We start from the raw sequence: 115,343 nt of genomic DNA, 5'->3' as shown, positions 1-115,343 counted from the left end.
GTTGATCTCGTCCATGACGGCCTCGATCCGCTGCGCCAGCGGGAAATAAGGCGGGTTGCCGTTGACCTCGTCATCCTTGATGAAGTCGATGCGGGCGAGCACCAGATCCCGGACGATCGTCCGCAGCCCGTCGGCACTCAGACCGATATTGGGCTTGACGATCGTGCCGATCACCGGCCGGTCATGGACTCCGAGCAGGTCGCGGGTGCCGCGGATGCCGAATCGCGGTCCCTGATAACGCTCATGGAACGCAGCGGGCAGCTTCAACCGTGTGAGCCGGATCGCGGAGAGCTCTTGCAGCTCATAGAGGTTGCCGGCGATGACGGCCATCAGGTTGGGCAGAGAGGGACCGATATTATCATAAGGAAATGAGATCTCGATCTCGCCCTGCCGGTACAAGCCATCGAAGCCCGCGGGTGCCTGGGAGCCAGGGAGGGCGGGGGTCGTCGCGGTGCCCTGCTCGCGGATGCTGACGATCCTTGCCCGGTGCCTGCGTTTGATCTCCTCGGTCTCGCCGGGAATCGCGAGAAAGGTGCCTGTCGATTGCTCCCCGGCAAGCACTTCAGCGGCGTGAGCAAGCTCGTAAGGGCTTTCAATTTGATAAGTAACGGTCACGAATTCTTCTTGCATCTCGTCCATTGTCGCTCCTTTCTGAAATCGGTTTAAGCGCGTGAGTTCAGACCAAGAATAACATAAATACTTGTGGTATACAATTAGTATATTCATCTTAAACCGGATTTGAACCCACAAGGTTGACAGCGTTACATTCGATTGCTACATTTAGATGAAATACAGCAGCGGCAGCCATTGTCATGTTAGTCAAAAAGGGGTTGGCTTCGTGTCCGAGAAAACATTAAAGGAAAAAGCTTATGCGGTGCTGCGGTCGCTGATCATGCAAGGGGAGCTCCGGAGCGGCGAATTTTTGTCTGAACGGATGTTGGTGGAGCGCATGGAGATGAGCCGCACGCCGATCCGCGCGGCACTGGAGCGGCTGGAGGCGGAGGGGCATGTGACCTACACGCCCAACCGGGGGATTTTTGTATCCGAGGTGACCATCGACAAAGCGATTGATGTGTATGACTTCCGGATGATTATCGAGTCGAGCATCGCCAGAAAGCTGGCCTCTCGCAAGCTGACCGACGATGTGCGGCAATGGTTCAAGGAAAGCCTGGCGCGGCAATGGGCCTGTGTGGAGGCTGACGATACGATGCAGTTCGCCAAAGAGGACTCGGAATTCCACCGTCAGTTGGTCTACGCGTACGACAACAAAGAGATCATCGTCACGATGGACCGGCTGCAGGACAAGCTGTACCGGATCGCGCTCAACGTACTGCGCAAGGATGCCAACCGCATCAAGATCTCTTATGAGGACCATGCCTCGCTGATCAAGCTGATCGAGCAGGGGCAGGGGGATGAGGCTGCGGCAGCCCTTATCCAGCATCTGGAGTTCGGCAAGCGGATTCTGCTGGATTAGCTTAGCCCTCGCGCAAGATTAGCATGACCAATAAGGCTGTCCCCTGACGTCACTCGTGACGCGGGAGACAGCCTTGTTGCGTGATAGGCGTACAGACGAACCGAGCGGTTACGGCATGGCGTAGCCCAGGGCGGCATCGTCAAGAATCAATACCCAGTCATCATTCCGGCCGCTGGATGGCGGGGTGAACCGGGCAGTGCCGGTGTTGGGCAGACGACAGGCTGGCGTGGTCTCCCCGGTGCGGGGATCGTACCAGGCGGCCTGCACGGTATCTCCAGTGAGGCGCCCCATGTGCACCTCGAAGGGCAGGCCGCTCGGCGAATAGATGAAGGCATAGCCCTGGCCGCGGGCAGCCTGCAGATGACTGGCTCCGGTATAAGCTTCGACCAGCAGCGACTGATCCGGCACCCGCTCCTCGAACGGCCGGGACTCCAGCAGCCGGCGCACATGCTTCATCTGACCGGCTCCCGGACGCGTCAGTGCCTGCCGCCAGGACATGGTAAACCAGCCTTCCGGCTCCTTGGTCATCGACCAGACCGCATGATGTCCGTACGTATGTCCAAACGCGCCTGCGAAGACGGCCCAGTACGCCGCTTTGCGAACGTCGGCCGCATCAAAGAAGCCTTTCTCCAGCTTGAAGCCTATTGGGATATCCTCATAGCAAGGCTCCCCGTCCAGGGTGGGCTTGGTTGGCGTACGCGCGTAATCCTTGGCGATCATGTCATAATTGGCGATATATTGCGACCCGTGGCTGGATTGCAGCATGTTGAAATCCAGCCATGGCTCATGATGAACGTGCAGGGAGGAAGACACGCCGCCATGCGGATGGAAGGTCATCAGTTGACGTCCTGCCGAGCCTTCGCGCACGCCCTCGGCCATCGCCCGGACGATGGCGAAATGGCGAAGCTCATGGAGCGGCCGATCGCCGCCCATGATCCAGACGATATTGCTGCGGTCCCGGTACCGTTCGCCGATCCATCGGCCGTAAGCCCGTGCATTATCCGGATCGAAAATATCCGGCCCTTTGCCCCAAGCGACATGGAATTTGTCTCCCCAGGTCGGCAGCAGACCGATGTACAGCCCGAGCTCCGCTGCCAGGTCGACGATATAATCGACATGCTCCCAATAGCCATATTCGCCGGCTGGCGCCAGGTCGGGCCGCTCCGGATCAAAGCTCCCATCCTCGTTTTTCAGCAGCGGCAGCTTGCCGTATGCATTGCCGGTAGTCAAGCCGTCCAGCTCCGCCAGCGCTACTGCCTGGATGACGTTGAAGCCATCAGCGGCTCGGCTGCGCAGGTAGAGCTCCGCTTCCTCTCGGTTCAGGCGATGGAATAGCTCCCAGGCTGTGTCGCCCAGCCAGAAGAAGGGGGAGCCGTCGGCCAAGGTCAGGTGACGCCGGTTGCCGCTGATGGCGAGCCCCGGCAGACTGCGAGTGGTCATGTGTTGATCATCCTCTCTTACGGTTAGGCTCATACTTACAGGCAAGCCCTGCAGGGCACCTTGTAGGAGGCATTTTAGCAGACAATAAACGAATATACAATATGAGTTTTTATGGTCTATTATTGGTATACCATATCGACGCTCCGCTAAGGTTTGAGTGGTTATCATCTCGTTGAATTGGAATAATTTTGATCTAAATGCTACACCTGGTTTCTGTTGTATGATACGATAAAAACCGATCAGGACATTCAAATAGGAGAATCCCTATGGATGCAGGCATACGAGTGGACGTGAGGGGCGTGGCGATCATCCCTGTCGGAAGGAAGCTGGCGCCGCGCCGGTACGTCTTTCGAATGGCGGAGTATGAGTCGATGGGTCTGCACCGGTTGGCGGTCTGGGCCGAACGCAACGGGATGCGGCTGGAGAAGCGGGCGTATTGGATCGCCTGGGCATAAGGATGTTCCAGGTGAGGGAGGGGGTGGCTGTGACTTGCAGTTAAAGACGAAGCGGTACACGACTAAAGGGCATATCGTGGCTCATGGGATCCTTGCAATTATTATGATCGTCAATGTCATGTTGTTTGGATCGCCCCTGGGGATGAAATTGATCTGGTGGGGCTTGATTGTGCTTTATATGGCCATTGTCGTCTATAAGCTGCGGATCATCCTCCAAATGCCGTCCGAAATTTCGGTACATGTACATGAACATTTCATCCAGTTAAATGAGGAACGGCTGGCTGCCGAAGACCTAAGTATGGTTGCCGCGCATGGGCACTTCCGGCCAGTGGTGGCGCTGATCCCGGCGGGGCGCAGGCTGGCGCCTCAGCGATACATGTTCCGGTTTGCAAGCGAGGATGAACTGCGCGGGATGAAGGCACTAAGGGAATGGGCGGAGCGGAACGGCGTCAAGTTTGTGAAGAACAAGACCTTTTTGACTTGGATATAAGAAGCTCAACTTTCGCACCATCGTGATAAGCTTACTTTTAAGTGCGGCCTAATATTTGTGACCGTTAGCATGCCAGCTTGGCGGTTACAGCCCGGACGGCTGGGGAGGTGCTCCCTCTCTCCCGACGGATGATAAGGGCAAAAGTACATCTAATTCGCGCCGATCAACCGATACCCGTATCAACTAGTGCAAAAGTACATTTAACACCGTCGATATTTCCATATTAATTCCAATTAAAGGCACATCAGTTGCACTTTTGCACTTGTGCTTGCCTACCAGGCTGATATTTCTGTTTTTTTGTGTATTTTTACACTTGTCGCGGTGGTGAATCAGAGCTTGCAGCCATCCTGCAATTGTTTTTATGGTTGTACCCAGGCGTAGGCGATGCGTCATGGTATGAAAGCGGGAGTATGGTGATTTCATAAGGCAGAGAGGATGCAAGAATATGCTTCAGCGAATCTGGAAGTACAAATTTCATTATGTAATCGTCATCCCGGCACTGCTGCTGGTGATTTTCTTTAAGGTGGTGCCGCTGGTCAGGGGATTGCAGCTGCCGTTCCAGCACTTCGATCTCTTCCAGGCTGCAGGGGAGAAGACATGGGTCGGCTTCGCCAACCTGAGCGCGCTCTTCGCCCGGCCCGAGTTCCTGCAGGTGCTGCGCAACAGCCTGACGTATACCCTGTTCCCGATGATCATCGTCTCTCTGCTGGCGCTGCTGCTGGCGCTCGCTCTGCATGCGATCCCGATCCGGCGCTGGCGGAATGTCTTGACGACGCTGCTGCTGGTGCCGTACTTTCTCCCCATCGCAGTGCTCGCTTATGTGGTCATGCTGCTGTTCTCGGCAAACTCGCCCTGGCTCACGACGGAGCGGTTGTGGCTGGGGGATTCGGAGCTGTTCCCGATGCTCGTCATCGGCGTGGAGGTCGTGCGGATGCTCGGCATTCCCATCTTGATCGCGATGGCAGCGATCGCTGCGAAGTCGGCCCTGCTGGATAGGGAGAGCGAGGAGGAGCAGCTCCGTCAGGGCTATGCCGGACGCTGCCTGCTGCCGGCGATGCAAGCGATCGGCGCGTTTGCGCTGATCCAGCTGTCGACCCTGTCGGCGCCGAATTTCGAGCTGCTCTACAGCTTGTATAATCCGCTCGTCTACGAGACGGCGGATACGCTGGGCACGTACCAGTTCCGCACCGGCCTGCAGATGGCCGACTTCGGCACCTCCGGCACCGTCTGGTTCGTGCAGTTTGTAATTCAGCTCGTATGCGCCATCCTGGCCTATCTGCTGCTGCGCAGCTTGTTGAAGCCGGCGTTATTCGCTGGGAAGCAGCCTGCTGCGCCCCCGGACAGGCCCGCGAGCCCGGGTGCGATGCTCGGCGTGCTGGTGGGGGCGGTCGCTGTCCTGCCGGCCGTTTTCCTGCTCTACCTATTGATCATCTACCCGCTCACCCAGTCATCCGGTACAGAGGTCACGGTCCTGCAGCTGCTGCCGATGCGGACGATGCTCACCTACGCCCTGATCTACCTGATCTCGACGGTTGTATTCATGTTGATGACGGTGACCTTGGCGTATCCACTGACCGTCCGGCGGCTCCCGGGGCGCTGGGCGTATAAGCTGTTTCTGCTAGTGATGATTGTGGCAGGCACGATGACGATTCCGGAATTTCTGATGTACCGCAACATGGGGATGTTAAATACGGTCTTTCCGATAGCGATCCAGGGCTTCTTCAGCCTGCTGTCGGTGTTCGTGCTTAAGAGCATCTTCAACAGCAAGCACGGTGACCGCAAAGCCCAGCTGGAAGCTGAGGGAAGCGGAGAGTCGCACGCCTTCTTCACCCTCTTCCTGCCCAAGGTGTGGAAGCCGCTGCTGGCGCTCGGGGCGCTTCATTGGATCGGACTGTGGAACGGCTATGCCTCACCGCTCATCTACCTATCCGATGCCTCGCGATTTCCACCAGTAATGCGATTCGTGACGCTCATGCGAGGGGCAGGCGGAGATAGGCTGGCCTTCGATGATCCGGTCGTCATGAGCGCGGCGGCCATGCTCACTCTGCCTGCGCTGATCCTGCTGGTCCTGCTGCGCCGCTGGCTGACCTCCGAGGTGCTGGTGAGCCAGGGCCGGGGATCGTAATCGTAAGTGGAGCAATCGGGAAGAATCGTTAGGCAGAACGCCATGTTACAATTAAGATAGGAAAAGGAGGTTTTGAACATGGCAAATATCGAGCACATGCATGTGATCAAGGCACCAGTTGCGGATGTATATGAAGCTTTGACGACAGGGGAAGGGCTGGCGGCCGTCTGGACCAAAGAACTGACCGTCAGTCAAGTGATCGGCGATACGCTGACCTTTCAGTTCGGCCCGGACGATCTGACCAAGATGCGACTGGCGGAGCTCGTCCCGAACGAGCGAATCGTATGGGAGTGTACCGACTCCGACCCGGAGTGGGTAGGGACGACGATCGTCTTCGAGCTGGAGGAGAAGAAGCCGGAGACCTGGGTTACGCTCCGCCAGCTGAACTGGCGAGAGGTTACGCCATTTTACCGCTTGTGCAATTACAACTGGGGCATCTTCCTGCATAGTCTGCAGCTGTATGTGGAAGAGAACGGCGGGATGAACTATCAGAGCCGCTACGCTTGAGGCGCAGCAGACCAAGCAAGGCCGCACCGTCCGGGAGCCATCCCGTGCAGGGGCGGCTTTTGGCATGCGGGTCAAAGGGACGGCGGAAGGAATAATGTGGTAAAGTAAAGTAATCTGGGAGGGGGCTTTGCCATGCTGCCGTATACACTGAAGAACAGTCATTATATTCGCATCATTGACATGCTGGTACCGGTCATTTTTTTATTATCTTCACTTAACCAATTGTTTCTGTCCCCCCTTCGGGAGACCGGATGGTCCGTGGTGAGCGCCGTGATTGCAGTGATTATGGCAGCTGTTCTGGCCTATTACATCTTCCATCGGGTGAAGGGAACGGCCACAGTGACGGTCCATCCTGATTACCTGATGGTGAACGGGAAGGAGCTGCGGCCGCAGGAGCTAAGCGCCTTGCTGGTGCGAGGCGGCAGTCATCCGCTCATCGGCATCGTGCCCTCGGGCCGTTCGCTGGCACCGCCGTCTTACAGCTTCCGGTTCCCCAAGGAGCATTTCGGCGATATGTCCGTTCTGACCGAATGGGCTCGCTCACACGGGGTTAAGGTCCGGCACAAGCGGATCATCACGTGGTAGCGAGGGAGCTTGGGTGCTAAGGGCGGAGTGGTGAAGTTTGTGCGTGGCTTGCAATCAAAACGCAAAGAGGCTGCGGGGGAAACCCGCAGCCATTGAAGTACCGGCAATTAACGCCAAGACTCATAGATGACGACCGCCGCTTGCGCCCGCGTAAGCGGCTGCCGCGGCGCCAGCTGGCCGTCGCCCATGCCGCGGACGATGCCCGCCGAGACAAGTCTGGCCGCACTGTCACGGGCATACGGCGCGACGTCGCCTTGGTCGGCGAAGCCCGCCACGCTTCCGCCAGAGGGCAGCGTGCGGCCGGCAGTGGTCAGCGCCCGGTGGATGAGCACCATCGCATCCTGGCGCGTGATAGCGCTGCCCGGCTGGAAGCGGCCGTCGCCGGTGCCCTGCGCGATGCCGAGCTCGCGGGCGATCGCGAGTTCTTCATAATAGTAGGCGGAGGCACTGACATCGCTGAACATCTCCCCGGCGCTGCCCGTGCCCTGCAGCTCCAGCGCTCGCACGAGCAAGGCGATAAAATCGGCGCGGGTCACCTGGGTCTGCGGCTGGTACTGTTCGTCCGAGATGCCCCGGATGACGCCGCGCACTGCCATCGCCTCGATCGCTGTCTGCGCCCATGGTACACGCTGCAGGTCGCCGAAGCGATGGGAAGGCGCCGCTACCGCAAAGGTGCTGAAATGCGTCGTCCGGAAGCGGATGACGTCCCCGGCTGCGTCATAGCGGCTGCTCACGATCGGCGCGATGATGCCGAGGTCGTCCAGATGCCAGACGACCAGGCGCTGCGGCTGTTGACGCTCCGCGCTACTAGCGGTATAAGGGATCGTCACGGTAACCGGCGCATCCGGATCGCTCCAGGCGAGGACTTGACCGCCTGCGAGCACATCCAGCTCCAGCACCGGACGACTGCCGATAGCCCCCGCGGCTTCCGCCGCGAGCCCTTCCGCCGATCCTGCTGCCAGCCGGATCGTAACGGTGCCGGCGTCCAGCTCGCCGATCCGGGTCAGCATATGGCTTGGCAGCTCTACGTTGCCCAGCGGCGTGGTTATGATCAATACGTACGCTCCATCTCCTTGGAGGCTGACGAGCGGCAGCTCCAGCTCATAGCTGCCTGCATCCCCGCCAGCTGAGAGGTCGATCGTGAGACGAGTTATGCCGTCGTCTCCGGCGCTCGTCTGACCGAGCGCCCCGGCAATGTCTGCGGCCGACACGGCAGCGATCGAGCGGCCCTGCTCCGTCTGCACAGCTGGACGGATCAAGCCCGGTTCGACAGGACTGCCCGGCTGCTGGGTCTCGCCTTCGGGCGGCAGCACGGGCCATGAACCGCCTGGCGCGCTTGGCGCGCTCTGCGTCGTAGCCGACACAGCAGGGGATGGCGCAGATTCATTAAGCGGATGCAAGGTCGTCACCCGGTAGTAATAGGTGGTTCCAGCGCGCAAGCCGGTGTCCTGCCAAGAAATCGCTGTGCCCGGCAATTCGGCAGCTTGCGTCCAAGGACCACCGGCACTGGCAGCGCGTTCGATGATGTAGCTGTCAGCTCCCGGCTCTTCCTTCCAGGTCAACGTAATGGCACTCTGCCCGTTAGCAGCCGCTCTGAGCTGATCAGGCGCCCCGGCCAGCAGTTGTATGACCCCCAACCTGGAGGCGTTCATATACGATTGACCTGTAGGATCCGACCAGATGGCTACGCTGTTGCGGGTGCCATCGCCGTTCTGGTCATTGTTGACCTGCAGATCAAAACCGATCAGATCGCCGGGTTTGGCTGCGATCCGGTCCAAGGCGATCGCGGCTTCTACGGCGTAGCCGACCACTGCTCCATCTTCGTCATGCAGGATGCGGACGGCCGAGGTGTAATTGTCATGACTGGCATGGCCGCCGACGGTACGGACATTTTTGTAATTAATCCGGTATTGGCCGTCGTCACTGTCGTAGACGGAAGTTTTGGCATTGTTCTGGTCGACGAAAATCTCGATAGAGTCCTGCTCCCACGGATTGGCGCTTGCATCGCTGAGCAGGGTGTCGCTTACTTCGGCATAGACATAGAGGTGCTCATGATCCCACAACGTCTGGAACTCCGCTGTGGCTCCGGCATTGCCCTCTACCCACACATTCGTCTGCAGGGCGGGAGCGGCATGATTCCAGCTATCATCACGGTTGCCGTCGATCGTCGGCGTGCCCTTGGCCGCTTGCGCCGTTTTCACGGCCTCGGCCAAGGTCAGGGTGCCCAGTCCAACCTGGTCGATATGCTGGGTGCTCCTCGGATCGCTCCAGGAGACGACATTGCCATTCTTGCCATGCTCCGAACCGTCATCCGTACCCGAATCGGTGATCCGGATATCAAAGCGCAGCTGCTGACCAATAGCGCCAGGTTCACTCAGCGGCAATGCGGTGACGATGCGGTAGCCGCCGGGGATCTCGTTGATATCCTCATCGTCCCGGTCGATCTCGAAGCGGTCGGTCTCGTCGCCGTCAGCGAGGAAGAGCTCCACCCGGTCTCCGGCAAGATGGGATGGATCTCGCACCTCTAATTGGACATAGAGGTTGTCATGATCCCATAGCAGCTTGAAGGCGGCGCTAAGGGAGCCGACCCGTTCGGTCTGCAGCGCCGGCGTCATCCCCCAGGCCAGCTCATCCTCGCCGGGCGTACCTTGGACGACGCGTGCAGTAAGCGGGGAGAGCGGCAGCCGCGACGGGTCGACCATGCCCCAGTAGGCGGGCTTGGCCTGGTAGTTCTTATCGAACGGGAACGGCGCATCCTGGCGGGTCACCGGACGGTTGTGCAGCCAGGTGTGGTCATCGGCGATGCCCCACAGGGTGACATTGCTGATCCAGCCGCCGGGCACGCCATCCTCTTTGCCCAGGTCATCCAGCCGCTTCAGTTCGTCGAACAGTTCCTTGTAGCGGTACCCTTGCTTGACGATCAGTTCTTCCGGTACGTCCTGATAAGCGTCGGTATTGTTCGTATAGACGGAGACGTCCAGTTCGGTGATCTGGTTGTCGAAGCCGGCTTCCCCGAACAGCCGGATCGAATCCGAGATCTGCTCGATGGACGGGCCGGTAATGTTGATGTGCGTCTGATGGCCGACGCCGTCGATCGGCACGCCTTCGGCCCGGAGCTGCGTCACCAGGTCATACAGGAAATCGCGCTTGCGCGGGTTGTGCGTGCTGTAGTCATTGATGTACAGCATGGCGTCGTCGCCGGCCACCTCACGGGTGACGCGGAAGGCGGTGCGGATAAAATCCAGTCCCGTCAAGCGGTACCAGCCGCTGTTGCGCATGCCGTCCGGACGGCCTTCGTCGATCACTTCATTGACGACGTCCCAGTCGCGGATATCGTCCTTGTACCGGCCGACAACCGCACGCAGATAGGTTTCCAGCCGGTCGAGCACCAGCTGTTTATTTTCCGGGGTAGGCGCCAGCTCATTGCCCGCGCTGTCCTGAAGGATCCAGTCATTGCCCTGGCTGTGCCACACGAGCGTGTGGAAGCGCAAGTTCATGTCATTGGCCTTGGCATAGTCCCGCAGCGTATCGCCGGCCGTCCAGTTGTAGACGCCTTCGCGCGGATTAATGGAGCCCGGCTTCATGACATTCTCGGCGACGACGGAGTTGTAATGATAATCGAGCAATTGATGATGGATGCCGGTAAGATGGATATTCTCTACAGCGGCGCCGATCTCGAAGTACTCTTCATAGACTTCCGCCAGTCGCGGAAGGTCTGTCTGGAGACTGCCTCGCGCCCGGATGGTCACGTCATCGACGTAGAGGACATCGCTGACATTGGAGGATTCGATATAGAGCGAGAGGACGTCCATCGCCCCTTCGTAGCTGAACGAGCCCCTGAGCTCGATCCAGTCGGTGCTGCGGGTGCTGGTTGAGGCTAGCTGCGTGTAGTTAGGCTCCTCCCCCGGCTTCTCGTTCTGCATCGACAGCCGGATCGTGCTGTCCGACGCCGGGGCTTCAGCCAGCTTCACGAAGGCCGAGATCTGATACGTAATCTCCGGTTCCAGGAGAGGCTTCACATTGAGGCTCGGCCCGTTCCAGTCTTGCATGCGATCCCAGGCCTTGATACTGCCGGTGCCGGAGCGGGCCGCTTCTTCGGTATAGCCGACCTTCTCTCCGCCGCGGGGTCCCCAGCTCATCGTCGTGCCGTCTTCGAAGTTATAGACGAACTGGACGCCAGGCGTTCCCGGTCCCGGCGGCGGCTCCTCGGAGCCTGGCGGCGGCGCTGTCACCAGCTTCACCTGGAAGTCGTCGATGTAATAGTCAACGGTCTTGCTGCTCGGGCTCTGGAGGTAGAGCTCCAGCTCCGTCGCTTGCGGATCGTACGTATAGCTGCCTTTGATCTCGACCCAATCGTCTGCTGTGGCCGGCGTTTCTGTACTGAGATTGACATATTGATTGGCGGCGCCGGTCTGCTTGATCGCCAGCTGCAGCGTCTCGTCCGGCGAGCCTTCACGCAGCTTGGCATGGAGCGACAGCTCATAGGTACCGCGCTTCTGAAGCTGTCCAGTGGCGGCCAGGTTCAAGCCGGGCCCGTGCCAGTTGTCGCTTCGGCCTTCGGTGAACAGGCTCTGCTGACCGCTGCGGGCCGCTGCCGACGACAGACTGACGGTCTCGGAGCCGCGCCCGAACCAAGGTGATGAACCGCTTTCAAAATCATGGTCGATCAGGATGTCGCCTGCCTCGGCCGCCGACGTATGGCCGACTCCCGCAGCCAGCGTGCCCGGAGGCAGCAGCAAAGCCACGGCGAGCACCATCGTCAGCCAGGTTGAAAACTTGTTGCGCATGTAGTAAATCCCCTCCAATCCAGAATTTATAAAGCGCTTGCAATAAGGAGTGATTGGCTCCCGTTATTTATGTTAGCTGGAACAATCTCTGGAAGAAACTAGATAAACTATAGAATCTAGTGAGGAAATTAAACCTATCCTTCGAGGGGTTGCGGACGCGGACCAGGGGCTTTGGTTATGGCCGATCCTCTGGAAATAGGCAGACAAAGCAGGGCAGTGCTCTCCAGCACGCAGTATTTTCCTTTTGGCCGGGCCTTGGTTAGAATGAAAGAAGATCAGGGAGCAGAGGGCAGGCGATTGAAATGAAATCGTATTGGATATGGCTGGGCCTGCTGATCGGTATCTGGGCGGCGGCCTTGCTGGAGATCGGACTGGGCCGTGTAGAGCCGTATCAGTGGTTCGGCTGCGCCGTGTTCCTCGGGCTGTACTTTGCGGCGCCTCTGGCGCGCCATCGGCCGGCTGGTCTGACACGTTGAGGGCTAGGGGCCTTCTAGCAGCCTTGTCTCTGAAGAGGTAGTGTAATAGGCAGCGCTGGTGGTGCGAATGCGGCGGGAGGGTGTGTTGTAGTGCTAGAAAATAGCATTGGAAGCGCGGAAGAGGTGGGAATGCGGGCTGCAGTGCTAATAAGTAGTATTACAATCGAGAAGGAAGAGGGAATACGTATTGTAATGCTAAAAAAAAGCATAGCAGCTCGTGTGAGGCAAACGTTTCATCAATTTTCGTGCTCAGCTGTGTGCCAGTTTGCACAGCGCCGCAGGTGCTCCACGCTTTAGCGGGAGCCTGCGGCGCTGTTCTCGTTGTCACGAACCTAACCACACGCGTGCCCCGCCACGCCTCACGGCATCCCGTCCGGCTGTTTGCGGTCCGTGATGTAAAGGCTGTAGATGTGCTGAGCGGCGATCTTGACGATCATATAGACCGGGATGGCCAGGATCAGCCCGATGAAGCCGGCCAGCTCGGCACCAGCCAGAATGAGGATAACCGTCATGAGCGGATGGATGTCCATGCTCTTGCCGTACACGTACGGTGCGAGCAGCACCTCTTCGATCTGCTGGGCGACGATGATGATCAGCACGGCCCAGAGCGCCATCCACGGCGACACGGTCAGACCGACGATGATGACGGGGATCGTGCCGACGATCGGTCCGATATAAGGGATGAAGTTGAGCAGCGTGGCAATCAACGCCAAGAGCAGCCCGTAGGGCAGCTGGATGGCCATGAAGCCGATGAAGATCAACAGTCCCATGAGCAGCGTGGCGATGACGCGGCCCTTGATAAAGCCGCTCAGCGCCGCATCGATCTCGCTCATCATGACAAGCGCATCGGCGCGGTAACGCTGCGGGACGACCTGGACTACCCGTTTGGGGAAACGATCCGTCTGCTTCAGCATGAAGAACAGCAGGATCGGGATGATGGAGATCGCGATGATGACATCCATGGCGACATCGATCACCCTGCCGGCATAATCCGAGACGGCGGCGAAGCTGCTACTGAGCGCATCGGAGATGCGTGCCAGCAAGGATGAATTCTCGGGCAGGAGCGAGCTAAGGAAGCCATTGCTGCGCAACAAGTCGTATTGCTTCTCCATCGTCTCCACGATCTCCGGCAGACTTTCTATGAACGTAGCGGTCTGCTTGACGAGCGTCGGCCAGATCAGGATCCAGAATCCGCAGGTGACGACGACGAGCAGGACGAGCACCAGCAGTACAGCCAGCGTGCGCGGCACCCTCCAGCCGGCGAACAGCTCCACGAGCGGCCGCAGGAGATAGTAGAGAAAGCCGCACAGCATCACCGGTACGATGAGCAGGTGGAAGGCCACGGCAATCGGCTTGAACAGAAAATCGACCAAGGACGCCATGAAAATAATCGATAACCAGATCAGTATCCCCAGACTGATCCGAAAAAAGCGGTTGTTCATCATACGTGTCTCCCTCCCGACGGTACCTTCGTCTGCAGTTGCTGAATTATTGCTGGTTGTTATTACCCACTTTTCCCGTTTAGCCACAAAAAATTCTTTTTATTTGCCATAGCTTGAATGCAGAGTTTCCGCTATAATGATAATGATATTCACTCTCACGGAGGCTAATACAACTAATGACTGCGTTAAATGAAACTACAAAGGACGAGGCATTCTCCCCGGGAGAAGGGGGGCGGGCAAAGCCTCCAAAGCTGTATACCCGCCCAGTCGTTGCGATGTCCATCCTGTTCGGCGGCTTGGTGGCGTTGCTGCTGGGGATGGGAGTGTCGATTTCGTTCGGCGCCAAAGACATCGATCTGCTGACCGTGTGGCAGGCTGTTTTTGGCTTCAACAGCGGGATTACCGAGCATCTCATCATCCGCGAGCTGCGGATGCCCCGCGTCATCGGCGGGGTTATGGTCGGTGCGAGCTTTGCTGTGGCCGGAGCGATCATGCAGGGGATGACCCGCAACCCGCTGGCGGACTCGGGTCTGCTGGGACTGAACGCCGGCGCTGCGTTTGTGATGGCGCTTTGCTTTGCTTTTTCGCCCGGACTCCCTTTCCTGTATCTGATCATGTATGCCTTCCTGGGCGCTGCTCTAGGTGCGGGCATCGTCTTCGGGATCGGCTCTCTGGCCAGAGGCGGCCTGACACCGGTACGACTGGTGCTGGCCGGGGCTGCGGTATCAGCCTTGCTGGCTGCCCTGACGGACGGGGTCTCGCTGTACTACCAGATCGGACAGGATCTGGCGTATTTCTATGCGGGCGGCTTGTCGGGCACCAAGTGGCTCCATCTCAAGATCATGATTCCTTGGGCTCTGGCAGCGATTCTGGCGGCGCTTGTCATGTCCCGTTCGCTGACGCTGCTCAGCCTGGGGGATGAGGTCGCTGCGGGCTTGGGACAACGGACCGGGCTCACTAAGGTCGTATGCACGATCATCGTCCTGGTGCTGGCAGGCTCATCCGTCGCTGTCGTGGGCGCAGTCGGCTTCGTCGGCCTGATCATCCCCCATCTGGCGCGTTATCTGGTCGGGGTGGACTATCGCTGGATCATCCCGTGCTCGGCTGTACTGGGCGGGCTGCTGGTCGTCTTGTCCGATCTGGCTGCGCGGGTCGTCAACCCGCCGTACGAGACGCCGATCGGGGCGGTCATCGCCTTGCTGGGCGTGCCGTTCTTCCTCTACCTTGCACGCAAGGAAAGGAGGGAGCTGTGATGAAACTGCAAGGCTCAATCGGCGAACAACAGCGCACTGCCCGGGGCATCCGGGTACTGATTATTCTAGGCTTGCTGATCGCCCTCGTCTTTATCATCTGCATGAATACCGGCTACAGCCGCCTGACGCCGTTCGATGTGATCAAAACGCTGGTCGGGATGGGAACCGACAAGCAGCAGTTGATCCTGTTTGACTTCCGGCTGCCGCGGATCGTGATCGCCATGCTCGTCGGAGCGGGACTGGCCGTCTCCGGCTGCATCCTGCAAGGGGTCTCCCGCAACGCGCTGGCCGATCCGGGCATCCTCGGCATCAATGCCGGCGCGGGTCTGGTGGTCATGCTGGTCATCTCGTTCTACTCCTCTACGGCTGCTGCCCCGGTGTTCATGCTGCCGGTGCTGGCGCTGATCGGAGCATCGCTGACGGCGCTGCTCATCTATAGTCTGGCCTACAGTAGACGGGACGGCCTGTCGCCGACCAGGCTGCTGCTGACGGGGATCGGGGTCGCTGCGGGCATCAGCGCGGCGATGATCGTCCTGACGCTGCGGCTCAGCCCGGAGCGTTACCAATTCGTCGCGACTTGGCTGGCCGGCAGCATCTGGGGCTCTAACTGGAAATTCGTGCTGGCGCTGCTGCCGTGGATTGTCATCCTGCTGCCGTATGCCTTCACGAAAGCCAGAGTGCTTAACGTGCTTAATCTCGGCGAGCAGACGGCCAGCGGCCTCGGGGCTCCGGTGGAGCGGGAGCGCCTGAAGCTGCTCGCGACGGCGGTCGGCCTGGCCGGATCATGCGTAGCCGTGAGCGGCGGGATCGGCTTCGTCGGCCTGATCGGCCCTCACCTGGCCCGGCGGCTGGTGGGCCCCAAGCATGAGCTGCTGCTGCCGGCAGCGGCCCTTACGGGATCGCTGCTCATGCTGATCGCCGAGGTGACGAGCCGGATGATCCTGCAGCCGCAGGAGATCCCGGTCGGGGTCGTCGTCGCCGTCATCGGCGCGCCTTATTTCCTCTACTTGCTGTCGAGGAGCAGATAGCGGTCCGGGCGATGGCCGAGGCTTGCTGGGAGGGAGCTGTGGGCGCAACTCGCAGGCGGTATGAAACGGAGGGTCGTTTCGTGCCGTTTTTTATTCAGGAAATTATGACTTTCGTTTCTTGTGGATAAGTTGTGCTCCCAGCTGGGTTGGATGCCGCGGTCCACAACCAGGGGTAAAATGTTACTTGAATCCGACCGAATGGCGGAAGTTCGCCCAACTAGGTGCAGCGTGACAGGGCTCGGACAGGCCGATAGCACAGCAGCGGAGCGATAGCTGCGGCGTCTGCCGCGGCGCTCCGCGTTGCGCTCGTGCCGCCTACCGGGACCGACGCGTTGGAGACGCCTATGCCGCGCGTTGGTGACGTCTAAGCCACGCTTGATGCGTGAACGGCCGTTTGGCGGATTCCCGCCCAAGCAGGGGGGGGGTTACTTGGATCCGGCCGTTTGGTGTTGCAGCGGCAGGTAAGGAAGGAACGAGCGGGGCCACAGGAGCTGCTCAGCTAACAGCCCAGCGCTGATATCAACAGGATTTTGTTTCAGGAGGCAGCGGCGGTATGCACTAGTGTAGATAATGTGACAATCGCAGCTTAGGCCTTGACAATTACAGCTGAGAACGATTATCATGTTCCATATAGTGATAATCATTATCATGCATGACATAGGAAGTTAGCTTGGACTGATCCTGGAGTGAGTCTTGCCTCGTCCCATAGGATGGCGCAGCCGCTTCACCTTAATTTCCGTAAACCTTAAGCAGCATTCATACATATAGGATGGACGCTGACGATTAGAGGAGTGTTGGACCGATGATTCGTTTGACGACGACGGCTTTGAATATTGCTTATGAGAAACGCATGATCGTGGAGAACCTCAATATTGCGATTCCGCAAGGCAAGGTCACGGCGCTTGTCGGAGCAAACGGCTCAGGCAAATCGACCATCCTGAAAACGTTGGCGCGCATCATGTCGCCGGCAAGCGGCAACGTCCTGCTCGACGGCAAGTCGATCCACAAGCAATCCACCAAAGAGGTGGCCAAACAGCTGGCGATCCTGCCCCAGAATCCGACGGCACCAGATGGTCTGACGGTCTCGGAGCTCGTGTCGTATGGCAGATTTCCGTACCAGAAGGGCTTCGGTTCGATGAGCGCGGAGGACCGCCGCGTCGTCCAGTGGGCGCTCGAAGCGACAGGGATGACTGAATTCGCCGACCGTCCGGTCGACCAGTTGTCCGGCGGCCAGCGTCAGCGCGCCTGGATCGCGATGACGCTTACCCAGGGTACGGACATCATCTTCCTTGATGAGCCGACGACGTTTCTGGATATGGCGCATCAGTTGGAAGTGCTGCAGCTGCTGCAGACGCTCAACGAAAAGGAAAAGCGTACGATCGTCATGGTTGTCCACGACTTGAACCATGCGTCGCGCTTCGCGGATCATATGATCGCGATCAAGAAAGGCCGGGTAGCAGGCGAGGGCTCTCCTGTCGAGGTCATGACCCCGCATATTCTGCGCGAAGTGTTCGGCATCGAAGCCGATGTCGTGCCGGATCCGCGCACAGGAGTACCGCTGTGCCTGCCTTTTGCGCTCGCCCATGAGGAAGCGCCGGCACAGGCGCCATCTGCACAGATGCAGCCCGGAGCCAAGAAGCTGGTAACCGTAGGGGCATAGGGCAAGTCTGCGCTGCCGGGATCTGACTCCCCCGCTCTGGCAAGGGGCGGGGGAGAGGTCTGTCCGGGGACAGTCTGGCTGGAAAGATTTTTTTATAAAATAATAGTTGCTTTTTCTCGAAATACCTGCTATATTATTTCTTGTCGCCTTTACAGTATGGGGCACAACAAGCACACTTGCGGAAGTGGCTCAGCGGTAGAGCATCGCCTTGCCAAGGCGAGGGTCGCGGGTTCGATTCCCGTCTTCCGCTCCATATGATGTCCCCTTAGCTCAGCTGGATAGAGCGTTTGACTACGAATCAAAAGGCCGGGAGTTCGAATCTCTCAGGGGACGCCATTTTCATTTCATTTCGGGACGTAGCTCAGCTTGGTAGAGCACCTGGTTTGGGACCAGGGGGTCGCATGTTCAAATCGTGTCGTCCCGACCATACTTTTCATCCATGGCATCACCTTTGCAAGCTGATATGCGGGTGTAGTTCAATGGTAGAACTTCAGCCTTCCAAGCTGATAGCGTGGGTTCGATTCCCATCACCCGCTCCATATTGCGACATGTTACAGACCCTTGCCTGCCAAGGGTCTTTTTATTTTGATCTGGCGCTGACGGCCGGCATTGTCTTTCTTTTGGTAATCGGCCCGTCAGGTCTTCAACAGCGGGGTTTTTTGTAGTATGATGTAACAAGTGAAAAAACCGATGCATGGGGAACTTACAGGAGGATTCGTATATGTCTGAGCAGACTGTATCACCTACGGCTGCCCGCCCGCAATCGAGCAATCTGTTGCGCCGGGACGTCCGTTTTCTGGGAAATATATTGGGCGAGGTTCTCGTCCATCAAGGCGGCGAGGAGCTGCTGGAGATCGTCGAGAAGATCCGTGAGATGAGCAAAACACTGCGTGCGGAGTTCTTGCCTGAGCTGTACGAGGAGTTCAAGCGAGTGACCGAATCGCTGAGTCCGGAGATCCGTCATCAGGTGATCCGAGCATTCGCTATTTATTTCCAACTCGTCAACATCGCTGAGCAGAACCACCGGATCCGTCGCAAACGCGACTATGAGCGCTCGGCTGGCGAATCGGTACAACCAGGCTCGATCGAGAGTGCCGTGCAGACGCTCAAGGAACGGGAGATCGACGTCACTGTCGTCAAGGAGATGCTCAGCGAGATCTCGCTCGAGCTCGTCATGACGGCGCATCCGACAGAAGCGACTAGACGCGCAGTGATGGATGTGCACCAGCGGATGGCCAGCGAGATGATGGAGCTGGACAATCCTACGCTCACTTACCGGGAGAGGGAGAAGCTGCGTGAGAGACTGCTCAGCGAAGTGCTGACGCTGTGGCAGACCGATGAACTGCGCGACCGCAAGCCGACCGTGATCGACGAAGTGCGCAACGGGATGTACTATTTCGACGAGACGCTCTTCGAAGTGCTGCCTGATGTCTACGAAGAGCTCGAACGCTGCCTGGCCAAGTATTATCCTGGCGAAGACTGGCATGTGCCGACTTACCTGCGATTTGGCTCATGGATCGGCGGCGATCGCGACGGCAACCCGTCCGTGACCGCCAAGGTGACCTGGGAGACGCTGACGCTGCACCGCCAGCTGACGCTGGAGAAGTATGAGGAGAAGCTGAAGGAGCTGATGGAGCTGCTGAGCTTCAGCACCAACATCGTCGACGTGACGGATGAGCTGCAGGAGTCGATTGCTGCCGACCGCAGCCAGATCGAGACCGTCAAATGCATCGAGATGTGGCGCAATGAGAAGGAGCCTTACCGGATCAAGCTGTCCTTCATGCTGGAGAAGCTGACCAACACGCGCAATCCGGCGCTCAAAGGCACGGCCAAGCGCTATAACAGCCCGGAAGAGCTCAAGGCCGACCTGCTCGTCATCGACGGAAGTCTTCGTCATCATTATGCGGATTATGTTGCTGATACGTATATTAAGAAATTGGTCCGTCAGGTCGAGCTGTTCGGGTTCCACCTGTCGGCGCTGGATGTCCGCCAGCACAGCAAAGAGCATGAGAATGCGATGGCTGAGATTCTGGCCAAGATGAATGTCGTGCCGGACTACGCTGCACTGTCGGAGGAAGAGAAAATCGAGCTGCTGCATCAGCTGCTCATTGATCCGCGTCCGCTGACGGCCGGTTACCTGGACTACTCGGATGGCACGCGCGAATGTCTGGACGTCTATGAGACAATCTACCGGGCACAGCAGGAGTTCGGCGAGGGCTGCATCTCCAGCTACCTGATCAGCATGACCCAAGGCGCCAGCGACCTGCTGGAAGTCATGGTATTCGCCAAGGAAGTCGGCCTGTTTCGTCAGGAGGCTGACGGCACGACCCGCTGCACGCTGCAGTCGGTGCCGCTCTTCGAGACGATCGACGACCTTCATGCGGCACCGGACATTATGGCCCGTCTGTTCCGTCTCCAGGTGTACCGCGACGCGGTATCGGCACGAGGCGATCTGCAGGAGATCATGCTGGGCTACTCCGACAGCAACAAGGACGGCGGCGCAGTCACAGCCAACTGGGAGCTGCGCGTAGCGCTTCAGGACATCACCCAGGTGGGCAAGCAGCATGACGTGAAGCTGAAGTTCTTCCACGGCCGCGGCGGCGCTCTCGGGCGCGGCGGCATGCCGCTCAACCGCAGCATCCTGGCCCAGCCGCCACACACCGTCGGCGGCGGCATCAAGATTACGGAGCAGGGCGAAGTGCTCTCCTCGCGGTATTCGATGCAAGGGATCGCCTACCGCAGTCTGGAGCAGGCGACATGGGCGCTCGTAACCGCAGCGCGGCTGGCACGGTTCCCGAACCAGGAGCCGGAGGCGGAGAAGCAGTGGGACGCGATCGCCCGGGAGATCTCGGAGACGGCGCTGACCACGTATCAGGATCTGATCTTCCGCGATCCGGACTTCATGACGTTCTTCAAAGAGTCGACGCCGCTCTCCGAGGTGGGCGAGCTCAACATCGGTTCGCGGCCGTCGAAGCGCAAGAACAGCGACCGCTTCGAGGATCTGCGGGCGATTCCGTGGGTATTTGCCTGGACGCAGAGCCGCTATCTGCTGCCGGCCTGGTACGCAGCCGGTACGGCGCTGCAGAAGTACATCGGCGGCAAAGAAGACCGCTTGGATACGCTGCGAACGATGTATACCGAGTTCCCGTTCTTCCGCACGCTGATCGACAATCTGCAGATGGCCCTGGCCAAGGCGGATCTGGTGATCGCCCGGGAGTATGCCTCGATGATCAAGGATGAGGCGGTCCGCGACCGGATCTTCGGACTGATCGAGTCGGAGCATAAGCTGACATGCGATCTGATCCTGAAGATCACCGGACAACAGGAGATTCTGGACAACGTACCGGTCATCCAGGAATCGATCCGCTTGCGCAATCCTTATGTGGATCCGCTCAGCTACATGCAGGTTCAGCTCATCGCCGAGCTGAGAGAGCTGCGCGAGCAGGGCAATGATGACGCGGAGCTGCTGCGCGAGGTGCTGCTGACGATCAACGGCATCGCGGCAGGACTGCGCAATACCGGGTAGTGCCGGATCGGATCGCTTCGTGATCCCAAAAAAAAGGACTTGAAGTACAGCATCAGAGTCGGGCGAAGGCAGTACAAGGGAGTCTGCGCGCCCGGCTCTTTTTATACAGAATTCAGAAGAACAGGTGATCGAGAGAAAGAATCAGGCGATCGGACGCAGCTGCAAGACCCGGGACGGGATGATCCGGCCGGTGGGCGTTAGGTTTGGAGGAATGGTTCGTGAAATCTTTGGAAGCGCGTTTGGCGCGCATGGCCATCAAAGGAGACCAACAAGCATTTGCAGAGCTTGTGGGACTCTACCAGGACAAACTATATCATATGGCATACCGCATGCTGAACAATCGTCAGGAAGCCGAGGATGTCGTGCAGGAGGCTTTTTTGCGCGTCTACAATAACCTTGAGCGTTATGACGAGAACATGAAATTCTCTACATGGATCTATCGCATCGCGACCAATCTGTGCATCGACCGGCTCCGCAAGCGCAAACCCAGTTATTCGCTGGATGCCGAATCGTCGGAGTTCGAAGGGTTGGACGGATACTCGATGATCCCCAGCGACCATCGTACCCCAGAGAGCGAGACGCTGCTGTCGGAGACGCAGCAGATCATCCATCAGGCGATGGCGACGCTGCCGCCCAAGTACAAGACGGTGATGGTGCTCCGCTATTTGCAGGAGCTCTCGCTTCAGGAGATTGGCGATGCTCTGGGCATGCCGGTTACTACGGTCAAGACCCGGGTGCACCGGGGCAGGGAATTTCTCAGGAAAAAACTGGAGAGAACATTGTAGTTAAAATTTTTATAAAAATTTGAAACATCTTGTGCGTTGGCACGTATCGTATAGCAGCAACAAGCTTGCTTTATAAGGTAGTTCAAAAAGCCTACTTTTTGAACACTGTTTTAAGCAATTCGCAGAAAGGATTGGCTGCCATGAAATGCAACGTCGCCATCGTATGGATGCATGATTATCTGGACGACGATTTGCCCCGGGAACAAGTCAAAGAACTCAAAGCGCATCTGATGGGCTGCCCGGACTGTCGGAACCGGTTCGAGCAGTTGAAGCGGACAGATGCGTTTCTGCATGCGACCATGGTCGAAGGGCTGCATAACTCTGCGGATGCCGGTACTGATGCCGCCGCTTCCCGTGCGCTCACGGAGAAGATCATGAGCCAGCTGCCGGTGCAGCGCCGCAAGCAAGGCTGGGCTGCGTTTATCCGCAGGCATCCCGCTTTGACGGTGGCCGTCGTGTTCACGCTGGTGATGTTCTCGAGCTTCCTGGCCATGTGGGGACAGAATACCGAGTTGATCGTCCGCGGTGATGATCTGAAGCAGCTGGTGTTCGAAGACGGGCGAGTGATCGTGCCCGAAGGGGTGCAGATCCGCGGCGATCTGACGGTCGAGAACGGCATCGCCGAAGTGCACGGCGAGGTGCTCGGCAATCTGACGGTCATCGATGGATCGACCAATCTCGCTTCCACGGCGAAGATCGTCGGCGAGAACCGCCAGATTAACCAAGCCATTGATTGGTTATGGTATAAGGTAACAACGACGGTCAGCGGCTTAAATTTCTAACCACAGCCTCCCTGTCTTACGGGGAGGTTTTTTTGTAGATCAAGGCAGTGCAAGCCTTTCTCAAAATAATGTAAAGGGATTTTAGACATTAGCGAGCGACTTTGATATTCTATAGAGAGATGGACTTGGAACGCTAGCTGGGGGTAAGCCCATGAACTACTTTTCGGATCTGACATGGAATCTGCTCATCAAGGATATTATCGATGTGGCCATCGTCAGCTACATTATCTATAGCTTGTTCCTGCTGGTGCGAGGGACGCGTGCCGTCCAGCTGCTGAAGGGGATCTTCGTGCTCGTCGCCACCTGGGCGATCAGCACGTGGTTTGATCTGTACACACTCAAGTGGCTGATGAACCAGATGTTCACCTTCGGCGTGGTGACGGTGCTCATCATCTTCCAGCCGGAGCTCCGGCGTGCGCTGGAGCAGCTGGGACGAGGCAAGATCTTCGGCCGGACCAATGTGCTGGACGAGGATCTGAACGAGAGGATCAATGAAGTGATCAAGGCGGTCAATTATTGCTCCAGCCGCAGTATCGGCGCTCTGATCGTCTTCGAACGCGAGACGGGACTGAGCGAATACATCGAGTCGGGCATCGCGATGGAATCCCGGGTCAGCTCGCAGCTGCTAAGCAATCTGTTCGTCCCGAATTCGCCGCTCCATGACGGGGCGGTCATCATCAAGGGCGGACAGATCATGGCTGCGGCGTGTTATCTGCCGTTGTCGGAGAACCCGTTTATCAGCAAAGAGCTGGGCACGCGCCATCGTGCGGGCATCGGCGTCAGCGAGGTGAGCGATGCGATCTCGGTCATCGTCTCGGAGGAGACGGGACAAGTCTCGCTCGCTCTGGGCGGCATGATCGTCCGCGATATCAAAGAAGAGTCGCTGATCTCCAAGCTGTTCGAAGAACTGCGGCCGGAGGCGTCGACGCGTGAGAATATGAAATCCAAGGTCTCCTTCTGGAAGAGAAAGGGGGATAACAATGGATAAATGGCTGAGCCACCCCACGTCGCTCAAAGTGATCTCCGTGCTGATCGGGATCCTGCTGTGGGCGGTCGTCCATTTTGACAGTGAATCGCCCAATAATGTCGCTTCCCTGCTGGAAACACGAGACATCCCCGTTACGGTGACGGCGGAAGGGCTGGACGAGTCTCTGCACGATCTGCGCGTGCTCGATCCTGACAATGTGCGGCTCACGGTGCGCGGCAACCGGGCGGTCCTGATGGCTGCCTCGCCGGATGACTATAAGGTATACGTCGATCTGACCGATGTACAGGACGGGGAACATATCCTGCAATTGAACTATGATCTGCCCGGACGCGTCCAATTCATAGAGCTCTCGCCCTCGCGGGTGACGGTAGAGCTCGTGCCGATGCAGACCAATGAATATGAAGTGCAGATCCGGACGACCGGTGAGCCGGCTCATGATTATAGGGCGGATACGCCGATCATCAAGCCGGGCAACCGGGCGTTCGTCACCTTGCCGGAGGATCAGCTCGATCTGGTCGGCTGGGTCGGGGCTGTCGTGGATGTGGATGGAGAAGAGAACACGGTCATAGAAAAACGCGTCGAGCTCAAAGTGTACGATACCGCCGGCGAAGAAATGACCGATGCGGCGATCAACCCGGCAAGCGTCGAGGTCGAGGTGCCGATCGTCAAGCCTTACAAGATACTGCCGCTGCAGATCGGCCAGGCCGGCAGTCTGCCGGAAGGCGTGAGCCTCCTCTCGGTCGTGCCGGAGGTGGACGAGGTGACGGTGTATGGACCGCAGTCGGAGCTCGATCAGCTGGAGTACTATGATGATGTGGTCGTCAATCTGAATGGCATCCGCCAGTCGGGCACGGTGACCGTCGAGCTCGATCCGCCACCGGGTACGGCGGGGATCACGCCGCAGCAGCTGGATATTACGGTTGAGGTGGCGCCTTCCGATACGATGACGGTACCGGAAGTGCCCATCCGGCTGAGCGGTCTGTCTGATGGACTGGAGGCGCAGATCGTCTCGCCGGCCAGCCAGCGTGTGGATATCCAGGTGACGGGCGCGCCCGGGGTGCTGGCGCAGCTGGGCGCGGGCGACATCCAATTGATCGCCGATCTGAACGGGCAAGTCCCGGGTACCCATGAGATCCCCCTGGACATCCAGCTGCCGCGGTTCGTGCGGGAAGCGAGCGGCAGCGCGCTGACTGTCACCGTGCAGATTACGGACTCCGAGGAAGCAATGACTCCCCCGGAGTCGGAGGAGCCTGGTGACGAGGGTACACCAGGATCCGAGAATGAAGAGACCCTCCCGCCTGATGATGATGGCCAGACCAATGATCCCGATGAGACGCCGGCCTCGCCAGATGGAGAAGACGGCACGGATCCAGGCAACGAAGAAGAACCCGCTGGCGGGACCGAACAGCCGCCAGATGGACAGGCCGGTACCGGCGGTGTAAGAAACGAGGGGGATCCGCCGCCCACTGGAACAGGACAGGACGAGGGGAATGCCGGCAATCTCGGCACCCTTACTCCGCCGGGTGAGACCGAGACTGGCGAGCATGGTGAAGGTGCCGGCAGTCCGGCTCAGCCCGTTCCGGCCGAGCCGGAACAGGCTGCAGGGCAGAGGAATGGCAGCAGCAGTCTGCTACCTGTGCCGGGGCTTGTCGGCACGGGCAGTCCGGCCGTCAGCAGCCCGGGGTACCAGCTGCCACACGATCAGGGCCCGCTTGCAGGACAAGCGCAGGAGCACCCGCCGCTGGGAGAGCGGAGAGGAATGGCCCTATTGCGATATGGCATACTCACAGCAGGACTCGCGGCTGCAGGGGCGGCCGCAGCGGTTCTGTGGGGCCGTGCCATGTCTTCACACGCCCTCGGAACCGGATACCGACGTTTGAAGGGCCGTTTGATCAGATTCCGCTAGCGTATTGAATACCGAGTATGGCACGCATAGCCAATTATAGGCGTATGCTGGGATATCGATATACAAATGAGGCATGACTGAGGTAACTCGCACTTAAAGGAGAATTGAACCCATGGGGAAATATTTTGGAACAGACGGTGTGCGCGGCGTCGCCAATCGCGAGCTGACACCGGAGCTGGCTTATAAAATCGGGCGCTGCGGCGGCTATGTTCTGGCGGGAGAGGCAGACAAGCCGAAGGTGGTCATCGGACTAGATACCAGAATCTCCGGGCCGATGCTGGAAGCTGCGCTCGTCGCCGGCCTGCTCTCAATCGGCGCCAGCGTCATCAAGCTGGGCGTCGTCTCGACACCGGCCGTGGCTTATCTGACTCGTGAGCTGGGCGCTGCAGCCGGTGTGATGATCTCGGCTTCGCACAATCCGGTTGAAGACAACGGGATCAAATTTTTTGGCGGCGACGGCTTCAAGCTCTCCGATGATACGGAGCTGGAGATCGAGCGGCTGATGGACGGCGTGACCGACGCGCTGCCGCGTCCAGAGGGCGGCGATATCGGCACCGTCACCGTGCTGGAGGATGCGCAGGAGCGCTATCTGAGCTTCCTGAAGACGACGATCAGCCACCGCTTCGACGGTCTGAAGATCGTCCTGGACTGCGCTCACGGCGCCGCTTATCAGTTGGCACCTGCCGTGTTCCAGGAGCTTGGCGCAGAGATTATCACGGTCGGCGCAGAACCGGACGGTCTCAATATCAACGACGGCGTCGGCTCGACACACCCCGAATATCTGCGCGAGCAGGTGCTTGCTCATGGCGCGGACCTGGGCCTGTCCTTCGACGGCGATGCCGACCGACTGATCGCGATCGATGACACGGGCGCCGAGATCGACGGCGACTATATCCTGTGCATCTGCGGCGACGCCATGAAGCGGGCCGGCAAGCTGCATGAGGATACCGTCGTGACGACGGTGATGAGCAACATCGGCTTCTTCAAGGCGGCCGAGGGTATCGGACTTCAGACGGCCAAGACGGCTGTTGGCGACCGCTATGTGATGGAAGAGATGCGCCGCGGCGGCTTCAACCTGGGCGGCGAACAGTCCGGCCATATGATCTTCCTCGATTACAACACGACCGGCGACGGCATCCTGACTGCGCTGCAGCTCGTCGACACGCTTGTGGAGAGCGGCAAGAAGCTGAGCGAAGCGAAGACGCTCATGAGCAAGTATCCGCAAGTGCTGGTCAATGTCCGGGTCGCCGATAAGAGCCTGTTCAAGGGCAATGTGGCGATCGATGAGGCGGTGGCGGCTGTGGAGAAGGAGCTGGGCAGCGACGGCCGGGTGCTCGTGCGTGCTTCCGGTACGGAATCGCTGATCCGTGTCATGGCCGAAGGTCCGGACAAGGATCAGATCGAAAAGTATGTGCAGCAGATCGTTGACGTCGTCAAAGCTCAACTAGGTTAAGAGTCGCTTTTGATCACGAAGTATCGCATAGAAGCGGGTTCGACATCGAATCTTGAGTTCAGACTAGTGGGCCAGCTGCCGCAGTAAGCTGCGGTGGCTGGCTGTTTAGGGGACAACTTACTGGATTCCTCATTAATTGAAGGAATGAACACGAAATTTCATACTTATTTCTAGGAAATAGCTGATTTTGATCAAATGAACATGATTTTTCGTGTTTATTTCGTGCTTTTGGCTAAAAACGCTCAAATAAACACGATATTTCGTGCTCGTCTGGTGAGCATGTGGAGTTGGGCTGGGTTGGGCGAGTTTTTTCGTATTTTTGCCTATGGGGCAACCTTGCTTGTTCTTGGGACGAGGACGCGGTGGAAGCGCTGTTTTCAAGGAATGGATGCCTTTTGGTTGCAAGTCGGCATGAAAATGAATATGATAGGAAGTATCATTCCAGAGGAGAGCGAGGGTCGAGGTTACTTTGCAACACAAGCGCCAGAGCTTGCGCACGGGATTGGCACGGAGAAACACAGCATCCCAGGCAAGCTGACGAGGTGGAGGTGTTCGGATTGTTCGGCGGGGACCTCCCGGTAGCAACATTCTACCGTAAGCTGCAGCTTCAAATCGACGGGGCGACCGGTCGCACAAAGGCGCAGCGGGATGTATATCATTCCTGAATGTCCACGATGCCGATGACACATCGGTTAGGTCGGAAGGCTTTTTTTGCTCACGGATCCGTTCGGGAAAAAAACTGCATACAACCTTGAACCGCATGTGGGATAGGCATCCGTTGGCCAGAGGGAAAATATCCCTATACGGAGGTCTGTTATATTATGTGTGGAATCGTAGGCTATATCGGAACACGCGAAACGCAGGGAATCCTGCTCGAAGGACTCAAGAAGCTGGAGTACCGGGGGTACGACTCGGCAGGGATCGCTGTATTCACGCCAGCCGGTCTGTCGGTACGCAAGTCGAAGGGGCGGCTCGCCATCCTGGAGGAGAAGCTGCAGGGGGATCCGCTGCAGGGCTCTGCAGGGATCGGCCACACACGCTGGGCGACGCATGGCAAACCGTCCGACATGAACTCCCATCCGCATACCGACATGTCGACCAAGTTCTCCGTCGTGCATAACGGCATCATCGAGAACTATCTGGAGCTGAAGGAAGAACTCAGCATCTCCGGGGTGAACTTCGTGTCGGAGACGGATACAGAGGTCATCTCGCATCTGATCGCATCCGTCTATGAAGGCGACATCGTCCAGGCGGTACAAAAGGCGGTCAAGCGGATGCGCGGCGCCTATGCGCTGGGTGTGCTGACGGAGCATGAGCCGGATCGTCTGGTCGCTGTACGCTATGCGAGCCCGCTGGTCATCGGTCTTGGCGACGGCGAGAACTTCATCGGCTCGGATATCCCGGCGATCCTCGAGCATACACGCAACGTCTACATCCTGGATGACGGCGAAATGGCCGTTTTGACACGGGATGGTGTCGAACTGCTGACGACCGACGGCGAAATTATTTCCAAGGAAATATTCCATGTCGATTGGGACCTGATGACCGCAGAAAAGGCCGGATACGACCACTTTATGCTGAAAGAAATCTATGAACAGCCAAAGGCCTACCGCGACACGATGCGCGGCCGGATCTCGGACGATGGCCAGCAGATCGTGCTCAAAGAGATCGGGATGACAGAGGAGCAGGTCAAAACGATCAACAAGATCCATATCGTAGCTTGCGGTACGGCATACCATGCCGGTCTGGTCGGCAAGTCGGTGATCGAATCGCTGGCTCGCATCCCGGTAGAGACGGATGTCGCATCGGAGTACCGCTACCGCAGTCCGATTATCACGCCAGAGACGCTCGTCATCGTCGTCAGCCAGTCCGGTGAGACGGCGGATACGCTGGCCGCGCTGCGCGAAGCCAAACGGTGCGGAGCCCGTGTCCTGGCGATCACCAACGTCGTCGGCAGCTCCGTCTCCCGCGAGGCGGATGATGTCATCACGACTTGGGCCGGACCAGAGATCGCGGTCGCTTCGACCAAAGCGTATACGTCCCAGCTCATCGCGTTCTACCTGGTCGGCTTATATCTGGCCCAGACGGTAGGCACCCGCAACGCCGACTGGATCGGCAGTGTCACGACAGCGCTGCAGCAGCTGCCGGAGCAGGTCGAGACGATCCTGGCTCAGGCGCCTGTATTGAAACAGATCGCAGAGTCGCTGACGCGTCACAACAGCTTGTTCTTCATCGGCCGCGGCCTCGACTTTGCTGTCGCGCAAGAAGGCTCGCTGAAACTGAAAGAGATCTCATACATTCATTCGGAAGCTTATGCTGCCGGTGAGCTCAAGCACGGCACGCTGGCGCTGATCGAGGAAGGTACGCCGGTGATCGCGCTGGTCACCCAAGAGGAGCTGGCCGAGAAGACGATCAGCAACGTTAAGGAAGTGAAGGCGCGCGGCGCCCACGTCCTGGGTGTCACTAACCAGAGCAATCAGCAAGAGGTCGCCAAGTCGGTGGATGAAGTGTTTGCGATCCCGAACACGCTGACCCTGCTCACTCCAGCATTGTCCGTCATCCCGCTGCAGCTGCTGAGCTACTACGCTTCGCTGGCGCTGGGGCATGATGTCGATAAACCGCGGAATTTGGCGAAGAGTGTGACGGTGGAGTAAGGAGAGAGAGTGGATTGAAGGCATTATTGTCTTGATGTAAAAACTCAGAAAGTGAACTCTAGCTTTATCAACAGCTGAGATGGGAGCCTAATAAGTACATTTATTAGGCTCTTTCTTTTTTTGAACCAGCTGCATGCGGACATCACCTCTTTTTTTTAGCTGCGAGAGATGCAAAAGCGAATACCTGACCTGCAGGAATAGAATGAAATCATCCTAAAAAGCGATGAACTTCTTCGCGAAAGACCGTCGGTAAAAAATACATTTATCTATGAACACCGCTCCGAGTGCTTGCTGGAGAAGATGTGCTGCATGCTCGAAGTGTCTTGCAGCGGGTATTCAAATGGAAGGACCGTCCCGAGAGTAGCAGGCGCGTCAGGACAGAGCGTGGATGGAGCTGTACTCCTGTGAACTCGTGGGCTGGCACGCGAGTGATCGGGTGACAAAAGAACGGGTACTGCAAGCGCTTAAGCAGGCTCACGGACGTCATCAACCCGACGGAGATGCTATTGTGCGCCGAGTGCTTTAATGGAACTGAAATGGGAAAGTCCGAATTGGACCTTCCCATTTTTACGTCCTAAAACAAATCAATATTTACTACATAAGCCGAATTTATAAAGTGCCGGTATCCTCAATGTAAACCAAGCGTTTACATATGTATATCAGGCGTTTATTGCGTAATATTAAGCAGGACAATACAATGAATCTGAAGGAAGGAGGAACGTCCTATGAGACTTGGCGAACAAATTAGAACGATACGCAGTAAGGAAAACCTGACACAAGAGCAGTTGGGACAAAAAATGAATGTTACCAGACAAGCTATTTATAAATGGGAAAATGGAAAAGGGTATCCGGATATTCAAAATCTAATTAAAATAAGTGAGTTATTCGAAATCAGTTTAGATGAGTTAATAAAGGGAGACAGTTCCTTTCAAAGTAAAATTAAAGTTAAAGGGGGTACAGGTATGTTCTCAAATAGAAATTTTTTATCATCATTAAACTATTTCAGTATGTTTTTCGCTCCATTTATTTTCCCTCTCCTCACCATGATATTCGGACATGAAGAGATGAGATGGCATGGGAAAAGAGCGTGTATATCCCACCTAATTCCAATTACAACATTCATTTTGATGATACTTATTTACGGGGGGATCCATTTAGTATCTACACAAGTAGAAGGAGTAGGGGTGCCTAATTCCACAGTACAAGGAAGCAGTATGGTCATTCTCGCTCTGATCACAATAGGCGTTGCCATTTGGAATATTAAGGAAGGGATTCGGCAAATTAGAGAGATTCTAGGTGGTGGTAATGCTTATGAAGCCTAAAACGCCAGCAGAGAATTTGTCTGAAAAAGAAAATACTGCTTTTTGGTTCCCCGGGCGTTGGATTGGTGGCCTATCCTTAATAATTGGACCTCTCTTGATACTCGCTGCGGCTCTATTGAGGATAGAATTTCATTTTTTCTACGACGCGCAGCTTAATGCATATTCCGAACAGCCTGTGCTGGTTACAGCAGCCTACAGTTGTTTTGTACTGGGATGTCTTTTCTTATGGCCGGGAATCATTACTTTAGTAAGGCTTATTGGTATGAAACATCCTACCTTAGCCATTTGGGGTGGTATGTTTACCATTTTAGGGTTGATAGGACGTGTTTTTCATGGCGGCATTGATCATATGGCCTTTCAACTTGTAAATGTACAAAGTCTTGATCTTGCAACAAACGCAGTGAGTGACTCCTACCACGCCTTCCACATTGTTCGTTATTTTAATGGCATGATGATGTTCGGTTGGATATTATTAGCGATTGGTGCTTACCGCTCACACACGTTAGGTCTTATCCGCTCGCTAGCCTTGGCATCCATGTTTTTCTTGCCATTGGGTACGCTTAAAGGAACAAGATTAGAATCTACATTCATAATACTTGGACTATGCATAGCATTAGTCCCACTTGGTATTAAAGTTTTGTGCGATGGCCCACCGCCGTCACGTAAGGCAATACAATGGACCATTGCCCTCGTAGTAGGACAGATTATATTTATTATTCTTTCCATTCTCTTTCCGGAATTTATGCGGCGCTAATTAGGGCTTGCTGACAGCTGAAATAAAGGCCTAAAAGCTAAGCATAACAAAGGTGTCGCCCTATTTATGTCGAAATCATATGCAAGGGAACGTACAAAGAGCGGACCAAAATCCTTGCAGATGGAGTGACGAATATGTTCAAACCCACCGCACATCTTGAAAATGAAATGATCATGCTGAGTTCTTTTTACCGTTTGGTGGAAAACTGGACGAGGACAATCGTTGGGTTCAGTTGGCGCGGCTGGTACCTTGGTCAGAGGCTGAGAAAGCCTATGGCCAGCTTTTCACAGACACGTTCCGTGGCCAGCAAACCATCAGTTTGCGGATGGGGCTCGGGCTGGTCGACGCCACCTGTACGCCATCGGACGTGGCGTATCCCACCGACCTGAATCTGCTCAGCTTAGCCGGAGAGCCTATCGCGATTTGCTGGTGATTCATGAACTGTATCGTCAACAGCTTCACATGTATACCAACCGTACGCATCAGATGGACGAGCGGATCGTCAGCATCCAGCAACCCCATGTCCGGCCGATCGTACGCGGGAAGGCCAAGGCCCGCGTCGAATTCGGAGCCAAGATCGCAGTGAGCATGGTCAATGGCTATGCGTTTCTGGACCGCCTGTCCTGGAACAACTATGAGAGCGCACGACGCTTATGGACGTGGTCGAGAAGTACCGCGAGCGCCTCGGCGTCTACCCCGCAGTCATTCAGGCGGATCAAAACTATCGCACGCGCGAGAATCGGCGGTTCTGCAAGCAGCACGGCATTCGGTTAAGCGGACCTGCCCTGGGACGAAAGCCTAAGAAGGGGTCGACAAACCAAGAAAAGCAAGTCCTCAAACAAGATACCGGCCAGCGAAATGCGATTGAGGGCAAGTTTGGAGAAGGCAAGCGCAAGTATGGGCTTGGCTGTATTCGCGCACGTCTTCCTCAGACCAATGAATCCGTGATCACGCTTCAACTGCTGGTGATGAACCTGGAGCGCAAGCTCCGCCTTCTTTTTTGCTTTCTTTTCACCCTGCTCTCTCGCGCTCGAGGCCAGGGGATCGATCACGCAATTCGTGAGTATCGATTGGACGCGCTGCTGTTTCTTAAAAACGAGGATAGGTTCGATTTGTCCGCACGTGCTGGGTATCCTGCCATTACAGTGCGGGAGGTTATGCGGAGACAGGAATCATTGGAGAAGGAGGCTGTACAACCAAGGGACCTCAGGGATAACCTTTGTTGGAACTGCGTACAGTGAATAAAAGAGAAGGAGCCAATAATACATGAAGATTAAATCGAAAATAGCTGCCATGGCGCTTGTTGTTGCTCTGTCCGTAGGGACAGCAATTCCGATATCCGATGCGCAAGCGGAATTGAAGTCCGTGAAGGGTTGGAGATCCATCGCGGTAGGAGTCAGCCACAGCTTGGGAATTAAAAACGATGGAACCCTATGGCAGTGGGGCGAGATCACAACTTACAGAGGATCCGACGGTGGTGAGACCAACCTTTCTGCACTCGTTCCCGAGCAGGTCCCGGGTTTGACCGATGTCATCGCGGTTGCCGGAGGCCAAACACATTCTCTGGCTCTTCGTGAGGATGGTACGGTATGGGCATGGGGCGGCAATCATGACGGCCAGCTCGGAGATGGGAACGATACAAGCCGAGCACTGCCAGCTTTAGTGTCCGGTCTTACCGATGTTGTTGCCATTGAAGCCGATTGGACGCGAAGTTTTGCCGTGAGGAAGGACGGCAGCGTTTGGGGTTGGGGTGGACTCTACTACCAAGATTCAGACGGCACAATTCGAAATACTGGCGTTCTCAAGAAATTAGACGGGTTGAAAGACGTAGTTTCTATTTCGTCAGGCTATGGAAGTTTCGTCGCGCTTAAGAAAGATGGAACCGTATGGCAGTATCTAGAGCAGTTGACGCAAATACCAGGTGTCGAAAATATTGTGCAAGTCGCCGTCGGTTCTCAATATACTTACGGGCTTGATAAAGATGGGGTGGTATGGTATTGGGGGTCTATCGGAGAAGGTATGTCAAATGGAGTCTCCATGGACGACGACTCTACTGCCCGCAAGTTGGAAGGAGCGACAGGCGTGGCCGCCATTCAGGCTTCGGCAGGCGGACCCCTGCTTCTTAAAAAGGACGGCACGGTCTGGGCGAGCGGAACGAATGCGGGAGGGCAATTGGGGAATGGTTCTTTCCAGTCGAACGATAAGCTCAGCCAGGTTATAGGGTTGAAGAAGATTACTAAAATCGCGGCTCACGGCATCGGCTTCCGTTCAATGGCCATCCGAGCGGATGGAACGCTTTGGTCGTGGGGAGCTCCTTATCTTGGGGACGGATCGAAATGGAACGGCAAAATCCCAGTAGCAATCGCAAGCTATCCGAATGAAACGCTAGAGAAGGATCCTTATTTTGTTGAAGTTAATGGGGAATATTTGCAAATGAGCCAGCCTCCAATTAATCAGGAGGGACGAATCTTGGTGCCATTAAGAGCCATATTCGAAGCGATGGACACGAAAGTCCAGTGGAGTTCCTCTTCCTCAACCATTACGGCAGAAAAAGGCAACCTGTCGATCCGGTTAACAGTCGGAGAAAAGACGGCTTGGGTGAACGGAAAGAAGCTGGAAATCGCTGTTCCACCAGTTATCGTAAACAATTCCGCCCTCGTTCCCGTCCGCTTCATTAGTGAGTCTCTCGGAGCCAAAGTTGACTGGGACGTGACCAGCAAGACAATTACCATTAAGACTGTTTAAGCGAATTCTTGAGTTAGGTACTATAGCACAACTATGAACAGGCTGCCGAATTTCGGCAGCCTGTTGAATGTTGCTGACAACGTAATTTGACCGGAGAAAGACGGAACATCTTGTCCATCATCTGACGGACTTCCAGTCCGCATAGTGGTAAAAGGGAATGCCCACCTGGGGTTCCCATCGTACCGTTAGATATGAACCTGGTCGGGCTCTCCGAATCCATCCGAACGTTGAGCAGAAACCGTACTTCCTCCAGCATTTCCCGATCCAGCAAGTGCGCTTCGTCCACAATTACGCACGGTTTCAAGTGGTGCAGTCCGCGCATCAGTTCAATTTCTCGGTGCAGCTGCCTTTTGGCGTCGCCGCGGTAAAACTTCGCTTCACAGCCCAATTGCTCGAGCAAGCCCTTGTAGAAATGGCGGGGCTCTGCCGTTCCTGAAGCTGATGCATCCCGTCTTGTCGACCATCCGACTCTCGCAGTGGAGAAAGGCGTTTGCCAGCACCGAGGGCTCCACAAACCAAGCGGATGGGATCATTGTGAAACGCCTGCTCCGGACTGCGTCTTCAGATACCCTTAATGAAGCGTCTGAGGAAAACCTTCACGCCATGAAGCGAACCGCGGACTCCAGCCATTCTGAAGTGCCTTTGCATTGAGCGCACCACGTTCTCCTCTCGCGCTTCCTGACATTGGCTTGGGTTCAGGAGCGTTAAGGGCTTTCGCATAGACAGGCACCCATTCGGTACCCGCTGCTGGCTCGCTATCCACAATGTTATAGGTTCCTGTAGGCCAGTCCAGTGCTAAAACAGCTGCAACCGCGGCGTCTTCTGTATGCACAAAAGAAGTGATTCCGTCAGTAGCAGGCAAGTTCCCGAGCCGAACTTGCTCTGCGAACAATCCGTTCGAATCGTACCAGGTCCCTTGACCGTACAGTACGCCATATCTAAGAATGACATGCTCCGGCATTTCCGCAGCGGTGGTTTCCAGAGCATGAACACCGTTCACGCTCGTGAGTTGCGGTTCCGGAGCCTCAAAGTCTAATGGACAATCCTCCGTTGCGGGCCCCTCTCCTGGCGCATAGGTCATTGTAATGCTTTGCGCGATCATCCGGCGAACGCCAGCGGCGAGCGAAGCATCCACTAAGTTTCTTGTTCCTTCCACGCGAATTCTTGCATTGGCGAATGGATCCATAGCCTGCAACGAAGTCAGTTGGTGAATGACCACCTCTGGGGATGTTTCGGCAAGTACTCTGAACAGATTCTTGCGATCATATACATCCGCTTGGACGAATGAAGCTCCAGCTTTCTTTAAACTTTCTGCATGCTCCGGGTTGCGTATTAACCCAATCACTTCATGTCCCTTTTGTACTAGCATCGGAATGAGTACCCTCCCAATGACGCCACTTGCTCCAGCAACTAAAATCTTCATTTGTTAATGCCTCCTTTATCTATTTTTATTTAAGACAATTCTGCATTAGCTTCTGTGACATACGATGAGACAAGCGCTAATCGTCAATGAAAAGTACCAAAACAGGAACAATTGGTGAGGAGCTGGAATGGCTACTGCAATGTCTATGGAATATCAGTGGACCAACAATAGAGTCGAGTTGACGCCGGAGTTAAGCAATATCATGTTCGAGGAGTCGCAAGGTATATCAGATATCGCTATTAAGCTGTTTATGCTCACGCAATGGCGCGCGCGGGCGCAAAGCCGAAGCATTGTGTTCGCAGGGCCTCCACGATTCTTTCATAGTTCTTTCATTAGGCAATGGTAGGATGGTCTAAAATAAGGAAAGGTTTTGATCGAACACTATGAATAAAAAAATGAATCGTTTTGCATCCCGGAAACTGTGGATAGGTTTGATGATTGTGGCGCTGCTTGGCCCGATCTTGCCGATCGCGCCGACGCCAGTTTCCCATGCAGAAGTGGACGGTGATTTCACTTATGCCGTAACGAGTGATACGGAGGCAAGGGTGCTTTACTCTTCGGGCAGCGAGGTTGATCTTGTCATTCCGGCAAGCTCCGTAATAACAGGCTGACCAGCGGTCACGGGTGACCCGGTGATTGCACTCGAGATCGTGCTCCCTCGCAGCGTCAGTACTGTTGAGAATTACGCGTTTCAAATGAACTGGATGAGTCGGTCGCACTGTCGCCCGGCGCCGGACTTTATCATTTGTTCCGATGAGGTGAAGGCCCCGCCGGTCTGCTGGATCAGGGACGATTAGCAAAGGAGCGGTGAGTGCGCTCAATAACATAACGATCGTTACAATAAAACATGGTATAGGATTTTGTGGCCTCTGTCAATAACATAACAGTCATTATGTTTTATTGTGCTTTTTAGTATTTCGTATGTATAATGGATATACATCTGTTCATTAACGACTGTTACGATACAAGAGAGGGGATCTGACGGATGGGACGCAACCGCGAATTCGATGTGGATCAGGCGCTGGACGCGGCGCTTTGCGTGTTTTGGCGTAAAGGCTACGAAGGCGCATCATATACCGACCTGACACAGGCTACGGGTGTTGAACGACCTGCCCTTTACTCGGCGTTTGGCAACAAAGAGGCTTTGTTCCGCCGCGCTTTGGCGCGCTACTACGAGCAGTATCTGGATTACTTCCCCGCTGCGCTGGAGCTGCCGACCTCGCGTGAGGTGGTCGCGCACATCCTCGGCAGTGCGGCTGAGCTGCATACGCGTTACCCGGATCGCAGGGGGTGTCTGGGCATCCTTGGGGCGGTGGCTGGCTCGGACGATGCCGAGCCGATCCGGCGTGCGCTTGTGGATGCGCGAGCGGAGGGAGAGCTCGCGCTGCGTGACCGCCTCGAACGAGCGAAGGAAGAAGGTGATCTGCCGGAGACAGCTGATTGTGCTGCGCTAGCTGCTTTTGTGATGGCGGTGCTCCACGGCATGGCTGTTCAAGCCAAAGCAGGTTTCAGTCGGGACAGGCTGGAAGCCATTGCCGAGCATGCGGTCTCCACCTGGCCGGTTGGCAGCGCAAGTCTATAGGAGGGAACGCAATATGAAAAAGCTGGAAAGCGTTTTGGTCACCTTGGAACATGAGGAAGAGTATATCCAAATGATAAAGGACGCGCTGCATCCGGCGACCGTGATCCAGGCTCACCGCAAGGATGCCGGGGCCATCAAAGCCGCCCTGGAGGTAGTGGATGCGGCGATTCTGACAGGCGATCTGGATGAGCGGTTTCTGCAGGCTCCCAACCTGCGATGGGTCCACTGCGATCATGCCGGTCTGGAGAAGAGTGCCTGGCCGGAGTTGTTCGAGAAGGGGATCATCGTGACCAGTTCGGCTGGCCGATCCGCACCTGCCTTGGCTGAACACGTGGTGTTCTTCATGCTGGCGCTATGTTACCGGTTTGCAGATTTCCTGGATGCGCAGCGTGCGCATCAATGGGGCGTGAAGGATTCGGAAGAATTGAGAAGCCTCTATGGCAGAACGGTTGGCATCATCGGCCTTGGCAATATCGGCACGGAACTGGCTGTGCGCGCCAAAGCGATGGGGATGCAGGTGCTGGGGTACCGCAGGAGCCAGGCGCCTTTGCCGCCAGGGGTAGACCGGTGCTATTACGAGGATGAAGGGGGTGGGCTGCATGCCTTGCTCACGGAGAGCGACTTTGTCGTCATCGCCGTCCCGCTGACCGATACCACGTATCATCTGATCGGAAGAGAAGAGCTGGCGATGATGAAAAACACCGCTCATGTCATCAACATCGCCCGGGGTTCGGTCATCGACGAGGACGCATTGATCGAAGCCTTGTACGCACGCACAATTGCCGGAGCCGGTGTAGACACGGTGGCCCAGGAGCCGCTGGCGCCCGAGAGCCGGCTGTGGGATGCGCCCAACACGTTTATCACGCCGCATATGACGCCGCAGGTGCCGGACCGGACGCTCCGCTCGATCAACATAATGATCGACAACATCAAGCGGTATCAGAAGGAAGAGCCGATGATCAATCAATTGACGGAGAGGGAAGTGTTCACCGTGCTTCGAAAGGATAGGTGAGGCGTGCCCATCTAATCACCAGTTCCGGAATGATCAGCAGCAGTGCGAGGGCGCCGTAAACGCCGATGGTATAGCTGTCCGTATAGGTGAAGCCGAAGCCGTGATGGAACAAAGCGGTCAGAAGATGAATCGCCATGTTCGTAAAGCAGAAGGCGTAGCTTCGGATCATCCAGTTCCGGTGACGGATCACCTGTTTCTTTTTGATGTGAACGAGCGCCATGATGGTAATAAACGGCCAAATCAAATTCATTATATTGAAGCCCATGCTGCTGAGCCTGCCCCCGGTAGCGTGAGGAGCCATATAACCGGAGGTTACGACAACAAGCAGCACGGAAACGATATAAACGTAGCCGTTGATCCGGTGGAGCCTGCGGCTTTTTTCAAAGAACCGGTTCGAGAAGTTGATCAGTCCCGCAAACATGGCGATGCAGGCAAAGGCTACGTGCACATACATGACGTTGAGCCAGACGGGAAGATTCAGCTCCCGGTTCAACACGGATTTATGGCTCAGAAAGCGTTCTGCTCCAGGATCGATCAGGTAATTTTTCGCCAGGGCATACAGGATGAACAGGATGCTGACACCGGCAAGCAAGCTATACCAGGGTACCTGCCTCTTCATGGGATTCGCCTGCCCGTTAATTTGGATGCCGGCAGCATGCCGGCCTTCGCGGTCCCGGTCATATGATCCCCCTCAACAGCCACTTCAAACTTCAGATTTAACCGCATCGGTTTTGTGATCTTCAGCATCCAGGCCAGCTTGTCGTCTAGGAGAACCGGATCCAAGAAATCAACTGTTTCATTCCCTTGTGTGGCCTTGCCGTGGACGACGCCATTATAGGCAACGATGGATAGTCTAACCTGCATCTTCCCGATAGGCGTAGCAATCGTCGTCTCCCAATCTCCATCAAATGCGAAGGCGTGCTGAGTCTTGCCAGCCGGGGCGCCAGCTTTGGTAGCTGGCTGGATCTCCGCATGTCGCGGCTCGCCGCCCGTCAGCGGCAGGGGCGCCATACCCGTCTCCCGCCAGACCGTTCCTCTCCGCTCATATTCGAACAACTGCTCGATCTCATACGCGATGCGCGGTCCCAACTCACGCTCCACCAGATAGAGCGCCACATCGAGTCCCGACGTGACGCCGCCGCCGGTAACCAGGTTGCCGGCATCGACGACGCGCGCCGGGACAGGCACGGCTCCGGTTGCACCGAGTAAAGCCATGCCCAGATGATTCGTTACTGCCGGTCTGCCTTCGAGCAGCCCCGCCATAGCCAGCACCAGGGAACCGCCGCATACTGTTGCGACGACAACATCCTCTTGTTCGAGCGCCTTCCCGAGCATGCCGCCCAACGCTGTGTGTACGGTTCGTCCCAAGATGGAAGGAACCGAGTCGGGGCCGTCTCCTTCGACAGGGCCGGACGCTCCCGGTACGAGAATAATGCCCGGGCGCTCTGGATCAAGTCGACCGCTGGTCTCGATTCGCAGCCGGTTCGTGCCGCTAGGCACGGACCTGGGCCCCTCGGCGGTAACGAGCGCTACGCTTAACGCGTTTTCCGTTACCATCTCGGCAGCACAGAATACCTCGTAGGGTGCAAGGGCATCGAGCAGATCGAAGCCGTCAAAAAGCACGATTTGAACCGATAACATGAAATCCTTCTCCTTCAACCGTTTTTATAGGAACACGTGACCATCTTCACGTTCGAAGCATAACAAACGAGTATCTCAAAAGAAGAGGCGAAAAAGTCACAAATCAATAAACATTGCATCACAAAACGGCAGACTGCTCTGATCCCTGAAGAAGAAGTGATAAGATAGGGGAGAGGTGAGATTTACACATGAGCGATTTCAATACGATTCTCGTGGTGGACGACGATCAAAGCATCGTCGAGCTGTTGCGGGACTTTTTGGAGAATGACAGCTTCAAGGTTGTCACTGCCAATGACACTGCTCAGGCATGGACCCTGTTTCACCAGCATGCCGTGCATTGCATCATCCTGGATATCATGATGCCGGGACAGAACGGATTTGAATTCTGCCGGCAAGTGAGGACGGGGAGCGGCGTACCGATCCTGTTCCTCAGCGCCCGCGGCGACGATGTGGACAAAATCCGGGGGCTGACGCTTGGCGGGGACGACTATATCGTAAAAACCGCATCGCCCGGTGAGATCATCGCCCGCGTGAAGGCGGTCCTTCGGCGTACCGGTCCGCAGCAAGATAGCGGTCCCCGCGTGCTCGACTATGGCCGTATCAAGCTTGATGTGTTCACGCGGGAAGTATTCGCCGGCGATCAAGTCATCTCTCTTACGCCGAAGGAATACGACCTGCTGCGATTGTTCGCGGAACATCCGAGACAGGTGTTCACCTATGATCAACTGCTCGCGAAATTCTGGGACGGTATCGGTGACCGGCATACGATTCGAGTGCATCTGAGCCGTCTTCGCGAGAAGATCGAGCTCGACCCGGATGAGCCGCAATATTTGACCAACGTATGGGGCGTTGGCTATCGGTTTGAAGGGGGTTAGCATGAGGAGACTTCGCATACGCACATATTTAGTGCTGGGCCTGGTGCTGCTTCTGCTGATGCCTTGGATTTTTTGGGTGACAGCCTTTTTTCTTGCGACGGGATCGCTGGATCTTGACGGAAGGGAGGCCGTTTCCTATGGCATGCTGTCAACCGCTGCCATTGTGGGCTTGCTGCTCGCATTTTTCATTATTGGCCTTCATCTCCGCCGGTATCTGCTAGACCCTCTTGAGCAGCTTGGCGCTGCCGCACGGCAGATTGCCGGAGGGGATTGGGATATAGAACTGCCGCAGCCCGCTGTCCGGGAAATCGCCGAGGTTCGGGAGGGATTCGCGTTCATGGTAAACGGACTCCAGCACTCGAAGCGGCAGCAAGTCTTGCTGGAGGAGGAGCGGCGGTTTGTCATCGCGGCCGTCGCGCATGATCTGCGGACCCCATTATTTGCGCTGCGGGGGTACTTGGACGGGCTTGAGCAAGGCATTGCGCGCACGCCGGACCAGGTATTGCGATATGTGGCCGTGTGCAAGGAGAAGTCGGCACAGTTGGATCGGCTGGTCGAGGATCTTTTTATATTTACGAGGATGGAGTATCAGGAGAACGGGCTGACCAAGGCCGAATGCAATTTCTGTGACATTGCGAAGCAATCGGTGGCCAGTCTGGAGCCGCAGGCGCAACAGAAACAGATCGCAATCCGTACCGAATGCGAATTCGGGCGGGACGAGTGCCTGATCAGAGGCGATGCGCATTTGTTGGAGCGTGCGTTAAGCAATATCTTGGACAATGCGGTTCGGCATACGCCTGCTCATGGTCGAGTTGACTTAGCGTGCCGGCGGGAGAAAGAACGTGTGGTATTCACGGTGCATGATTCGGGGCCCGGCTTTACAGCGGAGGAGCTTAACCGCATCTTCGAGCCTCTCTACCGGGGCGAACAGTCGAGAAGCCGCGCGACGGGAGGCGCCGGGCTCGGACTGACCATTGCGCAGCGGATCATCCGCCAGCATGGCGGCGAGCTTGCGGCAAGCAATCATGCGGACGCCGGCGCCGTCTTATCGGGCTGGATTCCGTTATAAGGGAATACTCCGCTAAACCGTCTCCCATAGAAATGGCGCTATTTTGGCATGAATGCATCGGATAATGAGACAATATATGATATACTATCAAAATACAAGACATAATGTGGTTTGTTAATTATCATTGAAGGAGCATGTGTTATGAAATTGGATGTGTCCAGCCAAACACCGCTGTACGCACAGCTGAAGCAGATCATCAAAGAGGAAATCTCTCGAGGAGTATACAAGTCCGGCCAGAAGCTGCCGCCGGAATCAGAAATGTGCGATACATATGGAGTCAGTCGCGTTACGGTTCGCAGAGCGATCACAGACTTGGTGGAAGAGGGGTTTCTGTACAGCCAGCAGGGCAAGGGCAGCTATGTACAAGAAACCAAGATGAAACGGGAGCTCATCTCCGTAGGAAGCTTCTCGGACATTACGACGGCCTCCGGCAAGAAACCCAGCGCGCAAATATTGTCAAACGTCATCATCGAAGCCGACGAGAAGCTGGCCGACATCTTCAAGGGACGCGAGGGCGATCGGGTATTGAAGCTGCATCGTCTTCTGTATATCGATCATTCGCCGTTCATTATTGAGACTTCGTATTTTCCGCTTGGTCTGCTGCCAGATCTTGAGCAGCATATCGGAGAATCGTTGTCGACCTACCAAATATTGAAGAAGCGGTACGGGATCGAACCATCCTACTCGGAGAAAACGTTGGAAGTTGTGCAGTCACTGGAATACGAGGCTAATCTGTTTCGCTGCGACCGCGGAGAACTCCTGTATCGCATCGATAAGATCAGCTACGATGCGGAGGACCGGCCGCTTCACTATTCGCAGTCGTTGTATATGACCAGCAAGGTGATGTTTACTTTACATACGGGCAAGAAGACATAAATGTAGAGGCTCACGAGGCTCAAGGAAGAGAATGTCCGCTTGACAGACCCCGTTATTTTTTGTATACATTGATATAATACAACTAATAACAACATGGAGGGTCTCGATGAAGCTGATTGCTATTGGGGATACAGTTGTCGATTATTATCAGGATCAAGGAAAGATATATCCCGGCGGCAACGCGCTTAACGTGGCGGTGGCAGCGAAGCGCAGCGGAGCCGAGAGCAGCGCATTCCTCGGCATAACAGGAGATGACGCAGCAGCGGCACAAGTGCTGCACAGTATGGAGTCGGAGGGCATAGACAGATCACGCATAAGGCGCGTCTACGGTCCACATGGCGAAGCGGTCGTGACGTTAAGCGAGGATGGTGACCGGATCTTTGTCGGGACGAATCGTGGACATCGCGTTTCTTCGTTACTGCGGCTGCAATTAACGGACGACGATCTTGCCTATATCAGCCAATTTGATGTGATCCATTCCAGCGTAAACAGCGATCTCGAGCATGAGCTGGCGAGATTGGCGCAGCAGCCGTTATCCTTTGACTTCTCGATAAAGAAGAGATGGGATGACGACTACTTGCAGCAGCTGTGTCCCTATCTGACCTATGCCTTCTTCTCCGGCAGCGATATGAGTATAACCGAGATTGAAGAGCTTACTTCCCGAGTCCATAGTCTTGGCGTCAAAGTCGTGGGTGTCACGAGAGGCAGCGAAGCCGCGAGGTTCTCGGATGAGGGGATGCTGTATGAGCAATTGCCGCTTCGAGTGGATATTGTGGATACGATGGGAGCAGGTGATTCATTCATTGGCGCGTTCCTGGCGGCTTATCATGGAACGTGGAATATGCAAACCGCCTTGGGCCATGCGGCGATTGCGGCGTCCAAGACATGCAAACAATATGGAGCGTTTGGTTATGGTGCCCCCAAAAAATAGGTGTAAAACGAGAAGATGCGTCAATAAACATGACGCGTTTTCTTGTTTTTTTTACCTTCTTCCATCCACCCCTTAATATATGTTAACTTTCATTTCATTTTGAAAACATTTTCATTCAGAAAACGTATTGACTCAATACGTTATTTAATGGTATATAATATAATATAACAACATAGGATAAGTTGTTACGTTCATAAACAGTTGTCCTTAAACAAAAGGGGGGCGAAGGCGTGCGGGTTACGGGAGTTGGATTCAGCTGTATGGATGTGTATGACCAACTACACAGGATGTATCCAACCGGAAATAGTGTCGATTTTGCGATTCATCTACGCAGGATGGGCGTTCAGACCTCCTTGGTCAGCGTAGTCGGAACAGATGAATATGGCGCCATGATGATCGACACGCTGAAGCAGGAGAAGGTCGATGTAACGCATCTTGACGTCCGGCCGGGCAGTACCGCGGTATTTAAAATGGAGTTGAACGGGAATGATCGTGTTCACAAGGAGAAAATCGAAGGGGTAATGGCGCATTTCGCATTAACCGAAGCTGACCGCAGATTTATTACGGAGCATGATATGCTCCACACGAACCTGTCCGGCAGGGTCGAGCGAGAGCTGTCGTATTTCCGGGACTGTGGCGTTTCCATTGTGTTTGACTTTTCTACGCGGACGAAGCGGGATATTGCCGGGCCGATCCTGCCGGATGTGGACTACGCATTCTTCTCCTATACGCAGGAGGATGCGTACATAACGGAATTTCTGGCATGGGCGCAAGCACTGGGACCACGTGTGGTCATAGCGACGTTAGGTGAGCAAGGCAGTCTGGCTTATGATGGCAAGACGTTGTACCGCGGCCAGATTATACCTGCGGATGTCGTCAACACGGTAGGAGCGGGAGACTCCTTCTGCGCCGGCTTCATGTATGGCGTGCTGCAGGGCTGGACCATCCCGGAGTCGCTGACGCAGGGCGCGCGAACGGCCTCCGGGGTTGTGTCGAAATTCGAGCCCTATTGAGAATGCAGGACAGAGCAGAGAAGAGGTGGATTCATTGATTATTGATGTGCATACCCATCCGATATTCCATAAAGCAATCTGTGACGACCAAGAGACCCTCGAATATCGCAAACAGGAATTCGGCATCTTCAAGCAATCGCCAACGCCGGTCGAATCGGTGCTGCAGGAGATGGACTACAACGGCGTATCGCGCTCCGTACTGCTCCCGCTCGATTTGACAACCCGCAGCGGCGGTTGGATCGTGACGAATGAAGAAGTGCGGCGGCTGGTCGATCTGGCTCCGGATCGCTTTATCGGATTTGCCAGCGTGGATCCGTACCGCGAGGATGCGGCAGAGGTGCTGGAGTATGTATTCGCTCATTTGAAGCTGAGCGGTTTGAAGCTGCATCCGTCGAAGCAGAGGTTTTATCCTGACGATGACAGGCTGAAGCCGCTTTACGAGATTTGCCTGAAATATGACAAACCGATCATGTTCCACGCGGGGATGAGCTGGGAGCCGGATGCGCCGGCGGTGTATGCGCATCCGCTGCGCTTCGAGGAGGTGGCGATCGCGTATCCCGAGCTTCGCATGTGTCTGGCGCATTTTGGCTGGCCATGGATTCAGGAGACGGTAATGCTGCTGCTGAAATATCCAAATGTGTTTACGGATACCTCGCTGCTGCACATGGACAATGCGCTCGATTTCTATACCCAGGTTTTCAAAGTGAATATGGGACCGCTCTGGATAGAGCGAAACTTGAGAGACAAGGTGATGTTCGGCACCAATACGCCCCGGTTCAAAGCCAAGCGGCTGCTGCCGGCACTTGAGGCAATGGCGTTCCGGCCCCAGACGCTGCAAAAGATACTGAGCGGCAACGCTGAGGTGTTCCTGGGAGAGAGGAGGAATGAGCGCCCTTGGTTAAATTAAAAACGCTAGTGCTCAGGTCGACAGCCGAATTCCAGATGATCAAAATAACGAAAGACATTCAAAGCTTCGTAGAGCAATGCGGCGTGACCAACGGACTGGCGGCTGTCATCTCGGCGCATACGACAACCGGCATTATGGTCAATGAAGGACTGGAATGCGTGGAGACGGATATCGAGGAACTGCTGGAGCGTCTGGCGCCCAAGGATTGGCCTTATGCTCATGCCCATTTCCTGCCTTCATACGGAGCGACGGGCAGCAATTCTCCCTCGCATCTTAAGTCGATGATATCCGGCAACAGCTGCATGTTCGTCGTAGAGGACGGCAAGCTGGTGTCAGGTGATGCCCAAGATGTGTATCTGGCCGAATTCGACGGTCCCAAGAACAGAAAGGTATACATTCAGGTCATCGGCGATTAGAGGCGAGGGGGGAGCAGATTGTCTCGACTGAAGAGAGCGCAGATTGCCGGGATGAACGAGCATTACCGGCTGTATCCATTATCCTACTTTTTGGATGCCATGGTCATGACGGGGATCGAAGCGATCGAACTGTGGGCTGGAGCGCCGCATCTCTATATGGGGCATGCCTCGGACGCGAGTCTGGACAGCATCCGCAAGGAGATCGAGCGACGGGGACTAAAGCTGATCTGCTATACTCCCGAGCAATGTCAATATCCGTATAATATCGCGGCGAAGGAAGACGATTTGCGCAGCAGGAGCATGACGTATTTCCAGCGCAGTCTGGAGGCCGCGGCCCGGCTCGGAAGCGGCATGTTCCAGACGGTGCCTGGCTGGGGGTACTTTGACGAGCCGAGTGAGGACGCGTGGGAGCGCGCCAGAGAATCACTGGCCGTGCTGGCCGCACGGGCCGGAGAGCTGGGCATCACGATGACGCTGGAGCCTCTGGAGCGCCGGGGCACCAACGTGATTACCAATTTGCCGCAGCTTCGCAGGATGCTAGGCGAAGTCGGCTCCCCTCATTTGAAGGTTATAATCGATACTTGCCCGATGGCGGCTGCGGGAGAGAGCTTCAACGATTATTTCCAGGCGTTTGGAGAGGATGTCCGGCACATCCACTTTGTCGACAGTCAGCACCGTAGCTGGGGCGAGGGCAGTTTCTCTGCGGAGACGTTCCTGCGCGACATCGAAGGGCATGGCTATGAAGGGTATCTGACACTGGAAATATGCGCCCGCAACACCTTCATCGATCCTACTGCCGCCGTTCGGAAAAGCCTGGAGCATCTGGAGCTTGCGATGGAGCGGTTAAGCAAGGAGGGGGCGGTATGATGCGCCCGCAGAAGAATGAAGCCAAAACCTCCATCGGTCTGTATGCACCACTCGCTCCGATGAATATTCTGTACAAGTTTTATTCCCTGCCGTACTTTCTCGATGCCACACTTCGTCTGGGCTGCGAAGCCGTGGAGCTATGGGGAGGGGCGCCGCACCTCGACATCGAAGGCGCCTCGCCGGAAGACATACGCGGGATCAAGCGTCTGCTTGAAGGAAGAGGCTTGCGCGTGTGCTGCTTGACACCCGAGACTGGACTGTATCCTGTCAATATCGCTTCGGAGGACAAGGAGATGAGGCGCCTCAGCGAAGCGTACTTGAGCAAGGCGCTGGATATTGCAGCCGAGCTCGGCAGTCCGGTGATGCAAGCGACGAGCGGGACGGGGTACTTCGATGCTCGCCCGGATGGGGCATGGGCGCGTTCGGCGGAGGGGCTGGGAAGGCTGTCGGCCAAGGCGGAAGCGCTCGGCGTAGACTTGGCGCTAGAAGCTCTGCCCCGACACGAGAGCAATCTGGTATACGATGCGACGACGATCGGCCGCATGCTGGACGAAGTCGGTGCACCGGCTCTGGGGGTACTTCTCGATACGTCGGCTGCCGCTGCCGCCGGCGATACGCCAGAGCTATATATCCGTAAGTTCGGCAGCCGGATCAAGCATATCCAGCTCATCGATGGACCTGACGGACGACTGGCGTGGGGCGACGGTTGCTTGCCTCTGGAATCATACGCGGCCAGCATCGCGGCAAGCGGCTATGAAGGCGCTCTCGGGCTGGAGCTGTACGCGCACTCCTACTATGAGAAGCCCGATCCGGTGCTGGAGCGCTGTGTTCAAGCGCTTTGCATCCGGGGCGGCTCCGCTGCGCTGTAAGAGTCTCACTTAAAGAAGGGATGGGGAATATGCGCAACGTCTCGGTGATGAATTACAACTATCAACGCTATCCGCTGGATTACTTCCTTGATTCCATGAAGCGGCTGGAGGTCGATGCGATAGAGCTATGGGCGGCGGAGCCGCATATGTACGTGGGAGATCTGTCGGCTGCAAGGCTGCGACATATTCGCAATGAGATCGTGTCGAGGGAGCTCCAGGTGGTCTGCTTTACGCCCGAGCAATGCGTCTATCCGGTGAACATCGCCGCCCGAGATGCCCAGCTGCGTGAACGCAGCATGCAGTACTTCAAGAAGAGCCTGGCTATTGCCGCCGAGCTGGAATCGCCTCTGCTGCTGGTTGTGCCGGGATCGGGCTTCTACAACGAGCAGAAGGAAGAAGGCTTCCACCGCTCGACCGAATCGCTCCAGTTGCTCGGCGAAGAAGCTGCAACATACGGCATTCACATCGTCATGGAGACGCGCTCGAAGTTCGGTACCAATCTGGTGAACAATATCGCCGACTTGAAGCGGTTGATCGCGGCTGTGGATAGTCCTTATGTAGATCCGATGCTCGACACTGTCCCGATGTATACGGCCGGAGAGAAGGTGCGCGACTGGCTGGACGCTTTCGGCAGCCGGCTCAAGCACGTGCATTTCTGCGATGGCGATGGCAAGGGCGGATCCAACCTGGCTGTCGGCGACGGCGTATTCCCGATGGGGGAATATTGGGAAGAGTTGAAGAGGGGATACAAAGGCTATCTGACGCTGGAGCTCGTGATGAATCGCTATTATCTGGAGCCCGAGGAGGAAGTGCGCAGGACGTTGGAGCGTCTGCGCCGGATAGAGGCATCGAATGACTATAAGGGAGTGGAATAGAATGGCCAAGTTTGCCAATATGAACTTTCACTATCATCGCTATCCGTTCGAGTACTTTCTCGATTCGACGGTGAAGCTGGGGCTGCCGGCAATCGAGCTGTGGGGCGGCGCACCTCATGTATATGTGGGTGACGCATCCCATGGGGATATTGTCGCGATGCGGCAAGAGATTGAACGACGGGGGCTGGAACTGGTCTGTTTCACTCCGGAGCAATGTATCTACCCGATCAATCTGTCGGCCAAGGACGACACACTTCGCATGCGCAGCGTGGACTACTTCAAGAAGTGCATTGGCGTCGCCAATACGCTGGAAACCTCGATGCTCCTCGTGACGGTAGGCTACGGTTTCTACAATGAGCCTGCCGAGGAAGCCTGGAACAGAGGACGCGAGTCGCTGCGGGTGCTGGCAGAGGAAGCGGAGAGGCAGGGAATCATACTCGCGCTCGAGCCGATGTCGAAGATGGGCTCAAACCTGATTACCGACTTGAAGTCACTGGAGCGCATGTATAACGAAGTGAATGCACCGGCGATGAAAGTGCTGCTCGATACGGTACCGATGACACTGGGCGGCGATAGCTTCGAAGCGTATCATGCCGCATTTGGCGACGATCTGGCCCATATTCATTTTCTGGATGGCGATGGGAAAACGTCGGCGCATCTGGGATGGGGCATGGGCGTTCTGCCGCTGGAGCAGTATGCGAAGAGCCTGGAGACGATCGGGTATGACGGCTGGCTGACGTTGGAGTTGATCGGGCCGCAGTATAACTGGGAGCCGGAGGCCTTCACCAGGCAAAGTCTGGAGCGCTTGTCGCAGGTGTTTGGACCAATTAACGAAAGAGAGGAATTAAAATGAAAAAAAATGCGAGCAAGTTGACGACGGGTAAGTGGGCCATCATCATTCTCTCCTTAATCATGCTAGTGGCTGCCGGGTGCAGCAATACAGATGGCGGCTCTCCCGCTTCAGGCGCGAATCAGACGGGTGACACTGCCGCGCCGAGCGTCAATCCGGACGACATCCCCCACGTTCCTCCCTTGCCCGCAGAGGTGAAGAACAGAGGCAAGCTGGTCGTAGGCGTGAAGGTAGACTACCCGCCGCTCGGCTATCTCGATGAAACCGGCACAAATGCAGGCTACGAAATTGATGTTGTCAGAAAAATGGCTGAATACGCCTTTGGCGACGAAAACGCCGTAGATCTCGTGCCCGTCAACGCCACCAACCGCATTCCATATCTGGAAACGAGAAAAATCGACTTTATTGCAGCGACGCTGGGTGTAACGGAGGAGAGAAAACAGCAGCTGGATTTCTCGACCACGTTCTTCGACGGCGGCGTGGTAACGGTGGTGAGCAAGGATAGCGAGATTAAGAGTATTCCGGATCTGGCCGGGAAGAAGGTAATCACGATTAAAGGCTCGACAGGCTCCACATACCTCGAGGAGAATGTACCCACGGCCGAGCAGGTGAAAATCGAGAGCAACGCCGACGCGTTCCGCGCCTTCAAGGACGGACGTGCCGATGCCATTTTCCATGATGCCGTATTGATGACAGACTTCGTGACGACCAATCCGGAGTATACCATTGTCGGCGAGCAAGTGGCATTCGCGCCGATGGCGCTGGGCGTGCGCAAAAATGAGCCCGAAATGCTCGATTTCGTAAACGGGGCGTTAGAGCAAATGAGAGTAGATGACCATTTCAAAACGTTGATCGAAAAATATTTGCCGCAGGCGGGCGATCTCGACCCGATGGAAATGATTCCTAGACCATAATCGCATCACCACTACAGGAGGGGATCCTATGGAGAAGAACAAACCAAAGCTGTCCATTCGCAATCTGCAGAAGCAGTTCGGAGACAATCATATCCTTCGGGGCGTGGATATCGATGTGCATTCCCAGGAAGTGATCGTCATTATCGGGCCGAGCGGATCGGGAAAAAGCACGCTTCTGCGATGCATCAACGGATTGGAGACGATCAACGGCGGCGAGGTCTATATCGACGAGAAGCGAATCGAATATGTCCCTGCCGCATTACAGCAGGTTCGTCAGCGAATCGGCATGGTGTTTCAAAGCTACAACCTGTTTCCTCATCTGACTGTCTTGCAAAACCTGCTGCTTGCTCCTATAAAAGTGCAGAAGCGGAACAAAAACGAGGTTATTCCTCAGGCGGAAGCGCTGTTGCGGCAGGTAGGGCTGCAGGATAAGGCGAACAGCTATCCGGCTCAGCTCTCGGGCGGACAGCAGCAGCGGGTCGCCATCGCCAGATCGCTGGTCATGAATCCGGAGGTGCTGCTATTCGACGAGGTGACCTCGGCGCTTGATCCAGAGCGTGTTCGGGACGTGTTGGACGTCATGAAAGATCTGGCAGCACGCGGTACGACGATGCTGATCGTCACACATGAGATGGGATTCGGCCGCGATGTGGGCGACCGTATCATTTTTATGGATCAAGGCGTCATTGTGGAAGAGGGCCCGCCTCAGCAGTTGTTTGGCAATCCGGTTGAGGAGCGGACCAGACAGTTTCTGAAAAATGCCATGTAGATCCCACACAGACTAACACCAGGAGGAGGTGCATGGGGTGAACTTTGATTTCGGTTATATTATTGACACGCTGCCGCTGTTGCTGGAAGGTCTCAAGATGACCATCTACATCAGTGTAGCCAGTATAGCTTTTTCGCTTATTATCGGGATGAGCGGTGCAGTGATCCGAACGGTGAAGGTACCGGTATTGTCACAGATTGTTAGCGCGTATGTCGATCTGATCCGCAATACACCACTGCTTGTTCACGTCTTCTTCCTGTATTTCGGCCTGCCGGCGTTTGGCATCAAGCTATCGGCTGTGGCTGTCGGCATCATCGCTCTCTCCCTCTGGGGAGGAGCCTATGCGACGGAAAACTTCCGCGGTGGTACAGACTCCGTACCCAACGGACTGATCGAATCGGGGCAGTCGCTGGGGCTAGGCAAGCTGCAAATTATCCGGCATGTCATCATCCCGCTCGGCTTCCGTGTCAGCTTCCCGGCCTTTTCCAACACTGCAGTCTCCGTAATCAAAAACTCGGCTTATATGACCAGTATCGGGGTTGCGGAACTAACCTTTATGGCAGTCGATCGGATGGCTTACGATTTCAAAACATATGAGATGCTGCTATCTATCGCAGTGATCTACCTAATTCTGGTCTGGGGCACATCTTATCTGTTCGGCCGGATTCAACGAAGAATGGACTTCAATAACCCGGTGAAGAAAGGCGGAAGCTTAAATGGAAGTATTGGCAAAAAACTTAAACTTTCTGATCGACGGGCTGATTAATACCATCCAGTTAAGTGCAAGTTGTCTCAGCATCGCGCTTGTCGTCGGTGATCGCAGGGGTATTGCAGACGACGAAAATCAAAGCGGTATCGATGATTGCCAACGGATACGCGGAGTTGTTTCGCGGTCTGCCGATCGTCATCACGTTGTTCCTGGTCTTCTTCCTGCTGCCCGAGTTCGGAATCCAAATCAACAGCTATCTTTCCGCCATGATCGCTCTCAGTCTGTGGGGGAGCGCCAACATCTCTGTAGCTGTGCGAGGGGCTATCCAATCGATCCCGCCGACCCAGACGGAGGCCAGTTACGCCCTGGGCATGAGCTTCGTACAGACGATGCGCTACGTCATCCTGCCGCAAGCGATCCGGCGGATGCTGCCCTCTGTTATCGGTCTGATGTCGAATCTGATCCAATCGACGTCGTTGTCCGTGCTGGTAGGCAATCTTGATTTTCTGAAAACGGCGCAGCTGATCATCGAACGAGTGGAGCTGATGCAGGGGCTGTCGATTGCGATGCAAATGTATTTGATTGTGCTGGCCGTCTACTTTGTTATTTGCTATCCATTGTCGCTGCTGGCCAAAAGACTCGAACGGGTTTACCGTTGACCGGGGGGGCTGGACATGAGCAAGCTTGACCGGTCGCGCATTGCGATCATGAATATCCATTATCAATACCATCCGCTGCATGTTTTCATGGAGGCGATGGAGCGGCATGACATCGCTAATATCGATCTCTGGGCGGGCTATCCGCATTTCCTGGTCAACGAAGCAACATTTGATGATGCGGCCCGATTGCGCAGGGAGATCAGGAGGAGAGGGCTTCGTCTGATCTGCTTTACGCCGAAGCAGGGCGGTTATCCGATCAACATCGCGGCAGACGATGCGTCACTGCGGCAGCAATCGCTGGATTATCTGATCAAATGTGTGGAGATGGCTGCCGAGCTGGAGGCGCCGATGCTGCAGCTGCTGCCCGGATGGGGCTTCTATAACGAAGCGCCGGATGCGGCGCGCGAGCGCTCCTGCGAGGGGCTGCGCCGCATCGCGGACAGGGCGGGTGCGCTTGGTGTGACTTCTGTCCTGGAGCATCTGCAGCTGATTGAATCCAATCTGGCGCTGACCTGCTTCGATCTGAGGACGATGATTCGCCAGGTCGATTCTCCGCATCTGAAGGCGGTGGTAGACACTTGCCATATGGCGGTCGCCGGCGAGACACTGGGCGATTATTTCGCGGAGCTCGGCGACGATTTGATCCATGTGCACCTCAACGATTCGGACCAGCTGCCGCTGGGCGAAGGCCGTCTGCCGATCGGGGATTACGTAAGACAACTGGAGCAGCAGAGTTACGCTGGATATGTGTCGCTGGAGATTTGTTCGCGCAAGCATTACATCGATCCGGATGCCTCGCTGCGGACCAGCTTGCATACGTTGGACCGGCTGCTACATTGAATCGGCTGTCGACGAGCTTGGAGGCTGGCAATGATGACGCAGAGCCTGCGTAAGTATTACTTTCACGTATACAACTATTTTTTCTATATCGCTTATGCATCCTATCTTCCTTTTCTCAGCTACTGGTTCGTGGAAGACGGCCTATCGGCGCCTCAGATCGGATTTCTGTTCTCCATCGGCCCGATCGTCGGGCTGATCATGCAGCCGATATGGGGCATGCTGATTGATTATTTCGGCATAGCCAAGCCGGTGCTGATCTGCAGCATGGGGATCACGCCCTGGATTATGCTTTCCTATCATTATACGGAGCACAGCTTCGGCCTTTATGTTGTCATCTCGATTGTATTGGCCGTTTTCTCGTCAGCGACGCTGCCGGTAGTTGACGCCATGACGGTCAGGCATGCACGGAAGCATGCGCTGAGCTACGGTGCCATCCGTGTCGTAGGTTCGATCAGCTTTGGTATTTCCGTCACGGTGTTCGGATTGCTCTATGACCGTCATGGCCTGTCTCTTATGTTTGTTCTGTATCTTGCCGCTATGCTGCTCATGTGCGTACTGAGCTTCTTCATTGAGACGAAGCCGCATGCGGGGGAACAGTCGACGAGCTCGTCTGCCGTAGGCGGAAGCCTGCTTGGACAAATGCAGCCGCTGCTCAGGAACCGCGGATTCGTTCTGTTCCTGATCCCGGTGTTTGTCGCTGCAATAGGACCGCAGCTCAATAATGCCTTCTATTCGGTCTATATCGCGAGCTTTGGCGAGGAGGCTGCAGGAAAGATTGGTCTGTTGTATACCATCTCCTCGGTTGCGGAGATCCCGGTATTTCTGCTGTCGGGTCTCATTATCCGCAAGCTGGGGTATATCGCAACGCTTACGCTCGTCTCGCTGGCGGGAGCGCTGCGCTGGTTTGTGCTGTCGCTGGAGCCTTCTATGGACATATTGATGATGAATCAAGTGTTATCTGGCAGCACGTACGCGCTGTTTCTTGCGACCGGCATCAACTATGCATACGATCACAGCACGGCTGACACCAAAACGACGGCCCATTCTTTATTTATCGTGGTGTATACCAATATCGCAGGAATCGTCGCAAGCAATGTGGGCGGCTGGATTATTGATATCGGGGGTTACCGGCCGCTGTTCGGAGGCGCCGCCGTGCTTAGCGTGTTGGGCGCTGCAGGTTTCGCTTGGTTGGGCAGATCTGCTGGACGAGATCGAGAGAGAGTACTGACCTAACTACGGAGTTTTGGAGAATGGGAGAGAACCATGGCTAACGAAAGCTTTGTTATCCGCTTGGAATTGATTCATGAAGAAGCGTCCTTCGGCGACGTGGCTTCGACGATCAGCCAGCATCGCGGAGATATCGTCTCTATTGACGTCGTCCGTTCGGGCAGCCGTTCATCCGTACGGGATATTACGGTCCAGTCCGGACCGGTCGATTGCGAGAACGCGGTGGCAGCACTTAGAGCCCGTCAGGGCGTACGGATCATTCACGTCTCGGATCGTGTGTTCCTGGCTCATCTGGGAGGGAAGATATCGATCCAGCCTTCGACGCAGATCAAGAATCGGGACGATCTGTCCCGGGTCTATACGCCAGGCGTGGCAAAGGTCTGCACCGCGATTGCGGAGGATCCGAGGAAAGCCTATGCGCTTACCATCAAGCGCAATATGGTGGCAGTCGTGACGGACGGGACGGCCGTGCTGGGGCTGGGGGACATCGGTCCGGCAGCTGCCGCGCCGGTCATGGAGGGCAAGGCGATGCTGTTCAAGCAGCTCGCCGGGGTGGACGCCTTCCCCATCTGTCTGGATACCAAGGATACGGAAGAGATTATTCGGACGGTGAAGGCCATCAGTCCTGTCTTCGGCGGTATCAATCTGGAAGATATCAGCTCGCCGCGGTGCTTCGAGATCGAGCGGCGGCTGCAGGAGGAACTGGATATCCCGGTCTTCCATGATGATCAGCACGGCACCTCGGTTGTAGTCATGGCAGGGTTGTTTAATGCGCTTAAGGTAGTCGGCAAAAGCATCCAAGAGGTGCGTATTGTCGTTAACGGCATTGGTGCGGCTGGTGTCTCGATCTGCAAGATGCTGTTGGCTGCGGGTGTAACACGTCTTGTGCCGGTAGATCGTTATGGAGCGATTGTGCGGGGAGAGCGGTACGACTACCCCATGTGGCAGTGGCTTGCCGATCAGCCGCAAGTCGAGCGGCAGGCGGGTGAGCTCGCCGACGTGATCGGTGGCGCGGATGTCTTCATCGGCGTCTCGCGTGCTGGCGTGCTGAAGGCTGAGGATGTCCGGAGAATGGCTGGTGACGCTATCGTATTCGCAATGGCGAATCCTGAGCCGGAGATAGCCCCGGAGACAGCGCTCCCCCTGGTGCGCGTCTTCGCGACGGGGCGCAGCGACTATCCTAACCAGATCAACAATGTGATGGTGTTTCCCGGCATGTTCCGAGGAGCGATCGACTGCCGCGCCAGCCGCATCAACGATCGGATGAAGCTGGAGGCTGCCCGGGCGATCGCGGATGTGGTCGATGAGCGGGAGCGGAATGAACAGTATATTATACCGAGCATTTTCAATGAACGTGTGGTCGAGAAGGTGCGGGACGCCGTAGTGAAGGCGGCTATCCAGACTGGGGTAGCGCGACGCATTCCGCCAGAGCTTCATCACGATGTCCATGCTCATGAGCTTGGAGGCACTCTACATGCGCAGGTATAGAATGGAAGCGGACTTTCTGGGCGAGCTGCCGGTGCCGGCGGAAGCTTATTACGGTATTCAGACCGTTCGCGCGGTCGATAATTTTGCGATAACGGGCTATCGGCTTCACAGCGAGCTTATCCGGGCGATGGCGGTGGTGAAGAAAGCGGCGGCGAGAGCCAATCAGAGTACAAAGCGGCTGACGCCCGGCATCGGGATTGCGCTCGAGCAGGCTGCAGACGAAATTATTGCAGGAATGTGGCATGAGCAATTTGTCGTCGATCCCATCCAGGGAGGCGCTGGTACGTCGATCAATATGAACATGAATGAGGTGCTTGCGAACCGGGCACTGGAGCTGATCGGAGCCGAGAAGGGCGATTATACCAGGATCAGCCCGAACACACATGCGAATATGTCGCAATCTACGAATGATTGCTTCCCGACAGCTACGCATATTGCTGTGCTGCGTCTGATCGATGGATTACTTGAGGAGATGAAGCTGCTTCATGCCTGCTTCGAGCGCAAGGCTGAACAATTCTCCCATGTTATCAAGCTGGGACGTACGCATCTGCAGGATGCGGTGCCGATACGTCTCGGACAGGAGTTCGAAGCTTATGCACGTGTGACAGCCCGCGATTGGATCCGTATCGAGCGGACGAGGGAGGATTTGCTGGAGGTCAATATGGGCGCCACTGCGGTAGGGACGGGCTTGAATGCCGATCCCCGGTATATTGAACGTGTCGTTGCAGCCCTTGCCGACTTGAGCGGCTTGCCGCTGCGGCAGGCGGAGCATCTGCCCGACGCTACCCAAAATACCGATATGCTCACAGCCGTATCGGCAGCGCTAAAGGTATGCATGATCAATATGTCCAAGATCGCCAATGATCTGAGACTCATGGCATCTGGACCTCGAGCCGGTCTGGGGGAGATCAAGCTGCCGCCTCGCCAGCCGGGATCTTCCATTATGCCAGGCAAGGTCAACCCCGTCATGTGCGAGGTCGTCAACCAAGTCGCGTTCCAGGTGATCGGGAATGATCATACGATCTGCCTGGCATCGGAGGCGGGCCAGCTGGAGCTGAATGTAATGGAGCCCGTACTTGTGTTCAACCTGCTCCAGTCGCTGGATATGATGCGTAATGTCTTCGCTTCCTTCCGCATGCATGGTCTGGAAGGGATCGCGGCCAACGAAGAGCGCTGCAGGGCGTATGTCGAGCAGAGCCCGGGACTGATGACCGCGTTGAACCCGTATTTGGGCTACGAAGCATCCGCCCGAATAGCGCATGAGGCGATACAGACGGGGCGATCGATCCGCGAACTCGTGCTTCTTTATGACCTTCTTGATCCCGAGCAGCTGGATGATCTGCTCGAGCCTTTCAGGATGACAAGTCCCGGAGTCGTGGGAGAGATGAAGTAATGGAAGATACGAATTGACAATTTAACAAAATTGTTTTACGATATAACAAGACAACATAATACAACATACAATAATCGGAGGTAGGAAATGATGAGTATCGCCAATGTATTGGTAACCGCACAGGATCAGATCGAGCGTATCCTGGAAGCCTACAAAGAAAGAGAAATTCACCGGGTCTTCCTGGTCGCATGCGGAGGCTCTTCCGCGCTTATGTATCCGAGCAAATACTTTATCGATCATGAGGCCAAGACAATTACGGCGGAAGTATACAACTCCAATGAGTTTATCCACCGCAACCCGGCGACGCTTGGATCCGACTCTTTGGTCATCCTGTGCTCCCACAAGGGCAAGACGCCTGAGACGACCGAGGCTGCCAAATTTGCCAAAGCCAACGGAGCATTGGTCGTATCGTTGATGTATGTGAAAACCGCGCCGCTGGCCGATGCGTCCGACTATATCGTCAACTACAGCTGGGCGCCTCCGGGACAGCTCGACCCTCATCCGGAAATCGCTAACTACGCGGTGTTGTTCCGCTTGACGATGGGGCTGCTGGCTGTGAAGGAAGGAAATAAGATGTACGAGAAGCTTGTGAAAAACCTCAGCCGCTTCAGCCAGGTGTTGAGCGACGCCAAGGAGCGCTCGATCGACAAAGCGAAAGCATACGCAAGCTCGGTGAAGGACGAGAGCATCATCTATACCATGGCCAGCGGCATCAACTATGGCATTGCCTATTCCTTCGCCATCTGCATCCTGATGGAGATGCAGTGGAAACATTCGCACGCCATTCACGCAGGAGAGTTTTTCCACGGTCCATTCGAGATCCTCGACAAAAACGTGCCGTTCATCTTGCTGATGGGACTCGACGAGACTCGTCCAATGGAGGAGCGGGCGCTTACTTTCCTGAAGGAGCATGGTGAAAAGCTGCTTGTTCTCGATGCCCAAGAGTTCGATTGGGGCGACATTGAAGAGGGCGTGAGAGGATATCTGGCGCCTCTGTTGCTGAATTTCGTTCTCCGCGTATATGCCGTGGAGCTGGCCGAGGCGACAGGCCATGCGTTGGAGATCAGACGCTACATGTTCAAAGTGCCTTATTAATCCGACAGCAGCATAACTTATGAAAGCAGCCTCCCTCGGCTTGATGCTCGTGGGAGGCTGCTTTCGCATCTGCAGGGTCACTTGAAGCATGCTCTCCTGTCACAACCAAAGCCGCTGCCTCGTTCTATGTGCAAACGAACCGAAGGAGTGGCTCTTATGAAAGCTATCACTTGTGTTGTGATCGGCGCAGGATATGCAGGGATTCACGCGGTGAGGGAAATTAGCAAACAGTTCAAGGGTCTGACGGCCAAGCTTCCCCTGCGGCTCGTCATGATCGACAAACATGCGTACCATCTGCGCAAAGTGCTGATGTTCCGGCCGGCTGTTACGAATGAGGAGATCCGGGTGCCATTGACAAAGCTGTTCCCCGAGGGAGTCGAACTGGTGCAGGCTACCGTTACGAAGATCAAAGCGGCGGAGAAGAAGCTGATCGTTCTGAGCCCTATGGGAGCGGAGCAAGAAATAGACTATGATATGCTCGTCGTTGCCGCGGGCAGTGTGGTCCGGCAGCCTGATCCGGCGCAGGGCGGGATTGCTCTCGCATCGCTGGACCATGCGGGACAGATCCGGAGTGCCTGGCTTGCCAATCTGGAGCGGGCGGCAGCGGAGGACAACCCGACAGAGCGTAAGCGATGGATGCATATCGCTATTGTCGGAGCAGGGATCAGCGGTATGGAGACGGCTGCGGAGATGGCTCACTATGCCCGCAAGGACGCAGAGCGGCTGGGGCTGGACCCGGGATTGGTTGCGATTGACTTGTACAATGCACACCAACGGCTTTTTCTTGACGGTCCTGCCAAGATCGGGGTGAGATTGGAGCACCTCCTCCGAGACCTCGGCATCAACGTAATCCATAATACACGTGTCATCGAGGAAAAAGATGGGGTATTATGGTTATCAGACGGTAATAAACGTTCGGCCCGGTTATGCATCTGGACGCTTGGGCTGCAGCCCAATCCGATGCTGGGTGCGATGGGCCTGCCCCTGACGAAAGAAGGATATGTACGCGTCGATGCCAGTTACCGGGTCTTGGATACGCCCGGCGTATACAGCATCGGTGACTGTGCCAGCATCGCAGCCCCGGATAGCGGCCGTGTCGATGGCAAGACCTGTAAAGAAGCGATTCCCCAGGCGGCAAGACTGGCCAAGATTATGCTGGCGGATCTGGAAGGCCGGCGGGCGCCGGTGCATGAGAGCTTCATGCAATCGTTCAGCATCGGGTTAGGCCCGGGCAAAGGGTTAACCTGGGTGCACAAGTGGGGACTCGATATAGTCATCACAGGTAAGCTGGGATGGAAGATCAAGAACTATACTTGGGATACGGCGAGCTTGATGACAAAATAAAGAGATGAAACTGGAGAACGGGGCGGTGAAAATGGAGATTCTATACAGAAAATACAAGAGACTGCTGCTTACGCTGGCTTACCAGATGACCGGTACATGGTCCGACGCGGAGGATGCGGTGCAGGACGTATTCCTGAAGGTCTGCGACGTCAATCCGGCAGGTCTGGCCGAGGAGCCGAAGGCCTATCTGTGCAAGATGGTCGTCAATCGCTGCCGCGACGTGTACAAATCGGCCCGCAGGCGGCGAGAGACGTATGTCGGCGAATGGCTGCCCGAGCCCGTCCCGACTTCGGCTGACGAGCCTCTGGATTATGTCCTGCGCGATGAGCTGTTGTCTTATGCGACGCTGGTCTTACTGGAGAAGCTGTCCCCCGTAGAACGGGCGGTGTTCGTCCTGCGCGAGGCACTCGGTATAGATTATACAGGGATCGCTGAGATTATTGGCAAAAGCGAGGTCAATTGCCGCAAGCTGTATAGCCGAGCGAAGGGGAAGATGGCGCTGGGCGAGGGAGAATCCATTCAGGCAGAGACCGAGCAGGAGACGTGGATCCGCACATTCATTGCCGCACTTGAGCAGGATAACATTGAGCGGGTGATTGGCATGCTTGCGGAAGACGTCGTGCTCGTCTCAGATGGCGGAGGCAAAGTGCTCGCCGCCATTCGTCCGATCGCATATCCTGACGCCGTCTCCAAATTCCTTGTTGGTCTGTTCCGTAAGTCGCATCTACAGGAGGACGGGGTACAACTGGAGATCCGGGAGATCAATGGCCAGGCCGGGGTCGTCGTCCGTTCGGGAGAGCAAGTCGATTCGATCGTGTTGATGCATGCCGAAGGACCCTCCCTGCGCAACCTGTATATTATCCGCAATCCCGATAAGCTTGGCTTATTTCAACACGCCTAATGATTCAACACCCGGGCGGCGGAGGCGTTCCTGTACTCGCTGGGCGTCACGCCGGTCAGCAGCTTGAACGATTTCATGAAATGATGGTTGTCGTGATAGCCCAGCTGCATGGAGATCTCCGTGACCGTCATGTTGGTGTCGGTCAGCAGGAAGGCGGCGGCATCGATCTTTTGCTGCATGATGTAACGTTTGAGCGAGACCCCGGACATGCTGGCGAACATCCGGGACAGATATTTGGCATTATAACCAAAATGATCGGCGATCTGATTGACCTGCAGCGGCTCGAAGCGGTGCCATTTCACGTAGTCGGCGATATCGTTGTACAACTGTCTTTTCTTGATCTCCGGCCGCGACTCCGCGCTGCCCAAGCCCACCTGATTGTGCAGTTCACACAGGACGCTCGTGGCGAGGTAGTTATTCAACAACGGATCGTTGTAGCTCCGAACGGAATCCTGCAGCTGCTTCATCATGACGATCAGCTTTTCTTTGTTGCGCAAAGTGCCGGTTGGGGGGATCGCAAGACTCCGCGCAGGAGGCGCGGCCTCTGCACCCGGCGGGTTCGCCTCGGGAGAGCTATGCTCCAGCACATGCAGCCAATAGAAGCTGCAGTCGGACTCGCGATAGCCGTATTGCCGGGTGAGCGGGGGCATCAGCAAGTAATCCCCCTCCTGGATCTCATAGCGGGAAAGTTCATCAGCGATGTATAAGGTCCCTTTACTCGGGATGAACAATTGGAAATCCGTCAAGATCCGGCTCATATGCTTCCATTGGGGAGAGAGGCTGACGAATTTGCCGGTGATCGTCAGCTGTAACGGCCGCTCGACGTTAAGCTCGATTGCTTCCATGGAGGTTCACCTCGAAAAAGTTCATTTTGACACCGGTATTTGACACCGGTATAGGCATGTGAGCATCGTAGCACACCATGCACAAATGTCAATCATCCATCGACAGGAGTGAAATATACACCAACTCAAACCTTTCGCCATTTACCGGGGAGCACCGGCAGCGGTAATCTATAACCAAGACTCGTTGCTGCTGAAAGGGGAAAGGATCGTGGAGACAATGGGAGTTCACCTGAGGACGAAAAAGCTGGAGGATTTCGGACTGGACCGCGTCCAGTTGCAGGGCGATTACCACACGAATGCATTTGCCAAGGAACTGAGCTATCTGAAGGCATATGATGCGGATCGTCTGCTGGCCGGATTCCGGGAAAATAGAGGGCTGGCGCCCAAGGCGGACAAGTATCCCGGCTGGGAAAACACAGAGATCCGCGGTCATACACTCGGCCACTATCTGACGGCCTGCGCCCAAGCTTACGAACAGACGCAGGATGCCGAGCTGCTGCAGCGTCTGACTTATTTGGTATCCGAGCTCGCGGAGTGCCAGTTTGAAAGCGGATACCTGTCGGCATTCCCCGAGACGCTGATCGATAACGTCGAGAACCGCAAGCCGGCCTGGGTACCGTGGTATACCATGCACAAGATCATCGCCGGCTTGGTCGATGTGTACCAGGCTACGGGCTCAGGCGAGGCCCTCGAGACGGTCAAGCGATTGGGTGACTGGGTGGCTTCGCGGACGTCGAGGTGGACGGACGAGCTGCAGGCAACCGTGTTGGCGGTGGAGTATGGAGGCATGAATGATTGTCTGTATGATCTGTACAAATTAACCGGAGACCGGAAGCATCTGGACGCCGCCCACCGGTTCGACGAGCTGCCGTTGTTTGAAGCCATCCAGAGCGGCAGCGATATCCTGCAGGGCAAACACGCCAACACGACGATTCCCAAATTCATCGGCGCACTGAATCGTTATTTGACGCTGGGGGAGAGCGAGCGCTTTTATCTGGAGGCTGCGGTTCAATTCTGGGACATGGTGGTGGGTCATCACAGCTACATGACAGGCGGCAACAGCGAGAGCGAGCATTTCGGCGCGCCGGACGTGCTGGATGCGAAGCGCAGCGATGTCACTTGCGAGACCTGCAACAGCTACAACATGCTCAAGCTGACACGGGAGTTGTTCAAGCTTACGGGAGACCGGAAGTACGCGGATTTCTACGAAAGAACATATGTGAATGCCATCTTGTCGTCGCAGCATCCGGACACAGGCATGACGATGTATTTCCAACCGATGGCCACAGGCTATTTCAAAATCTACAGCTCGCCGTTTGACCACTTCTGGTGCTGTACGGGGACCGGCATGGAAAGCTTCACGAAGCTGAACGATAGTGTGTATTACCACTCGGACCGCAGTCTGACGGTCGCTCACTATGTCAGTTCGGTGCTGGACTGGCAGGAGCAGGGCGTCACCTTGACTGTCCAATCCGGCATCCCCGCATCGTCAGAGGTGGAGCTGACGATCGAGACCCGTGACCGGGCGTCCAGGGAGCTGGAGCTTAACTTGCGTATCCCGTACTGGGTGCGCGGGGAGGCGCAGGTAAGTGTAAATGGCGAGCCGATCACGACCGGGCGCCAGCAGGATTACATCAACGTGCAGCGGATCTGGCAGCATGGCGACCGGCTGGTGCTTACACTGCCGATGAAGGTCATCGTCTCCGGACTGCCCGATCATCCCGCGGCTGTCGGTTTTCAGTACGGCCCGGTCGTCCTTAGTGCGGCGCTGGGTACCGAAGACATGAGTAAAGCACAGGTGGGCGTCATCGTACAAGTGCCGACACGCAAGATGCTGGTCAAGGATTTCATCATCCCGCAGGATAAGACTCCTGAGGAATGGCTGGCGGGGATTGAGCACCATCTTGTCAAGGATAGCGACAGTCTTACGTTCCGGCTTGTCGGTACCGATGAGGATGAACGGCTCGTGTTCACCCCGCACTATGAGCAGCACCGCGAACGCTACGGCATCTACTGGCGGATTGTGGGTGGGGACTCGGATGAGCTTCGTCAGCATCTGGAGCGGACGCGACGGGACAGGGCTGTCAGCGAGGCTACTATAGACAGCGTACAGGTCGGGAATGATCAGTACGAGCTCCAGCACGAGGTTGCGGGGGAGTCGACAACCGGTGGGGCCTGGGAGGGATTAAACGGTCGCAGAGTACAGCCGGGCGGCTGGTTCAGCTACAAGCTCAAGGTGGATCCTGGTGCAGCCAATACGTTGCAAGTGACCTATTTTGCAGGGCATCATAACCGGGCGATGAGCATTTACGCCAATGGCGAGCTGTTGGTCACGGAGCAATCCGACCCTGCATCCAAGCGCGAGTTTGTAACGAAACAGTATCCGATCCCCGCCGAGCTGGTGAAGGGGCAATCCGAGATCGAGTTGATGTTCAAGCCTGACGACAAGCCAAACGGCATCTATGGCGTGCTGCGGACGATGAGAGATATGGAGCTTACATGATTCCGAGGAAAATAGAGCAAGCCAAGAGCCCCTGCCAGCGGCAGAGGGTTCTTGGCTGTGTACATAGTACAACATCACTTATAGAAAAAGTCCGGAATGTCCGCCCACCGCTGCTTCATCGCTTGGGCTGCGGCCTTGGGCTTGCGGTCCCGTGTGAACACGCCTTTTTTGTTGCCCTGAACCCGGAAGATGCCCTGGCTCGTATTGAAGTCGGCGAAGTTCCACACATGCTCGCCGACGAAGTTGGGGCACTGGTCGAAGCTCTGATGATTGGCCTCCAGGAAGCGGACCTGGAACTCCTCTGTGAACATAACCGGGTCGACGTCATGGAAGCCGGCGATCGTGTCCGCCCCGTACTCGGTCATGATGATCGGCTTGTCCGGGAACAACTGCTGCCACTCCTGAAGCTCCTGGAGCAGCTGGAGGCTGGCGATCTCCCACTCGCCGCCTTCCACATACCAGCCGTAATACCGGTTGAGACACAACACATCGATGAGCTTGGCTACTTTGCAATGGGACGTGCCTTTGCCAACCATCGTCACGATGGTCACAGGACGCTGCTGGGGATCGAGCTCCTTGGTGAGCCGGACCAGCGGCTCAAAGTAGCCGTCGGCCCCTTCCTCGTCGGCAGCAGGTTCATTGGCGATCGACCACATGACGACACAGGCGTGATTTTTGTCGCGCGCGATCAGCTCACGGATGGCTGCTTGATGAGCTTCTTTCGTCTGGATCTCTTTCCATGTCTCGCGTCGTGGAGCTCCCGGTGATAGGGTGGCGATGAAGTTCAGATGCAAGCCGACGGCCGCGACTTCGTCGATGACGACCATGCCTTCCCGGTCCGCCAATCGCATGATTTCTTCCGAATACGGATAATGAGACGTGCGGAAGGAGTTGGCGTTCATCCATTTCATGAGCTGGAAGTCCATGACGTTGGCAGGTTCGTTCAGGCCGCGCCCGTGGATCGGCGTGTCCTCGTGTTTGCCGAAGCCCTTGAAGTAGAACGGCTTGCCATTGATCAGGAACTGGCCGTCCCGGACCTCGACCGATCGTACGCCAAAGGGGAGCTCATAGCTGTCCATCGGCATGCCTTCCCGGTGCAGCTGAACCCGGAATGTATACAAATACGCCTTTAAAGGTTCCCATAGATGAACGGATGCGATAGTGACCGACCCGACCGCTCCTGCGGCTGTGGCGACGACCTGTCCGTTCTCATCGAGAATCGTCACCGCGACATCGGCATCCCCTGTATAGTCTACGTTATAGCTTACCTTGGCGTCCTGCCCTATCAGCTCGTGCACCAGAGTGATATCTTGAACATAGCTCTTGGGCGTCGTATAGATCTTGACCGGGCGATGGAGACCGGCATAGTTGAAGAAGTCGAAGTTGGGATGGTTGCGGACCTGCTTGCCCAGACCCTCGATGTCCCGTTCGACCAGCTTGCCGACCGGCAGCGTCGATTCGTCCAGGATGTTGTTCACTGCCACGGTCAAGCGATTGTTGCCGCTTTGCAGCAGCTCATTGAGCTCGGCTTCGAACGGCGTGTAGCCGCCCGTGTGCTCGGCTGCCAGCTTGCCGTTGACGTAGACGTTGGCCTGATGTGTAGCGGACCCGAAACGCAAGACGATCCGCTCGCTGAGCAGGAGGGAAGGGACAGTGAATTCCCTCTCATACCACACCCATCCGACATGATTGCGGATGTCCGAGGCGACGCCTATATCATTATAAGAAGAAGGAACGGCCATCGGCAGCGGATCGGTCAGCTTCTCACGATACCAGTGGTTCGCCAGGCCGTCGCCCGGATCGAGCTTAAAGTTCCATATGCCGTTCAAATCAATGACCGTGCGCGATTCCGTGATGATAGGATACAACATGATAGATCACCTCATGGCTAGAATGGAACACCTGCCGCGCAGGGCGGCAGGTGCAGTCGGCTTAAGATTTGGAATCGATGACTTTTTGGATGCGGGTCTGAGCGTTTTGAACCGTCGTCTCCAGGTCCTGGCCGGAGAGCATCATGAGGTCGAATTCTTCGGTGAAGATCTTCTCCAGCTCCGCATGGTAAGGGACGGCTACCTGTGCGCTTGTCGTATTGGTATTGTTAAGCACATACAGCAGCGATTCCTTGTCGATCATCTCCGGTGTTTTGGTGCCCTCTACCATCGCATCTACGACTTGGTCCATGTCTGCTTTGTTCCACGAAGGGAACGCTTTGCCTTGCAGGACGATGCCTTCGGTCGAGAACCAGCGGATGAAAGTATAGGCTTCTTCTTTATGCTTGGATTTGCTGTAGATGGACAGCACATCGCTGCCGACATTGGATGAGATCTCATCGTCCGCATGCACCTTTGGCAGCGGGGCGAATACGCTGCGGAACGTCGCCGGGACCGTATCCGTACCGCCAAGCTCAGGGACGAGGAAGGAACCCATAACAATCATGCTCGTATCCTGGTTGAAATATTGCGGGCGGTAGTTCAACTTCTGGCTGACCACCTCGGAGTAAGGGGTTGCCGACTTCTCTTCTTCACCGCGCAGACGAAGCTCCAGCGCTTTGCGGACGAGCGGATTGTCAATATTGGCGGTGGTGCCGTCATCGGTCGTCAGGTTGGCGTTCTCCGGGGTGCCCACATTCTGTACAAAGTAGGCGAACATCGGCCAGCTGTGGAAGTACGTGCCGTAGCGGGTTTTGCCGCCTTCGGTTTTGGTCATCGCCTGGGCGTAATCCATGTATTCATCCCATGTCCAGTCTGTCGGCAGCTCAAGGCCGGCTTCCTTCAGATGATCCTCATTGATGATGACAAACGTTGTCGAAGACTTGCCCGGGAGTCCGTAGTAGGTGCCGTCGATACTCGTATCCGAGCTATATTCCTCGCTGAAGTCGACATTGTCGTTGGCCAGATACGTATCCAGAGGCTCGATCATGCCGAGCTCGACGCGTTGAGATAGAAAGGTCATATTACTAAACATGATGACGTCGAGATCATCGCCGCCGGCAGCCGCCAAATCCAGCTTTTTGTAGTATTCGTTTGAATTGTTGTCCTCTGCGGATACAAATTCAACCTTGATGTTCGGATGCTGCTTTTCGAATTCCTCGATGACGAGATCCCAGTTGTCCGCTTTCTTGGCATACCAATTGGACAGCTTGATCGTCACTTGCTCACTCGAGCTTGCTCCTTCTTCACCAGGCGTATTGCCTGGGCTCGCGGAGGAGCAGCCGGATGCCAACATGGCGGTAACGATAAGAGATGCAGCCCAACCTTTGCCATTCATTCTGAACATGTAATTTCCCCCTAATCGTATTTATCCTTTGACACTTCCCATGGCCACGCCTTCGATGACTTGCTTCTGGCCGATGATGAAGATGATCAACAATGGTAAGATCGCCGAGACGGCGCCGGCCATCATGAGCGAGTAGAACTCCCCGCTGACATCTGCGAATTTGCGGATCCCCAGCTGCAGGGTGAACAGGGCATCGGAACGCAGGAAGATCAGCGGATTCTGATAGTCGTTCCATGTCCAGATGAAGCGGAGTATCATGTAGGTGGCCAGAGCCGGCTTGACCAGCGGCAGTGCGATTCGGACAAAAATGGTCCAATGGCCGGCTGCGTCGATGCGTGCCGATTCGATAATCTCCTGATGCACGCCCATGAAGAACTGCCGCAGCAGGAAGGTGCCAAGTACGCTGGAGGCGGCCAACAGGACGAGTCCGACATGACTGTCGAACAAGCCGATCCAGCGGTACATGATGAATTGCGGGACCAGGATCGCCTGTGTCGGTATCATAAAGGTCGCCAGTACGAGTATGAACCACGCATCACGGCCCTTAAACGAGATTTTCGAGAAGCCGTAGGCAGCCATAGCGGATACGATGAGCGAGACCGCAGTAGACATCAGGGTGACTTTGATGCTGTTCCAGTAGTAGAGCGCGAACGGCACAGCCCCTGCCCAGACCTGGGTGTAGTTCTCCACGGCATTCCATCGCTGGGGGATCCATTGGATCGGATAAGCCATGACATCCAGCTCGGGTTTGAAGGAGGCGGATAACATCCATATAAAGGGCAAAATAAACAATATGCCTGCCGCTCCCATCAGTATCGTTACAACTACACGGCCAGGCCGGATTGCATGCATGACTTCAACCTCCTTAATAATTGACCCATTTCTTCTGCCCGACCCATTGCACCAGCGTAATCAGCAAGATGAGCAGCAGCAGGATGATCCCCATGGCAGAAGCGTAACCGGAGTTAAGGCTGATAAACGCAACCTCGTACAGATAAAAGACGATGACCGACGTCGAGCCGGCCGGCCCGCCGCCCGTCAGCACCATGATCAGATCGAAGACCTTGAAGGAACCGACGATTCCCGTGATAAGGAGGAAGAAGGTCGTCGGCGACAGCAGCGGAATCGTGATGCGGAAGAACTGGCGGAGCAGCGAAGCGCCGTCCACGTCGGCCGCCTCGTATAGATCCTTGGGTATGCTTTGCAATCCGGCCATATAGATGACCAGACTGAAGCCGAGCGAGGTCCACACCATGATGATCATGACCGAGATCAGGGCGTAGCTCGGATCTGCCAGCCACATCGGCGGATTCTCGATCCCGACGGCTCGCAGGAAGTTGTTGATCGGACCGCTGGACGGATGATACAGGACGCGCCACAGCAGCGCAATCGCGACAAAGCTGGAGATAAACGGCATGAAGTAGATCACTTTGAAAAACGTTTTGAAGTAGGTCGCTTTATTGATCAAGACGGCCAGCACAAGGGCGATGAACATGGCGATCGGAACGACGGCAATCATGTACACGTTGTTCGCCAGGGAGCGATGAAACGCTTCGTCCTGGAAGAGTTGGACGTAATTGCGAAATCCGACAAACTCCAGTCCCCCTATTCCTGCGATGAAGTTCCAGTCAGAGAAGCTGATAATACCGGATAGTACAATGGGGATGATGACGAGTACCGTCGTCAGGACAAGCATCGGCCCGATAAAGAGATAGCCGGCAATGGTATCGTAAAATGCCTGCTTGCGTTTTGTTTTGACTACGGTTCGTTGGGCTGCGCGCCGGGAAACCTGCTCCACGTCCTTCACCTCTTTGGTGTTCGTTTTCTTCATTATAAAGAGTGTCCCAAGGAAACACATGAAACTATTTTTTCTATATTCAAAAGAATGCATGATAAAATTTTTTCTGGAATGAAAAAAATATCGGATGAGCCAGCCGCGAAAATAGCGTACGATAGAATCATGATTAACGATGATTAGGGAGGTTGTCCATGCGTCTACGCCAGTCGTACAAGCGATTATCGTTCCGGCAAAAGTTGATGATCACTTCGATCGCTTGTCTGGTTCTCCCGGCGATCGGCATGATCCTGAGCACGAGTTACTACTCCAAATTGATCATCCGGGAGCACACGCTCGAGAAAGCAACCCAATCGCTAACCATTGTCCAATCACAGATTGATACGATCCTGGCGGAGACCGTGTCGGTAGCGAACTTCGTCCACTTCGATCCGGAGATCAAGATCTTGCTGAAGGAAGCCAAGATGAGCCCGGCAGCCAGCCGCGAGTTGACGACCAGACTGGAGCAGGTGGCCGGAGAGACGCTTGATCTGCGGATTTCACTGCTTGATGATGAAGGCCGCCCTTACTCGGATTATTCATTCTACGATTATAATCCCTCCGACTTTGCGCATCGCAGCTGGTTCAACAAGCTGGCCGCGTTATCGGGATATGATACGCTCTTCATCGGCGGAGAGCCCAATTATCTGGCTTCGCAAAAAGCCGATATGCCTTATGTGTTTATCACCGCCCGCGCTTTGCGAGAGAGCCGGAGCAAACCGCCCTTTGCCTATCTCATGATCAGCCGCACAGAAGCTGCGGTTCGGGAGCGTTTCGAGACGCTGGAGGAGGACGTTTTCTTGCTGGACAAGGACGGGACGATCTTGTCCAACCGGGACACCGACCAGATCGGATTGAATATTAATACTATCGTTCCACAATCGGAATTGCGGTCCCCCGCCATTATCCGCTTTGACGATGCCAATCAGCTTTTGATTTCCTTGCCGCTGGCCTATGGCGAATGGCGCCTGGTCAGTATTGCGCCTTACGAGCAGCTGACCGGGCGACTGAACGGCCTGTCCCGTTCGGGCCTCCTGATCCAGGCCGTGTTTGCCGGTTGCTTCCTGATCGCGCTCGCTTACCTGCTGCGGCGGTTTACCAAGCCCATCTATACGCTGGGCAAAGCCGCCCGTCAGATCGAGACGGGCAATCTGGCCGTCCGCTCCCATATTCGGGGCGATGACGAGGTGGGAAGTCTGGGCCGCTCATTTGACCACATGCTCGACCGGATCCAGCAGATGATGCTCGACTTCAAAGCCGAGCAGGAGTTGAAACGACAAGCAGAGATGGCGATGCTGCAGGCTCAGCTCCATCCGCACTTCCTGTTTAACGTGCTGAGCTCCATCCGGATGCGCCTGCTGATCCGCAAGGATGATGAGAATGCGAAGCTGCTCGCCAACCTCTCATCGCTGCTGCGCTCCAGCTTCTCCAGACAAGGCGAGTTCGTCCCGCTCAGACAGGAGATCGAAACGGCCAAGCAATATATGGAGCTCATGCGGTTTGCCATGCGCCATCCGACCGAATCCGAGATTCATGTGCCGGATGAGCTGCTAAGCGCGACTGTGCCCCGGCTGATCATGCAGCCCATCATCGAGAACGCCTACAAGCACGGTTTCTCCAGTCAGGGCGGGCGCATCGTGATACGGATTGAAGAGCAGGACGGTAAACTGAACATCACGGTGCGGAACAACGGTACCGGACTAGATGAACACGAAGCGTCCGAGCTGGAGCGGCTGTTGCTCCACAACCAAGCGACAAACAACCATGCGGGTGATGAAAGCGGGATCGGGTTGAACAATGTATTGACCCGTCTGAGATTGATCTATGGCACGGAGTTTGAGATGGCCATCCGGAGTATGGAGGGCTGGACCGCCGTGATCCTGCGCTTTCCGAGGCATCCCGATGAAGACGGAGGACCCATCCATGTATAAAGTATTGCTCGCTGACGATCACTCGCCTGTGCTGGAGTATCTGGAGAGCTGCATTCCCTGGACCGAGCTGGGGCTCGAATTGATCGCCCTATGCTCCGACGGGCAGGAGGCTTGGGAGGCTTGCCAGACCTATGCCCCCGATATTGTGCTGACAGATATCGGCATGCCGGCGATGGACGGCCTGACCTTGATCGAGAAGGCAAAGACGGTCAATCCGCACCTGCAAGCGATCATCCTGTCCTGCCATGAAGAGTTCCATTATGCGCAGAAGGCGGTCAAATTAAATGTGTCTGATTATATTTTGAAGGAAAGTATGGAGGCTGAGCAGGTGCAGACCGTGTTGGCCGAAGCTGTCGCGAGACTGGAGGCTGAGCAAACGAACCGGCATTCGATGCAGAAGCTGCAAAACATGGTGAAGACCAATCACGCCGTCATCCGGAGCCGATTTATGCGGATGTTTCTGGAGCAGCCGGTGTGGGACGAGCGAGAATGGATCGAGCAGGCCGCCGGCATGGAGATCAACCTTCAAAAGGGGGTGCCTTACTTGCCGGTGGCGGCGTTTCCCGATCATGCGCATGAGTTGGAGCGGCGTTTTGGCGGAGCTGTCAACATGCAGTTCGTGCTGGACAACGCGCTGCAGGAGACGATGGAGCTTGAGGGGGCGACGCTGTTCTCGCTGAACGAGCGGCAATATGTCCTGTTGGTGCCTCTCCCGCGGACGATTATCCGCAACCGGCATGAGGACCTCAGGAATGCCCTGTACAAAGCGCAGCAATCGCTGGCGCATCACATGAGGATGAGCATCACGTTCCTGTACGGCGAAGCGGAGACGTCCGTGGCGGAGCTCAAAAAACAAATCCAAAGCTTGCTGAACAGCCAAACCTTACGATTCTACGCGGGCGTGGGGGTTATCCGAAAAAACGAGACGGTGGTTACCGCTAACGAAGATCCTTTCATGCAATATGCCCATACTTTTCAGGAGCTGCGCGAATGTATCCAGGACGGAGACTGGGCGCGTGCCGATACCTTTGTATCGCAGCTCAGCATCGAGCTGCAAGCCCGCAAATACCCGGTAGACAGCCTGAAGAGCTGGATGCTGAAGATGGTCATGGAGCTGGAGCTGAAGTATACGGTCATGCAGCAGTTTGTAACGAACTTTGACAGTGAATCCTATCAGAAAGCGATCGGCAGACTGGACACGCTGGAGGAGGTGCTTGGATGGCTGAGGGGATTCCTGGAAGCCAAAATAGAAGGCTTCCAGGCGATGTGGAAGCCCTCGGTCAGAAAAGAAGTGGCCGAGGCGCAGCGGTATGTGCTGACACATCTTGGCGAGAAGATCAGTATGGATGCGATAGCCAGACAAGTGGGGTTGAACCCTACCCATTTTAGCCGCGTATTCAAGCTGGATACCGGATCGACCTTTATCGAATACGTCACACGCGTCAAGATGGAGCGCGCCTGCGAATTACTGGATCAGTCCAATTTGTCTGTTGTGGAGATTGCGGACAAGCTGGGGTATGACAATCCCAGCTACTTCATCAAGCTGTTCCGCAATCTTACCGGCAAGTCGCCGGCAGAGTACCGCAAATCAATCTGAGGCATCCCCGACATCACGATTCGGGCTGGGGGTTATGTGCCCCCCACAGACCTGATCCTGACAAGCAGGAGCAGGAGCAATAGCGGGATGATGCCTGCAAGAAAGGTATAATACGGCCATACCACGGTTACCTTTTGTGGGAGATCCATGCTTAGATCGATCATCACAAGGGTGAGCAGGAAGGATACTAACGCGAGCGGATAGATAAGCATCTGTGGATTCTTCAGCTTCAACAGCTCGCTGAGACCTTGATTCAACACATATAAGGCGATGCTGGCCTTCATGTAAGAGCCGCCGATGAGCGAAATGGCTACGACGGATTCCACACGTTCGAGAATGTCTTGCAGGCTGATGAGTCGGGCGATCTGAAATACGGAGTACTTCAACTCGCTGGACAGAGGCCCCACAGCCATTATGGATGCGATGATCACGCAAAGCAGAGACAGGATGTTGATGCTGATCGCACGCAACATCAGCCTGCGAAGCGGGTCGCCCGTCTCCTTCCTGGTCAAGGGCAGCAGGAAGAGGAAGGCAATAATCTCGCCATAAGGGAAGCCGATCGTGTAATACGTGCCATGCACAATGGGAAGCACCCCATCGGCCACGACGGGCAGCAGGTGGCCAGGCGTGTAAGAAGGAATGGCAAGCAGCAGCACAAGGACCACGAAGAACAACATGCTGTACAGCAGCAAGGTGAACATGCGCGCCATGGCGTCGATACCGGCTCGACAGGTCACAGCGCATAGCATGAGCAACAGTCCAAGGATGATGTAGCTAGGGGTTTCAATGAGCAGGGTATCCTTAATGAAGGCGCCTGCATCGATAGTGATGAAGGTAGTCATCACTAGAAGATAACAAAGGTAAGGGATGGCAAGGAGCAGGGTAAGCGGCTTGCCGAGCAGCATCCGGCTGAAGCCAAACAACGTTAGATCCGGGTATTTGCTGTGCATATACAAGATGCAGGCCAGCAGCAAGATGCCGAACGAGCCGGACAGCAGAATGGAGATCCAGGCTGCATTGCCGGCGATTCCTGTTAAGGGAGCAGGGATATTAATGATCGAAGATCCCGTCAAGAAGACCAGCAGCAGGAGCGCTGTCTGCTTGGGAAGCAAGGGCTTGGTATTCATAACAGGCAGCTCCTTCCGTGACGGGGATGATAGATTGGCGATCAGCTCTCTAAAAAGGAGACGATCCGTTTGGCCGGTCCGGTTAACGTCAGATCCAACAGCTCGTTTAGATTAGGCAGTGGAATCGTGGTGATGTATTCAATGCAAAGATAGAGCGAAAGGGCAATCAAACAGAAATAAGCGATGCGATCGCGTCTTGCAGCGGATCTTAAGGCTGTGTAATCGCCTGCCAAGACAGCGCCAAAGACGACGATAAGGACAAGGACTCTTTCGGTCAAGCTGCAACTCCCCTCTCTGCACTACTCCCCGAAGGGTTTGCCGGTATTCATGCCGGTACCGCTGATTTTCACTTTAATATCGTAATCGACAGACAACTCTGCAAAACGCTGTTCCCACTCCGGCTTCAGCTTCTTCCACTTATAGGGGTGCCGCGCATAGATTTTATTGGCAATCCCGATGGCATCCAGTTTTTGTTTCTGAAGAAGCTGCATCGTTTCTTTCATTTGCGCTTCTATCGTTTTTTGAATTTTGAGCGTGATCGCCTGCTCGTCTTCCGGCGTGATCAGCTGGCTGCATCTTAATTCGCCAATGATGCCTTCGGCCTTGACCGAGATGACGACGGAGACCTCGTTTCCTTTCAGTACAGGACGGATTTTGCTCTGAAACCGTGTGACCTCGAAGCTTTCCGTCCCCTGCCTGTCTGCCTTGTCCTCGCAAGTGTATTCGATAACGCCTTCTTTATATTTGTTCATGAGCATCAATAAGGCTTCTGTACCGGTATCGGCTGGCAGCACTTTTTTGAGCTTGCCGTCCCTCAACAACGCCACTCCGCCTACCGTCAGGATGGTTGGATTTAACTTGTCGTTGTACACGTAGGGGAGTACGCCGACATTGGATTCGCTGAGCAGCTGGATGGATAGCTCCAGCAGGGTGGAGGACAGAGACTTGCCGGCGAATCTCTGCGTTTCGGCTTCAGAATGCTTGAACTCTTGCCCCAGTGTTTGCTCAATAAGCGGTTTCTTATTCAAATAGGGACTTGCCGCTCCATTTGTAATTTGTATGGATACGGTTCCCCGCGGTTCATGATCTCGGGCGAAGAAATCGAGAATTTCTTTGATATTCCTCTCCTTTGCCAGCGGTTCGCCGATCAATATGACTCGCATATGACTCCACTGAGCCTTGCGGCCTGCATGCATAAGGATGTCGCGGACGGCTTCATGGAGCGTCTTGGCTTCCGTTTGGACGCTTGCATAAGCGGAATTGATTGGCGCGGCTCCCCCCTCTTCGTTGGTTCCGCCCGTTGGCCGGTAGAAATAGGTGGTTAACCGTATTTTGTCGTCCTCTGTCTTGTCGATAGCAGCAGCCTGGACGAAGATCCAGTCGGTGAGCTCATACTTGTTCCAGCAGCCAGTCAGCAACAACAAGGCGCATAGCGCAAGTACAGGTCGAACGATCGAGTGAGAACGCATGGCTAGTCTCCTTTGGGCAGGGTGGAATATCGCGTAGTGCGCACCAGAGCGGCCAAAAAAAGGGCAAGAAACGGGATGACGCCAACCGTCAGATTCAGCAGCGGCCAGACGATGGTGAACTTTTCAACAAATTCGGTAGAATAGTTGATCATGACCAGCGTTAGCAGATATGTCAGCGCGGCAAGGGGATAGATGAGGATGCGCTGATCATCAAGCTTGAGCAGCTGACTAAGGCCTAGATTAAGCGCGAACAGGGCAATGCTGGCTTTCATATAGGAGCCGGCGATTAACGAGACGGCGACAAAAAATTCAATACGTGCAACAATCTCTTCAATATTGATCAGGCGGGAAATCTGAAAAACAGAATACTCAAAGACAGCTGTCAGGAGCCCCATCGCCATCAGGGAAGCGATAATGACGCATAATAGGGAAATAACATTGACGATCAGGGCAGTGTAGAAATACTTATTCAATTGCTGACGTCGGTCTGTTGCGGTTAGTGGCAGCAGCAGGGCGAACAGAAGCACTTCGGCAAATGGAAACCCGAAGGCGAAATATACACCATGCCAGAAGGGCATGAGGCCGTCCGGCATAATCGGCAACAGGTACTCGGGGTTGTACTGAGGAATGGCAAGGACAAGAACGAGCGCACTTAAAAGCAGCATGATGAAAAGCATAAAAGCAAACATTTTGCTAAACGTTGCAATCCCGGCTTTGATGGTAACCGCGCAAAGCATGACGATTAGAAAATCAATCACATAAATGGGAGTTTCGTTCAGCATGGAGGTTCTGACGAAGGTGCTGGCGCCCATGAGAATGAGGGTGGCCATAATCAGGATATAGATTAAATAGGGGACAGCAAACAACAGGGTGATCCAGCGGCCGAACAGCAGCTGGCTCCAGCCGAACAGGTTCTGCTCAGGAAATTGCTTGCGCACATAAAAGACAGCGGCGAGCAGCAGGAAGCCGATCAGGCTGGCAGCCAGCAGGGATAGCCAAGCGGCATTGCCGGCTGCCCCAGCCATGGGCGCCGGAATATATACGATGGATGAGCCGGTCATGAAGCATAGGAACAGAATGGCCATATTTTTTGAGCTGATTTTGTCAGGCGGCAGCGGCAGGAGTGTAGTTCTTTTCATGGTTGATCTCCTTTTGATATCCCTGATTTGGCGGCTTTTCTGTTGGATTGAATCAGCTTTTTTATCCGCCTCCTGACCACAACATCCCGGAAGAGGACGGTATTGAGCGGAGCGAGTCCTGACAAGTAAGGTATGCCCAGCGCTTTCAGCTTCGTGAGGTGAAGCAGGATGAGCAGGAATCCGACGAGCATGCCGAAGCCGCCCAGAGTCGTAGCCAGCACCATCAAGGGAAAGCGCAATATCCGCAGAGCAATCGCCATACTATATTGCGGGATCGAGAAGGAAGCGATGCCGGTCAGCGCGACGATAATAACCATGATCGGCGAAGCGATCTTCGCCTGGATCGCTGCTTGCCCGATGACGAGCGCGCCGACGATGCTGACCGCCGAGCCGACGGGTCTGGGCAGGCGGATGCCCGCTTCTCTTAGCAGCTCGAAGAAAAATTCCATGATCAGCGCTTCGACGAAAGCAGGGAACGGGATGCCTTCTCTCGTTTCAAGAATGGCCAGCAGCAGCACCGACGGGAGCAGCTCGGGATGGAAGGTGGAGAAGGCAATGTACGTGCTGGGCAGGACAAGGGCCATGACAAAGGCAATAATGCGTAATATACGGATCATGGAAGCGTGAACGGTGCGCTGATAATAATCCTCGCTGTTCGTGACGAACTCGACAAATACGGCCGGACAGAGCAGTATGGTAGGCGAGCCGTTGGCCAGGACGGCGATTTTGCCCTCCATCAGATTGGCTGCCGCCGCGTCGGGGCGCTCGGTGAAGCGGCATTGCGGGAAGGGGGATATGCTGGATTCTTCGATCCAGTCCTCGAGATAGGAAACATCGAGGATGTCTACCTTCTCAATCCCTTGGATCCGGCTCTCGAATTGTTCCAATACCTTTGGCTCGACCCGGTCTTCGATATAGCCATAGACGACCTCGTTCTGCAGATTGTCACCGCACACGATTCTCTTCAGCTTGAATCGCGTTGTACGTACCCGGGTGCGGAGCAGGCCGATGTTTTTGGACAAGCTCTCGACCGTACTCTCTCTCGGTCCCTGGACGACAGGCTCGGACACGGGCTCGGTGATCTGCCGACCCTCCAGGTTGGAGGCTTGGAAGGCGAGTGCTTTGTCCCAGCCCTCGAAGAAGATCACAAGCGAGCCGCTCAATACCGAATCCACGGCGCTGTTGAAATCCTGGATGAGTGTGGCCGATTGCGAGGATACGCCTTGCGCATTATAAAACCGGGCGATATCCTCAGGCGTAACCTCCGTTCCCTGTCCAAGCTCATGGGGGATGAGATCCTGCAGCGATTCGCGCATATAGTTAACTTTCTTATGTTGGATCAAGGTGTCGAAATAAACGGAAAAGGCGGCATATTGCAGCTGCGGGCCGAAATGCCAGTCCAGTATAGCGAGATCAAAGCTGTCGGCAAAGAGAGCTTCAATCTTCTGCCGGTTGCCGGCAAGGGTGCAGGATATGGCCTCACCGCTCGTCGCTTCCTGCACATTGGATCGGTAATTGCTCATAGGACGTACCTCTTCTAGGTGCAAAGTGTATGTACGTAGTATGGCGAGCGGGAGGGAAATGTATACCAGCATTTCATGTTGCAATCCGGTATGCGGAGGGGCTCTGCCCCTCCAGGAAGCAACATCTCTCCATACGAAAGCAACCTTTCGCTATAGTCTCCTTAACTCAGCTCGTGGTTAAATACGAGAAGGAGCTTACTGCGAAAGGATGATGAAGGAAGATGAGCAATACACCGCTTGGGCTGAGAGCCGCCATGGGATGGAATTCGTGGAATACCTTTACGTGGGACATCAACGAGCAGCTGATCCGTGATGTGGCAGACCGCTTTGTGACCGACGGGTATAAGGATGCAGGCTATGAATACATCGTTATCGATGACTGCTGGAGTCTGAAGGAACGGGATGCGGAGGGCAATTGGATCGTCGATACGGCCAAATTCCCCAGCGGCATGAAGGCGCTGGCCGATTACATCCACAGCAAGGGGCTCAAGTTCGGCATGTACTCCTGTGTGGGCACGCACACGTGCGCAGGCTACCCCGGCAGCTTCGAGCATGAATTCCAGGATGCGCAGCAGCTTGCCGAGTGGGGCGTCGATTTTCTCAAGTACGACTACTGCTTCAAGCCGCGGCACATGTCCGGGGAATTGCTGTACAAGCGGATGAGTCTGGCGCTCAAAAACTGCGGCCGGGAGATCCTCTTCTCGGCCTGCAATTGGGGCGAAGACAACGTCTACCAGTGGATCCGCGAGTCGGGCGCGCATATGTACCGTTCCACTGGCGATATCCAGGACCGATGGGATTCGATTAAGAAGCTCGCCTTGTCGCAGCTGGATAAAACGAGCTACACGGGGGCGTTCTGCCACAACGATATGGACATGCTGGTGGTCGGCATGTACGGCGGCAGCAACGATGGATTTATCGGCAGCAAGATCGGCGGCTGCAGCGACCTGGAGTACCGTACCCACTTCGCATTGTGGAGTATGATGGGCTCACCCTTGATGATCGGCTGCGATATCCGCTCCGCGACGCCGGCGACCAAGCAGACTCTGCTCAATCCTGATCTGATCGCCATCAATCAGGATCTGGAGGGCCGCGGCGCTTACCGCATCAAGCCGGAACCGCAATGGTTCCACACGGATGAGGTGTTCATCCTCGTCAAAGTGCTGACGGACGGCGATCTGGCGATCGGCTTCTTCAATCTGAGCGACGACAAGCGCGAGATCTCGCTGCAATTCTGGGATCTCGGACTGCCTTATGCTTCAGGCTTCTCGCTATCCCTGTACGATTGCTGGGAGCAGCAGGAGCTGGGCGTGTTCACGGAGCGCTACGCTCCGACTGTGCCTGGACATGGCAGCCATGTCGTGCGTGCCAAGCTCGCTCGCAGATGAGTGACCGGCGCACCTGCTTCTCTTGCGGCGAGCTGCTGAGGACGGATGACGTGGCGATCTACCTCAAGCTGGTCTCCCGCGCGTCGCAGCAGTTTCAATGCATCGATTGTCTGGGCGCCACGCTGCAGTGTGGGCGTGAACCGATCGAGCAGCTGATCCGCTATTACCGGGAGTCGGGCAACTGCGTCTTATTCCGTTAAGGCTGCGTCCGCGCGATGCTGCATCCTGTACCCTGTTGGGGTATGGGATGTGGCTTTTTTGAATACTTTGGAGAAGTAGAGCTGGTCCTGATAGCCTACCGAATAAGCGACGGATTTGACGGAGAGCGTCCCCATCTCCAGCAGCTCGCAGGCGCGTCTCATCCGGTACGAGGTGAGGTAGGCCGACACCGGCATGCCTGTAGCTTCCCGGAAGAGCCGGAACAGATAGCTGCGTTCGATGGCTACGGCGCGGACAATCTCGCTGACTGTCATCCCGGTCCGCCAGTAATGGGTGTGGATGTACTCCTTGGCTGCTTCGACGTAATCCGGCTGGCGGACTTGCGACTCATCAGGAAAAGCCTCGGCATAATACGATAACAGCAGCTGCAGCCGGGCGGCGGAACGCAGCTTGTGGTGCGGCTGTGTATTGCCGTGCTCGATGATGTCGAACAACGGCTGCAGATGCTGCTCGCTGCAGCCTGTAACGGGCCGGTCGGGCGTCAGGCTTGACATCCCGACGAGCCGCCTGGCCGCCTCGCCCTTGAATTCGATCCATACATATTCCCAAGGATCATCAGGGTCGGGGTAGTAGTAGATTTCATTATGCGGGAAGATCATGAAGCTTTCTCCTGCGCTTACCCGATAGGCCGCCCCCCGGGTCTCCAGCGTCCCTGACCCGCTGATGATGTAATGCAGCGCATAGACATCACGGATGCCGGGCCCCCATCTGTGCTGGTTGGGTTCCTTGTATCCGCCGAGCGTGCAGATCAGCTCATCTCCGACATACGCGTTTTCTTTCATACTCTCCCGCTTCCTCTAGTATTTTTACTCCGATCATATCAATGCGGTTCTTGCTGGTGCAAGTTGCTGATTTGCTGACAGCCTCAAAAAGTCGTTTAAGTTCCATCGATCTAGTCGTCAAAACGTTAGTGAGCCCTCCGCTGGTTCTTTACAATGAATGAAAGTTGCGTATTTGCCAAGAAGGAGTGTGCTCGAACATGAGAAAACAGTTGGACATGAATCAGGGGTGGAGATTTAGCCGATCGGATGAGGAACAAGCCGACAAAGCGCTCTATGATGACGGGCATTGGCGCAGCGTAGACCTGCCCCATACGTGGAACGCAATCGACGGCGCCAATGGCTATGATTATTATCAGGGCGCCTGCTGGTACAGAAAGACGTTTACGGTCGAGCCTGCCTGCAAGGGCCAGAGGCTGTTCATGGAGTTCAATGGTTCGAACAGCATCACGGATGTGTACGTCAATGGCCGGCATCTGGGCCAGCACCGGGGAGGGTACTCTACCTTCAGGTTCGACGTCACAGATGCCGTGCATTTCGATGCCGACAATGTGCTGGCGGTCAAGGTGGACAACCGGGTCGTGGATGACGTGTATCCTCAGAAAGCGGACTTTACCTTCTACGGCGGGATCTACCGGGATGTCAATTTGATCGTGGCGAATCCCGTCCATTTTGATCTGATGGATCACGGTTCCTCCGGCGTATACATTGTCCAAGAACAAGTCACCCAGGAAACGGCTCGGCTGACCATCCGCTCCAAGGTCGTCAACGACAGCGGGGAAGAGAAACGAATCCGGGTTTGGGCGGATATTTACGATGTCGATGATCGGCACGTAACCTACGCGGCACAGGACGTACCATTGGCGGCAGGGGAGCGCCGGACCGTCGATCTGTCTTGTGTCATAGCTAGCCCCACCTTATGGCACGGCAGGCGAAATCCCTATCTCTACAGACTCGACATCGCTTTAAGCAGCTTCAACGATACGATAGATGCCTGCTCCATCCCGTTTGGTGTAAGGTATTTCCACGTCGATCCGGAGCAAGGCTTCTTCCTGAACGGCGAGCATCAGCCTTTGCGCGGCGTATCCAGGCATCAGGACCGCAAAGATAAGGGCTGGGCGATTACCGAGCAGGAGCAAGTGGAAGATATGGAGCTGATCAAGGAGGTAGGCGCGACCTCCATCCGATTGGCTCATTACCAGCACAGCCAGTTCTTCTACGATCTGTGCGATCAGGAAGGCATGGTGGTCTGGGCGGAGATTCCTTTCATCTCGATTATGTCGCAGCATGAGCTGGAGGGCATCAACGCCAAACAACAGATGTTGGAGCTAATCAAGCAAAATTTCAATCATCCCTCCATCCTTTTCTGGGGGCTGCAAAACGAAATTCAAATCGGCGGAGAACGCCCGGAGGTCCGGCAGCTGGTTAAGGAACTGCATGCGTTGACCAAGCAAGAGGATCCTACCCGGCTGACGACGATGGCTAACGTGCTGTTCGTCAATGAAGTAGACGAGTACAACCGGATGACGGACGTGATCGGCTACAATAAGTACTACGGCTGGTACCACGGCAAACCCGAGGATTTTGATGCTTGGCTCGACAAGTTCCATCACATCAATCCTGATGTACCGTTGTGCATATCCGAATACGGGGCAGAGGGCATTATCCAATACCACAGCTCAGAGCCGACAGTGAAAGATTACACCGAAGAATACCATGCGCTATTTCATGAGAAGGTGTGGAAAATATTCGAGCAGAAACGTTTCTTGTGGGCTACCTATGTGTGGAACATGTTCGATTTTGGTGCCAACATCAGAGACGAGGGCGGCGTCAAAGGACGTAACAACAAAGGCTTGATCACCTATGACCGGAAGATTAAAAAGGATGCCTTCTATATGTATAAGGCGCATTGGTCGGAGGAGCCATTCGTCCATATAGCCGGCAAACGATTTATCGAGCGCGCCGCGGATGCGATAGCGGTCAAGGTCTACTCCAACTGTCATGAGGTGACGCTCTACGTAAACGGTTCCAACTATCAAACGATAAGCAGCGATGATAAGGTCTTCGTGTTTGAACAGGTGACGCTGGCCGAAGGGTGGAATAACATCCGCGCGATGGCCGCTGCGGGAGGGGAGCAATTCTCTGATTATGCGGTATTCCAGAAGGTGGACGAGCCGAATCCAGGCTATGATGCGCCGGTAGAAGACAAAGGCGAGGAAGTCAGCAACTGGTTCGAACTGCCGGAGATGGACGGCGACCAGACCGAGGTGCTGCATATAACCGACGAGGTCTATTCAACGCGCTGCACCTTTAAGGAGCTGTATGAGAATCGCGAAGCGGAGGCGGTATTGAACCGGTTCCTGGGAGACAGCTTCCGGGAGCGGCCGACATACGGCATGACGCAAGGCTTCAAGATCGATACGCTGGCGGAGATGGCGCCTGAACACTTCACGGAGAAGCTGCTATACGCGCTCAATAAAGAACTGACGCAAATCAAAAAATCAACGTAAAGGAGAGGAAGATGTTATGCCAAAAATATTTCCCGAAAACTTCTATTGGGGCGCATCGACTGCCGCACATCAAGTGGAGGGCAACAACGTCAATTCTGATTTCTGGTTAATGGAGCATCTGGAGGGCTCTATATTCAATGAACCATCCGGAGACGCTGTGGACCACTACCGTCTCTACAAGGAAGATATCGCGCAGATGGCGGAGCTGGGGTTGAATGCGTACCGGTTCTCCTTCGAGTGGGCAAGGATTGAGCCGGAGGAAGGGCGGTTCGATCAAGAGGCAATCGATCACTATCGCGATGTGCTGGCGGCCTGCCGAGCATCCGGCATCACTCCTGTTGTCACGCTTCATCATTTTACATCTCCGCAGTGGCTGATCCGCGCCGGGGGATGGGAGTCCGAGGAAACGCCGGCAAAGTTCGTGCGATACTGCGAGCATGTGATGCGCCAATTGGGCGATGACATCCCGTATGTCTGCACCATCAATGAGGCCAATATCTCGATCGGGATAGCCAAGATCATCAAGCGGCATCAGACGCAGAATACTGCCCAAGTCGGCATCAATACAGGATCGATGGAACGGATGCAGCGGTATTATGCAGCCTTGGGCCAAGCCTTCGGGGTCCATCCCCAAGAAGTCCATTCATTCTTGGCGGCACGGACGGAGCAAGGTTTGGCGATCATCTTTAGGGCCCACACGGAGGCCAGGGAGGCGATCCGCAGGATCAGCCCGCATACTCAGATCGGCATCACTTTGTCCCTGTACGATATTCAATCCATAGCTGGCGGGGAAGACCATGCGGCGCATGCCTTGAAGGAAGAGTTTTTGCAATTCCTCCCTTACCTGGAGGAAGACGATTTCTTCGGCCTGCAAAATTATACCCGTTACGTCTATGGTCCCGACGGCTATATCCCTCCTGCCGCAGAGGCGGAAAAGACGCAAATGGGCAATGAGTTCTACCCGGAAGGACTAGGGGCCGTTATTCGCTACGCCTACAGGTATATGAACAAGCCGATCATGGTGACAGAGAACGGGATCGCTACCGATAACGATGAACGCAGGGTGGCTTACCTGGATCGCGCCTTGCAGGGGGTAGCCGACTGCCTCGATGACGGGATCCCTGTGATAGGCTATATGCATTGGTCGCTGCTGGATAACTTCGAGTGGCAGTTGGGCTTCTCCCGGACCTTCGGCCTCATCGCGGTGGACCGGACCACGCAAGAACGGCAGCCCAAGCCGAGTGCCTATCATTATGGCAAGATCGCCAGGACGAATCGATTAGCAAGCGGGGGACGGGAAGATGCTTGAAGTCGTGTCCTTACGGACGGAACATCTGGAGAACCCCTTGGGTGTGGACGCAACACAGCCGCGGCTGGGTTGGCAGCTGCGCAGCGATCAAAGGCATGTCATGCAGATCGCCTATCAAGTTCAAGCCGCCAAAGAAGCGGGTTTCGCCAAGCTGATATGGGACAGCGGCAAGGTAGCGAGCGGCGACTCGCAAGGCATCTTGTATGCCGGTCTCCCTTGGCATCGCTGGAACGCATTTATTGGCGCGTTAAGGTGTGGAGCAACCAGGGGGAGGAGGCTGTATGCAGCGAGCCGGCTTTCTTCGAGACGGGACTGCTGCATGTCTCGGATTGGGACGCGCGATGGATCGAACCCGAGCAGGAAGTGGACATCGAAGCCTATAAACCGGCTCCCTATATCCGGAAGGAGTTCAACGTGAAGCCGGGGCTCGCCGCCGCGCGCGCCTGCTTCACGGCCAAGGGATTGTACCGTTTCTATCTGAATGGCGCAGAAGGCACGGATCACCTGTTCACGCCAGGGTTCACCTCCTATTACAAACGTCATCAATATCAAGTGTATGACGTGACATCGTTTCTGCATGAAGGCGCGAATGCGCTGGGGATCATACTTGGTGACGGCTGGTGGAGAGGGACGACCGGCGGCGCCAGCTTGCGCAACAATTTTGGCTATAAAGTCGCTTTTCTGGGACAGCTCGTCTTGACCTACAATGACGGCAGCAGGGAGATCATCGGCAGCGACGGTACGTTCCGAACCTCTCACGGTCCGTTGCTGAAGTCGGATATGAAGGCGGGTGAGCTCTTCGATGCGAGAGTGGATATCGGGAGCTGGAGCCAACCGGGGTACGACGAGGCAGCATGGGAGCCGGTACAAATCCGCGATGACGGTTATGATCATCTCATCGCTACCCGCAGTGTGCCCGTCAGGCAGCAGGAACGGTTCGCCGCCCAGGTACTGCATACGCCAAACGGGGAAATTGTGCTCGATTTTGGGCAAAATATCGCAGGCTGGGTCGAGATGACAGTACAGGGCGATGCCGGAACCGAAGTCGTCCTAATACATGGGGAAGCGCTGGATAGGGACGGCAACTTCACCTTGCAGAATCTTGCAGGACACGATACACTTGAGGATTTTCAAGAGGTTCATTACAGATTGGCAGGCAACGGAGTTGAGTTCTACCGGCCGCAGTTTGCCGTGTTTGGGTTTCGTTATGTACTGGTCCGCAATTATCCCGGCGATCTTCGAGCGGAGCAATTTACGGCTGTCGCCGTGTATTCCGATCTGGAAGAGACGGGCGACTTCACCTGTTCCCATCCGTTGATCAACCAGTTGGTATCCAACGCGCGATGGAGCCAGAAAAGCAACTTCTTGGACGTGCCCACCGACTGCCCGACCCGTGAGCGGGCGGGATGGACGGGAGATGCCCAGCTCTATTGCAGGACGGCATCCGACTTCATGAATGTGTATCCGTTCTTCGAGAAATGGATGGCAGACTTGGCTGCAGAGCAATTCGCGGACGGCTCGGTCGGCAGCACCGTGCCGACGGTGATCGGCCATCATAGCTTGGCGGAGTGGGAGCGCTTCTCCAGCGTCAATACCGACCCGATGATGGCGCTTCGCCGGCCGAGGCCCGGCACGCCCAGTATGCTTGACGGTTCTGCGGGCTGGGGCGATGCTGCGGTGATTATCCCGTGGACGATGTATCTTTGTTATGGGGACAAGCGCATTCTGGAGAATCAGTACGCTTCCGCGAAGGCCTGGGTGGACTATATGGCTGCCTGCGCAAGGACGGCCAACGAAGACTACAAAGATGCACCGGCTTATCATAATTATACTGACGGCGAGCTTGACGCGGATTATATTTGGGATACGAAGTTTCATTGGGGAGAATGGTTGGAGGCCGACACGCTATTTAACGACATCGTCTCGGCCATGACCGGCTCCAGAGACTCTCTGCCTTACGTGGCGACAGCCTATTTTGCTTACTCTTCCCGATTGCTCTCCGACATGGCATATGTGCTGGGCAGGACGGAGGAAGGGACGGTCTACCGCACGCTCCATGAGAAGATCAAACGGGTCTACAACACCTACTTCATCCCCGAGGATGGAGCGATCTTAAAGGACAGACAGGCGCCCAACGTCCGCGCGCTTGCTTTCGGGTTGGCGGATGAGCAGAGACAGCAAGCCATTGCCGATAGATTGGCGCAGTTGGTGGAAGAACAACAGGATCATTTGAATACCGGCTTCCTGTCGACGCCTTTCCTGCTCCAGGTGCTGGCCGACCATGGCTATGCTGATCTTGCGTTCCGGTTGCTTGAGCAGGAGACAAGCCCGTCCTGGTTATTTGCGGTAACCAAGGGAGCGACGACAATCTGGGAAAGCTGGCGGGGCATCTCGCCTGACGGCGAGCTGTCTGGTTCGCTTAATCATTATGCGTATGGAGCGGTATGCGACTTCCTGTTCGCGGGCATCGCGGGCATCCGGCCTGTCTGGGAGAAGCCGGGCTACAAACATTTCCTGGTAAAGCCATTGGTAGGAGGGAGCTTGACACATGCTTCGGCCAACTATACAACCTTATACGGGTCCATTCAGTCGAGCTGGAAGAAGGCAGGGCAAAGGGTCAGCTATCGTTTCGAGATCCCCGCGAATACGACGGCAACCGTCATGCTGCCTGGCCGTCTAGAGGATGTCGAGACTCTTTGCAGCGAGTTTTCGGAGATCCGGCAGGAAAAAGGATACATCGTACTGTCCGCAGGGAGCGGCGTGTATCATCTGACGTTGTGATTCTGAGCTGTTACAAGAGAAAGTCGTGAAAACTATATTCACAAAGTCGTCAAAATGCTAGTTGGGCGGCACGGGTGAAGATATACTCAAAGTGCAAGTCAATAAGACAGAGGGGGAGTACAATGAACAAGACGATGAAGGCTGTCGGTATCCTGCTGGTATTGACATTGATGACGGCCATGATTGCTGCTTGCTCGTCAAATGGCAACGGCAACTCGAGCCCACCCGTAAGCGAGTCAGGAAATGAAAACGCACCCGATTCATCCGCCGATACTGGGGATGGTCTGGAGGAGCCATATGAATTAACGATGGCCATGCCTATTTTCGGAGCGGTGCCTGTAGATCTGAAACTGGTGGAAGCCGAGATCAACAAGCTGACCAAGGAGAGGCTGAATACGACTGTAACCATCATGCCCATCAGCATTGGAAGCTACGATCAGCAGATGAATCTTATGACATCGAGCGGTGAAAAGCTCGACCTGATGTTTACCTTCGGCATCGGGAGCAAGTATGCAACAGATGCCCTGAACGGCAAACTGCTGCCGATCGATGACCGGTTGGAGCAGTACGGTCAGGGTATCGTGGAAGCGATCGGCGCGGATTATATGGAATCGGCGAGGGTGGATGGGCAGATCTACGGCGTCCCTACGCTGCATTCCTTCGCCTCGCAGCCGGCGATCTTCATGCGGAAGGATCTCGTGGATAAACATAATATTGATGTGGATGCGATTCATTCCCTTGATGATCTGGATCAAGTATTTGAGGTCATCAAAGAAAATGAACCGGGCATGTTCGGGCTCGCCTCCGGATTGTCGACCACGATGGATTTCTATAGAAGCTATGACCGGGTTGGAGACGGCAATGGCGTATTGCCCGGGTTCGACAATGATCTGCAACTGGTGAACTGGTACGAGACAGAGGAATATGCCGACTTGTTATCGATCATGCACCGTTGGTTCAAAGCCGGCTACATTAACAAGGATGCGGCAACCACCCAGACCAGTACGGCCGAATTACTGAAGGCGGACAAGGCTTTTTCCTACATTACGATGAATAAACCGGAGATCAAAGCGCAGGAGGAACGTCTGATCGGCAAAGAGTTGATCATAGCCAATCTGGATATCGACGCTTATGCGGTCACGACGGATGTCATCGTCGGACTGTGGGGGATTGCCCAGCAATCCGAAAATCCGGACCGCGCCATGCAGTTCCTGGAGCTGATGTATACGGATGAAGAGCTGGTCAACCTGTTCATCTGGGGGATAGAAGACAAGCATTATGTCAAAGTCTCGGATAACGTCATCAAGTATCCGGAAGGAATCGATGGCTCCACTGTTGGTTACGCAGTTAATGCGCTCACCATCAGTAATCCTTTTATCGCATATACGCTGGAAGGCCAGGATCCGGAGCTTGCTCAAAGCGTGATGGAATTTAACGCATCGGCCAATAAGTCCAGAGCGCTTGGATTCTCATTTAATCCCAGCCTCGTCCAGAATGAATTGACCGCCATAACGAACGTAACCAACCGCTACAAAAAGGTGCTGGAGACGGGATCGGTGGCTCCCGAATCGATGCTGCAGGAGTTTATTAATCAGTTGAAATCGGCTGGCATTGAGAAAGTTATTGAAGAGAAACAGCGACAACTGGATGAGTGGGCAGGTTCTTAGCTTGCGTGACAAAGTCGGGTCTGTAAACAGATCCGGCTTTGCCTATTGGTAGTCTCTGAACGGTGAGTCTACAGGTATAGGCGGGGAATACCTTGTCCATTATAATGGGAAGAAAAGCCGTTAGGCAAGGGGTTTGAGACGTATGAACAAGCTTGGTATGAAAGGGCTTACTTATCGGTCGCTAGGCGTTCAAATTCCGCTGATCGTGCTGATGATGACGATTCCGCTGATTGTTATGCTGCTTTACAATAATTTCTATGCCATTGATGTGGTCCGCACCCAGGTAGCCGAATCGTACAAAAACACCTTGCGGCTGTACATGGGACAGATTGATTCCAACCTGAATGACGTTGACGCCTACTTGAATACAATAGCCGGCAGCGGCTATGATTTGATAGCACTTAAACGCGCCGAAACCGATGATCAATACTACATTTCAAAGGCATACTTGTTCAATAGAATGTCCAATGATATATCGCTGTTTAATACATTGGATTCTTTTTTTGTCTATGCGAAGGATAGACAGGATTATATGGATGTGTATGCCACAGGCGTGTCCTTCGAGGAGAAGGAACGGGTGCAGGCCTATATCACAGAGATGATAAAGACGGGTAATATCCCCCAAGGGCTGCGAACCAAAAGGTGGCATCCGACCCGGATTGGAGAAGTGAATTATCTAGTCAACATTATCCAATCCGGCCGTGTCTATCTCGGTGGCTGGATTCGAACGGATACGCTGCTGGAACCGCTTAAGGATCTTGATGTCGGCGAAGGGGGAGTCATGCTGGTAGCCGATGCATCCGGTGAGCCAATCACAGGCCATCTCTCGGCGCATACGATTGGGCTATCGCTTAATCAGGTCCAGCAGGGGTATCAATTGTCCGGTTCGGACCAGCAGTACCTTGTCGTAGACAAAGAATCGTACAGAGGCAGCTTTAGCCTGGTGACGCTTATCCCGGATCGTGAGATCCTGGCCAATCTTCCCTATCTTCAGCAACTCATCTGGTTTATAACGCTGGGGTCGTTCCTGTTTATCCCGATCGGCCTCTACTTGATCCGACGGACTTTCTTTGTGCCGCTCAAGCGGATTCTTCACGCGATGAGCAGAGTGCGCAGCGGGGACTGGAGCGTGAGGGTCGATACCGACAAGAATGCAGAGGAGTTTAAAATCCTGGGCTATTCCTTCAATTCGATGATGATCGAGATCCAGACGCTGCGGGTCAATGTGTTTGAAGAACAGCTGAACAAACAGCGGGAGGAGCTTCAGAGGCTGCAGCTGCAGGTTAACCCTCACTTTTTCCTAAATGCCCTGAATATCGTATATAATCTGGCGAAGGTCAAAAATCATACACTGATCTTGGAAATGACGATGGCGCTGATTCAATACTTCCGGTTCTTGTTCCGCAGCAATACGTCCTTCGTCAAGCTGGGGGATGAGTTGCAGCATACCCGTAATTATCTGCGGATTCAGGCTTTGAGATTTCCGGATAAGTTGCTGTGGAACGTGGATGCTCCGGCTTACTTCATGGATGTCCCGGTTCCTCCTCTCATTATCCAATCGTTTGTAGAGAACTCAATCAAGCATGCAGTCACGTTGGAGGAGCCGATCGAGATCACTGTAAAGGTCGCTTTTGCAGATGAGGACGGGGTGACGATAGGGATCAGGATTACCGACACTGGCGAAGGCTTCGACGAACACGTGCTGCGCGAGCTGAAGGCCGGCCGGAGCCTGGAGAATGAGCAAGGTGAGCATACCGGAATCTGGAATGTGCAGCGTCGTCTCAAGCTGTTGTATGGAGAAGAGGCAAGCATCCAGTATGAGAATGATCGCGATACCGGCGGAGCTGTTGTGGAAGTTGTTGTGCCGACTTATGCCGTCATGGAGGGAAGAAGATGACGTATCATTTGCTGCTTGTCGATGACGAGGTGCATGCGATTGAAGGCGTGAAGAGCGATCTGGATATGGCGAGGCTGGGGATTGCAGGGCTATACACCGCTCATAATATGAAGCAGGCCAAAGCCGTAATCGAAAGCAAGCCGGTAGATATTATGTTATGCGATATCGAAATGCCGCAGGGCAGCGGTTTGGAGCTGCTCTCCTGGGTCAAGGCATATCATCCTCATCTGATCACGATCTTTCTCACCAGCCATGCCGATTTCAAGTATGCCAAAGAAGCCATCCAACTGGGCAGTCTGGATTACCTGCTCAAGCCGGTGCTGGCTGACGAACTGGAGCAGGTGCTGCTGAGAGCCCAGGGCATGCTGGAACATAACAGTGAGATGAGCCGTAACCAACGATCCCATCAGTTATGGATGAAGCACCGCTCGCTCGTCATCGAACGGTTCTGGAACGATCTGATCAGCCACACGATACCTAGTCATCCAGAGGCGATCCGCAAGCATGCCGAGGATCACCAGTTGCCGATTATGGAGGACGCCGTGTTCATCCCGCTGCTGATCTCGGTGAAACAATGGGATAAGCCGCTCAGCAGGCGGGATGAGAAAATTATGGAGTATGCATTGAAAAATACGGCTGAAGAGCTTATCGCGGGCAATCAAATGAATGGCGTCTTCTTTTTTGTGGACCGCGGAACCATGCTGGGCATCTTTGCCGCCGACGTTTGGGACGATGATATCCGGGAGTGGCTGATGGCAAATTGCAACCGTTATTTGGAGGTATGTCAAAGCCTGTTGTACTGTCATGTGTGCTGTTATCTGGGCAGTCCATCAGAGACTCAGGCCATAGCAGGCGCGGTAGCGGGTTTAAGGGATCGGGATCGGGACAATGTAGCCTTCTATCCCAAAGTTTTTTCTTCTGCCGAGAAGACGGAGGCAAGCCAGGTTCAGGGGCTTCCGGATTGGAATACATGGCTGTCTTTACTTAAGTCGGGAACCAAAGACGAAGCCATCCGGGAAGTGGAGCAATCACTCGAGCGATTAGTAAAGGATCAGGCGGTAGACGCCAATGTGCTGCACCAGTTCTACCAGGATTGTGTCCAGGCGCTTTATTCGTTTTTGCATACGAACGGTATTCAGGCCCACCAGTTGTATGGGGACGAGACATCACGCAATCTGTCAGAGACAGCAGGGCGCTCTGTGGCAGAGCTGTTAGCCTGGGTGCGCCACGCCCTTGACAAAGCTGTCCACCAGACGAAAGCAGTTGAAGCGACAGAGAGCGTCGTTCAGACGGTCCGTCGCTACATCAGCAAGCATATCGATCAAGACCTGTCGCGTGATTTGATTGCCAGCCATGTCTTCCTCAATCCCGATTACTTGTCCCGCATCTTCAAGAAGGAGACAGGCTATTCCATATCCGATTATGTGCTGCTCGAGAGGATAAGGATCGCTAAAGAGCTGCTGTCGCAGACCGGGATCCCGATCAGCTCGGTCGCCTCCGCTGTAGGGCATACCAACTTCTCGCATTTTGCAAAAATATTCAAGAAGCACGCCGGGCTGGGACCGACAGAATATCGCAATCAATACGGAAACCAGAGATAAAATGAATCGACGCCGGAACCCTAGGAGCCGGCTTTTTTGCGCATTAAAATGAGGATGTGAGATCGTTGATAGTCGTGAAAGTGTTAGTTAAGAAGTCGGCTCAACGTTAGTTCGGGACATGCAAATTTCTTATGATAGGTCTATACCGAATAGACAAAAGACAAGGATGTGATTGGGCATGAGTCGGACGATACCGACTGCTCCGGAGGCCTTGCCTCAGACGAAGAAGAAGAAATATAACTATCGCAGGTACTCGCCGCTCCTGATTATGATGATACCGGGGTTATTGTATCTCCTCATCAACAACTATCTTCCCATGTTCGGGATCGTCATCGCTTTCAAGGAGATCAATTTCACCAAGGGCATACTCGGCAGCGACTGGGTGGGCTTCAGGAACTTTGAATATCTGTTCAGGACGTCCGATGCCTACATCATCACCCGCAACACCATTCTGTATAATCTGCTGTTTCTTGTCCTAGGGATTACCCTGTCGCTGACTGTCGCGATTCTGCTTAACGAGATCAAGCAAAAGGTTTTCCTCCGAACCTATCAGGCGATTATTTCGATGCCGCATCTGATCTCGTGGGTCATCATCAGCTATCTGGTCTTCGGTTTTCTGAGTGTCGAGAACGGTCTGATCAACCGGACGATCCTGCCGATGCTCGGCATGGAGGATGGCATCATGTGGTACGCCGAAGCGAAATTTTGGCCGTACATCCTGACGTTCGTCGATCAATGGAAAGGGGTCGGGTATGGCAGTATTGTTTATTTTGCCGCCTTACTCGGGATCAACGAGGATTACTACGAAGCCGCACGCATCGACGGTGCTACGCGGCTGCAGCAGATCTTCCACATTACGCTCCCTATCGTAACCCCTGTCATCCTTATGATGGCGCTGCTTCAGCTCGGCAGAGTGTTCTATTCCGACTTCGGGTTGTTCTATCAGGTCACACTCAACTCTGGAGCGCTGTTCGAGACGACGGCAACGATCGATACGTACGTGTTCAACGGCCTGATGGGGAGCGGCAATATGGGAATGTCCGCAGCAGCTGGGCTGTATCAGTCAGTAGTTGGCTTTCTCCTGGTCATCACGGTCAACTACCTCGTTCGCCGCAAAAATAAAGATAACGCATTATTCTAGGAGGAGAAGACTTGAAAAACGAGAATCGCATCATCACCTGGTTTAGTCATTCCGTGTTACTCCTGTTTAGTATCATCTGCATCATCCCGTTCCTCCTGCTGATCTCGGCTTCCTTGACGGACCAGGCTTCACTCGTGGCACATGGCTATTCGCTCATTCCCAAGGTATTCAGTACGGCAGCCTATGAATATCTGTTCAATAGGGGATCGGACATCCTCCGGGCGTATGGCGTCTCGATCTTTGTCACGGTGGTAGGGACGTCGGTGGGGATTTGCATTACTTTACTCATGGCTTATCCGCTGTCTCGGCCGGAGACGCCGCACCGGGGGCTGATCCTGTTCATCGTGTTCTTCTCGATGCTGTTCCACGGCGGGCTGATTCCCTCATATCTGGTGTACGCCCAGATGCTCAATCTGAAGAACACCATCTGGGTATTGATCGTCGCCGGGGTTCTCACCAACGGCTACTACATCATGATGATGCGGATCTTCCTGCAGGGCTCGATGTCCAAGGATCTGATCGAGTCAGCACAGCTGGACGGAGCGGGGGAATACCGGATTCTATGGAGCATTATCATTCCGACCTCTACGCCGATCCTGGCCGTTATCGGCTTGTTTACATCTATCTTTTATTGGAACGACTGGCAGACGGGGATGATCTATATTACCAATCCGGAGCTGTTTAGCATCCAGAACCTGCTGCAGCGGATTATGCAGGACATTCAATTTATCCAATCCAATATGACGGCAAATAGCGGCGAAGCGATGGCTCAGATGCCCACGGATACGGCGAAGATGGCGATTGCGGTGCTGGGGTCGCTGCCGATCCTGCTGGCCTACCCGTTCTTTCAGAAGTTTTTTATCAAAGGCATTATGTTCGGTGCAGTAAAAGGATAGGGGGAGGAGTATGAAAACAATAACATTCAACAAGGACTGGATGTTCATTCAAAACGATAATGACCGTGTTGCTACCAGCTACATCGCGGAGGGAGAGGCAGTGGATCTGCCTCATTCCTGGAATGGGAGAGACGGGCAGGGAGAGGGTAGCGAATATTACCGAGGCAGGTGCTGGTATCAAAAGAAGCTCGAACTCTCCGAGGCCGAGTTGCAGCAACGGTGGTATCTGGAGATCGGCGCAGCAGGCAATATTGGTACGGTATATATCAATGGCCATCTGGCGGGCACGAGCCGCTGCGGCTATGCGATGTTCCGGGTGGCGCTGCAGCCGTTCCTGAAGGCCGGCGACAATCTCATCGCCATCGAGGTGGATAACAGCTATCACGATGACGTCTTTCCCCTGATGGCGGATTTCACTTTTTATGGCGGCTTATATAGAGAAGTCAGGCTGCTGGTCATGGAGCCCATTCATTTCGATGTCACGGACCTCAGCCGCGACGGAATCTACTTGACGCCGGTGAAGACCGCAGAAGACACCTTCCGGCTCGGCATCCGGGGGAGGATTGCCAATGAGTCGGAGGGACAGGCAGAGGGGCAGATCCAGGTACAGCTGCGGGACCGGGACGGACAGCTGGCGCTGGAGACGAGTGTGCCGGTCCGCATCGAACGTGCGACGGATTTTGAATTCCATATGGACATCGAAAACCCGGTGTTATGGGACGGGGTACCAGCCGTATCTCTACACCGCTACTATCGCATTGGACATCGGAGGGAAGCGGGTGGATGTCCGGGAGATCGAGGTAGGCTTCCGGACAGTGGAGGTGACGCCGGATCGAGGCGTGCTGCTGAACGGGAAGCCCATCCCGCTGCGGGGCGTGAGCCGGCATCAGGATTACGCCGATATTGGCAATGCCCTTACACGGATGCATATGGAAGAAGACATGCGTCTAATAAGGGAGATGGGGGCCAATAGCATCCGGCTTGCCCATTACCAGCACGATGATTATTTCTACACGCTGTGCGACCGTTCCGGCATGCTGGTATGGGCCGAGATTCCATTTATCAGCGTCCCCTCCACTAAGAGCAATGACAATGCGCTGGAGCAGCTGGAGAGGCTGATCAAGCAAGCTTACAACCACTGCTCCATCTACTGTTGGGGCGTACAAAACGAGATTACAATTGCCGTCGAAAATGAGCAGACGTACCAGACCATCCGCGAGATTAACGCCTTGGCCAAAAGACTCGATCCGCAGCGCCTGACCGCGCAAGCGAATATCTACTCCGTGGAAGACGACAGTCCGATTCACCAGCTGGCCGATCTAAGGGGCTACAATCTTTATTATGGCTGGTACTACGGGGAGATGGACGATCTGGGCAGACGCCTGGACGCGTTTCGTGATGCCAACCCGGACGTCCCGGTGTTGCTTACGGAGTACGGGGTCGATACGAACCCCGGCTACCATGCGTATGCGCCGCAAGTCAAAGATTATACGGAGGAGTACCAGCTCATCTACCATCACAATGTTATCCGTACGATCCAGGATAGAGACTTTGTGCCTGGAGGTTATGTATGGAACATGTTTGATTTTGGCAGCGCGCTGAGAAATGAAGGCGGAGACAAAGGGAAAAATCTGAAAGGGCTTGTCACCATTGACCGGAAGCGGAAAAAGGATGCTTACTACCTGTATAAGGCATATTGGTCCAAGGATGCCTTCGTCCACCTGGCCGGCCGCCGGTTCCGGCACCGGCATCAGCCTGCCAACGATATCCTGATCCTGACAAACCTGCCGCATCTCAAGGTCTACAAAGACCAGTCGCTATATACGGAGATCACGGCGGAAGATCGGGTCGTCATCCTTCCCGGCGTCACGCTCGCTCTGGGAGCAAACCGAATTAGGGTAGAGGGGGTGGATGAGCAGGGGCAGGTCAGCGAGGATGAAATGACGCTCTATTACGGGCCGGAGCAGGATCATTCTTATCGCTATCAGACGAATCAAGAGAAAAAACATGTAATGAACTGGTTTGAGAAATATGATCTGACATCCGTGCCAGAGGTTGCGATACGGGAGGGTTACTATTCCACGCTGGACACGATCGAGGCGCTCTATGAGAACGAGCAGGCCAAAGCGGTGTTCAAAAAGTATTTTGGGGAGGCGGCAGAGCACCCCAGGTTTGCAGCTATGAAAGGTGTCATGTCGATCGAGAAGATGTCCAAGATCTCGGCTTTTAACATTCCGAAGGAGCTGTTGTCGCTCATCGATTCGGAGTTGAACACCATCGGCAAGAACAAGACTGAAGGGTAAAACAGGGGCATACCATTCGCTTATTCGGGGAATGGTATGTTCTTTTCGCGCTGTAGAATTACCGATAGGAAACCTCAAAGATCGACTCGATCTTCTTAACGATATCAAATGTGCCGCTCTCGAGCTTCCACAGCACTATGACGCCGATCACCCCGGCCGTGAAGGCAGCCAACAACTCCTCCGGAGGCTGCGCAGCATGTATGTCCCCGCTGGCCATGGCTTCCTCGATAAGAGCGATGGACTGTCCGGCGGCTTCCAGATAAGTATGGAAATGCTGGCCGTGCAGCTCAAACTCGGCCAACAAAATGTGATACATAAAATCATGCCCGACGTGCTCGATGATATGGGCATAGTCCAGGGCATGTGTTTTCAAGCTTTGCTTGGGCTGGTCCCAATCCGTCTCCAACTGAATCTGCTGCTTCACTTGGGAGGAGAACCAGTGTAAGAGCAGGTCGTTTTTGCTCTGGAAATGATGATAAAACGAGCCGCGCGTCACCTGCAGCCGGTGACAGATCATGTTAATACTGACGTTTTCATAGCCCTGCGCTCTGAACATTTGAATCGCGGTTTCGCACATCTCATCCTTGGTCGTGATCATCTCGTTCAACTCCTCCACCGCATTATAGCATACAACGAAAAATAACTTCCGCAGGGAAGTTATTATCGGAGGAGTGGGCCTAGTTGAGGATCTCTGGGTGTTCCCATTGCACGGGCGTGATCTTGCCTGCACTGGAGCCTGCATCGATCGAAATCGCAGATCCGCTAATATAACGCGCCAGATCAGAGGCCAAGAAGAGAGCCAGGTGGCCGATCTCTCGCGGGTCGCCCAAGCGTCCGCTTGGGGAGAAGAGCTTGGCGTATTCACTGACGACTTCCTCAGGCGTATCTCCCCAAATCGACGTGCGGAAGGTCCCAGGACAAATGGCGTTGACGGTAATGTTATGTGGCGCATAATCTAGGGCAGCGCTCTTGGTCAGCCCTACCACGCCATGCTTCGCCGACACATAGAGGCCCATGGAACTGTTGCCCAGGATACCAGCCAGCGAAGCGATGTTGACGATGAACCCGCCGGGTGACTTGGTCTTCAGAATCGCCTCGACGGCATACTTCATGCCCAGGAAGACGCCGCGTAAGTCAATCGCCATCAGGCGGTCGAACTCAGCTGTGGCATACTCATGCACAGGTCTGTTGCCGGCGGCGATACCCGCGTTATTGACGAAGCCGTCCAGGCGACCATAGGCTTCGACCGTATCAGCGACCAGTTGCTTCGCGTCTTCTTCGTTGCTGACATCTGCCTGGATGAAGGACGCTTCTCCACCGGCGGAGCGGATTTCATTAACGAATTGTGTTCCCTTTTTCGTGTCGATATCCGATACCACGACTTTCATGCCGTTGTCGGCATAGCATTGGGCGATCGCTTTGCCGAGACCGTCTGCTGCCCCTGTTATGATAGCGATTTTGCCTTTTACGCTAGAAAAATCCGTCACAAGATTTCCTCCTTATTGTAAAAGATACAGGTGTATGTTTTAATAATTGTAGAGTTACCTATTTGTCTTGTCAAGGAATTTTGACAAGAGAGTCGTCATACTGTCCAAGGCTAGTCGTCAAAACGTTAGAAGCTCTTAGTCGCATAGTTTACAATGGGATCCAGTATCAGAAATTGAAAAGATCTTGAATTGTGAAAATGGAGGGAATGTCTATGAAACTGAGTGGAAAAGTAGCGGTCGTCACCGGCGCCGCATCGGGAATGGGAAAGGCAATCGCCGAGTTGTTCGCTGCCGAAGGAGCCAAAGTGGTCGTATCCGATCTCAACGGCGAGAGTGCCGCTGCAGTGGTAAGCGACATTAAGACAGGCGGCGGAACGGCCATATCCGTAGTAACTAACGTGACGGTTGAAGAGGATGTACAGGTATTGATCGACACGGCCATGAAGGAATTCGGTACGGTCGATATCCTTGTCAATAATGCGGGGATTATGGACAACTTCATGCCTGCCGGAGAAGTGACGGACGAGCTGTGGGAGAAGGTGTTTGCAGTGAACACGACAGGACCGATGCGGCTCACGCGGAAAGTGCTGCCCTTATTTATCGAGAAAAAACAAGGCGTGATCGTCAACATCGCTTCTGCCGGGGGCCTGCACGGTTCGCGGGCTGGCGCGGCCTACACAGCTTCCAAGCACGCGGTCATTGGCTTCACCAAGAACGTCGGGTTCCAATACGCGACTCACGGGATTCGCTGCAACGCCGTCGCACCGGGCGCGGTGGCGACGAACATCGCCACGACCATCAATGCCCCGAGCCCGTTCGGCGCCGAACGGGCGCAGATCGGTATGGGCATCAATCCCGGCTTGGGCCATCCCGAAGATATCGCGAGGGTGGCGTTATTTTTGGCCTCCGACGATGCCAGCTTTGTCAACGGCACAACCGTAACGGCCGATGCGGGCTGGACGGCTTATTAGGGGCTTTACCGGATTCTTCCGGTTTGAGTCAGGGTGAGATGACTATCGCAAATCACCGGAGCTTGATATGATAAGGGCAACCTGATGGTGTGGTTGCCTTTTTTCATTTAAGGTAGGTCCGAAATCGTTAGGGTGATGTAAGATTAACGACGCTATTATCTTGTCTACGGGGGATGTCTGTGATGCAAAGGGCGCTGCAAGTATTCAAAAATATGCGCTTTCAGTACAAACTACTCATTGGATATGTGCTGGCCTGCGTGATCCCTCTGTTGATTGTAAGCGCAGTCATCTTCCACAAATCCGCAGAAGGCTTGGAGGAGTCGTCGCAGGAGTTTGCGTCGCTGTATACGTCTCAGCTCAAAACGACACTTAATGAATTTATCCAAGAGTATGACACAGTGACCAAATCGATCCTGGTCGACAGCGATCTTCTCAACCGAAGCGGCGGGCAAGAGGAGATGTCGGTAGACGAGCAGATCGTCCAGCAGGTTGCCGTCCAACGGCTGTTGATGCGGGTAGCCATGCTGAAATCCGAGATTAGCACTGCAATGCTGGTCAACCGCGATAACCAGGTCTACCAATATTCGACCACGACCGCCCGCGTCAATGAGCAAGCCTTGCTGTCCCGGGAGTGGTTCCAGCACATACGCGGATCGGGGGACACGTTTTTTATTACAGGACTGCATGATCGCTCTTATTACGAAGACAGAGGGGCAGGAGCCATGATTACAGTGGGCAGGGTCCTATACACCTATGACGGGGCTTACGCCGGCATCCTGCTCCTCGATCTGGATCCGTTCTCCTTGCTGCGTCTGGATCATGAATTCGTGCTGGCACGGGACAAGTATGGGATCAGCGTCACGATCAGCAATACCCGGCAAGAGCTCGTCTATCATTCGGATGCGGCCAGCGGTCGGTTATCCTGGCAGGAAGTGCTGGAGTCTGAAGCAGGATATGTCAACGGCGGAGATAATCAGGACAATATCGTGTTAACCGGCAGCACGAACCCGGGGACATTGCACGTCAGAACCGAGATCCCCCGCTCCATGCTGTTGTACAAAATCAATCAGATCCAGGGAGTAACGACCACAATCATTGTGCTGAGCTGTCTGATCGTTACGTTGATTTCATTTGCGCTCAGCTTTACGATCACGAAGCCGATCCAGGCGCTCCGGCGGAGTATGAAGCAGGCGGAGGCGGGACAGTATCTGCCGATCGAGAAAAAGCAGGCGAACGATGAAATCGGCAGCCTGGTCAACAGCTACAACAAAATGATCGTGACCATCCGCAACCTGATAAACGATGTGTATATTGCGGATATCAAGCAAAGACAGGCCAAAATCGTCGCTCTGCAAAATCAGATCAATCCGCACATGTTATACAATACTCTGGAGTCCATCCGGATGAAAACGATGGTGAAAGGCGATCAGGAGTCTGCGGACATGATCAAGATTCTATCGCGCATGTTCCGGCTCGCTTTGAACAAGGAAGGCCGGAATCATTCGATCCGCCATGAGCTGGACTACACGACCAACTACTTGAAGCTGCAAAATATCCGGTATGAGCAGATGTTCAAGCTGCGTGTCAGCATACCTGAGGAGATCCTGCATTGCGGGATCATCCCGCTCGTGTTTCAGCCCATCGTGGAGAACAGCATGCATCACGGCTTCAAGGATTATGACACTCCGCTAACGATTGGGATCGAGGGACTGTGGACGGCGGAGGGCGACATCCTCATCCGGATCAGCGATGACGGGACGGGCTTGTCGCTTCAGAAACAGGAGGAGCTGAAAGCACTGCTGGAGCATGCAGAGACCGACAAATACAAGCTGGAGCAACCCGATAAGGCGGACAATCACGGCATCGGACTCAAAAATATCGCGGAGCGCATCAAGCTTCATTATGGCGACCGGTACGGTCTGAGGGTAGAAGGTTCATTGGGACAAGGTACCACCGTCGAGCTGCTTATCCCCCAGGTGAAAACCGCGAATAACGAAGGAATCAGAGGTGATCGCGCATGAAAATCGTGTTAGTGGATGACGAGAAAGGCATTGTCGAGGGGCTGAAATATATCATCAACCGCTACCTCCCGGAATGTACGGTGGCAGGCGTCGCCTATAACGGAGTGGAAGGGGCAAGTGTCATCCGGAGGGTGAAGCCCGAGCTCGTCATTACGGATATCCGGATGCCGCAGTCCGACGGTCTCGATATGATCAAAGGCTTGAAGGAGCAGTGCTGCCCGGCGAAGTTCATCCTCTTAAGCGGCTTTGCCGAGTTCGAATATGCGCGCAGAGGACTCAATCTGGGCGCGCTGTCGTACATCAATAAGCCGGTCGAAGAAGAGGAGCTCCAGACTGCGGTTCAGCAGGCAATGAAGGTGATCCGGGAAGAAAAGGAGAAGCAGCGGGAGGTTGAAGATCTGCAGCAGAAATATCACAACCGCATCCAGGAGCGGGCGCTGCGGGAAGTGCTTGATCTGGACAGCACGAATGCAGAGCTGATGCAGGAATTGCTGGGCACGGCACAGATCCGGACGGAGAATACGTGGCTGCTGAGTATGATCCTGGAGTTCAGCAATAGCGGCGGCGCAATAAAGGAAGACAGTCTGGAGCAGCTCTATGCCCAGGTGGACGGGACGCTCGGGGATTACCGCGAGGTCTACCGGTTCCGGTACTCGGGCACGCAGATTGCGGTGGTGGTGACGAGCGGCACGCCGATCGGCTACGCGGAGCTGATCCGCTCCGTTCACAAGCTTAAAGAGAATGTCTATCGGCAGCTGGAGCGGACCATGACAGTGGGGGTCGGGACGATCCAGAGAGAGGCGGCGGGCATCAGCAGATCGTTTGAGGAAGCCCGTTATGCGCTCAGCTATCAAGTGGTCAAAGGAACCAACACCATCATCGCCTATCCGGAGATCAGCCAGCCGTCAAGCAAGAGCCAGCCGGTTTCGGAAGAGCTGATCAGCCGCCTGGAAGCGGCGCTGGACAATATGGACGGGCAGGCGTGCAGCGCCACGATCCGGGAGATTTTCGGAAGGCTGGGATCAGAACCCGATATGAGTCTGGGCGACCTGCAGCGCCATTGCTTGAACATCCTGTTATCCAGCGTGCGCAAGATGTCCTTCCAGCAGCTGCAGCAGAATGATTTCTTGGGCCGGCATCTGTTATCCCTCGATGAGATGTCCCGGTTCCAAACGCTGGCTCAGTTGGAGGACTGGATGATTCAAGCGATCCGGAGGATTCTTCAGTTCAAAGAGGAGCATCACGTACCCAAGAAAAAAGACATCATCGCGGAGGTAAAGGAGTATGTGAACGCCCACTACAACGAGCAGATTACTCTGGCTGAGCTGTCGGCGCGGTTTTTTATCAGTCCCTATTACCTGAGCCAGTTCTTCAAGCAGAAGACAGGGGAAACGTACGTCAATTACCTGACCCGGATCCGTATCAACAAAGCCCAAGAGCTGCTGGAGAAAACGGATTTGAAGGTATATGAAATCTGCCAATTGGTGGGCTATTCCGACGGGCAGCACTTTGCCCGCATGTTCGAAAAGCTGACCGGATGCAAGCCCAGAGACTACCGCAAAAACCTGCCTAACGCCTAGTTCGCTGCCGCCCTGTTGCTGGGTGGCATTTTTTTTACTTAAAAATGCCCTGCTTTATCCTTAAAAATGCCTGATTGAGCGCTTTCACCCCCGGTTGTATAGTGAGTCTATAAAAGAACGACACATTGGGGGGACAACATTGAAAGCACTTGCAAACCTTCGCCTGAAGGTATACTGGCCACTGTATGTCATGGCGATACCGGGGATTGTCTTCTTGATCGTGTTCAAGTACGTTCCGTTAGCCGGTGCGGTAATCGCCTTCAAGGATTACTCGGTATTCCAAGGCATGATCAACAGCCCCTGGGTTGGACTGAAGCATTTCCAGACGCTGATGAATCATCCCGATTTTGCCCGGGTGTTCAGCAACACCCTGATTCTTGGTTTTCTCAAACTCGTCATTGTTTTCCCGGTTCCCGTGTTATTGGCGCTCATGCTCAATGAGATCCGGAAGTCGGCGCTGAAGAAAGGACTCCAAACCGCGCTTTACATCCCGCACTTCTTGTCCTGGGTCATCGTAGCCGGTATCGTGTTCGACTTCTTCTCGATGAATGGCTTATTCAACATCATCCTGGGCTGGTTCGGTCAGGATCCGGTATTGGCTATGCAGGAAAGCCAGTACTTCAGGCCGATCTACACCTTGTCCTCGATATGGCGGGATGCCGGCTGGGGTACGGTGGTGTATATTGCGGCGATCAGCGCGATTGATCCTCAGTTGTACGAATCGGCGATGATGGACGGCGCGTCCAAGTTCAAGCAGATGCGCCACATTACGTTTCCGCTGCTGCTGCCTACGGTACTGATCCTGTTCCTGCTGGAGATCGGCAACTTCCTGGATCTCGGCTTCGATCAGGTGTATAACCTGCTCACCCCGATGACATACAGCGTAGGCGATATACTGGACACGTACGTGTTCCGAACCGGCATCCAGCAGGCCCAGTACAGTTATGCTACTGCGGTCGGTATCTTTCAATCGGTCATTGGATTGATCATGGTCTATATTTTTAACCGGCTGTCGAAGAAAGTATCGGATGGGGGGCTCTGGTAGACATGTTCGAATCGAGAAGCGAGAAAGTATTTGTATCCGGCATCACGATTATCCTCATCGTACTGTCCGCTCTGGCCCTTATCCCGCTCTTGTCGGTCATCGCCACCTCATTCAGCTCCAAGAGCGCGGTCGATATGAATCTGGTCACGCTGTGGCCGAGACAGTTTACCTTGGATTCGTGGGGATACATTATTGACCGTCCCGACCTGTGGCGTTCGTTTTTCTTGACCTTGATCACTACGGTGGTGGGCACCATCCTGGCGCTCCTCATGACCGCTTTGCTGGCCTACCCGCTCTCGAAGTCGGAATTCCGCTTTGGGACCGTGGTTATGGTCGGGGTCGTGGTAGCGATGATTTTCAAGGCGCCGATCGTCCCTTACTTCCTGACTGTACGGGCGATCGGGCTGTATGATAATCCGCTGGTGCTGATCGTTCCGCATATCCTCAATCCCTTTAATCTAATCATTATGCGGACGTTCTTCAAACAGTTCTCCAAAGAGCTGGAGGAAGCGGCGTTTCTGGAAGGGTGCGGCTATTTCCGGATGCTGTTCCAGATGGTGCTGCCGCTGTCTAAAGCCGTCCTCGCGACGCTTGCATTGTTCTACGGAGTCGTCTTGTGGAACCAGTTCCAGCATCCGCTGTTCTTCTTGCAGAATCCGGACCTGTTCCCGCTGCAGATCAAGATCCGCCAGTTCATCACCGACGATAATGTCATTATGGCTGGGGCTACTTCCATGGTAGACGCCAATTACAATGAGCGGACTCTACGCGCTGCGACCGTCATTTTTGCCATCATTCCAATCATTATGGTCTACCCTTTCTTACAGAAATATTTCGTCAAAGGGGCCATGATCGGCTCGGTAAAAGGATAACAGGAGGCTGAACATGAATCGACTTTTACAGGACGTACTGGAAGGCAGGGAAGAGAATTATATCCTTCCATTCCTATGGCAGCAGGGCGAGGAAGAACAGGTGATTCGGGAAGAGATGGCGCGGGTGCATGAGGCGGGGATCGGCGCCGTCTGCGTAGAGGCCAGACCGCATCCGGACTTCCTGGGGCCGTCATGGTGGGCGGATATGGACATCATCATGGATGAAGCGCGCAGGCGCGGGATGAAGGTATGGATGCTCGATGACGATCACTTTCCGACGGGGCATGCAGCGGGCAAGGTTAAGGAAGCGCCGGAAGAGCTGCACCGTGTGTTTCTGAATGAACGCCATATCGACACCCTCGGCCCCGCGCCGGGAGCCTCCTTTCTGCTGGATACACTGCTATTGAATGGACTGAGGCCGACCTACTCCCTGTCCAGTTTTGCTACAGGCAAAAATAAGCTTATATCGGTGACAGCGGTACGTCGCGATCCACATACTGGCCTCTTGACCGAGGAGTGCGTCGACATCACCGGTCTCGTGCAGGACGGGGTTCTATACTGGGATATTCCAGAAGGATACTGGCGGGTATTTATCGTGTCGGAGAGCAAAACCGGAGGGAGTCAAGCCCAGGAGGATTACCTGAACCCGCTTGACCGGGACTCGGTCCGGATATTGATCGATACGGTGTATGAAGCTTTTTACGAACGGTACAGAGCGGATTTCGGCAAGACGTTTGCGGGTTTCTTCTCCGACGAGCCGGGGTTCTACAACGATAAGACGACGTTTGACTTTGAGTCCAGGCCGGGCAAGCAAGGCGTACCCCTGCCCTGGAGCAGAGAAATGACCGCGTTGCTTCAGCAAACGCTGGGAGAAGATTACCGCGAGCTGCTGCATCTGCTGTGGCATGAAGGCGGCGAATCCACAAACCGTGTGCGCTACGCCTATATGGACACGATCACCAAGCTGTATGCAGAACATTTCTGCCATCAGATCGGCGACTGGTGCCGGGCACGGGGCGTCGAATACATCGGGCATGTCCTGGAAGATAATAACGTCCATGCAAGACTTGGCTCGGGGGCCGGCCACTTCTTCCGGTCGCTGTGGGGGCAAGACATGGCAGGGATCGACGTCGTGCTGTGGCAGATCGTGCCCGGGTTCGATGAGCTGTCCTACCGCAAGCCGACAGGCGTGACAGACAGCCATTTCTTTCACTATGGACTGGCCAAACTTGGAGTGTCGCTCAGTCACGTCGATCCCAAGAAGCAGGGCCGGACGATGTGCGAATTATATGGCGCCTACGGCTGGGCAGAGGGGCTGAAGCTCATGAAGTGGCTGACGGATCATATGCTGGTGCGTGGCGTCAATTATTTCGTCCCGCACGCCTTCAGCCAAAAGGCATTTCCGGATCCGGACTGCCCGCCGCACATGTACGCCAACGGGAAAAACCCGCAATACCGGTATTATAAATACCTGAATCATTATATCAATCGGGTCAGCCATCTCCTGTCCGGCGGCAGACATGTCGCGAGTGCGGCCGTCGTCTATCATGCGGAAGCCGAATGGTCGGGAGAGGCCATGTATTTCCATGAGCCTGTCAAGCATTTGATGCAGCAGCAGATCGACTGCGACGTGATCCCCATAGACGTGCTAATCGATTCAGCCCGGCTGCAGGAAGGCAAGCTGTTGATCAACCAGGAGGATTATCCGTGCCTGATCGTTCCCTATGCCGAAGCGCTGCCAGCAGCGCTGCTTGGCACGCTGGCGACATTCGCTGCTCAGGGACTGGCCATCTATATTGTCGGCGGATGGCCGGCGCGTTCGAGCGAAGGCGAAGAGATATCCGATCTACGCTCAGTTTTGGCCGGGCGCTCTAACGTGAAGGTGGTATCCCTTCAGCAGCTCCCGCATGAGCTAATCGCGGATGGGCATGCCGATATCCGCGTGGAGCAAGAGGTGCCGGCGCTTCGGCATTATCATTACGTTCATGACGGATTGGATGTGTTCATGTTCTTCAATGAAAATCCGCATCAAACCATCCATACCGACGTCGTGCTGCCTGTACAGGGAGTCGCGTACAGCTATGATGCGTTTCTTAACAAGCTACAACCTTATCCGTTGAGTTGGGACCATGGGATAAGGCTTGAGCTTCAGCCTTCCCAATCGTTGATCCTGCTGTTTGGGATCGAGCAGGAGGCAGGTGCGGCCGTCTCCCATGTCCCTGGAGAGGAGGCGTTTGTACTAACCAATCCGTGGCAGGTGTCCACAGCCAGTGCCGGACAGTATCCCGACTTCAACCCGAGGGGAAGCTTAACGGAATTAACGAATATGAGCGCACCGGGTGTGCTGCCGCGTTTCTCCGGCACCTTCCGTTATGAGACTGAGTTTGAGTGGGACGATGCGACGAGCCCTCTGATACTGGACCTGGGTGCAGTCTACGAAACGGCTGAAGTATGGCTGAATGGAGAGTGGGCAGGAGTGCTCATTGGTCCACCTTACTGGCTGGACATCCAGGGCAAGGTGCAGCAGGGCAGCAACAAGCTGATCATTGAAGTCACCAATACACTAGTTAAGGAGCAGCCTGACTTCCTGTCTGCGTATGCCCAGCAGGAGCCCACCGGATTGATCGGCCCGGCGCGTTTGATGAGATCGCAATAGCTAATGAAAGTGATCATTTTGGTTTATTGGCGTTACGCCTTAAACATAATCAACAACTATATGAGGGGGAGAACACATGAAGCTCAAAAAAGTGGGATTGGGGTTAGCTGCAGGTATCCTTGCGGTGACAGCAATCACGGGGTGCAGCAGTTCCGGCAATACACCTGAGAATACCGCTCCGAACCAAACGCCTCAAAATCAGAGTAGTGCTGCTGAGGAAGTAGTAGACATCGAAGTTTGGGGAACGAATATTGGCTATAAACCGATTACCAAAGGCAGCGAATTGTATGAATTCTACAAAGACTTGCTTGGTGTGGGCGTCATTCATCCTTATGTCGAGTGGAACGGCGGGACAAATTATCTGAATCAGTTGAATCTAAAAATTGCCGCGAATGAGATGCCGGATATGTTCACCCCCCAACAGGGGATCGAAGACAGCCTTGCTAGAAATGGCGCGATTGCGGATCTGACTGATCTGCTCCAGGAGCATGCTCCGAATGTCTGGAACACGATACCGGCCGAGATGTGGGACGTCGTCAAAGCAAACGATCCAAACGGCGAAGGCCGAATTTACTACATCCCTGGATCTGTGGATTACGGAAGGTATGCGGGCATGATTCGGCAGGACTGGCTGGATAATCTGAATCTGGCTATGCCGACAACCCAAGAAGAGTATGTGAAGGTGCTTGAAGCATTCCGGGATCAGGATCCGAACGGTAATGGCCAAAAGGATGAAATCCCGACTGGCGGACGTCAGGAAGCCCGGTGGATGGATCATCTCTTTTCGATGTACGGAGTGGCGATGTTTGAAGGGTATCCCGAGTGGGATTTGTATGATGGCGAGTTGACTTATGCCGGGGTGACACAGAACATGAAAGATGCCCTGGAATTCGCTGCCCAACTGTACAAAGATGGATTATTGGATCAGGAGACGCTTTTGAACGACAAGGCCAAGTGGGATGGCAAGATTACATCGGATAAGGCGGGCAACTATTTTCATTGGGTAGAGCACTTGAATCTTAACTTGGAGAATTTGGAGAAAAATACAGGCGTGAAGGCGGAGTTCTCTATCCTGCCTGTCCCTGAGGTAGAAGGCTATGATGGTTTCTATACATGGAAACGATTTGCTCCCCCGCAATGGGTCGTCAAGAACAATAAAGACGAGGCAAAGCTGATGGCAACGTTGAAGCTCTTGAACAATATGTACGACCAAGACAACTGGAAAGCCATGTATCTGGGAGTAGAAGGCATGCATTATGAAATGAAGGACGGCAAAGCCGCAAAGCTCCCAGACGATAAGAGCACTATGGAAAACCAAGTGCTTAATCCGTACTCGAGCTCGGCAACCCTTGACTTCACCATCGAACTGTATCAGGATACGGCTTCGGAAGAAGGCAAGTGGGCCATTGACCAACTCACAGCTAATATGGAAGAAGCGCAGCAATATGCGAAGGTTATCGCGGGTGACGGCTTACCGGCCAGCATCTATGAAGGTTTCCCGGATATTAATAACCGTACATTATTCGTAGAGTATGCTTCCAAGATCATCCTTGGCCAGTTCCCGATCGACAAATTCGATGAATTCGTCGACAAGTGGCATCAATCCGGCGGCGAAGAAGTGACGAAGCGTGCCAGAGAGTGGTATGCCAAAGTAACAGGTTAATCGAGTGATGGCTTCGCCCTTGCGGTAAAAGGGCGAAGCCATTTGTTTTAACAGTAGTCGTGAAAGTGGCATTTGGAAAGTCGGTATACTGTTAGTCGGATATTCGGAATCGAATTATGATTGAAATAGTTTCCCCCTGCCTGTGGCGTTCTTGGTACAAATATCAATGAAAGGATGGGACCCAAGATGAATTACATATGTAACCCGCTCGTGATGACTTACAAGTATCAATTTACTCAAATGAATGAAATGATAATCAATAGAGAAGCTGCGGATCCCTCGTTAATTCTGTTTAACGGCAAGTACTTCCTGTTTCCTTCGATGACGGCTGGATTTCTCGTCAGTGACAATCTCGTCGATTGGACGTTTCGTGCCTTGAAGGATGTACCGATCTATGATTATGCTCCCGACGTAAGAGTGAGGGGGGAATACCTGTACTTTTCCGCTTCGCATGCCGAGAAGAACGGTTCTTTTTATCGTACGAAGGATCCGATTCATGGTCATTTCGAAGAGATCGAAGGGACATTCCAATTTTGGGACCCGAACCTTTTTGTGGACGACGACGGTCGGATTTATTGTTATTGGGGATGCTCTAACATCACGCCAATCTACGGGGTCGAGCTGCAGCCGGCAGATATGACGCCGATCGGGGAACCGGTGGCGTTGATCTTCAGCCAGCCGTCGATTATCGGCTACGAACGGAACGGGGAAAACCATGTCCCGCCCAAAACGCCCGAGCAGATCGAGGCCACGGTAAAGCTGTACGCCCAGAACGTGCCGAACGTAACGGAAGAGCAATTGAGCCAGATCAGACTTAGGGTAGGCAATGATCCTTACATCGAAGGCGCTTGGATGGATAAGCATGAAGGCAAATATTATCTGCAATATTCAAGTCCCGGCACGCAGTACAATGTATACTCTGATGGAGTCTATGTAGCGGACAAGCCGCTTGGGCCGTTCAAGCTGGCGAAGAACAATCCGTACTCCTACAAGCCGGGCGGCTTCATCCCTGGCGCAGGTCATGGATCCACCATGAAGGATCGGCACGGCAACTGGTGGCACACCTCTACGATGAGGATCAGCGTTAATCATATGTTCGAGAGACGGCTCGGGCTGTGGCCGGCAGGCTTCGATCAAGACGGCGAGCTGTTCTGCAACCAGCGGTACGGCGACTGGCCGATGCGGATCGAGCAGGCTGCGATGGATCCGTGGGCCGATCCGGAGTGGATGCTGCTATCCTACGGCAAGCCGGCGAAGGCGTCTTCTTCAACCGAAGGCTACGATGCTTCACGGGCAACCGATGAGAATGTGCAGACCTGGTGGAAGGCTGAAACGAACACATCCGGAGAATATGTGGAGCTTGATTTGCTCCATCCCTGCGAAGTGCATGCGATCCAGCTCAACTTTGCAGACGATCAGTTGAATGTGCCTTTGCCAGAGGGGGCAGAGCTGCAGCAAGTGGGCCATATGCCGCGATATATCGACCAACGAAAGCACGTCACGAGATGGCTTCTGGAAGGATCGCTGGACGGTAAGACGTACTTCGTCATTGAAGATAAATCGGCAGTGGACACAGATCTGCCGCATGATCTGGTGGTGAGGGAAGAGGGCGTGCAAGCCCGCTATATCCGATGTACGGTCATAGAGCTTCCTTTCAACCAGCAAGCCTGTATCTCCGGCCTCAGAGTGTTCGGTCTGGGAACGGGTGAACGGCCTGCTCCGACAACGGGAATCACAACCGAAGTACGAGACGGACAAGACCTATTGGTGACATGGAATCCTGACGATGCGGTAGGTCACAACGTATTGTGGGGATTCGCTCCCGACAAGCTGTATCACAGCTATATGGTGCTGGGTCGCGATGAAGTGACCATTGGGGCGTTGATCAAAGGCGAGCCCCTGTATGCCCGAGTGGATGCCTTTAATGAAAGAGGGATTACGGAAGGCGAAGTCATTGCGGTCATTACTTCTTAAAGCCAAATAAACAACAGCGTCTGAGAGCCCCTCGAGAGAGGGGCTTGCTGCATGTTAACCGAGAATTTGTTTTTAAATTTGTTACATATCCCTGATTGAACGTTGGCTTCTTTTTGCTATACTAAATTCGACTCTATTAGACTACATATCATAGTTTATTGAATTCAAAATATTTGGATCTGCTATACTGTACTAAATTAATACTACTACGATAAGTAGTATAATAATGCGATATTTATGGAGGTAACACAATGAAAAAGAACTCATCCCGTATGCTAGTGATCTATACGCTCGTAGCGGTCATACTGCTGGGCGGGATCTTCGCGCTTAATCAAGCGGGGAATACCAATGAGCCTGATGAGCAACGTCTGGCCGAAGCGCCTTCCGTAGAGGGTCAACCGATCGCCGGTGGTCAGAGCGCAAGTGTGTCCATCGTCGAGTTCGGAGATTACAAGTGCCCGTCGTGCAAGATCTGGGGCGAGCAGGTGTGGCCGCAATTAAAACAGGATTATGTGGATACGGGCATCGCTTCTTTTGCTTATATCAACACGATGTTCCATGGCGAAGAATCGGTCCTTGCCGCGCAGGCCAGCGAAGTCATCTATGCGCATCATCCCGAGCAGTTCTGGGATTTCCACAAGGCGATGTTCGATAGCAGCCGGCTCAAGTCAATCATGATGACCAGTGGGTGACAGAGGACAAAGTATTGGAGGTAGCGGAAGCGACCGTTCCGGATCTGGATGCGGAACAGTTCCTGGCCGATCTGCGTTCCGAAGAGGTCGTGGAGAAGCTGGTATACGATCAGGAGCTGGTCGATACCTTTGCGATCGGGCAGACGCCAACCATCGTGGTCAATGACATCGTCATTGCCAATCCGTTTGATTATGAAGAGATCCGGCAGGCCATCGAACAAGCAGCGGAATAAGAAATCGGATAAATAATGAAGGTTTCTTCTTAGAATTACTTTGTGATGGGCAGCGGGCTTTTTAAACAACTTCTAGGGAGCGTGCTTATGCGGTTTATTAAACAATACTACTTGTATCTGGCCTGGCTGGTGGCGCTCGTCGCTACGCTGGGCAGCCTCTACTTCAGCGAGTTCCTCGGCTTTATCCCTTGCGAGTTATGCTGGTACCAGAGGATACTTATGTATCCGCTGAGTATAATCCTTGGCGTTGCCGCGTTTGTTGATGATGACCGCTGCGCGAAGTATGTGCTGCCCTTGTCGGTCCTGGGCATTGCCGTGTCCTCGTATCATTACCTGAAGCAGAAGCTGCCATGGCTAAATGAGATTCAGCCCTGCACTCAAGGCGTGCCTTGCAATGTGCAATATATCAACTGGTTCGGTTTTGTCACCATTCCGTTTCTGGCCGGGACGGCATTTATCCTGATTACGGGTTTGATGCTCATCGGAAGAAGGGCAACCCGATAACGAGGCAGGGAGGAAGTGCCTGGAGATGAAGATCAAGAAACTAAACGTAAACGAAGAGGGGCTGCATCGTTTTTTTGGTTCGCTGGAAGCACGGGTGATGACAGTCGTATGGGCACACGAGAAACTGACGATCAAGCAGGTCCATGAGAAACTGGACGATCAGGCGCCGATCTCTCTCAACGCGGTGATGACAGTGATGATCCGGCTGGCGGATAAAGGCATCCTGCAGAAGGAAACAACTGGCGGGGGCAGGAATCGCTTGACGTTTTTTTATCCGGTGCAGACCGAGGAGCAATTCATCCTGGAACAGACGCGGGTCGTCACGGAGGGGCTGATGGAGGACTTCGGGCCGCTCATGGTCAACCACTTTATCGATCAATTGGACTCCGCCGATCCCGATCTGATCAAGAAGCTGGAAAACCGGCTTAACGAGCTGAAGAACCGATGAATATGCCGGTGCTCGCTCACGAACGGACACAGTAGCTCTTATTTTGAGCATGGGCGCTCTAACGAACAAAAAGTGCGCTGCAGCCCAGTTGGCGGCCGATCCCGGCGCTCTAACGAACAAAAAGTGCGCTACAGCTCAGCGGGCGGCCGATCCCGGCGCTCTAACGAACAAAAAGTGCGTTGCAGCCCAGCGGGCGGCCGATTCCGGCGCTCTAACGAACAAAAAGTGCGTTGCAGCCCAGCGGGCGGCCGGTCCCGGCGCTCTAACGAACAAAAAGTGCGTTGCAGTCCAGCGGGCGGCCGGTCCCGGCGCTCTAACGAACAAAAAGTGCGTTGCAGTCCAGCGGGCGGCCGGTCCCGGCGCTCTAACGAACAAAAAGTGCGTTGCAGCCCAGCGGGCGGCCGGTCCCGACGCTCTAACGAACAAAAAGTGCGTTGCAGCTCAGCGGCCGACCGGTCCCGACGCTCTAACGAACAAAAAGTGCAGCCCAGTTGGCGGCCGATTCCGGCGCTCTAACGAACAAAAAAAGTGCGTTGCAGTCCAGCGGCGGTTATTGTGTCCGTATCGCAGTGCCAACCGACCAAATGGCAGAAATCCGCCTAACCAGAAGAAAAAGTTACTTGAATGGTTCAAATGGGGTTCCGCGTCGAGCAAACCTTAGTGATATGTCCGGTACGTCGGGCGAGCGGTCGGTGTTCTTCGAGGCGAGACCATGCGCGGTTCCGCAGACGAGAAGGAGTTTTTGTTTTGCTGTTAATCGTAATATAGTTTTATTCATCATAGGATGTTGTCATTTCAACACATCTGGCAGAGCAGCTACAATAGTATTGATAGCGATTACATGCGATAAAACGGATGTGATCGCTTACTAACTCGCGGAGGTGGTGAACCGACCAACTGCCCAGATGTTCAAGCCTTAGAGAGAAGCCAGAAGCTTCATGGGGTGGAGCCAGGAACACGTGCTGAATACTGGTAAGTAAGGAGCGATTAAAGTGCTGAAGAAGTTCGTCTTGCTTTCCGTCTTGCTCACCCTTCTCGTTGGCCAGACAGGCGGGGTCGGGGGGCCTCATTCTATAGTACACGCTGCCAATCTCTTTGTGCATCCCGGCCTGCTTCATACCCAGGTCGACTTCACGCGGATGACCCAGATGGTCAACGCCGGTACCCAGCCTTATCTGGACGGCTGGCATCAGCTGGTTAACAGTCCCTTATCCTCTTCCGGCTGGACGCCGCGAGCGACCTCGATTATCGTCCGGGGCGGCGAGGGTGCCAATAACGGCCTCTTGCATACAGACGCTGCCCGCGCCTATCAGACGGCCTTGCGCTGGAAGATCAGCGGCAGCACGGCGCACGGTGATACCGCCCGCGATATCCTCAATGCCTGGTCATCCACGCTTACCGCCATCAACGGCAATGCCGACCGCTATCTGGCAGCCGGACTGCAGGGCTACCAACTGGCCAATGCCGCTGAGATCATGAGAGGGTACCCGGGGTTTCATGTGACGCAGATGCAGGACATGCTGCTGGATGTGTTCTACAAGCAGCGGAATGAACTGTTCTTGCTGGGCAACGAATACGGCGTCGATCATAACGGGGCCTATATTCAAAATTACTGGGCCAACTGGGATCTTAGCAATATGGCCGCCACAGTCGCCATCGGCATATTCTGCGACCGCCGGGACATCTACGACATCGGACTCGAATACTTCAAGCACGGGCTAGGCAACGGCTCGATCTACAATGCCATCCCCTATCTTCATCCCAACGGCCTGGCGCAGTGGCAGGAGTCCGGACGGGATCAGCCGCATACGCTGATGGGCGTCGGGCTGATGGCTGCGATCGCGGAGATGGCCTGGAACCAGGGCGATGACCTCTATGGCTGGGCCAATAACCGCCTGATGCGGGCGGCCGAATACGTCGCGCGTTACAATATCGGCAGCAACACCGTGCCTTTCTCCACGTATGAGTGGGGCAGCGGTGTCAATGGCTCTGTGCAGACGCAGACCGTCATCTCGGATTCGGGACGCTACGCGATGCGTCCGATCTGGGAGATGCTCTACAATCACTATGCCAACCGCAAAGGCCTGTCTGTACCCAATATCGCTGCTGCAGCAGGCATGACCAGACCTGAGGGCGGGCCGGTCAGCAGCAGTCCGTCCTCCTTTGACGAGCTGGGCTTCGGTACGCTGCTATATACGAGACCGCCGGGAGGCGGAGGCTCAGCCGTGCTCCCGCAGGGCAATATCCCGGACGGAACATACCGGTTCGTCCTCCGGCTGG

General features: G+C 54.9%; 94 protein-coding genes, 4 tRNA genes and 3 pseudogenes (2 of these 101 cut by a window edge). 80 read left to right on the top strand and 21 right to left on the bottom strand.

All coding sequences use genetic code 11. The features are described from left to right. Positions 1-639, bottom strand: partial view of a ribulose-bisphosphate carboxylase large subunit family protein gene (locus ABC336_RS11010; protein ID WP_413238711.1) — the 5' portion only. 636 nt of this gene lie to the left of the window's left edge; the window shows 639 of its 1,275 coding nt (coding positions 1-639); its start codon is at positions 637-639; the stop codon falls past the left edge of the window. A gap of 199 nt (positions 640-838) precedes the next feature. Here ABC336_RS11010 and ABC336_RS11005 point away from each other — a divergent pair, with 199 nt between their 5' ends. Next, positions 839-1,474, top strand: coding sequence for a GntR family transcriptional regulator (locus ABC336_RS11005; protein WP_413238710.1), 636 nt, complete (start codon positions 839-841; stop codon positions 1,472-1,474). A 108-nt stretch (positions 1,475-1,582) separates the two neighbouring features. On the opposite strand, the gene ABC336_RS11000 is transcribed toward ABC336_RS11005, so the two are convergent. Continuing rightward, the gene (locus ABC336_RS11000; protein WP_413238709.1) at positions 1,583-2,914 is read right to left on the bottom strand and encodes a glycoside hydrolase family 140 protein; all 1,332 of its coding nucleotides are present in this window, start codon (positions 2,912-2,914) and stop codon (positions 1,583-1,585) included. A 266-nt stretch (positions 2,915-3,180) separates the two neighbouring features. Here ABC336_RS11000 and ABC336_RS10995 point away from each other — a divergent pair, with 266 nt between their 5' ends. From ABC336_RS10995 to ABC336_RS10975, 5 genes are all read left to right on the top strand, one after another. Next, the gene (locus tag ABC336_RS10995) at positions 3,181-3,369 is read left to right on the top strand and encodes a hypothetical protein (RefSeq protein ID WP_413238708.1); all 189 of its coding nucleotides are present in this window, start codon (positions 3,181-3,183) and stop codon (positions 3,367-3,369) included. Positions 3,370-3,403: 34 nt separating this feature from the next. Further along, positions 3,404-3,859 (top strand): hypothetical protein, encoded by a 456-nt coding sequence (locus ABC336_RS10990; RefSeq protein ID WP_413238707.1) that lies wholly within the window; start codon positions 3,404-3,406, stop codon positions 3,857-3,859. A gap of 445 nt (positions 3,860-4,304) precedes the next feature. After that, positions 4,305-5,984, top strand: coding sequence for a hypothetical protein (locus ABC336_RS10985; protein WP_413238706.1), 1,680 nt, complete (start codon positions 4,305-4,307; stop codon positions 5,982-5,984). Between the two features lie 78 nt (positions 5,985-6,062). After that, positions 6,063-6,491 (top strand): SRPBCC family protein, encoded by a 429-nt coding sequence (locus ABC336_RS10980; RefSeq protein ID WP_413238705.1) that lies wholly within the window; start codon positions 6,063-6,065, stop codon positions 6,489-6,491. A gap of 132 nt (positions 6,492-6,623) precedes the next feature. Further along, positions 6,624-7,076 (top strand): hypothetical protein, encoded by a 453-nt coding sequence (locus ABC336_RS10975; protein WP_413238704.1) that lies wholly within the window; start codon positions 6,624-6,626, stop codon positions 7,074-7,076. A gap of 107 nt (positions 7,077-7,183) precedes the next feature. Here the strand turns inward: ABC336_RS10975 and ABC336_RS10970 are convergent, their stop codons facing one another. After that, entirely contained in the window at positions 7,184-11,863 is a 4,680-nt protein-coding gene (locus ABC336_RS10970; RefSeq protein WP_413238703.1) for an endo-1,4-beta-xylanase, read from the bottom strand. 302 nt (positions 11,864-12,165) lie between these two features. On the opposite strand from ABC336_RS10970, the gene ABC336_RS10965 reads away from it, so the two are divergent. Then, positions 12,166-12,339 carry a hypothetical protein gene (locus ABC336_RS10965; RefSeq protein WP_413238702.1) on the top strand — a complete coding sequence of 58 codons (174 nt, stop codon included), beginning with the start codon at positions 12,166-12,168 and terminating at the stop codon, positions 12,337-12,339. 359 nt (positions 12,340-12,698) lie between these two features. Here the strand turns inward: ABC336_RS10965 and ABC336_RS10960 are convergent, their stop codons facing one another. Continuing rightward, entirely contained in the window at positions 12,699-13,784 is a 1,086-nt protein-coding gene (locus tag ABC336_RS10960; RefSeq protein WP_413238701.1) for an AI-2E family transporter, read from the bottom strand. 173 nt (positions 13,785-13,957) lie between these two features. On the opposite strand from ABC336_RS10960, the gene ABC336_RS10955 reads away from it, so the two are divergent. The 19 genes and pseudogenes from ABC336_RS10955 (at position 13,958) to ABC336_RS10865 (ending at position 34,637) form a co-directional block, all read left to right on the top strand. Continuing rightward, on the top strand, positions 13,958-15,034 hold the full coding sequence (locus ABC336_RS10955; protein WP_413238700.1) for a FecCD family ABC transporter permease: 1,077 nt from the start codon (positions 13,958-13,960) through the stop codon (positions 15,032-15,034). Then, positions 15,034-16,062, top strand: a complete 1,029-nt coding sequence (locus tag ABC336_RS10950; RefSeq protein WP_413238699.1) for a FecCD family ABC transporter permease — start codon at positions 15,034-15,036, stop codon at positions 16,060-16,062. Before ABC336_RS10955 ends, ABC336_RS10950 begins: the two co-directional genes overlap by 1 nt. Before the next feature lie 802 nt (positions 16,063-16,864). Continuing rightward, complete coding sequence (locus tag ABC336_RS10945) at positions 16,865-17,722, top strand: ABC transporter ATP-binding protein (RefSeq protein WP_413238698.1); 858 nt, start codon at positions 16,865-16,867, stop codon at positions 17,720-17,722. A gap of 178 nt (positions 17,723-17,900) precedes the next feature. After that, a tRNA-Gly gene (locus ABC336_RS10940) sits at positions 17,901-17,975 on the top strand. Between the two features lie 6 nt (positions 17,976-17,981). Beyond that, positions 17,982-18,058 (top strand) — tRNA-Arg (locus ABC336_RS10935). Positions 18,059-18,072: 14 nt separating this feature from the next. Further along, positions 18,073-18,149: transfer RNA gene (locus ABC336_RS10930), tRNA-Pro, on the top strand. A gap of 38 nt (positions 18,150-18,187) precedes the next feature. Continuing rightward, a tRNA-Gly gene (locus ABC336_RS10925) sits at positions 18,188-18,261 on the top strand. Positions 18,262-18,443: 182 nt separating this feature from the next. Continuing rightward, the gene (ppc, locus tag ABC336_RS10920) at positions 18,444-21,248 is read left to right on the top strand and encodes a phosphoenolpyruvate carboxylase (RefSeq protein ID WP_413238697.1); all 2,805 of its coding nucleotides are present in this window, start codon (positions 18,444-18,446) and stop codon (positions 21,246-21,248) included. A gap of 218 nt (positions 21,249-21,466) precedes the next feature. Further along, positions 21,467-22,033, top strand: a complete 567-nt coding sequence (sigW, locus tag ABC336_RS10915) for an RNA polymerase sigma factor SigW (RefSeq protein ID WP_413238696.1) — start codon at positions 21,467-21,469, stop codon at positions 22,031-22,033. 140 nt (positions 22,034-22,173) lie between these two features. Then, on the top strand, positions 22,174-22,815 hold the full coding sequence (locus ABC336_RS10910; RefSeq protein WP_413238695.1) for a zf-HC2 domain-containing protein: 642 nt from the start codon (positions 22,174-22,176) through the stop codon (positions 22,813-22,815). 151 nt (positions 22,816-22,966) lie between these two features. After that, positions 22,967-23,803: a diadenylate cyclase CdaA gene (gene cdaA, locus ABC336_RS10905; protein WP_413238694.1), complete on the top strand. Its 837-nt coding sequence runs from the start codon at positions 22,967-22,969 to the stop codon at positions 23,801-23,803. After that, the gene (locus ABC336_RS10900; protein WP_413238693.1) at positions 23,796-25,709 is read left to right on the top strand and encodes a CdaR family protein; all 1,914 of its coding nucleotides are present in this window, start codon (positions 23,796-23,798) and stop codon (positions 25,707-25,709) included. The genes cdaA and ABC336_RS10900 overlap by 8 nt, the downstream gene beginning before the upstream one ends. A gap of 112 nt (positions 25,710-25,821) precedes the next feature. After that, positions 25,822-27,162, top strand: a complete 1,341-nt coding sequence (gene glmM / locus ABC336_RS10895) for a phosphoglucosamine mutase (protein WP_413238692.1) — start codon at positions 25,822-25,824, stop codon at positions 27,160-27,162. Between the two features lie 821 nt (positions 27,163-27,983). Beyond that, positions 27,984-29,816 (top strand): glutamine--fructose-6-phosphate transaminase (isomerizing), encoded by a 1,833-nt coding sequence (gene glmS / locus ABC336_RS10890; protein ID WP_413238691.1) that lies wholly within the window; start codon positions 27,984-27,986, stop codon positions 29,814-29,816. Between the two features lie 725 nt (positions 29,817-30,541). After that, positions 30,542-31,138 (top strand): helix-turn-helix domain-containing protein, encoded by a 597-nt coding sequence (locus ABC336_RS10885; RefSeq protein WP_413238690.1) that lies wholly within the window; start codon positions 30,542-30,544, stop codon positions 31,136-31,138. After that, positions 31,128-31,892, top strand: coding sequence for a hypothetical protein (locus ABC336_RS10880; RefSeq protein ID WP_413238689.1), 765 nt, complete (start codon positions 31,128-31,130; stop codon positions 31,890-31,892). Before ABC336_RS10885 ends, ABC336_RS10880 begins: the two co-directional genes overlap by 11 nt. Before the next feature lie 134 nt (positions 31,893-32,026). Continuing rightward, positions 32,027-32,926, top strand: a pseudogene (locus ABC336_RS10875) (transposase); the annotation flags it as partial. Then, a pseudogene (locus ABC336_RS10870) lies at positions 32,921-33,137 on the top strand (amidase); the annotation flags it as partial. The pseudogenes ABC336_RS10875 and ABC336_RS10870, both read left to right, overlap by 6 nt. Positions 33,138-33,158: 21 nt before the next feature. Continuing rightward, the gene (locus ABC336_RS10865; protein ID WP_413238688.1) at positions 33,159-34,637 is read left to right on the top strand and encodes a stalk domain-containing protein; all 1,479 of its coding nucleotides are present in this window, start codon (positions 33,159-33,161) and stop codon (positions 34,635-34,637) included. 31 nt (positions 34,638-34,668) lie between these two features. On the opposite strand, the gene ABC336_RS10860 is transcribed toward ABC336_RS10865, so the two are convergent. Both ABC336_RS10860 and ABC336_RS10855 read right to left on the bottom strand, forming a co-directional pair. Continuing rightward, positions 34,669-35,025 carry an AAA family ATPase gene (locus ABC336_RS10860; RefSeq protein WP_413242488.1) on the bottom strand — a complete coding sequence of 119 codons (357 nt, stop codon included), beginning with the start codon at positions 35,023-35,025 and terminating at the stop codon, positions 34,669-34,671. A gap of 183 nt (positions 35,026-35,208) precedes the next feature. After that, positions 35,209-36,060 (bottom strand): NAD-dependent epimerase/dehydratase family protein, encoded by an 852-nt coding sequence (locus tag ABC336_RS10855; protein ID WP_413238687.1) that lies wholly within the window; start codon positions 36,058-36,060, stop codon positions 35,209-35,211. A gap of 383 nt (positions 36,061-36,443) precedes the next feature. Between ABC336_RS10855 and ABC336_RS10850 the strand changes: the two genes are divergently transcribed. From ABC336_RS10850 to ABC336_RS10840, 3 genes are all read left to right on the top strand, one after another. Next, on the top strand, positions 36,444-36,671 hold the full coding sequence (locus tag ABC336_RS10850) for a hypothetical protein (RefSeq protein ID WP_413238686.1): 228 nt from the start codon (positions 36,444-36,446) through the stop codon (positions 36,669-36,671). 374 nt (positions 36,672-37,045) lie between these two features. Next, complete coding sequence (locus ABC336_RS10845; protein WP_413238685.1) at positions 37,046-37,642, top strand: TetR/AcrR family transcriptional regulator; 597 nt, start codon at positions 37,046-37,048, stop codon at positions 37,640-37,642. A 13-nt stretch (positions 37,643-37,655) separates the two neighbouring features. Next, the gene (locus tag ABC336_RS10840) at positions 37,656-38,654 is read left to right on the top strand and encodes a D-2-hydroxyacid dehydrogenase (protein ID WP_413238684.1); all 999 of its coding nucleotides are present in this window, start codon (positions 37,656-37,658) and stop codon (positions 38,652-38,654) included. Here the strand turns inward: ABC336_RS10840 and ABC336_RS10835 are convergent. Further along, positions 38,629-39,273 carry a DUF2306 domain-containing protein gene (locus ABC336_RS10835; protein WP_413238683.1) on the bottom strand — a complete coding sequence of 215 codons (645 nt, stop codon included), beginning with the start codon at positions 39,271-39,273 and terminating at the stop codon, positions 38,629-38,631. The genes ABC336_RS10840 and ABC336_RS10835 overlap by 26 nt on opposite strands. Further along, positions 39,270-40,295 (bottom strand): DJ-1/PfpI family protein, encoded by a 1,026-nt coding sequence (locus tag ABC336_RS10830; RefSeq protein WP_413238682.1) that lies wholly within the window; start codon positions 40,293-40,295, stop codon positions 39,270-39,272. Before ABC336_RS10830 ends, ABC336_RS10835 begins: the two co-directional genes overlap by 4 nt. Positions 40,296-40,483: 188 nt before the next feature. Between ABC336_RS10830 and ABC336_RS10825 the strand changes: the two genes are divergently transcribed. From ABC336_RS10825 to sigJ, 22 genes are all read left to right on the top strand, one after another. Further along, positions 40,484-41,170 (top strand): response regulator transcription factor, encoded by a 687-nt coding sequence (locus ABC336_RS10825; RefSeq protein WP_413238681.1) that lies wholly within the window; start codon positions 40,484-40,486, stop codon positions 41,168-41,170. A gap of 1 nt (position 41,171) precedes the next feature. Beyond that, a complete protein-coding gene (locus ABC336_RS10820; RefSeq protein ID WP_413238680.1) occupies positions 41,172-42,239 on the top strand; it encodes a sensor histidine kinase in 1,068 nt (355 codons plus the stop codon). A gap of 141 nt (positions 42,240-42,380) precedes the next feature. After that, positions 42,381-43,115 (top strand): UTRA domain-containing protein, encoded by a 735-nt coding sequence (locus ABC336_RS10815; protein ID WP_413238679.1) that lies wholly within the window; start codon positions 42,381-42,383, stop codon positions 43,113-43,115. A 106-nt stretch (positions 43,116-43,221) separates the two neighbouring features. Further along, positions 43,222-44,046 (top strand): PfkB family carbohydrate kinase, encoded by an 825-nt coding sequence (locus ABC336_RS10810; RefSeq protein ID WP_413238678.1) that lies wholly within the window; start codon positions 43,222-43,224, stop codon positions 44,044-44,046. Positions 44,047-44,276: 230 nt separating this feature from the next. Continuing rightward, positions 44,277-45,059, top strand: coding sequence for a fructoselysine 6-kinase (frlD, locus tag ABC336_RS10805; protein ID WP_413238677.1), 783 nt, complete (start codon positions 44,277-44,279; stop codon positions 45,057-45,059). A 34-nt stretch (positions 45,060-45,093) separates the two neighbouring features. Beyond that, positions 45,094-45,966: an amidohydrolase family protein gene (locus tag ABC336_RS10800; protein ID WP_413238676.1), complete on the top strand. Its 873-nt coding sequence runs from the start codon at positions 45,094-45,096 to the stop codon at positions 45,964-45,966. Then, complete coding sequence (locus ABC336_RS10795) at positions 45,954-46,382, top strand: secondary thiamine-phosphate synthase enzyme YjbQ (protein ID WP_413238675.1); 429 nt, start codon at positions 45,954-45,956, stop codon at positions 46,380-46,382. The genes ABC336_RS10800 and ABC336_RS10795 overlap by 13 nt, the downstream gene beginning before the upstream one ends. A gap of 18 nt (positions 46,383-46,400) precedes the next feature. Then, positions 46,401-47,249 carry a sugar phosphate isomerase/epimerase family protein gene (locus ABC336_RS10790; RefSeq protein ID WP_413238674.1) on the top strand — a complete coding sequence of 283 codons (849 nt, stop codon included), beginning with the start codon at positions 46,401-46,403 and terminating at the stop codon, positions 47,247-47,249. Then, on the top strand, positions 47,246-48,118 hold the full coding sequence (locus ABC336_RS10785) for a sugar phosphate isomerase/epimerase family protein (RefSeq protein WP_413238673.1): 873 nt from the start codon (positions 47,246-47,248) through the stop codon (positions 48,116-48,118). The genes ABC336_RS10790 and ABC336_RS10785 overlap by 4 nt, the downstream gene beginning before the upstream one ends. A 29-nt stretch (positions 48,119-48,147) precedes the next feature. Next, entirely contained in the window at positions 48,148-48,993 is an 846-nt protein-coding gene (locus ABC336_RS10780; protein ID WP_413238672.1) for a TIM barrel protein, read from the top strand. A 1-nt stretch (position 48,994) separates the two neighbouring features. Beyond that, positions 48,995-49,846, top strand: coding sequence for a TIM barrel protein (locus ABC336_RS10775; protein ID WP_413238671.1), 852 nt, complete (start codon positions 48,995-48,997; stop codon positions 49,844-49,846). Beyond that, positions 49,843-50,757 (top strand): transporter substrate-binding domain-containing protein, encoded by a 915-nt coding sequence (locus tag ABC336_RS10770; RefSeq protein WP_413238670.1) that lies wholly within the window; start codon positions 49,843-49,845, stop codon positions 50,755-50,757. Before ABC336_RS10775 ends, ABC336_RS10770 begins: the two co-directional genes overlap by 4 nt. 28 nt (positions 50,758-50,785) lie before the next feature. Beyond that, a complete protein-coding gene (locus ABC336_RS10765) occupies positions 50,786-51,526 on the top strand; it encodes an amino acid ABC transporter ATP-binding protein (protein ID WP_413238669.1) in 741 nt (246 codons plus the stop codon). Positions 51,527-51,563: 37 nt separating this feature from the next. Then, the gene (locus ABC336_RS10760) at positions 51,564-52,292 is read left to right on the top strand and encodes an amino acid ABC transporter permease (RefSeq protein ID WP_413238668.1); all 729 of its coding nucleotides are present in this window, start codon (positions 51,564-51,566) and stop codon (positions 52,290-52,292) included. A 14-nt stretch (positions 52,293-52,306) separates the two neighbouring features. Further along, the gene (locus ABC336_RS10755) at positions 52,307-52,894 is read left to right on the top strand and encodes an amino acid ABC transporter permease (RefSeq protein WP_413238667.1); all 588 of its coding nucleotides are present in this window, start codon (positions 52,307-52,309) and stop codon (positions 52,892-52,894) included. A gap of 15 nt (positions 52,895-52,909) precedes the next feature. Further along, positions 52,910-53,734, top strand: coding sequence for a sugar phosphate isomerase/epimerase family protein (locus ABC336_RS10750; RefSeq protein ID WP_413238666.1), 825 nt, complete (start codon positions 52,910-52,912; stop codon positions 53,732-53,734). A 30-nt stretch (positions 53,735-53,764) separates the two neighbouring features. After that, complete coding sequence (locus ABC336_RS10745; protein WP_413238665.1) at positions 53,765-54,967, top strand: MFS transporter; 1,203 nt, start codon at positions 53,765-53,767, stop codon at positions 54,965-54,967. Positions 54,968-54,997: 30 nt separating this feature from the next. Then, complete coding sequence (locus ABC336_RS10740) at positions 54,998-56,449, top strand: NAD-dependent malic enzyme (RefSeq protein ID WP_413238664.1); 1,452 nt, start codon at positions 54,998-55,000, stop codon at positions 56,447-56,449. Further along, on the top strand, positions 56,436-57,842 hold the full coding sequence (aspA, locus tag ABC336_RS10735) for an aspartate ammonia-lyase (RefSeq protein ID WP_413238663.1): 1,407 nt from the start codon (positions 56,436-56,438) through the stop codon (positions 57,840-57,842). The genes ABC336_RS10740 and aspA overlap by 14 nt, the downstream gene beginning before the upstream one ends. 96 nt (positions 57,843-57,938) lie before the next feature. Beyond that, positions 57,939-58,937, top strand: a complete 999-nt coding sequence (locus ABC336_RS10730) for an SIS domain-containing protein (protein WP_413242487.1) — start codon at positions 57,939-57,941, stop codon at positions 58,935-58,937. Positions 58,938-59,093: 156 nt separating this feature from the next. Next, on the top strand, positions 59,094-60,281 hold the full coding sequence (locus ABC336_RS10725) for an NAD(P)/FAD-dependent oxidoreductase (RefSeq protein ID WP_413238662.1): 1,188 nt from the start codon (positions 59,094-59,096) through the stop codon (positions 60,279-60,281). A 31-nt stretch (positions 60,282-60,312) separates the two neighbouring features. After that, positions 60,313-61,182, top strand: a complete 870-nt coding sequence (sigJ, locus tag ABC336_RS10720; protein WP_413242486.1) for an RNA polymerase sigma factor SigJ — start codon at positions 60,313-60,315, stop codon at positions 61,180-61,182. Here sigJ and ABC336_RS10715 read toward each other — a convergent pair. After that, positions 61,179-62,027 carry an AraC family transcriptional regulator gene (locus ABC336_RS10715; RefSeq protein WP_413238661.1) on the bottom strand — a complete coding sequence of 283 codons (849 nt, stop codon included), beginning with the start codon at positions 62,025-62,027 and terminating at the stop codon, positions 61,179-61,181. The two genes, sigJ and ABC336_RS10715, sit on opposite strands and share 4 nt — an antisense overlap. A 217-nt stretch (positions 62,028-62,244) precedes the next feature. On the opposite strand from ABC336_RS10715, the gene ABC336_RS10710 reads away from it, so the two are divergent. After that, positions 62,245-64,530, top strand: coding sequence for a beta-L-arabinofuranosidase domain-containing protein (locus ABC336_RS10710; RefSeq protein WP_413242485.1), 2,286 nt, complete (start codon positions 62,245-62,247; stop codon positions 64,528-64,530). Between the two features lie 74 nt (positions 64,531-64,604). Here ABC336_RS10710 and uidA read toward each other — a convergent pair whose 3' ends face one another. The 4 genes from uidA to ABC336_RS10690 all read right to left on the bottom strand — a co-directional run bounded on the left by uidA (position 64,605) and on the right by ABC336_RS10690 (position 69,637). Next, the gene (gene uidA, locus ABC336_RS10705) at positions 64,605-66,401 is read right to left on the bottom strand and encodes a beta-glucuronidase (RefSeq protein ID WP_413238660.1); all 1,797 of its coding nucleotides are present in this window, start codon (positions 66,399-66,401) and stop codon (positions 64,605-64,607) included. A gap of 61 nt (positions 66,402-66,462) precedes the next feature. Continuing rightward, positions 66,463-67,806 carry an ABC transporter substrate-binding protein gene (locus tag ABC336_RS10700; protein ID WP_413238659.1) on the bottom strand — a complete coding sequence of 448 codons (1,344 nt, stop codon included), beginning with the start codon at positions 67,804-67,806 and terminating at the stop codon, positions 66,463-66,465. A 21-nt stretch (positions 67,807-67,827) separates the two neighbouring features. Then, entirely contained in the window at positions 67,828-68,658 is an 831-nt protein-coding gene (locus ABC336_RS10695) for a carbohydrate ABC transporter permease (RefSeq protein WP_413238658.1), read from the bottom strand. A gap of 13 nt (positions 68,659-68,671) precedes the next feature. Beyond that, positions 68,672-69,637, bottom strand: a complete 966-nt coding sequence (locus ABC336_RS10690; protein WP_413238657.1) for a carbohydrate ABC transporter permease — start codon at positions 69,635-69,637, stop codon at positions 68,672-68,674. 158 nt (positions 69,638-69,795) lie between these two features. Between ABC336_RS10690 and ABC336_RS10685 the strand changes: the two genes are divergently transcribed. Next, positions 69,796-71,571 (top strand): cache domain-containing sensor histidine kinase, encoded by a 1,776-nt coding sequence (locus tag ABC336_RS10685; protein ID WP_413238656.1) that lies wholly within the window; start codon positions 69,796-69,798, stop codon positions 71,569-71,571. Then, positions 71,564-73,168 carry a helix-turn-helix domain-containing protein gene (locus ABC336_RS10680; RefSeq protein WP_413238655.1) on the top strand — a complete coding sequence of 535 codons (1,605 nt, stop codon included), beginning with the start codon at positions 71,564-71,566 and terminating at the stop codon, positions 73,166-73,168. Before ABC336_RS10685 ends, ABC336_RS10680 begins: the two co-directional genes overlap by 8 nt. A 32-nt stretch (positions 73,169-73,200) precedes the next feature. On the opposite strand, the gene ABC336_RS10675 is transcribed toward ABC336_RS10680, so the two are convergent. From ABC336_RS10675 to ABC336_RS10655, 5 genes are read right to left on the bottom strand one after another with little or no spacing between them, the layout of a single operon-like run. Beyond that, positions 73,201-74,295: a GerAB/ArcD/ProY family transporter gene (locus ABC336_RS10675; protein WP_413238654.1), complete on the bottom strand. Its 1,095-nt coding sequence runs from the start codon at positions 74,293-74,295 to the stop codon at positions 73,201-73,203. 41 nt (positions 74,296-74,336) lie between these two features. After that, positions 74,337-74,573, bottom strand: a complete 237-nt coding sequence (locus tag ABC336_RS10670) for a hypothetical protein (RefSeq protein WP_413238653.1) — start codon at positions 74,571-74,573, stop codon at positions 74,337-74,339. Positions 74,574-74,594: 21 nt separating this feature from the next. Then, positions 74,595-75,764: a Ger(x)C family spore germination protein gene (locus tag ABC336_RS10665; protein WP_413238652.1), complete on the bottom strand. Its 1,170-nt coding sequence runs from the start codon at positions 75,762-75,764 to the stop codon at positions 74,595-74,597. A 2-nt stretch (positions 75,765-75,766) separates the two neighbouring features. After that, positions 75,767-76,903 (bottom strand): GerAB/ArcD/ProY family transporter, encoded by a 1,137-nt coding sequence (locus ABC336_RS10660; protein ID WP_413238651.1) that lies wholly within the window; start codon positions 76,901-76,903, stop codon positions 75,767-75,769. Continuing rightward, complete coding sequence (locus ABC336_RS10655) at positions 76,900-78,426, bottom strand: spore germination protein (protein WP_413238650.1); 1,527 nt, start codon at positions 78,424-78,426, stop codon at positions 76,900-76,902. Before ABC336_RS10655 ends, ABC336_RS10660 begins: the two co-directional genes overlap by 4 nt. A gap of 221 nt (positions 78,427-78,647) precedes the next feature. Here ABC336_RS10655 and ABC336_RS10650 point away from each other — a divergent pair, with 221 nt between their 5' ends. Together ABC336_RS10650 and ABC336_RS10645 are read left to right on the top strand one after the other, a co-directional pair. After that, positions 78,648-79,814 carry a glycoside hydrolase family 27 protein gene (locus ABC336_RS10650; RefSeq protein ID WP_413238649.1) on the top strand — a complete coding sequence of 389 codons (1,167 nt, stop codon included), beginning with the start codon at positions 78,648-78,650 and terminating at the stop codon, positions 79,812-79,814. After that, entirely contained in the window at positions 79,811-80,014 is a 204-nt protein-coding gene (locus tag ABC336_RS10645; RefSeq protein WP_413238648.1) for a hypothetical protein, read from the top strand. The genes ABC336_RS10650 and ABC336_RS10645 overlap by 4 nt, the downstream gene beginning before the upstream one ends. On the opposite strand, the gene ABC336_RS10640 is transcribed toward ABC336_RS10645, so the two are convergent. Continuing rightward, a complete protein-coding gene (locus ABC336_RS10640; protein ID WP_413238647.1) occupies positions 80,003-80,815 on the bottom strand; it encodes an AraC family transcriptional regulator in 813 nt (270 codons plus the stop codon). The genes ABC336_RS10645 and ABC336_RS10640 overlap by 12 nt on opposite strands. 197 nt (positions 80,816-81,012) lie before the next feature. Here ABC336_RS10640 and ABC336_RS10635 point away from each other — a divergent pair, with 197 nt between their 5' ends. From ABC336_RS10635 to ABC336_RS10590, 11 genes and pseudogenes are all read left to right on the top strand, one after another. Next, positions 81,013-83,322 carry a glycoside hydrolase family 2 protein gene (locus tag ABC336_RS10635; RefSeq protein ID WP_413238646.1) on the top strand — a complete coding sequence of 770 codons (2,310 nt, stop codon included), beginning with the start codon at positions 81,013-81,015 and terminating at the stop codon, positions 83,320-83,322. A 16-nt stretch (positions 83,323-83,338) separates the two neighbouring features. Then, on the top strand, positions 83,339-84,631 hold the full coding sequence (locus tag ABC336_RS10630; RefSeq protein WP_413238645.1) for a glycoside hydrolase family 1 protein: 1,293 nt from the start codon (positions 83,339-83,341) through the stop codon (positions 84,629-84,631). Then, positions 84,624-84,892: pseudogene (locus ABC336_RS31935) on the top strand (glycoside hydrolase family 78 protein); the annotation flags it as partial. The gene ABC336_RS10630 and the pseudogene ABC336_RS31935, both read left to right, overlap by 8 nt. Further along, positions 84,884-87,412: a family 78 glycoside hydrolase catalytic domain gene (locus ABC336_RS10625; protein WP_413238644.1), complete on the top strand. Its 2,529-nt coding sequence runs from the start codon at positions 84,884-84,886 to the stop codon at positions 87,410-87,412. The pseudogene ABC336_RS31935 and the gene ABC336_RS10625, both read left to right, overlap by 9 nt. A gap of 122 nt (positions 87,413-87,534) precedes the next feature. Continuing rightward, entirely contained in the window at positions 87,535-89,079 is a 1,545-nt protein-coding gene (locus tag ABC336_RS10620) for an ABC transporter substrate-binding protein (RefSeq protein WP_413238643.1), read from the top strand. Between the two features lie 142 nt (positions 89,080-89,221). Beyond that, positions 89,222-90,976 carry a cache domain-containing sensor histidine kinase gene (locus ABC336_RS10615; RefSeq protein WP_413238642.1) on the top strand — a complete coding sequence of 585 codons (1,755 nt, stop codon included), beginning with the start codon at positions 89,222-89,224 and terminating at the stop codon, positions 90,974-90,976. Continuing rightward, positions 90,973-92,577: a response regulator gene (locus ABC336_RS10610; protein WP_413238641.1), complete on the top strand. Its 1,605-nt coding sequence runs from the start codon at positions 90,973-90,975 to the stop codon at positions 92,575-92,577. The genes ABC336_RS10615 and ABC336_RS10610 overlap by 4 nt, the downstream gene beginning before the upstream one ends. A gap of 178 nt (positions 92,578-92,755) precedes the next feature. Next, positions 92,756-93,718 carry an ABC transporter permease gene (locus ABC336_RS10605; protein WP_413238640.1) on the top strand — a complete coding sequence of 321 codons (963 nt, stop codon included), beginning with the start codon at positions 92,756-92,758 and terminating at the stop codon, positions 93,716-93,718. 11 nt (positions 93,719-93,729) lie between these two features. Then, a complete protein-coding gene (locus ABC336_RS10600; protein ID WP_413238639.1) occupies positions 93,730-94,614 on the top strand; it encodes a carbohydrate ABC transporter permease in 885 nt (294 codons plus the stop codon). Positions 94,615-94,624: 10 nt separating this feature from the next. After that, on the top strand, positions 94,625-95,587 hold the full coding sequence (locus ABC336_RS10595; RefSeq protein ID WP_413238638.1) for a sugar-binding domain-containing protein: 963 nt from the start codon (positions 94,625-94,627) through the stop codon (positions 95,585-95,587). Then, positions 95,490-96,917, top strand: a complete 1,428-nt coding sequence (locus ABC336_RS10590) for a glycoside hydrolase family 2 TIM barrel-domain containing protein (RefSeq protein WP_413242484.1) — start codon at positions 95,490-95,492, stop codon at positions 96,915-96,917. The genes ABC336_RS10595 and ABC336_RS10590 overlap by 98 nt, the downstream gene beginning before the upstream one ends. Positions 96,918-96,975: 58 nt before the next feature. Here ABC336_RS10590 and ABC336_RS10585 read toward each other — a convergent pair whose 3' ends face one another. Continuing rightward, positions 96,976-97,515 carry a TetR/AcrR family transcriptional regulator gene (locus ABC336_RS10585; protein WP_413238637.1) on the bottom strand — a complete coding sequence of 180 codons (540 nt, stop codon included), beginning with the start codon at positions 97,513-97,515 and terminating at the stop codon, positions 96,976-96,978. Positions 97,516-97,594: 79 nt separating this feature from the next. Then, complete coding sequence (locus ABC336_RS10580) at positions 97,595-98,404, bottom strand: SDR family NAD(P)-dependent oxidoreductase (protein WP_413238636.1); 810 nt, start codon at positions 98,402-98,404, stop codon at positions 97,595-97,597. A 212-nt stretch (positions 98,405-98,616) separates the two neighbouring features. Here ABC336_RS10580 and ABC336_RS10575 point away from each other — a divergent pair, with 212 nt between their 5' ends. The 13 genes from ABC336_RS10575 to ABC336_RS10515 form a co-directional block, all read left to right on the top strand. Beyond that, complete coding sequence (locus tag ABC336_RS10575) at positions 98,617-99,375, top strand: SDR family oxidoreductase (RefSeq protein WP_413238635.1); 759 nt, start codon at positions 98,617-98,619, stop codon at positions 99,373-99,375. Between the two features lie 182 nt (positions 99,376-99,557). Beyond that, entirely contained in the window at positions 99,558-101,396 is a 1,839-nt protein-coding gene (locus tag ABC336_RS10570) for a sensor histidine kinase (protein WP_413238634.1), read from the top strand. Then, positions 101,393-102,976 (top strand): helix-turn-helix domain-containing protein, encoded by a 1,584-nt coding sequence (locus tag ABC336_RS10565; protein ID WP_413238633.1) that lies wholly within the window; start codon positions 101,393-101,395, stop codon positions 102,974-102,976. The genes ABC336_RS10570 and ABC336_RS10565 overlap by 4 nt, the downstream gene beginning before the upstream one ends. A 139-nt stretch (positions 102,977-103,115) precedes the next feature. Further along, on the top strand, positions 103,116-104,021 hold the full coding sequence (locus ABC336_RS10560) for an ABC transporter permease (RefSeq protein WP_413238632.1): 906 nt from the start codon (positions 103,116-103,118) through the stop codon (positions 104,019-104,021). A 2-nt stretch (positions 104,022-104,023) separates the two neighbouring features. After that, a complete protein-coding gene (locus ABC336_RS10555; protein ID WP_413238631.1) occupies positions 104,024-104,893 on the top strand; it encodes a carbohydrate ABC transporter permease in 870 nt (289 codons plus the stop codon). A 13-nt stretch (positions 104,894-104,906) separates the two neighbouring features. Continuing rightward, positions 104,907-107,549 (top strand): glycosylhydrolase-like jelly roll fold domain-containing protein, encoded by a 2,643-nt coding sequence (locus tag ABC336_RS10550; RefSeq protein WP_413238630.1) that lies wholly within the window; start codon positions 104,907-104,909, stop codon positions 107,547-107,549. 76 nt (positions 107,550-107,625) lie between these two features. Then, positions 107,626-109,212 carry a type 2 periplasmic-binding domain-containing protein gene (locus tag ABC336_RS10545; protein ID WP_413238629.1) on the top strand — a complete coding sequence of 529 codons (1,587 nt, stop codon included), beginning with the start codon at positions 107,626-107,628 and terminating at the stop codon, positions 109,210-109,212. 186 nt (positions 109,213-109,398) lie between these two features. Continuing rightward, a complete protein-coding gene (locus ABC336_RS10540) occupies positions 109,399-111,186 on the top strand; it encodes a family 43 glycosylhydrolase (protein WP_413238628.1) in 1,788 nt (595 codons plus the stop codon). A 251-nt stretch (positions 111,187-111,437) separates the two neighbouring features. Further along, entirely contained in the window at positions 111,438-111,878 is a 441-nt protein-coding gene (locus ABC336_RS10535) for a thioredoxin domain-containing protein (RefSeq protein ID WP_413238627.1), read from the top strand. Beyond that, on the top strand, positions 111,875-112,111 hold the full coding sequence (locus tag ABC336_RS10530; RefSeq protein WP_413238626.1) for a DsbA family protein: 237 nt from the start codon (positions 111,875-111,877) through the stop codon (positions 112,109-112,111). The genes ABC336_RS10535 and ABC336_RS10530 overlap by 4 nt, the downstream gene beginning before the upstream one ends. Before the next feature lie 87 nt (positions 112,112-112,198). Beyond that, the gene (locus ABC336_RS10525; RefSeq protein ID WP_413238625.1) at positions 112,199-112,615 is read left to right on the top strand and encodes a disulfide oxidoreductase; all 417 of its coding nucleotides are present in this window, start codon (positions 112,199-112,201) and stop codon (positions 112,613-112,615) included. A gap of 25 nt (positions 112,616-112,640) precedes the next feature. After that, positions 112,641-113,063 (top strand): BlaI/MecI/CopY family transcriptional regulator, encoded by a 423-nt coding sequence (locus tag ABC336_RS10520; RefSeq protein ID WP_413238624.1) that lies wholly within the window; start codon positions 112,641-112,643, stop codon positions 113,061-113,063. A gap of 992 nt (positions 113,064-114,055) precedes the next feature. Beyond that, on the top strand, positions 114,056-115,343 hold the 5' portion of the coding sequence (locus ABC336_RS10515) for an RICIN domain-containing protein (protein ID WP_413238623.1). 389 nt of this gene lie beyond the right edge of the window; the window shows 1,288 of its 1,677 coding nt (coding positions 1-1,288); its start codon is at positions 114,056-114,058; the stop codon falls past the right edge of the window.

This window comes from Paenibacillus jepli (genome assembly GCF_047238105.1).
In the GTDB taxonomy this organism is placed as follows: Bacteria; Bacillota; Bacilli; order Paenibacillales; family Paenibacillaceae; genus Paenibacillus_D.
This window is presented reverse-complemented; position numbering and strand designations above follow the sequence as displayed.

What these genes read in the sequence shown, in the direction of transcription:
- ABC336_RS10555 (WP_413238631.1), top strand. Translation starts at nt 104,024, where the DNA reads ATGTTCGAATCGAGAAGCGAGAAAGTATTTGTATCCGGCATCACGATT.
- ABC336_RS10700 (WP_413238659.1), bottom strand. Translation starts at nt 67,806, where the DNA reads ATGTTCAGAATGAATGGCAAAGGTTGGGCTGCATCTCTTATCGTTACC.
- ABC336_RS10630 (WP_413238645.1), top strand. Translation starts at nt 83,339, where the DNA reads ATGCCAAAAATATTTCCCGAAAACTTCTATTGGGGCGCATCGACTGCC.
- ABC336_RS10950 (WP_413238699.1), top strand. Translation starts at nt 15,034, where the DNA reads ATGAAACTGCAAGGCTCAATCGGCGAACAACAGCGCACTGCCCGGGGC.
- ABC336_RS10725 (WP_413238662.1), top strand. Translation starts at nt 59,094, where the DNA reads ATGAAAGCTATCACTTGTGTTGTGATCGGCGCAGGATATGCAGGGATT.
- ABC336_RS10740 (WP_413238664.1), top strand. Translation starts at nt 54,998, where the DNA reads ATGGCTAACGAAAGCTTTGTTATCCGCTTGGAATTGATTCATGAAGAA.
- ABC336_RS10820 (WP_413238680.1), top strand. Translation starts at nt 41,172, where the DNA reads ATGAGGAGACTTCGCATACGCACATATTTAGTGCTGGGCCTGGTGCTG.
- ABC336_RS10635 (WP_413238646.1), top strand. Translation starts at nt 81,013, where the DNA reads ATGAGAAAACAGTTGGACATGAATCAGGGGTGGAGATTTAGCCGATCG.
- ABC336_RS10640 (WP_413238647.1), bottom strand. Translation starts at nt 80,815, where the DNA reads ATGAAAGAAAACGCGTATGTCGGAGATGAGCTGATCTGCACGCTCGGC.
- ABC336_RS10965 (WP_413238702.1), top strand. Translation starts at nt 12,166, where the DNA reads ATGAAATCGTATTGGATATGGCTGGGCCTGCTGATCGGTATCTGGGCG.
- ABC336_RS10775 (WP_413238671.1), top strand. Translation starts at nt 48,995, where the DNA reads ATGGCCAAGTTTGCCAATATGAACTTTCACTATCATCGCTATCCGTTC.
- ABC336_RS10650 (WP_413238649.1), top strand. Translation starts at nt 78,648, where the DNA reads ATGAGCAATACACCGCTTGGGCTGAGAGCCGCCATGGGATGGAATTCG.
- ABC336_RS10880 (WP_413238689.1), top strand. Translation starts at nt 31,128, where the DNA reads ATGAAGCCTAAAACGCCAGCAGAGAATTTGTCTGAAAAAGAAAATACT.
- ABC336_RS10695 (WP_413238658.1), bottom strand. Translation starts at nt 68,658, where the DNA reads ATGCATGCAATCCGGCCTGGCCGTGTAGTTGTAACGATACTGATGGGA.
- ABC336_RS10570 (WP_413238634.1), top strand. Translation starts at nt 99,558, where the DNA reads ATGCAAAGGGCGCTGCAAGTATTCAAAAATATGCGCTTTCAGTACAAA.
- ABC336_RS10540 (WP_413238628.1), top strand. Translation starts at nt 109,399, where the DNA reads ATGAATTACATATGTAACCCGCTCGTGATGACTTACAAGTATCAATTT.
- glmM (WP_413238692.1), top strand. Translation starts at nt 25,822, where the DNA reads ATGGGGAAATATTTTGGAACAGACGGTGTGCGCGGCGTCGCCAATCGC.
- ABC336_RS10595 (WP_413238638.1), top strand. Translation starts at nt 94,625, where the DNA reads ATGAAAACAATAACATTCAACAAGGACTGGATGTTCATTCAAAACGAT.
- ABC336_RS10970 (WP_413238703.1), bottom strand. Translation starts at nt 11,863, where the DNA reads ATGCGCAACAAGTTTTCAACCTGGCTGACGATGGTGCTCGCCGTGGCT.
- cdaA (WP_413238694.1), top strand. Translation starts at nt 22,967, where the DNA reads ATGAACTACTTTTCGGATCTGACATGGAATCTGCTCATCAAGGATATT.
- ABC336_RS10620 (WP_413238643.1), top strand. Translation starts at nt 87,535, where the DNA reads ATGAACAAGACGATGAAGGCTGTCGGTATCCTGCTGGTATTGACATTG.
- ABC336_RS10710 (WP_413242485.1), top strand. Translation starts at nt 62,245, where the DNA reads ATGGGAGTTCACCTGAGGACGAAAAAGCTGGAGGATTTCGGACTGGAC.
- ABC336_RS10835 (WP_413238683.1), bottom strand. Translation starts at nt 39,273, where the DNA reads ATGAAGAGGCAGGTACCCTGGTATAGCTTGCTTGCCGGTGTCAGCATC.
- ABC336_RS10855 (WP_413238687.1), bottom strand. Translation starts at nt 36,060, where the DNA reads ATGAAGATTTTAGTTGCTGGAGCAAGTGGCGTCATTGGGAGGGTACTC.
- ABC336_RS10675 (WP_413238654.1), bottom strand. Translation starts at nt 74,295, where the DNA reads ATGAATACCAAGCCCTTGCTTCCCAAGCAGACAGCGCTCCTGCTGCTG.
- ABC336_RS11000 (WP_413238709.1), bottom strand. Translation starts at nt 2,914, where the DNA reads ATGACCACTCGCAGTCTGCCGGGGCTCGCCATCAGCGGCAACCGGCGT.
- ABC336_RS10865 (WP_413238688.1), top strand. Translation starts at nt 33,159, where the DNA reads ATGAAGATTAAATCGAAAATAGCTGCCATGGCGCTTGTTGTTGCTCTG.
- ABC336_RS10910 (WP_413238695.1), top strand. Translation starts at nt 22,174, where the DNA reads ATGAAATGCAACGTCGCCATCGTATGGATGCATGATTATCTGGACGAC.
- ABC336_RS10830 (WP_413238682.1), bottom strand. Translation starts at nt 40,295, where the DNA reads ATGTTATCGGTTCAAATCGTGCTTTTTGACGGCTTCGATCTGCTCGAT.
- ABC336_RS10885 (WP_413238690.1), top strand. Translation starts at nt 30,542, where the DNA reads ATGAGACTTGGCGAACAAATTAGAACGATACGCAGTAAGGAAAACCTG.
- ABC336_RS10545 (WP_413238629.1), top strand. Translation starts at nt 107,626, where the DNA reads ATGAAGCTCAAAAAAGTGGGATTGGGGTTAGCTGCAGGTATCCTTGCG.
- ABC336_RS10680 (WP_413238655.1), top strand. Translation starts at nt 71,564, where the DNA reads ATGTATAAAGTATTGCTCGCTGACGATCACTCGCCTGTGCTGGAGTAT.
- ABC336_RS10980 (WP_413238705.1), top strand. Translation starts at nt 6,063, where the DNA reads ATGGCAAATATCGAGCACATGCATGTGATCAAGGCACCAGTTGCGGAT.
- ABC336_RS10525 (WP_413238625.1), top strand. Translation starts at nt 112,199, where the DNA reads ATGCGGTTTATTAAACAATACTACTTGTATCTGGCCTGGCTGGTGGCG.
- ABC336_RS10995 (WP_413238708.1), top strand. Translation starts at nt 3,181, where the DNA reads ATGGATGCAGGCATACGAGTGGACGTGAGGGGCGTGGCGATCATCCCT.
- ABC336_RS10765 (WP_413238669.1), top strand. Translation starts at nt 50,786, where the DNA reads ATGGAGAAGAACAAACCAAAGCTGTCCATTCGCAATCTGCAGAAGCAG.
- aspA (WP_413238663.1), top strand. Translation starts at nt 56,436, where the DNA reads ATGCGCAGGTATAGAATGGAAGCGGACTTTCTGGGCGAGCTGCCGGTG.
- ABC336_RS10660 (WP_413238651.1), bottom strand. Translation starts at nt 76,903, where the DNA reads ATGAAAAGAACTACACTCCTGCCGCTGCCGCCTGACAAAATCAGCTCA.
- ABC336_RS10900 (WP_413238693.1), top strand. Translation starts at nt 23,796, where the DNA reads ATGGATAAATGGCTGAGCCACCCCACGTCGCTCAAAGTGATCTCCGTG.
- ABC336_RS10815 (WP_413238679.1), top strand. Translation starts at nt 42,381, where the DNA reads ATGAAATTGGATGTGTCCAGCCAAACACCGCTGTACGCACAGCTGAAG.
- ABC336_RS10690 (WP_413238657.1), bottom strand. Translation starts at nt 69,637, where the DNA reads ATGAAGAAAACGAACACCAAAGAGGTGAAGGACGTGGAGCAGGTTTCC.
- glmS (WP_413238691.1), top strand. Translation starts at nt 27,984, where the DNA reads ATGTGTGGAATCGTAGGCTATATCGGAACACGCGAAACGCAGGGAATC.
- ABC336_RS10825 (WP_413238681.1), top strand. Translation starts at nt 40,484, where the DNA reads ATGAGCGATTTCAATACGATTCTCGTGGTGGACGACGATCAAAGCATC.
- ABC336_RS10645 (WP_413238648.1), top strand. Translation starts at nt 79,811, where the DNA reads ATGAGTGACCGGCGCACCTGCTTCTCTTGCGGCGAGCTGCTGAGGACG.
- ABC336_RS10685 (WP_413238656.1), top strand. Translation starts at nt 69,796, where the DNA reads ATGCGTCTACGCCAGTCGTACAAGCGATTATCGTTCCGGCAAAAGTTG.
- ABC336_RS10520 (WP_413238624.1), top strand. Translation starts at nt 112,641, where the DNA reads ATGAAGATCAAGAAACTAAACGTAAACGAAGAGGGGCTGCATCGTTTT.
- ABC336_RS10785 (WP_413238673.1), top strand. Translation starts at nt 47,246, where the DNA reads ATGATGCGCCCGCAGAAGAATGAAGCCAAAACCTCCATCGGTCTGTAT.
- ABC336_RS10575 (WP_413238635.1), top strand. Translation starts at nt 98,617, where the DNA reads ATGAAACTGAGTGGAAAAGTAGCGGTCGTCACCGGCGCCGCATCGGGA.
- sigJ (WP_413242486.1), top strand. Translation starts at nt 60,313, where the DNA reads ATGGAGATTCTATACAGAAAATACAAGAGACTGCTGCTTACGCTGGCT.
- ppc (WP_413238697.1), top strand. Translation starts at nt 18,444, where the DNA reads ATGTCTGAGCAGACTGTATCACCTACGGCTGCCCGCCCGCAATCGAGC.
- ABC336_RS10985 (WP_413238706.1), top strand. Translation starts at nt 4,305, where the DNA reads ATGCTTCAGCGAATCTGGAAGTACAAATTTCATTATGTAATCGTCATC.
- ABC336_RS10750 (WP_413238666.1), top strand. Translation starts at nt 52,910, where the DNA reads ATGAGCAAGCTTGACCGGTCGCGCATTGCGATCATGAATATCCATTAT.
- ABC336_RS10535 (WP_413238627.1), top strand. Translation starts at nt 111,438, where the DNA reads ATGAAAAAGAACTCATCCCGTATGCTAGTGATCTATACGCTCGTAGCG.
- ABC336_RS10945 (WP_413238698.1), top strand. Translation starts at nt 16,865, where the DNA reads ATGATTCGTTTGACGACGACGGCTTTGAATATTGCTTATGAGAAACGC.
- ABC336_RS10955 (WP_413238700.1), top strand. Translation starts at nt 13,958, where the DNA reads ATGACTGCGTTAAATGAAACTACAAAGGACGAGGCATTCTCCCCGGGA.
- ABC336_RS10960 (WP_413238701.1), bottom strand. Translation starts at nt 13,784, where the DNA reads ATGATGAACAACCGCTTTTTTCGGATCAGTCTGGGGATACTGATCTGG.
- uidA (WP_413238660.1), bottom strand. Translation starts at nt 66,401, where the DNA reads ATGTTGTATCCTATCATCACGGAATCGCGCACGGTCATTGATTTGAAC.
- ABC336_RS10850 (WP_413238686.1), top strand. Translation starts at nt 36,444, where the DNA reads ATGAATAAAAAAATGAATCGTTTTGCATCCCGGAAACTGTGGATAGGT.
- ABC336_RS10610 (WP_413238641.1), top strand. Translation starts at nt 90,973, where the DNA reads ATGACGTATCATTTGCTGCTTGTCGATGACGAGGTGCATGCGATTGAA.
- ABC336_RS10975 (WP_413238704.1), top strand. Translation starts at nt 6,624, where the DNA reads ATGCTGCCGTATACACTGAAGAACAGTCATTATATTCGCATCATTGAC.
- ABC336_RS10615 (WP_413238642.1), top strand. Translation starts at nt 89,222, where the DNA reads ATGAACAAGCTTGGTATGAAAGGGCTTACTTATCGGTCGCTAGGCGTT.
- ABC336_RS10840 (WP_413238684.1), top strand. Translation starts at nt 37,656, where the DNA reads ATGAAAAAGCTGGAAAGCGTTTTGGTCACCTTGGAACATGAGGAAGAG.
- ABC336_RS10745 (WP_413238665.1), top strand. Translation starts at nt 53,765, where the DNA reads ATGATGACGCAGAGCCTGCGTAAGTATTACTTTCACGTATACAACTAT.
- ABC336_RS10715 (WP_413238661.1), bottom strand. Translation starts at nt 62,027, where the DNA reads ATGGAAGCAATCGAGCTTAACGTCGAGCGGCCGTTACAGCTGACGATC.
- ABC336_RS10655 (WP_413238650.1), bottom strand. Translation starts at nt 78,426, where the DNA reads ATGAGCAATTACCGATCCAATGTGCAGGAAGCGACGAGCGGTGAGGCC.
- ABC336_RS10780 (WP_413238672.1), top strand. Translation starts at nt 48,148, where the DNA reads ATGCGCAACGTCTCGGTGATGAATTACAACTATCAACGCTATCCGCTG.
- ABC336_RS10845 (WP_413238685.1), top strand. Translation starts at nt 37,046, where the DNA reads ATGGGACGCAACCGCGAATTCGATGTGGATCAGGCGCTGGACGCGGCG.
- ABC336_RS10665 (WP_413238652.1), bottom strand. Translation starts at nt 75,764, where the DNA reads ATGCGTTCTCACTCGATCGTTCGACCTGTACTTGCGCTATGCGCCTTG.
- ABC336_RS10605 (WP_413238640.1), top strand. Translation starts at nt 92,756, where the DNA reads ATGAGTCGGACGATACCGACTGCTCCGGAGGCCTTGCCTCAGACGAAG.
- ABC336_RS10810 (WP_413238678.1), top strand. Translation starts at nt 43,222, where the DNA reads ATGAAGCTGATTGCTATTGGGGATACAGTTGTCGATTATTATCAGGAT.
- ABC336_RS10565 (WP_413238633.1), top strand. Translation starts at nt 101,393, where the DNA reads ATGAAAATCGTGTTAGTGGATGACGAGAAAGGCATTGTCGAGGGGCTG.
- ABC336_RS10585 (WP_413238637.1), bottom strand. Translation starts at nt 97,515, where the DNA reads ATGATCACGACCAAGGATGAGATGTGCGAAACCGCGATTCAAATGTTC.
- ABC336_RS10550 (WP_413238630.1), top strand. Translation starts at nt 104,907, where the DNA reads ATGAATCGACTTTTACAGGACGTACTGGAAGGCAGGGAAGAGAATTAT.
- ABC336_RS10770 (WP_413238670.1), top strand. Translation starts at nt 49,843, where the DNA reads ATGAAAAAAAATGCGAGCAAGTTGACGACGGGTAAGTGGGCCATCATC.